Genomic DNA, 115,343 nt, shown 5'->3' with positions numbered 1-115,343 from the left:
CACCCAAGCCAGCGAAAACCGAAGGCTTTGTCACCTGGTCTGATGCCGACGTTCGGCGTTACTACAAGCGCTGGCCGCTCGGCACGCGAGAGCGCGTCATGATAGACGTCTACCTCTTCACCGGCTTTCGGCGGGGTGACGCAGCATCGTTCGGCCCTGCCGATGTGACCGAACAGGTGCAAGAGCGGATTGGGCCTGACGGAAAAATCGAGCAGATCTTCGTGCCGATCATCACGAAGCGCCTGGAAAAGGGGAGCGAGACCATTGAGGTCACCTTCCCGATGCTCGATGTCCTGCGCCGGACGTTGGAGGCAGGTCCGATCGGAACCGAGACCTACATCGCGACCCGGCAGGGCAAGCCGATGACCAAGGAGAGCTTAGGCAACGTGTTCAAGGAGAAGTGCGTCGCAGCTGGGTTGGCGAACCGATCAGCGCACGGCCTTCGCAAGGCGGCTGCAACCGTCGCCGCCGAAAACGGAGCAACGGAAGCCGAGCTGGATGCGATCTTCGGTTGGACCGATCGTCGGATGGCAAGCCATTACACGCGGAACGCCAATCGCAAGAAATTGGCGTATGGCGGCGTCGCCAAGCTCGAGCGAATGATCGGCTCCGTGGATCATAGAGCGAACGTCTATTCCCTCACCGACAAGCTAGGTGCGGGAAATCGAACAAAAAGCTCAATGAATTCAGCCGACGTCCGGAGGGGTGGTGGGCACGACAGGGATCGAACCTGTGACCCCTACCATGTCAAGGTAGTGCTCTCCCGCTGAGCTACGTGCCCTAATCCAATATCCGTTCGGGTGGGCGTCCCTATATCGGCTCCCACGCAGGCAGGCAAGGACGCAAAATGCCGAAATTGGGAATAATCCGCCAGTTCCGGAGGTCTGTCCCTGGCGGCTCAGGCCGCCAGCATCTTGTTGACCTCGCTGACGAGTTCGCGCAGGTGCACCGGCTTGGACAGCACCTTGGCATTCTTGGGCGCCTCCGAATCGGAGTTCAAGGCGACCGCGGCGAAGCCGGTGATGAACATGATCTTGATGTCCGGGTCGAGCTCGGAGGCGCGGCGCGCCAGCTCGATGCCGTCCATCTCCGGCATCACGATGTCGGTCAAGAGCATCTCGAACGGCTCCTCGCGCAGCCGCTGGTAAGCCGACATGCCGTTGTCGTGGGGCGAGACCTGGAACCCGGCATTTTCCAATGCCTTGACCAGGAAGCGGCGCATGTCGTTGTCGTCTTCGGCGAGCAGGATTTTGTGCATGGCGAGGGGTTGTCTGGTCCGGGTGAGAGGCGGAGCGTTGCCGCCACTAAGCCTGACGGGCGGTAAATTTCGGGTGAAAGATTGCGCCTTTTGATCCGACATCGGCAAGGCATTTTGAGGGCTGAAGGTGCGGTCTTCGACCGAAGCAGCACGCCAGCTCAGAGTTGTTCCAAACGCGAGATGAACTTTTTCATTGCTTTTCGCTTGGCAGACCGGCTCGGATTATCGAAGATGCGCGTTGGCAAGAGCAGTGCCTGCGTTGTCCAGAACGAATCGGCCGGAGGATACCGGCGCATCAACGGACGTGACATCGACGCACGTGACCAAGGGGACGGCGCCCAGAGATGACGGACTTTGATGGCGAATTGCCGCCGTTCGAGATCATGGAGCCGACCGAATGGCGTGCGCCCATCATCTTCAATTCCCCTCACTCCGGATCGGCCTACCCCGACGATTTCCTAAGGGCGTCGCGAATCGATCTGCCGGCGCTGCGGCGCTCCGAAGATTCGTTCATGGACGAATTGATCGCCGATCTCCTGTTGCGCGGCTTTCCGGTCGTTCGCGTGCATTTCCCGCGCTGCTATGTCGACGTCAATCGCGAGCCCTATGAGCTCGATCCGCGGATGTTCACCGGGCGGCTGCCGAGCTTTGCCAACACCCGCTCGATGCGGGTGGCCGGCGGCCTCGGCACGATCCCGCGCGTGGTCGGCGACGGCCAGGAGATCTATCGCGACCGGCTGAGCGTCGACGAGGCGCTGCACCGGATCGAGACGCTGTACAAGCCGTATCACCGCGCGCTGCGCCGGCTGATCAACCGCGTGCACCAGCAGTTCGGCACCGTGGTGCTGGTCGACTGCCATTCGATGCCGTCGGTCGGCGTCTCGCGCGACGAGCCGCGCCGGCCCGACATGGTGATCGGCGACCGCTACGGCACGAGCTGCGCGTCGCTGCTGCCGGACCTGGTCGAGGACGTGCTCGGCCGGCTCGGCTATTCGGTCGGCCGCAACAAGCCCTATGCCGGCGGCTTCATCACCGAGCATTACGGCAATCCGGCCACGGGCTTGCATGCGATCCAGATCGAGCTCAACCGCGCGATCTACATGGACGAGCGCCGCAGGGAGCGCGGACCGCGCTTCGCCCAGGTCGCCTCCGATCTCGCCGTGCTCGCCGAGGTGCTGGCGACGGTGCCGCTCGGCGACCTCGGGCCGTTCCAGGCGGCGGCGGAATAGAGGACTGCGCGTTCGGTCCGAGCGATTTCGGCCGGTGGCGTCGGCGCAAAAAAAAGGGCCGCTTGAATGACAAGCGGCCCAAGTCTAGGGAGGAAACGCCCAAGGAGGGCAGCGATAACGCGAAGCGCTACCGCACCGCAACAATATGCAATCGCGCTGCACAAAGCGCAAGAGTTTTTCCGCCTTTCTCCATGCAAAAAAACATAGGCCGGGTTGCGTTCAGCGCGAAACAGCTCTTCTTTTCATCATAGAAGTCAATGGCTTGATTGGAGATTCCAAACGATCGGAGAGGGACGCCGGTTTCGCTTTCAGTTTCACATCAGGGGCCCACGACGGCTCAACCGCGCCCGGCCAGCGCGGCCGGACACCAAACGGTATCCATGATGCCACGCTGGTGTTCCATATCCGGATGCGCCCCCGACCGCTTTGAGCTAGGCATAACCGGCTTATTGCCACCCGATTCCCTCACCCAAGGACGCGTTGTGACGGTCATTGATTTCTCCGCCTTCATCGGTCGTCTGGCGACCGCGTCGGGCGAAACCATCCTGCCGTTCTTCCGGACCTCGCTGCTGGTCGACAACAAGAGCAGCCGGCACGATTTCGATCCGGTGACCGAGGCCGACCGGGCCGCCGAGGCCGTGATGCGCCGCCTGATCAAGGCGAACTTTCCTCAGCACGGCATCGTCGGCGAGGAGTTCGGCAATGAGCGCGAGGACGCCGACTACGTCTGGGTGCTCGATCCGATCGACGGCACCAAATCCTTCATTGCCGGTTTCCCGACCTGGGGCACGCTGATCGCGTTGCTGCACAAGGGCACGCCGGTGTTCGGCATGATGCACCAGCCCTTCATTGGCGAGCGCTTCGCCGGCGACAACGGCTCCGCCAATTACAAGAACGGCGGCGGCGAGCGCCGGCTCTCGGTCCGGCGCTGCGAGCGTCTCGGGGATGCGGTGTGCTATACGACGAGCCCGCTGCTGATGAACGAGGCCGATCGCGCCACCTTTGGCCGGGTCGAGGCCGAGACGCGGCTGTCGCGCTATGGCGGTGACTGCTACTCCTATTGCATGCTGGCCGCCGGCCATCTCGATCTCGTCATCGAGACCGAGCTCAAGCCCTATGACATCGCCGCCCTGATCCCGATCATCAACGGCGCCGGTGGCATCGTCACCGACTGGGAAGGCGGCCCGGCGCAGAACGGCGGCCGGATCGTCGCCGCCGGCGACAAGCGCGTCCACGAAGCGGCGCTGAAGCGGCTGGCAGCGGGCTGAGCCCGCCTCCACCGGCTTGGCTCCCCGCCTCTCGCGCGGAACGGAGACATCCGGCCGGTCGTCGGGCGCCTCACGCGGCGGCCCGGCGCAAATGCTCGACGAGCAGTTTCGCCGGACGCGGCAGCGCCTTGAAGCTGCGGGCGCAGATCACGAGCCGCCGATCGGCCCAGGCGTCGCGCAGCGCGACGAGGCTGATCGGCATCGACCGCGCGCAACGCCGCGCCGCCGCTTCCGGCACCACGGCAATGCCGATCCCGGCCGCCACCATCTGGCAGATCGCGTCGAAATCGCGCAGCCTGGCCCGCACGTGCTGGCGGATGCCGAGCCGCGCGGCGTGCCGGCCGATATGGACGTTGAGCGCCGTCCCCTGCGTGAGGCCGATGAAATCCGCCCCCGCGGTCTCGCTGAAGTCGATCTGTCGGCGCGCTGCGAGCGGGCTGCGCCGTCCGGCCACCAGGATCAGCCGGTCCTCGCCGAAGGCGAAGCGCTCGATCGTCTCGGGCAGCGCGTGCTCCGCCGCAAAGCCGAGATCCGCTCTGCCGGACACGATCGCCTCGGCGATCTCGGTGCTCTCGCGCTCCTCGACATCGACGTTGATGTCGGGATGCTCGCGCAGGAAGGCCGCCAGCGCCTTCGGCAGATGCTCGGCGAGGCCGACCGTGTTGGCGAGCAGCTGCACGTTGGCGCGACGGCCGGATGCGAAGCCCGAGAGCTCGCCCTGCATGGCCTCGACATTGGCCATGATGATGCGGGCGTGATCGAGCAGGCTCTCGCCCGCCGCGGTCAGCTCCACGCCGCGCCGGCCGCGCTTGAACAGCTCGACGCCAAACGCGTCCTCCAGACCCTTGATCCGCGCGCTCGCCGAGGCCAGCGCCAGATGCGCCCGGTCGGCGCCGCCGGTGATGCTGCGGGCCTCGGCCACGGCAATGAACAGCCTGAGATCGACCAGATCGAAACGCATGGTCATCCTGCCTCAGCCTTGGACGAAGGCTTGCTCCGTAACCTCCACATTGTGTCGTCGGCGCAGTCTGGTCAATGTGCCGACCATGATCGACCCCATCCTCATCTTCATCGCCTTCGCGCTCACTTTGGCTGGCTTCGTCAAGGGCGCGCTCGGCCTCGGCCTGCCGACCATCTCGGTCGGACTGCTCGCGGTCGCCATGCCGCCGGGCCGGGCGCTCGCCATCGTCATCGTACCGGCCGTGATCACCAACATCTGGCAGACCTTCGCCGGCCCCTATCTGCGTGATATCGCCAGGCGCCTGTGGCCGCTGATGCTGGGGACCGCGATCGGCATCTGCCTCAACGCCGGCGCGCTCAGCCATGCCTCGACCCGCTGGGGCAACGTCGCGCTCGGCGTCTTGCTGATGCTCTATGCCCTGCTCGGTCTCACCAAGCTCGCCTTCAAGGTCGCGCCGCCGCACGAGAAATGGGTCGGCGGCATCGTCGGCCTCGTCACCGGGCTGATCTCGGCCGCCACCGGCGTGCAGGTCGTGCCCTCGGTACCGTACATGCAGGCGATCGGGCTCGAGAAGGACGAGCTGGTCCAGGCCCTCGGCGTGTTCTTCACGGTCGCCACGGTCACGCTGGCCTTCAACTTGACGAGCTCCGGCCTGCTCAGCACGGCCACCGCCCTGCCCGGCGCGGTCGCGATGGCCTGCGCCTTTGTCGGCATGTTCGCGGGCCAAGCGGCGCGATCCCGACTGCCGGCCGAGGCGTTCCGCCGTGTGTTCCTGATCGCCATGATCCTGCTCGGCCTGTATCTCGCCGGCACGGCGGTCGTCGAGCTGCTCCGGTAAGTCAGCGCGCCTCGAGCATCGCGATCCGGACGCCGAGATAGATCAGCAGCCCGCCGATCGTGCGGTTGAGCCAGAGCAGCGCGGCGGACGAGTCGCGCACGCGGCGCGCTGCACGGGCCGCGACGACGGCGACGCCGAGACACCAGATCGTGCTGTTGACGATGAAGATCGTGCCGAGCAGCAGGAAGGCGATCGCCTTGTGCGGCGCCTCGGCTGCGACGAATTGCGGCAGGAAGGCGAGGAAGAACATCGCGACCTTCGGATTGAGGATGTTGGTGAGCGCGCCCTGCCAGAACGCTTGGCGCAGCGTCACCACCGGCATCGACGTCGCATCACTCGCCCTGGCGGCGTCCGGCCGCCGCGCCAGAAGCTGCGTGATGCCGAGATAGACCAGATAGGCCGCACCGGCCCATTTCACCGTCGCGAAGGCCGGCGCGGAGGCCGTGAGCAGCGCCGACAGCCCGATCGCACTTCCGAACACGTGAACCAGGCAGCCCGTGCTGATGCCGAAGGCGGCAGCGGCCCCGCCGCGCCAGCCCATCTGCGCGCTGCGGCCAACGATGTAGGCGGTGTCGGGACCCGGCGTGATGTTGAGCAGCAGCCCGGAGACGAGAAACAAAGGCAGATCGTGAATGCCGAGCATGATTGAACATTTCCTAACAATAACGGTCTAACCATACCTGGCCTCGGCATTGCCGTCTCGCGCCGCAGAGGCCGGCGCGGGGCCGCATGGCGAGGTGCCGCGATGGGTTCTGGAAAAGCGTTGGATTTGGCCGCCTCGGCCGTGGTATGCGCGAGGCGGGAGCACGATGTGATGGAAAGACGCCTCGCTGCCATCCTTTGCGCCGACGTCGCCGGCTATTCACGCATGATGGGGATTGACGAGGACGGCACGCACGCCGCCTTCAAGGCTCATCGCGGCGCCATCCATCCGATCATCCTCAACCACGCCGGCCGCATCGTCAAACACACCGGCGACGGCTTTCTGCTGGAATTCGCCAACGCCGCCAGCGCCATCCAGTTCGGGATCGAGATGCAGTCCCTGATGGCGGAGCGCAACGCCGATCTGCCGTCCGACCGCAACATGCGCTTCCGGCTGGGAATCCATCAGGGTGAGTTTACGGTCGATGACGGCGAGGCCTTCGGCGACGGCATCAATGTCGCCGTCAATCTGGAATCGATCGCCGTCCCGGGCGGTGTTGCCGTCTCGGCCAAGGCTTATGAGGAGGCCGGCCTGCAACTCCCCGTCAAGCTGACCAGCGCCGGAAGCTTTCAGTTCAAGAACCTGCGGGAGCCGGTGCAGGCGTGGACATGGGAGCCGGGTAGCGAGGCGGCGATCCGGGCCGGGACGAGCGTCACCGGCCTGCCGCCGCAATATCGCACCGCGATCGTCGGCGTGCTGCCATTCGTCAACCTCTCCGACGACGCCGACGCCTATCTCGCCGACGGGCTCGCGGACGACCTGATCCATGCGCTGTCGCTGCAATCGTTCTTTCGTGTCCTGAGCCGCACCTCGACGTTTCGCTTCAGGGACCGCGGCCTCAATCCCCGCCTGGTCGCACGCGAGATCGACGCGACCTACCTGATTCAGGGAACGGTGCGGCGCTCTCGTCACAAGCTCCGCGTGACGGCGGAGCTGATCGCGCCCGAGACCGGCGCTCAATTGTGGACCGGTCGCTATGACGGCGATGTCGGTGATCTCTTCGCGATGCAGGACGAGATCACCACCAGCCTATGCGCGGCGCTGATGCCGGAGATCTATCGTGTCGAAGCCTCGATTCCGGTCCGTGCGCCGGCGACCGACCCGACCGGATGGGACCGCTTCCTGCGCGGTCTGTCGCACTACTACCGACCGACCAAGGCCGACTACGAGATCTCCATCTCGCTGTTTCGGCAAGCCATTGCGCTCGATCCCACGCTCGGCCTCGCGCACGCTTATCTCGCGACCATTCTGATGCAGGGCATCAATTTCGGCTGGATCAAGGGCTCGCGCGAGCTCTGGCAGGAGGCGAAGAATCTGGCCTTGGACAGCGTGCGGCTCGACGGGCGCTCCTCGTTCGCCTATGCGATCCTGGCCTTCGTGCAGGCCATGCAGGGCGACCATGACGACGGCATGAAGGCGGCGCGCAAGGCGACCGAGCTCAATGCCTACGACATGGGCGCACGCGGCGTGCTCGGGCTCTGCCATATGGTCAACGGCGAGCACCAGCAGGCGATCGATCTGTTCTCGATCGCGGCCCAGCGCGGCAACAGCGATCCGCGCTACCAATGGCCGGCGCTGAATGCCTACAGCCACTACCTGCTCGGCCGCTATGAGGCGGCGTTGTCCTGGGCCCGCGAGGAGCTGTTTCTCTACCCGAACCATCTGCAGGCGCTGACGATCCGCGCGGCGACCCTGGCGCAGCTTGGTGCGACCGACCAGGCGGGCGACGCCGTCGACGTGCTGCACGCGCAATACCCCTGGCTCACGCTCGACCGCCACATCAAGAACATCCGATGGAAACGCCGGGACGACATCGACCACTACCGCGACGGACTGATCAAGGCCGGGCTGACCTGAGCCAATCGGGTCCAATGTCGCCGGCCCGCCACATGGCCTACACATTGCTTCCGCAAATTGATTGGATTCGACCGCTGTTGCCGTGGTATCGCCCTGAGTAGGAGCAAAGACGGAATGGAGAGACGGCTGGCCGCGATTGTCTGTGCCGATGTGGTCGGTTACTCGCGGATGATGGGCGCCGACGAGGCGGGAACCCATGCCGCGTTCAAGGCCCATCGCGGCGCCATCCACCCGATCATCCTCAATCACGGCGGCCGCATCGTGAAATACACAGGGGACGGGTTTCTCCTGGAATTTCCGAGCGTCGTCGGCGCCATCGCGGCCTCGGTCGAGGTGCAGAAGCTGATGGCCGAGCGCAATGCTCATTTGCCGGCCGACCGGGTGATGCAGTTTCGCCTCGGCCTCAACATGGGCGACGTCATCTTCGATGAGGACGAGGTGTTCGGCGACGGCGTCAACACCGCGGTGCGGCTTGAAGCCGCAGCACCGCCCGGCGGAATTGCCGTCTCCCACAAGGCCTACCAGGAAGCCAGCAAGCACCTCACGGTCACCTTCGTCGACCGCGGGCCGTTCCGCTTCAAGAACATCGAAGACACCATCAACGTCTGGACCTGGGATCCGTCCTCGCCGGAGAAGAGCCGCGAGCAGCGGTCCGCCACGACCCTGCCGGCGCAATACCGCACCGCCATCGTCGGCGTGCTGCCATTCGCCAATCTCAGCGGCGAGACCGACGAATACTTCTCGGACGGCCTGGCCGAAGACCTCATCCATGCGCTGTCGCTGCAGTCGTTCTTCCGGGTGCTCAGCCGCAACTCCACCTTCGCCTTCAAGCATGCCGGCATGAGCGCCCGCCTGATCGCGCGCGAGATCGATGCGACCTATCTCATCCAGGGCTCGGTGCGGCGCTCCGGCGACAAGATCAGGGTCACCGCCGAGCTGGTCGCGCCGGAGAACGGCGAGCAGCTGTGGGCCGGCCGCTACGACCGCGACATCGGCGACCTGTTCGCAGTGCAGGATGACATCACCGCCAACCTCTGCACCGCGCTGATCCCCGAGATCTATCGCGCGGAGGCGGCGGTGCCGGTGCGGTCCAAGACCACGGACCTCACGGCGTGGGATCGCTTCCTGCGCGGGCTGTCGCACTACTACCAGCCGACCAAGGCCGACTACGAGAGCTCGATCGCGCTGTTCCGCGAGGCGATCAGGATCGACCCAGGTCTTGCGATCGCCCACACCTATCTCGGCACCATCCTGCTGCAGGGCATCCATTTCGGCTGGATCAGGAACTCACGGGAGCTGTGGGACGAGGCAATGGCGCTGGCCGAGGCCGGCGTCCGGCTCGATTCCCGCTCGTCCTTCTCCTATTCGCTGCTGGCCTATGTCCATGCCATGCAGGGCCGGGTCGAGGCCGGGATGGAGGCGGCGCGCAAGTCGCTGCAGCTCAATCCCTATGACATGGGCGCGCGCGGCGTGCTCGGCGTCTGCCATCTCGTCGCCGGCGAGCACCGCCAGGCGATCGAGCTGTTCTCGGTGGCGGCCCAGCGCGGCAACAGCGATCCGCGCTATCAATGGTCGGTGCTGAGCGCGTTCAGCCATTACATGCTCGGCCAGTACGACGCCTCGCTGTCCTGGGCGCGAGAGTCGCACTATCAGAACCCGAACCATCTGCAGTGCCTCGCCATCCGCGCCGCCGCGCTGGCGCAGCTCGGACGCTCGGTCGAAGCGGGCGAGGCCGTCGCGGCACTTTTGAGCCAGCATCCGTGGATGACGATCGAGCGCCTCCTGAGCAACATCCGCTGGCGCAATCCCGCCGACATCGCGCATTATCGCGACGGCCTCACCAAGGCCGGCATCCCGTTGACCAAGCTCACTCTGGTGGACACCAAGGCCAAGTTCGCGGGCGAATAGCGCGATCGCGACTTGAGGTTGACACTTGGGCGGGTTGCGCCAATCATTCACGATTGCATTGTAGCGTTCAGACGGCGGCCGATCCGCCCGTCCCTCGGCGCAATTCGGCGTCGTCCTCGTTTGTTTGCGTGATTTCGTTTTCATCACTCAGGTGCTTTCCAAGGATGTTCTTCGATGCAAGAAGACAGCGCCCGTGACGCCCTGCCCGGACAGCTTCCGGTCTCGTCCGACAACCCGTGTCCCTTCCTGCGCGCGCTCGTCGCCGGCGGCTTCGTCGACGGCCACAGCGTCCCCTTGAAGACCATCGGCGACCGGGTCGAGGCGGCGAGCGGCGAGACCGGCTTCAAGAAGCGGCTCGTCGGCATCGAGACCTTTGGCGTTGCGCTGATCGCCAACGGCCTGTCGCCGCTGCGGCTGCTGAAGAGCCTGTGGTCCGGCGCCGATCTCGACCAGTTGCGCAACGGCCCGCTCGACAAACATGGCGGCGGATCGCGCATTCTCGACGCCGAGGCCAAGGTTCATCCCGAGGAGATCGACCGGTTCGCGAGCTTCGGCAGCGACTATCCCGATCCCAACGGGGGCACCGAGCGCGGCCTCAACGAGGCGCAGATCCAGACTTTCATGAAGGCCAATCTGACGCGCGACGGCGACCGAGCGCGCTGGTACTTCCCCATTCTGATGCAGGGCGAATGGCCGGTGCTGCTCAACATCCTCGGCAAGGGCGAGGGCGACGGCCGCTATCTCTCCGTTGCCGAGGTCCGCACGCTGTTCGTCGACCGCCGCCTGCCGCAGCGTATCGCCGCGCGGCTGATGGCCAAGCCCAAGCCCGCGAACATCGTCTGGCGTATCGGCAAGGCGCTCGTCGGCACGGCAGTGCTGGCCGGCGCCGCCGTGTTGCTCGCCTGGGTGGCCGCGCCCGACGCCGTCAGCGACAAGCTCGGCAAGGTTCTGCCGAAGAAGGTCGCGGCGTTGATCCCGCCCGCTTTGCCCGAGACCGAGCCGACCAGGGCGGCCTATTGGCTCGATCAGGGCTGGACCACGCAGGACCGGCACTGGTTTCACCACGTGACGCAGGGCACCGCGACCTTCCCGATTCCCTACGCCTGGTTCATGGCGATGGAGCAGCCTTATCTGGCGCCGTTCGGCACGCCCGGCCTGATCTCCGACAGCGCCTATCTCGAACGTTTCGGCTTCATCCCGAGCCCGAAGAGCGTCGACGGCGACCCAAGCGTCCTCCGGCCGTTCGGCTACGCCGCGACGGCTGCCAAGACCGAGCCCGCAGCGCCACTGCCCGCCGGCCTCAAGCCGACCCCGGCCGGCAACGAAGGCGGCCTGCCGGTCGGCTTTGCCCGGCTCACCGGCGCGACCGATCCCGCCACCGGCGCCGCGCAGTCCGACAAGATCGGCCTGACCTGCGCGGCCTGTCACTCCGGCAGCATCCACTACAAGGGTGTGAGCGTACGCTTCGACGGCGGCCCCGGCATGGTCGACCTGCGCAAGCTTGAAGAGGCCATGGGCTTTGCGATGATCTTCACGCAATACGTGCCCGGCCGCTTCACGCGCTTTGCCGATCGCGTGCTCGGACCGAATGCGTCCGACGCCGATCGCGCGAGCCTGAAGAAGGGCCTGAAGGCCGCGATCGATTTCGCGCTCAACATGCAGGCCAACAACTACAAGACCACGATCGAAGCCAAGGGCCAGACCGAGACGGAGGAAGGCTTCGGCCGGCTCGACGCGCTGAACCGCATCGGCAACCAGGTATTCTACCTCGACATGGCCTCGAGCGGTCTGCCCAACATGCTCGACAACCAGGAGGCCATCGACGCGCCGGTGTCCTATCCGCCGATCTGGACCGTTCCGTGGTTCTCCTGGGCGCAATATGACGGATCGATCGCGCAGCCCCTGATCCGCAATGCCGGCGAGGCGCTCGGCGTCTCCGCACAGATCAACTTCTCGCCGAAGACCGCGAGCGACAGACTGTGGCGCTCGTCGATGGCGATCGATAACCTGCTCTACATCGAGAACATGCTGCGCGGTCCCGATCCGTTCGCGACCACGACGCCCGCGTTCGGCGGGCTGACCTCGCCGAAATGGCCGGAGAAGCTGTTCGCCGGCGACGACGCCTGGAAGATCGATCCGGTCCGCGTCGAACGCGGCCGTAAGCTCTATGCCGCTGTCTGTGTCGAGTGCCATCTCGGCCCGGTCGCCGACACCGTGTTCGACAAGACCTATCCGGACAAGAGCTTCTGGAAGATCAAGCCAGCCGATGACTGGGAGAGCAAGGGCTGGAACGCCAAGGGCCCGATCCTCGACCTCGTGCAGAAGCCCGTCGAGGCGATGCAGACCGACCCCGGACAGGCGAGCATTCTGGCCAACCGCAAGGTCAACGTGGCAGGCTTCCTCGAGGTCGATCCGGCCAAGGACCTGAAGGGCTGCAACCTGCCGCAGGGCTCGACCACGGAGATGCCCTATGCGCTGGCGCTGATGGCCGTCGTGCAGAAGGCCAGCGACAAATGGATGGAGGACCGCAAGATCTCCGAGGCGGAGCGGACCGCATTGTGGGGCGATCGCAGGAACTGCCCCAACCCGGCCGGCAAGAGCTATCGCGCCCGCCCGCTCAACGGCGTGTGGGCGACCGCACCCTATCTGCACAACGGCTCGGTGCCGTCGCTGTACTGGCTGCTGACGCCGGCTGCCGAGCGGCCGACGTCGTTCTGCCAGGGCGCGCGCGACTATGACCCGAAGTCGGTCGGCTTCGCAGTGCCGAAGGGCGGCGAGAGCACGTGCAAGGTCGGACAGACGCTGTTCGTGACCAGCGATTCCAGCGGCAAGCCGATCAAGGGCAACAGCACGCTCGGCCATTCCTTCGAAGGGCCGACGAAGCCCAACAAGGATTATCCGAACGGCATCATCGGCGGTGCCTTCTCGGAGGACGAGCGCTGGGACCTGATCGAGTACCTGAAGACGCTGTGAGGTCACGCGACGGTGCGGCCTGCTGATCATGGGGCGCACCGCAGGCTTCACGCCGCGGTCCAGCCGCCCGGACGCACGCAACGCCGGATCGCTCCCTGCTCTCCGAGGGAATGCAAGATCACCCAGCCGTTGACGACGAGATCGCGCACGCCCTGGTGACGCTGCAGGACCTCGTCCATGGCGCTCTCCGGCGCGGCGATGAAGACGTTGAGCCTGATGGGTTCGTGGATGAAGCGCGTGCCGTCATGCACCGACTGCCAGGGCAGCCCGACACGCAAGTCGCCGGCGTTGCCCTCGAGCACGCCGAGCTGGCCGACGATGTTGTGCAACACCTTGTTGCCGCTGCCGAAGGCAGCGTTGTTCACGGTCGAGCCGTAATATTGCAGGTTGATCCAGCTCGCGACCACCATCGGCGCCGTCATGATCAGCTCGAGGGTGCGATAGCCGTCGTCACGGGCGGCCTCGTAGGAGTGCAGGAAGGCGCGGCCGCCGAGGTCGAGGCCGCGGGTGAAGGCGCGCGGCGCGGCGATGAAGGCGGCGTTGCCGGCGAGCCCCCATTCGGGCCGCACCTGCGACCAGTCGCGGCTCCGGGCGATCACCGCGTCATCGATGTCGGATACGTCCTTGATGCCGAGCAGCGCGCTGCGCTCCTGCCGCGCCAGCCGTGCAGCGTCCGCGAGCCGTGCCTTCAGCCGGGACAGATCCGGCGCGAGCACGGCCGGAACGTCGTCCTCGTCGAACAAGGTCACGGCATCGGTCGTGGTGTCGTGCAGCGCTCCGATGAACCAGCAATCGGCGGGGATGTCGATGCCCTTGGCGCGCAGACCTTCTCGCACACGCCAGTCGTTGAGAACGGCTGCGGCGACCCGCGCATTGGCCTCGCCGGTATGGCCCCCGCAGGCGCCGCAATCCAACCCCGACGCGTGCGGATTGTTGACGGTGGTGCTGCCGTGACCGGCCAGCAGCACGAGCCGCGCGAACGGCCCGGTCAGCGACATCGCCTTGAGCACCGCCTCGGCCATCGCGACGCGCTGCGGATCGGTGAAGCCGGTGGCCCGCCCGCCGAGCTCGCCCGGTGTCAGCCGCGGCTGGACGCGGGCCGCGATCTCGGGATCGAGACCATCAACGACGGGTGACGGCACGGGACGCGTGACACCTGCGCTGTCGGTTGCGATCTTGGCGGCGAAGCCGAGGCCGGCGGTCTCGACGAAGGAGAACGACGAGACGGCCGAGACCTTGAACGACTTCCAGGCCTTGGCCGCCCGCCGCCGCAGCAGCCGCAGACCCAGCACCTCGGCCGCCTCGACGTCATCGGCATGCTTGACGGCCTCGCAAACGACAAAGGCGGGCTTGAGCAGCACCGGGCATTGCGCGCCGCCCCTGGTATGGCCGATCGGGACGTATTCGATCGGGAAGCCGAAGAATCCGGCGAAGCCGATCGTCTCGGCTTCCGGATAAGCGGTCTCCAGCGCGCGCCGGAAGATCTCCGAGCGCACGTCGATGCAGAACGCGGCCTGCAACGCCGGCCGCGCCGGCAGCCGCGGGATCGCCGCCTCTGCGCCATGCGCGGCAAGCTGCCCGACCAGCCGCGCCCGGAAGGCGATCTCATAGGCCTCGTGCAGCACGAGATCGATCGCAAGCTCCGGCGTCTCGTCGAGCCGCTGATCGGCCGGCAGCTTCGCCGCTTCCGCCATGGCCTCCGCCCAGGCCGCCTTGAAGGCGTCGTCGGTGCGCGCCTGATAGAGCGCGTAGCCCCAGGCGAGCCGGATCGCCAGCAGCTCCAGCAGCGTCTCGTCGCGCCGACCGTCGAGCTGCGCGTTCCAACCGATGTAGCGGGCATAGGCCGACCAGCCGCCGAGATCGAACAGTGCCCGCACCAGATAGTCCTCGACTGCCCGCGCGGGGATGCCGAGCCGGTCGACGATCAGACCGATCGCCTGCACCGGATCGGCCGGCAGCTCCGCGATCGCCTTGCGGAAGCCGGTGAGCCCCATCACCTCGGGATTGCGGTCATAGGCCGCGATCGTCCGCCACGCGGCATAGGGCTTCAGCTTGCGCACCGGGCTGGGCCAGCTCGCCTGGCCTTCGTCGAAATAGGTGGCGCAAAACGCCGAGATCTCGTCGATCATGAAGGCGACCAGCGAGACGTAGCGATCGCCCTCGGCGAGCCGGTCGAGCACCTCGGCGACCGTCGCCACGACGGCGGGCGGCGACGACAGCCCGGCCTCGGCGCGCGCCTTCTGCTTGAGCGCATCGACATCGAGCCCGGTCGAGGGATGCAGCGCGAGCGCCTGCGCCAGCGCTTCATCGTCGATCCGGCCGTCGTCGAGCGCCTGCCGGTAGTAGCCGCGCGGCATCAGCATCCGCGTCCGCACCACGCGCTCGAACGTCGCGGCGGTCGCGGCGAAGCTCTGCGAGGTAAAGCCGAGGAACGGATTGACGGCGACGAAGTGCTTCAGCGGCCACAACGGCGCGACCCGCTGGCAGGCGCTGTCGATGCGGGCCATCAGCCCGGCATCGGCGGTGGTGTCGATCGGGTCGGTCATGGACATGGCAAGGGCAGCCTGGGTCATCTTCATCTCCGGCTCACGGCTTGGACGGAAGGTGCGAGCTCGCGCTTCGCGGCCAAACCGTCAGCACGAGGCGGTTGGCGAGCGTGTTGAGATAGAGGCCGTTGCGCAGGTGGACGTAGGCCGCGATCCAGAACGGCGCGTCGGCGCGGCGCATCATCTGGTTCTGGAACACGGTCACCGCCGCGAACGAGACCACCACGGCCGCCGCGATCAGCATCGGCACGACACCATCGACCGGCCGCGATGCGGGAATGCTGCCGCCGACCAGCCAGGCCGTGCCGGCCTGCAGCGCGAAGTAGACGATCGCGACGCCCGCTGCGGTCACCGCGGCGCGGGCGATGACGAAGGCGTTCGGCCGCTCGTCGATCGCGTTGGCCATCAGGTGCACCAGCCCCATCAGCAGCACCGAGCCGAGCGCGATCTGCGCCGGGTTGCTGCGGAGCGTCATGCCGAAGGCGAGCCCCGTGAGCAGCGCGAGGCCGATTACCGCGACCAAGGCCAGGATCAGTCGTGCCGCGTGCGGCTGGCCGCCGGGGCTCGGCGTCCATGACGCGCGGGCGAGATCGATGATGCTGCCCGACGACAGGAAGGCGTGCGCCTTGTAGAGCGAATGCGCCACGATGTGCAGCAGCGCCGCGGAGAAGGCGCCGAGCCCGCATTGCAGCAGCATGAAGCCCATCTGCGCCACCGTCGAATAAGCGAGCTGAACCTTGACCGAGGTCTGCGTCAGCATCACCAGCGAGCCGAACAGCGCGGTGGCGCCACCGACGACCGCGAGGACGTCGAGCGCGGGCGTGGCCAGCAGCAGCACGTCGCTGAGCCTGAGCACCAGGAAGCCACCGGCATTGATGATGCCGGCATGCAGCAGGGCCGACACCGGGGTCGGCGTCTCCATCACCTCGATAAGCCAGCCATGCAGCGGCAGCTGCGCGGATTTCAGCATCGCGGTCGCGACGATCAGCAGCGCGGCGATCGTGACAATCGCCGATCCCGCCCCTTCTCCGCCGCGGGCCTGCGCAGCGAGGCTGGCGAGCTCCAGCGTGCCGAAGCGGAGGTAGAGAAGCAGCGCCGCGACCGCGAGGAAGGCATCGCCGAGCCGGCTCGCCACGAACTTCTTGCGCGAGGCGCGGACCGCGGCCGGACGGGTGTCGTAGAACAGCAGCAGCTTGCCGAGCGCCAGGCTGGTGCCGATCCAGGCCGCCAGCAGCAGCACCAGGTTTCCGGAGATCAGCAAGGTCAGCACCGCGGCCAGGGTGAGCAGCAGCCAGCGCGTGAACCTGACCTGGCCGGGATCGCCGTCGAGATAGTTGCGGCTGTAGCGCACGACGACGAAGCCGATGAAGCTGACCAGCATGATGAGGATGGCGCCGAGCGTATCGAGCTGCAGCGACAGCCCTAGGCCGTAGCCGCCGAGCAGTGGCGTCCGCCCTGCCCCCATGACCGCTGCGCCGAGGCTCGCGAGAGTGGCAAGGGCGAATGCGAGCGCGGCGGTCGCGATCGCGTTACGTGCGACGGTTCTGGCGCTGCCGCCGGTGCCGGCGAGCGCGACGACCGCGAGCGTGAGCGGCGCAAGCGCCGCAAGACAGGGAAGGAGCTGGTTCATGGCGGCCCGGTCGTTTGATCACAGGGGACGATCTCTCCCTCTTGCTTTACGGGCTGCAGTTCATTCCTAAAATTTCAATCATTGAACCTGATCGTTATAAAATATAGAATGATTGCGTGCCGCATCTGAATTACCACCACCTGCGCTACTTCTGGATCATCGCCAGCGAAGGCAGCATGAGCCGCGCCGCGCAGCGCCTCAACGTCTCGCCCTCCTCGCTGTCGGTGCAGGTGAAGGCGCTGGAGGAGCAGCTCGGGCAGAAGCTGTTCGAGCGCATTGGACGCACCCTGCAGCTCACCGAGGCCGGGCGCATCGCGCTCGACTATGCCGGCAGCGTGTTCAAGTCCGGCCATGAGCTGATCGAGACCTTGTCGGGCCTGCGGCCGGGACGGCAGCTGCTGCGGGTCGGCGCCGCGGCGAACCTGTCGCGCAACTTCCAGATCGCGTTCCTGAAGCCCTTGATCGGGCGCGGCGACGTCGAGCTGATCATCCACACCGGTCAGTTCAGCGACCTGTTGGAACAGCTCGACGCCCACAAGCTCGATCTCGTGCTCGCCAACCATCCGGCGGCGCCAGACATGCGCAGCAATTTCGACAACACGCTGATCGATGAGCAGCGCGTCAGCCTCGTTAGCCGCAAGCCGGCCAAGCCCGCGCGATTCCGATTCCCGCAGGATCTGGCAACGACGCCGGTGATCCTGCCCGGCCGAGGCAGCGCGCTGCGCTCGGCTTTCGATGCGCTGGTCGGATCCAGCGGGATCCGTCCGGTCATCGCCGCCGAGGTCGACGACATGGCGATGCTGCGCCTGATGGCCCGCGAGAGCGGCACCGTCACGTTGGTGCCGTCGATCGTCGTGATCGACGAACTGCGTACCGGCGTGCTGGTTGAACGCGCCCGCCTGAGCGCGCTGAAGGAGCAGTTCTTCGCCGTGAGCCAGCAGCGCCGCTATCCCAATCCGCTCGTCGCCGAGCTGATCGGATCACGCGACAGGAAGAGCGGTTCACGGCCTGAATGACCTGTCCGTGGCACTTTGTCTTGAAATAGGTTGCAGGCAGCCCGCAAGACATCGGGACGGACCGGTCTTGCGGACCAACTCCCAGTTCGTTCCGAACTGGGGCAAGGTCAGCAGTCGTGAGCCGTCCGATCAGAACATCGCGGGCGGACTGACATTCACCCCGTGCTGGACCAGCACGAGAGAAGCGACCACGCCCGTCAATGAGAACATGGTCACCAGACCAAATCCGGAATTGAGCGCATGGGGACCAACCAGCTTCCGCACAATCATCATCATCAATGTCTCCTCCTGAATGTCGTTAGTGGACTTAACTAGAGGGACGGTGCGTTACCGGGGCGTTTCCAAATTTGGAGAGATCGGCGCGTGGTGAATGCATCCTTGAATGCACAGCATGCCCGGCATGAAGGCCGCTTAACACTGACGGCGGATTTGCAGTTGCATCGAGACGGGGGGAAGCGCCGACGCTCGAAAAAGTTGAATCTTCGTATTAGCTCGCCCTGAACGGAGCACGATGCCGACGACAAGGATGGACGACGGCCGCACGCGAGGCACGGTGGTTCGCGTCGCGCTGAGCGATCGCATCTATGCGCGGCGCGAGCAATTCGACGCTTCCCGTTTCCCAGCGGAAGTACATCGTCACCCCGAATGAAGGGGCCGCAGCCGTCAAGTGACCCTCGGTCATTCGGCTGGCGACATCCGGCTCGGAACGGATCACGAAGACGTTCGCGGTCTGCGTCCTGATATGATCCTACTTCGCCTCATTCATCGCCGTCGCTGCGAGCAGCGCCGCCTCGATCGTGTCCCGGGTCTTGTCGAGATGCGCCATCATGAGCGTCACCGCGCGCTCGGTGTCGCGCGCCAGCGCCGCCTCCATCAGTTCGCGATGCTCACGCGCGGCATCGCGGTTGCCGCGATCGGTCTTGCGGGCGAGATCGAGATAACGCTCGTTGTGCGCAAACAGGAGATCGCGCACCCGCATCATCCAGGCGCTGCCACAGGCCTGGGCCAACGCGGCATGGAAATCGGCATGCGCCAGCATCCAGGCCGGCGAGAAGCTGCCGTCATGGGCCGCGATCGGCGTCGCGGCCAGACGGTGATGCGCGGCAACGACCGTGGTCTCCCAGGCGAGATCACCGTTGGCGATGGCGCGGCGCAGGCACTTGGTCTCGATCTCGACGCGCATGTCGGTCAGATCGCGCAGATCGGCCACCGAGACCGGCGCCACGCGGAAGCCGCGCTGCGGCGTCGCCGTCACCAGCCCTTCCGCCGTGAGCCGCGCCAGCGCCTCGCGGATCGCCCCGGTGCTGACCGAGAAGGCTGATCCGAGCTCGCTGATCTTCAGCTTCTCCTCCGGACGATAGAGGCCGGCGAGCAGGCTGGCACGCAACTGCTCGTAGACGGTCTGGGTGGCGCTGCCGGACATCGACTCACTCTCGCGGGACAATCGATTCACACTAGCAAAGCCTAAAAGTATATTTTCATCAAAAAATATATTTTAATTGCACGGCCTCCGCCATGCCCCTATGCTCAGCGCCAAAACGCCGCCGGCAGCGCGGCCATCAGGGAGGTATCCATGCGAAGCGCCATCGCAGCGGCAGGATTGTTGGTCGCCGCGTCCGTCCTCGCCGTACCCGCTCGGGCGGAGGATCAGCCGGGCGTCACCGCCAGCGAGATCCGCATTGGACAGACCATGCCCTATAGCGGGCCGGTGTCCGCCTTCGGCATCCTCGGCAAGGGCGAGGTGGCCTATTTCAAGATGATCAACGACCGCGGCGGCATCAACGGCCGCAAGGTCAACCTGATCTCGCTGGACGACAGCTACGTGCCGCCCAAGACCGTGGAGCAGACGCGACGTCTGGTCGAGAGCGACGAGGTGTCGTTCATCTTCTCGACCATGGGCACCGCGCACAACACCGCGATCGCCAAGTATCTCCAGGGCAAGAAGGTGCCGCAGCTGTTCGTGGCCTCGGGCGCCTCGAAGTTCGGCGACCCTGCGCAATTTCCGCTGGCCTTGATGGGCGTGATGGCGCCGTTCCGCAACGAAGCGCGGATGTATGCGCGCTACGCGCTGCAGACGAAGCCGGATTCGACCTTTGCCATTCTCGCGCAGAACGACGATTTCGGCCGCGACTATCTCGCCGGGCTGAAGGACGTGCTCGGCGAGCGCTTCGACAGCACGGTGACCGTCGCAAGCTACGAGTCGACCGAGCCGACCATCGACTCGCAGATCGTGAAGCTGAAATCGACCGGCGCCGATGCGCTGATCATCGCCGCGACGCCGAAATTCGCCGCGCAGGCGATCCGCAAGACCCATGAGATCAACTGGCGCCCGCTGACGTTCTTGACCAACGTCTCGGTGTGGATGTCATCGGTCATGGAGCCGGCGGGCCTCGAGGCCGGCACCGGCATCATCTCGACGGCCTACGTCAAGGATCCGTTGGATCCCGCCTGGGCCAACGATGCCGGCGTCAAGGGCTGGCGCGACTATATGGCGAAATACGTGCCCGACGGCGACATCCGCGATTCCAACTACGTCAACGGCTACAACAACGGCATGGTGCTGGAGCACGTGCTGAAGGCGGCCGGCAACGATCTGTCGCGCGAGAACATTTTGCGGCAGGCGCTGTCGATCAAGGATCTCGAACTGCCGATGCTGCTGCCGGGCATCAAGGTCAACACGTCAGAGACCGACCACCTCCCGGTCGAGCAGGTGCAGTTCATGCGTTTCACCGGCAAGCAGTGGGAGCGGTTCGGCGAGGTGCTGTCGACCAAGTAGCAGCGGCTGCTCCGGTGGATCGTCGGCGCGGCTCCGCTGACGACAGGCGCATGCATGGGCTGGCACGGTATTGGAGGACGGCGCCTCTCTCTCGCCACGTAAACAAAATCGCAACAGTCGCCTGCGATGTTTCGTCGCAGGTCAACCGAATTCGCAATCGGCGTCCGCATACATCCACATGTGGTCCCGCGCGCGACGGCGTGACCCTCTGCTCACGGCCGGGGGAGCGGGCGGAGGGCGGGCTCGTGCCCGGTTCTCACCGCAGGTCTCCTTGAAGCAGTCGCGGAGATGATCGCCGCGGGGAACCGCCAACGAGGAAAAGAATACAGGTCCTCACCGCCCCAACGGGATCTTTTGAGGAAGAGCATGACGGATATCAGCCGACCAGCGAGCCGGGCGAGCGCCGCCATCGCGCGCTTCTCCCGCGACAGCAAGGCCAATATCGCGGTCACATTCGCGCTGGCGCTGTTGCCAATTCTCACGGCGATCGGATGCGCGACCGACTACTCCATGGCCATGCGCATGAAGATCAGGCTCCAGTCTGCGGCCGATGCCGCGAGCATCGCCTCGATCTCGGTCAACTCGGCAGGCTATACAGCGGCGATGGCGATGACGTCGGACGGAACCGTTACCGCCGGGGTCTCGGAGGCGGACAACATCTTCAAGGGCAACGCCTCTACCTTTCAAGGCTACACATTGACGTCCGAGACCAGCACCGTCACCAAGAGCGGGTCCACACTGACGTCGCAGGTGCAATTCACCGCCAACGTGCCGGCCACGTTCCTGACGGTGATCGGCTATCAGAATCTGACGGTCAGCGGCCAATCGTCCTCTTCCGTCACGTTGCCACTCTATCTCGACTTCTATTTGACGCTGGACGTCTCGGGCTCGATGGGCCTCCCGTCGACATCGTCCGAAGCACAGCGCATGCAGGCGATCAGCCCGGACAACTACAGGCAATACCCCACGGGATGCACGCTGGCGTGCCATTTTTCGCCGCAGAATAGCGCTTGCACCGATTCAGGGACCCAGGGATATCCCACGAACAATTATTGCCTGGGCTATGCGATCTCGCGCGTCAGCCAGAGCGGTTACAAGAACCTGCTGACCACCAACAAGAACTACCCCATGGGCGTTCAACTGCCGTCGTCGATCGTGTCCGGCCTGCCAAACTCACTGTACAAGAACCTGGCGACCGTTGCGAACTGCCCGACCGATGGGACAGATGCGTGCATCCAGCTGCGGCTGGATGCCGTGGGCTATGCCGTGAACCAGCTGTTTGTCACGGCGAACAACACCAAGAAGGTCAACAACCAGTTCCGGATCGGCCTCTACCCCTTCATCCGATATCTCTATTCCTACTTTCCGCTCACCAGCAGCATCAACGGCTCGACGACGGATTCGACCACCATCAACTATGCGGCGGCCAACCTTGCGACGCTGCTCGACACCAACACCAACGCATCTCTCGGCTCGGGCGGAACGCATATCGACACGGCCCTGTCCAGCGTCAACAACCTGATCGTCAATGTCGGGAACGGCAGCGCCTCGACCAATACCCTGCCCTACGTGTTCCTGGTCACCGACGGCGCGCAAGACCCGCAAGTGAAGGGCGTGCCCAATGGCTCATGGTCCGGCAGCAATCATGCCACCGTGATCGATCCGAACACCTCCTGCACACCGCTGAAGAACCGCGGCATCATCATCTCAGTTCTCTACATTCCCTATCAGGTGATCAATCCGGTGAACGCATCCTTCGCCGGTGACGAAGACGACTATGCCAACAGCAACATTCCTTCGATTCCGCCGAGCCTGAAGGCCTGCGCCTCGCCGGGATTCTTCTATACGGCGAACACGCCCGCCGACATCACGTCGGCGCTGAACGCGATGTTCAATCATGCGGTGTCCGAGGCGCATCTGACGAGATAGAGCAGAGACAAGCCCAGGCTCGGCCGTTGGACTTTCGGCGCCGAAGGCGTAGACCTCTACCGTCGACCACGAAAGAGCCGCGGCGCCCATGTCCGAGACTGATCCGCTCACGCTGAAATTTCGCTGTCCGAAGGAGCTGGAAGGCCTCATTCCGCGGCCGGTGCCGGCGCCGATGGGCGTTCCCGATTGGGTCAAGACGATGCCGGCCACCGCGTTCAGCGCGCTCAACCAGGCCGAGGAGCAGACCGTCAAGCGCTGCCCGCCCTTCATCGACGCGATGACGACGGGCTTCCTCATTCCGCTGGTCTGCGATCTCACGGTCGAGGATGGCGGGATCAGTTGGGACAACGAGCTGCCGCCGGGCGGCGCGATCGATTTTCCGCGCTCGCCGATCAGCTTCCACGACGTCGCGCAGGTCACGGGCTCGCCGCTGTTCGAGGCCGACCGCTTCCTGCTCAAGTTTCACAATCTCTGGACGATCGAGGCGCCGGAGGGCTGGGCATTGCTGTTCACGCATCCCGTCAACCGCTTCGACCTGCCCTTCACCACCGTGACCGGACTGGTCGACAGCGACCGCTTTCACGATAGCTTCGTGCATTTTCCGGCGCATTGGCACGACACGTCGTTCCGCGGCGTGCTGCCAAAGGGCACGCCGGTCGCGCAATGCATTCCGGTGAAGCGGCAGGCGTGGACGATGCAGACCTCGGCCTTCACCGAAGAGGAAATCGCGGAGATTCACGAGGTGCGCGAGGCGCTGAAGCGCGAGACCGGCGTCTATCGCAAGCGGTTCAGGGCTTGAGGGCGGCCACGCCGTCGACCTGAAGGAACTTCGCCGCATCGCTCGGCCGGAAAAAGAAGCGGCCATGCGAGCTAACGACCATCGTATAGGCCGCGCGGCTCAACAGATGCGGCCGGCCGCGCACCACCGTGCGCAACGCCGCCTCGGCCCCGGCGCGGTCGCCCATCTCCATCAGGCACATAGCGAGGTTGGCGCGGGTCTGCGTGTCCTCGGGCCGCAGGCCGAGCGCATGGCGGTAGGTGCCTGCGGCCTCGGCATAGTCGCCGTCGAGGAACTGCACCCAGGCGAGCTCGATCAGGATGTCGGGCCGTCCCGGCGCGGCCTCGCGCGCCGCCAGCAGGTGCGTGCGGGCACGAACGCGGTCATTGGCCTGGAGAGAGAGGCGTCCGAGATCGAGCTGGAGGTCGACGCTGTCGGGTGACAGCGTCAGCGCCTCCTCGATCACGGCGATGGCTTCACCGAGCTGTCCCGACTTGGCAAGCCGCCCCGCCAGCTCCTGGAACGCCGGCAGAAAAGGCGGCCGCCGCGCCGCGGTCTTGCGCAGTAGGGCGATGCCATCAGCGGCGCGTCTGGACTCGCACAAAGCGGCGCCGAGCAGCGTCTGGAGTTCCGGATCGCTGCCGCGCAACGCCGCCTTCTCGAGCGGCGCGATCGCTTCGTTCGCGCGCTGCTGGCCGAGCAGTGCATGGGCCTGGACGAGCAGCGCGGCGCGGTCGGTCCTGGCCGTGCGCAGAATCGAGGCGGCGATCTGCTCGGCGCGCGCGAACTGCCGCGCGCGCAGCGCGTGGATCGCCTCCTGCAGCGCCTGCGCCTGCAATCTGTTCTGCGCCTTGCTCACGACCAGCCGTCACAACGCGAGGGGGTGGCCGGTAGCTCTAGCCCGCAGGACCCAGGGGTGTCCAGCGGACGGCAGGACGGCTCACCCGAACAGCGGCGTGCCCGGCACGAAGGCGTCGAACGCGGCCCAGAACTGCGAGCGGTAGCGGTCCTGCTCCTGCAGGATCTCGTGCTTCGCACCGGCGATGACGAGATGCGAGCCGGCGCGCAGATGATAGGCGAACTCCTCGATCGCCGCGGTCGACACCACGGTGTCGCTGGACGCCGCCAGCATCAGGATCGGCTGGCGGATCTGGGAGGGATAGGTCATGCCGCGGAAGGTCATCATCGCCGAGAAGGCGGAATCGGCCCAGGCCACCGTCGGCGAGGCGATGCCGAGCGTCGGATCTTCTTCGAGGATCGCGGCGTTGCGGGCATAGCGGACCGGATCGGAGGTCAGAGGATTGTTGACGAACGGCGCCAGCCCGCTGATCTCGTCGTTGCCGCCCGGCACGTAGCGGCCGCCCTGTCCGGCGATGCGCATCGCCCGCAGCAACAGCCGCGCCGGCAGCGCGGTGCGGCTGTCCGGAAGGTCGATCATCGGCGCCGACAGCACGACGCGATCGAACCAGCGCTTGCCGGCATGTGCGAGCCGCAGCATCACCGTGCCGCCCATCGAATGCGCCAGCGCGAAATAAGGCGGCGGACAATCCGGCAGCACGACTTGCGTGACGAAGGTCTCCACGTCGGTCTCGTAGTCGGAGAACGAGCGCACATAGCCCTTGCGGGAATCGCGCAGGCGCCGCGACGAATGGCCCTGGCCGCGCCAGTCGATGATGGCGACCGCAAAGCCGCGATCGCGCAGATCGCGCACCGTCTCGAAATACTTCTCGATCATCTCGCTACGGCCGGTGAACACGCACACCGTGCCCTTGCGCCCGGCCGGCGGCGCCCAGCGCGCAAAGCGCAGCTCGGCGCCATCAGGGGTCTTGATGGTGCCGGCAGTAACGTTTTCGGGAACGGGATTGGCGGGAATCGAGACGAGCGTCATGAGGCGCCCATCGAATAGGTGAAAGGCAGCGGGAATCAAGGGGTGGAACGGCAAAAAGAGCCGGTCTTGGGCGCCCTTGAAGGTCGAAACGTCCGGCCCATATCGAGATCGTGCAGGCCGCGTCAGGCTGCACGACAGCCCGGCCCGATGGCGGGCGGGTTAGCCAACAGTCGCTCAATGGAGGACTTTGACCATGCGTACCTACGACCTCACCCCCTTCTATCGTTCCACCGTCGGTTTCGACCGTCTGTTCTCGCTGCTCGACCAGGCCACCGCCGAGCCCACCCCCGGCTATCCGCCCTACAACATCGAGCGCACCGGTGAGAACGCTTACCGCATCACCGTCGCCGTCTCCGGCTTTGGCAAGGATGAGCTCTCCCTCGTCGCGAAGGAAAACACGCTGACGATCAAGGGCGAGAAGGCCGCCAACGAGAACGGCAAAAAGGCCGAGGTGCTGTATCGCGGCATCGCCGCCCGGGCCTTCGAGCGCTCGTTCCAGCTCGCCGACCACGTGGTGGTGAAGAACGCCAGCCTCGAAAACGGCCTGCTCCACGTCGACCTCGTACGCGAGATTCCGGAAGCGAAGAAGCCCCGCTCGATTCCGATCTCGACCGGCGCGCAGGCCGCCGAGCAGCCGGTGATCGAAGGCTCGGCCGAGAAGGCCGCCGCATAACAGCACATCCTCATTTCTGGAATAGGAGCGCCCCGGGCAACCGGGGCGTTTTTTCATGTCTCGCTGCAGTGCAGTCAAACGATCGTGACCACTGGTAACGGCCTGCTCTCAGCTCGCGAAGACGCCAATGATCGCCTCGCGTCAACCGGGCTTGGAGCCGTGACATGGACCTTCTTCGCACCCTCACCTGCGCCGCCGCGCTGCTGATCTCCGCAGGCCCCGCCCTCGCCGAGCCCGCGCAGCCGCCCAAGGTCCACAACGTCGTGCTGGTGCACGGCGCCTGGGCCGATGGCTCGAGCTGGGCCAAGGTCATCCCCTATCTGCAGGCGGCCGGCCTCAAGGTCACGGCCGTGCAGAATCCGCTGACCTCGCTCGCGGACTCCGCGGCCGCCACCCGCCGCGCCCTGGCCGAGCAGGATGGGCCGGCCGTGCTGGTCGGCCATTCCTGGGGTGGCACGGTCGTGAGCGATGTCGGCACCAATCCAAAGGTCAGCGCGCTGGTCTATGTCGCGGCCCGGGCCCCCGATGCGGGCGAGGATTTCGTCAAGCTCGCCGGGCAATATCCGACACCGCCGGCACGCGCCGGCATCGTCGACCACGACGGCGAGACCAAGCTCAACGAGGACGCCTTCCTGAAGGACTTCGCCAATGGTGTCGATGCGACGACGGCGAAGGAGCTCTATGCGGTGCAATGGCCGACCGCGGCGACGATCTTCGGCAACCGCACCACCCAGGCGGCGTGGCACGACAAGCCGTCATTCTATGCGGTGTCGAAGCAGGACAAGACGATCGATCCGGATTTCGAGCGCTTCCTGGCCCACCGCATGAAGGCGACCACGATCGAGCTCGACGCCGGGCACCTGTCGCTGGTGTCGCATCCGAAGGAGATCGCTGATCTGATCCTGAAGGCCGCCGGTCAGCACGAGTAGTGCGACCGATCGCGCTGGGATCTCATCGGCTGCTCCAAACGACCTGTCATGCCCGCGAAAGCGGGCATCCAGGTCGCCGTGGCAGTCGTGACTGACCGAGATGCCGGGGTTACGTTATCGCCCGGTCGAGCCGGGCGATGACAGCTTTGGTGGTGGCAAGCGGCCGGGCAGACCGTCTGACTGCCTCTATTCCAAACCCTGTACAGCCGGCATCTTTGCCGTCGGCAGGATCTGGGGCACGGGCTTCGCCGTGGGCGCTGCGACGGAGCCGGTCGTCTGCGGCGCGGCCGCGGCCGATTGCACCGGCTTCGGCTCAGAGGGTTTTGCGTCTGAAGCCTTTGCGTCTGAAGCCTTGGCTTCTGAAGGCTTGGCTTCTGAAGGCTTGGCCAATGAAGCCTTGGCCTCGGCCGGCTTGATGTCCGCGGGGCTGGGCGCGACCGGCTTGACCGCCTCGGCCGGCTTCGGATTGAGCGCGGCGGTCTGCGGTGCCGGAGCACTCGGCCGTGCGGCAGGCGTCGGCACCTTCGGCTGGACCGGCACCGCGGTGGCAACGCGCGGCGCAGCCGGCATCGGCGGCACCAGGCGCGGATCGGCCCGGATCACGCTCGGCGGCGGCAGGCGGTCGAGGCCGCCGCGCGGGCTCGGCTCATAGCGCATCCGCTCGTACTCCTCGCCCCATTGGAACGCCGGCACGAAGCGGAGGATGCGGCCGGAGCGCGCATCGACCACGAGCTTGCCGTCCTCGCCCTGGCGATCGAGCACCGCCACGACCCAGACATTGCCGCGCTGGCGCGGTGCGCCGAGCGGCGAGAAACCGTTGTCGCGCAGAATCGCATAGACCTCATGCACCGGCAGGAACGCCGGTGCATAGCCATACTCCTGCTGGTAGCCGTCCTGACGGTAGACCGGCGCCGGCGGCACATAGCGCTCGTCGCGGTAGCCGTAGTCAGGGCCCGGCCGGTAGCCGTAACGCGGCGGCGGTGCGGGCACGACGGCCGGCGGCGGCAGATCCGAATAAGGCGTATCGAAATCGGAGACCACCGTGTAGGGCGCACGGACGCCCTGTGGCGGCAACGGCTCGGCCTGCGCGGCAAACGGCGCGATCAACGCGGCCGAGACGACTCCAACTAGCAACTTCATGGCTCAAAGCTCCTGCATGCCCCCGCACGTGAAGCTGTTCGCTTCTTCTCAAGTGCCGCGGAAGTTCTGCCGTGATTCCGGCGGTCCTGGGTCGGCGACAGGGCGGGATCGGGGCGTTAGGTTTCAAAATCGAGCGCGGCGCGTGATCGCCGGCCCGGCCGGATCGATCGGTCAGTGGCAGAAGCGGAAGATTTGCCGGGGAATGAGCGTGTTGCGGCGCCCGGACCTCAGGACTCCGCAGTGCTTGTGTGATAGGTTAAAGTTTGGCATCTTGCGGTTTAGGACAGAAATGCTGTCTAAAATTTCGTTGCAAAGGTGACCGAGACTTTGCAATGATGTTACGGCGCCTGAGGGCGCTGCGACATGAACAGGCCGCGGTCGTCCAGCGGGGACATGGTCCCCCGGACACTGGCCTGAATTCTGCAAATGCGGCTCGCTGAGAAGGACGAGCGTTGGCTCCGGAGAGGGGCCCGCGCAGCGCCCGGGGTGCGCCGGACGGACTGTGGTGAAGGCCCTGACCAATAATTTATGGGGACGGATATGAGCGGATCGAAGGTCGAGCACGGAATTTTGGGCGGCGCGGTGCTGGCTGTGGATTCGCATGAGAAACCGGCCGAGATCACCCGCGAGCTGCATACGTGGCGCCCTGAAGCCGAAGGTCTGTACGACCCGAGCCAGGAGAAGGATTCCTGCGGCGTCGGCTTCATCGCCAACATCAAGGGCCAGAAGTCGCATCAGATCGTTGCGGACGCGCTCAGCATCCTCTGCAATCTGGAGCACCGCGGCGCCGTCGGCGCCGACCCGCGCTTCGGCGACGGCGCCGGCATCCTGGTGCAGATCCCGCACGCCTTCTTCTCGCGCAAGGCGAAGGAGCTCGGCTTCACGCTGCCGGCTCCGGGCGAATACGCCATCGGCGCGCTGTTCATGCCGCGCGACGAAGCGTGGCGGAACGTCATCAAGAGCATCATCGCCGACCAGATCGAGGACGAAGGCCTGGTGCTGCTCGGCTGGCGCGACGTGCCGACCGACAACTCCTCGCTGGGGGTGACCGTCAAGCCGACCGAGCCGCGCAGCATGCAGGTGTTCATCGGCCGCAACGGCGCCGCCAAGACCGAGGACGAGTTCGAGCGCAAGCTCTACATCCTCCGCAAGTCGATCTCGCAGGCGATCTATCAGCGTCGCGACCGCGGCATGTCGGGCTATTATCCGTGCTCGATGTCGTGCCGGACCGTGATCTACAAGGGCATGTTCCTGGCCGACCAGCTCGGCAAGTACTACGCCGACCTGCACGAGCCGGACTTCGAGAGCGCGCTGGCGCTGGTGCATCAGCGCTTCTCGACCAACACCTTCCCGACTTGGTCGCTGGCGCATCCCTACCGGATGATCGCGCACAACGGCGAGATCAACACGCTGCGCGGCAACGTCAACTGGATGGCGGCGCGGCAGGCGTCGGTGTCGTCGGAGCTGTTCGGCAAGGACATCAGCCGGCTCTGGCCGATCTCCTATGAAGGCCAGTCCGACACTGCCTGCTTCGACAACGCGCTCGAATTCCTGGTGCAGGGCGGCTACTCGCTGCCGCACGCGGTCATGATGATGATCCCGGAAGCCTGGGCCGGCAATCCGCTGATGAGCGAGGAGCGCCGCTCGTTCTACGAATATCACGCCGCGCTGATGGAGCCGTGGGACGGCCCGGCCGCGATCGCCTTTACCGACGGCCGCCAGATCGGCGCCACGCTCGACCGCAACGGCCTGCGGCCGGCGCGCTATCTCGTCACCAAGGACGACCGCATCGTGATGGCGTCCGAAATGGGCGTCTTGAAGATTCCGGAGGAGCAGATCGTCACCAAATGGCGGCTGCAGCCGGGCAAGATGCTGCTCGTCGATCTCGAGGAGGGTCGCCTGATCCCGGACGACGAGATCAAGGCGCAGCTCGCCGCCAGCCATCCCTACACCGAGTGGCTCGCGCGCACACAGATCCAGGTCGAGAAGCTGCCGGACGCGCCGACCACTGGCGCGCGCACCAACCTGCCGCTGTTGGACCGGCAGCAGGCGTTCGGCTACAGCCAGGAAGACATCGCGATCCTGATGACGCCGATGGCGGCGACCGGCGAGGAGGCCACGGGCTCGATGGGCAACGACACGCCGATCTCGGCGCTGTCGGACAAGCCGAAGCTGCTCTTCACCTACTTCAAGCAGAACTTCGCCCAGGTCACCAACCCGCCGATCGACCCGATCCGCGAGGAGCTGGTGATGAGCCTGGTCTCGATCATCGGTCCGCGGCCGAACCTGTTCGACCTCGAAGGCGTCGCTTCGACCAAGCGGCTCGAGGTGCATCAGCCGATCCTGACCGATGCGGACCTCGAGAAGATCCGCTCGATCTCGCAAGTGTCCGACAGCCACTTCGTCTCGCGCACGCTCGACACCACCTTCGATGCGAGCCTGGGCGCGGCCGGCTTCGAGCAGGTGCTCGACGATCTCTGCGGCCGCGCCGAAGCCGCGGTGCGCGAGGGCGTCAACATCATCATCCTGTCCGACCGCATGGTCTCGGCCGACCGGATTCCGATCCCGTCGCTGCTCGCCTGCGCCGCCGTGCATCATCACCTGATCCGCACCGGCCTGCGCACGTCGGTGGGTCTCGTGGTGGAGTCGGGCGAGCCGCGCGAGGTGCATCACTTCGCCTGCCTGGCCGGCTACGGCGCAGAGGCGATCAATCCTTATCTCGCCTTCGAGACCATCATCGCGCTCAAGGACAAGCTGCCGGGCGCGCTGAGCGACTACGAGGTCGTCAAGCGCTACATCAAGTCGATCGGCAAGGGCCTGCTCAAGGTCATGTCGAAGATGGGCATCTCGACCTACCAGTCCTATTGCGGCGCGCAGATCTTCGACGCGGTCGGCCTGAAGGCCGAGTTCGTGCAGAAGTTCTTCTACGGCACCCACACCCGCATCGAAGGCGTCGGTCTGGCCGAGATCGCCGAGGAGACCACGCGCCGCCACCGCGACGCGTTCGGCGACGCGCTGGTCTACAAGACCGCGCTCGATGTCGGCGGCGAATATGCCTTCCGCACCCGCGGCGAGGACCATGCGTGGACCGCGGAGTCGGTCGCGACGCTGCAGCACGCCGTGCGCGGCAATTCCAGGGAGCGCTACCAGGCGTTCGCGAGGCTGCTCAACGAGCAGTCCGAGCGGCTTCTGACCCTGCGCGGTCTGTTCCGGATCAAGTCGGCCGAGGACGACAAGCGCAAGCCGGTCCCGCTCGACGAGGTCGAGCCGGCCAAGGAGATCGTCAAGCGCTTCGCCACCGGCGCGATGAGCTTCGGCTCGATCTCGCGCGAGGCGCACACCACGCTCGCGATCGCCATGAACCGGATCGGCGGCAAGTCGAACACCGGCGAGGGCGGCGAGGAAGCCGACCGTTTCAAGCCGATGCCGAACGGCGATTCCATGCGCTCGGCGATCAAGCAGGTCGCCTCGGGCCGGTTCGGCGTGACGACGGAGTATCTCGTCAACTCCGACATGATGCAGATCAAGATGGCGCAGGGTGCGAAGCCCGGCGAAGGCGGCCAGCTGCCCGGCCACAAGGTCGACGCCACCATCGCCAAGGTGCGTCACTCGACGCCGGGTGTCGGCCTGATCTCGCCGCCGCCACATCACGACATCTACTCGATCGAGGATCTCGCGCAGCTGATCTACGACCTGAAGAACGTCAATCCCGACGGCCAGGTCTCGGTCAAGCTCGTCTCCGAAGTCGGCGTCGGCACGGTTGCCGCCGGCGTTGCCAAGGCGCGCGCCGACCATGTCACGATCGCGGGCTTCGAGGGCGGCACCGGTGCCTCTCCCCTCACCTCGATCAAGCATGCGGGCTCGCCGTGGGAGATCGGCCTTGCCGAAACGCACCAGACGCTGGTGCGCGAGCGGCTGCGCAGCCGCATCGTGGTCCAGGTCGACGGCGGCTTCCGCACCGGTCGTGACGTCGTCATCGGCGCCCTGCTCGGCGCCGACGAATTCGGCTTCGCCACCGCCCCCTTGATCGCCGCCGGCTGCATCATGATGCGCAAGTGCCATCTCAACACCTGCCCTGTCGGCGTCGCCACCCAGGACCCGGTGCTGCGCAAGCGCTTCACCGGTCAGCCCGAGCACGTGATCAACTTCTTCTTCTTCGTCGCCGAGGAAGTCCGCGAGATCATGGCGAGCCTCGGCTATCGCTCCTTCAATGAGATGGTCGGCCAGACCCAGATGCTCGACCAGTCCCGCCTGGTGGCGCATTGGAAAGCCAAGGGCCTCGACTTCTCCAAGCTGTTCGTCAAGCAGAAGGAGGCGCCGGGCCAGAAGATCCATCACGCCGAGGCGCAGGACCATCACCTCGAGGCCGTGCTCGACCGCAAGCTGATCGAGCAGGCCAAGCCAGCGCTCGACCGTGGCGCGCCGGTCAAGATCGAGGCCGAGATCAACAACACCGACCGTTCGGCGGGCGCGATGCTGTCCGGCGCGGTGGCCAAGATCTACGGCCATGCCGGCCTGCCGCAGGACACCATCCATGTCAGCCTGAAGGGCACCGCCGGTCAGGCCTTCGGTGCCTGGCTCGCCAACGGCGTCACCTTCGAGCTCGAAGGCGAAGGCAACGACTACGTCGGCAAGGGCCTGTCGGGCGGCCGCATCATCGTCAAGCCGCCGCGCAACTCCGGCATCGTGCCCGAGGAATCGATCATCGTCGGCAACACCGTGATGTACGGCGCGATCTCCGGCGAGTGCTTCTTCCGCGGCATCGCCGGCGAGCGCTTCGCGGTGCGTAACTCGGGCGCGGTCGCCGTGGTCGAGGGCGCGGGAGATCATTGCTGCGAATACATGACCGGCGGCATCGTCGTCGTGCTCGGCAAGACCGGGCGCAACTTCGCGGCCGGCATGTCGGGCGGCGTCGCCTATGTACTCGACGAGGCCGGCGACTTCGACAAGCACTGCAACATGGCGATGGTCGAGCTCGAACCGGTGCTGTCCGAGGAGATGATCGCAGAGGACACCTATCACCAGATGGGCGACCTCGAGGCGCATGGCCGGGTCGACGTGTTCAAGAACCTGCTGGCGTCCGACGTCGAGCGGCTGCACGTGCTGATCTCGCGCCACGCCAAGGCGACCGGCTCCAAGCGCGCCGCCGACATCCTGGCGAACTGGAAGGACTATGCGCCGAAGTTCCGCAAGGTGATGCCGGTCGAATACCGCCGTGCCCTGAAGGAGCTCGCCGCCAACGCCGACGCCGAGCCCAAGATCGCGATCGGGGCCTGAGGCGCAGGCCACAACCAAGGCGTCATTGCGAGCGCAGCGACTTGTCCGCCGAAGCCCCTTGGGGCGTAGGCGGAAGCAACCCAGGGCCCAGGAGAAAGTCTGGATTGCTTCGTCGCTGACACTCCTCGCAATGACGGAGCGAATGAGAGACGGCGTCATTCCGGGGCGCGCGAAGCGCGAACCCGGGATCTCGCCCCACAACTTCGAGATTCCGGGTCCGGCGCTAACGCGCCGTCCCGGAATGACGGAAACGATGACAAGGGACGTCGTAGGTCATGGGCAAGGTCACAGGTTTTCTCGAAATCGAGCGGCACGATCGCAAGTACGCGCCGGTTGCCGAGCGTCTGAAGAACTTCAACGAGTTCGTGGTACCGCTCTCCGAGAAGGAGCTGCGCGACCAGGCGGCGCGCTGCATGAATTGCGGCATTCCCTATTGCCACGGCACCGGCTCGGCCGCACCGGGCACCACCGGCTGTCCAGTCAACAACCAGATCCCGGACTGGAACGACCTCGTCTACAACGGCAATTGGGAAGAGGCGTCGCGAAATCTGCACTCGACCAACAACTTCCCCGAGTTCACGGGCCGCATCTGCCCGGCCCCGTGCGAGGCGTCGTGCACGCTGAACATCGACGACAATCCGGTGACCATCAAGACGATCGAATGCGCCATCGTCGACAAGGCCTGGGAGAACGGCTGGCTGAAGCCGGAGCCCGCCGCTGTGAAAACCGGCAAGAAGATTGCGGTCGTCGGCGCCGGCCCCGCGGGCATGGCCTGCGCCCAGCAACTGGCGCGCGCCGGTCACGACGTCCATGTCTTTGAGAAGCACGCCAAGGCCGGCGGCCTGCTGCGCTATGGCATTCCCGACTTCAAGATGGAGAAGGGCATCATCGACCGCCGCATCACCCAGATGGAAGGCGAAGGCGTTACCTTCCACTATGGCGTCAATGTCGGCGGCAAGGACGGCCTCGATGCGACGTCGCTGCTGAAGGATTACGACGCGGTGGCGCTGACCGGCGGCGCGGAAGCCCCGCGCGACCTGCCGATTCCCGGCCGCGATCTCACCGGTATCCATTACGCGATGGACTTCCTGCCGCAGCAGAACCGCCGAGTCGGCAACGAGCCCGTGAACGCGACCGACATCCTGGCCGGCGGCAAGCATGTCGTCGTGATCGGCGGCGGCGACACCGGCAGCGACTGCATCGGCACCTCGCTGCGCCAGGGCGCGCTGTCGGTGACCCAGCTCGAGATCATGCCGGCGCCGCCGGAGCGTGAGAACAAGGCGCTGACCTGGCCGAACTGGCCGCTGAAGATGCGGACGTCGTCGAGCCAGGCCGAAGGCGCGGCGCGCGAGTTCGCGGTGCTGACCCAGAAGTTCGAAGGCGAGAACGGCGCGGTCAAGAAGCTGCATTGCGTCCGCGTCGACGCGCAGTTCAAGCCGATTCCCGGCACCGAGTTCGTGCTCGCGGCCGATCTGGTGCTGCTGGCGATGGGCTTCGTCCATCCGGTGCATGAGGGCCTGCTCAAGAGCCTCGGCGTCGATCTCGACCCGCGCGGCAACGTCAAGGCCAACCTGACGGACTACCAGACCTCGCTGCCGAAGGTCTTCTCCGCCGGCGACATGCGCCGCGGCCAGTCCCTGGTGGTATGGGCGATCCGCGAGGGCCGCCTGTGCGCCCAGGCCGTCGACAAGTTCCTGATGGGCAAGACCGAGCTGCCGCGCTGAGCCGTGGCGTGAACACCCTATTTCGCTAACTGGACGGGCTTGCACCGACTGTTGGGTCAAGATCGCATCCAGTCAGCAGAACGTGAAACAAAAAAGGGGTGGGGGCTTCCTCGACATGAATCTCCGCACGGCCTGAAGTGGCAGGTCAGGTCGACGGTCCATGATCGATCGGATGAGCGTCGAAGCGTCAGGGTCGACGTGTCACCGTGAAGCCCCCACCCGTTCTGGCCATCGGGCCAGCTCGGATGAGCCGCGCCTCGCGCGGCTCCGATGTCAGGCGGGATGAGGCCGCGTGCAGCGACAGCGGCCCGGCTCGGCAGCGGGCGTGCCTTCGAGGATTGCGCGCACCGCGAGCATCACGATGTCAGCCATGTGGACGGTCCCCACTGTTCGACGGCAGGACGCCGCGAGCCCCCTTGGTTCCCGCAACCTAAAGCTGCGACTCTTAAGATAAGCACAATGGCCGCGCCGGCATTCCATTCAAATGCAGTTCGCGCGTGATCATGTCCGCGCTGATCACGCGAATACGCGTTTTGACTCGCGTCATCGGAGAGTGATCAGGCCTTGGTCCTTGCCCAGATGTCTTCGACCGGCACCGGCGGCGTCACCCGGAATATCTCGTCGATGACGCGGCCGAGTTCGGCAGCGCTCTCGATCACACGCTCCTCGACGACTTCGCCATCGCGCGCCTGCCGCTGATAGCGGCGGGTGACCAGCTTGTGACGTATGCCGGGCTCGACACGCTCCATCATCAGCGTATGCGTGGCCGGCACGTTCGGGCTGGTCGAGGTGTACCAGCTGCCGAGCACATAATCGGCATGGATCTGCGGCGCGAGGTCGAACGCATACATCATGCGCCAGCCCGTCGGCTGCTTCGCGCTGACCGTATAGAGCCCGTCCCACGTGCCGACGCGGAACGTTCCCATCGGCGTCTGCTGCTCGGGTCCGAGCTCGAGACGAATGGGCGCATCCATCATGCAGATGCCGAAGCCGACATCGACGAGATACGGGCGGCCATCGACCTCGACCAGCAGCATCATGTGCTGGCGCGGCCCGAGCGGATCGGTCGGCGCCGAGCGCCAGCGCACCCGGCCGGCCAGGCCGGTGGTCTTGAATCCGATCGCCTCAAGCACCGCCTGGAACAGCACGTTCTGCTCGAAGCAGTAGCCGCCGCGGCGGCCGAGCACGAGCTTCTGTTGCACGGACCGCAGGTCGACATGGACGGGACGGCCCATCAGCGGATCGAGCGCCTCGAACGGCAGCGCGTCGACATGCGCGGCCTGCAGCGCTGCGAGCGTCGACAGGTCGGACGCGAGCGGCCCGCGATAGTCGATGCGGGCGAGATAGGAATCCAGCTGAAGCTCACCGGCCATCGCGACGCTTTCCCGTCAGCTCTCGATGCGCTTCCAGATCACATCGACGGGCACCGGCAGCGTGAGCCCGAACACCTCCTCGATGACGCTGCGCAGCGTCTCGGGCGTCTCGATGATCTGTTCGCTCCTCACCTCGCCATCGCGCGCTTCGATGACCAGGCGGCGATTGACCAGCTTGTAGCGCGCCTCACGCGTCAACCGCTCCAGGATCAGCATCGAGGTGAACGGCGTCAACGGGCTGGTCGAGGTGAACCAGTTGCCGAGCACATAGTCGGCATGAATCTGCGGCACCAGATCAAACACATACATCGTGCGCCAGCCGGCCGGCTGCTTCGCCGCGAGCCAATACAGCCCATCAGACAGCGTCAGACGGAACGTACCCATCGCGGTCGGCTGCTCGATGTCGGCAACCATCTGCAGCGGCGTATCGAGCAGGCAGGAGCCGAAACCGACATCGGCGAGATGAGGCCCCTCCGGCAGGTCCACCTTCAGCATCATGTGCGTGCGCGGCGTCAGCGGCGCATCGGCATCGAGCCGCCACCGCACCCGCGCCGAGAGCGGCGTCACCGCAAAGCCGATCGCCTCCAGCGCCGCTTTCAGCAGCGCATTCTGTTCGAAGCAATAGCCGCCGCGGCGGCCGTCGACGATCTTGGCCTGGACCGAGGCGAGATCGATGTTCACGGGCCGGCCGAGCAGCGGATCGATGCCTTCGAAGGCGATCGCATCGACATGGGCGGCCTGCAATCCGGCCAGCGTCTCGAGCGTCGGCGCCAGCGGCCCGCGATAGCCGATGCGCACGAGATATTTATCCAGATCGAATGCGCCCGGCATCGGCTCTGCTCCCTGTCTCGGACGAGCCCATAGCACGACGCCGCCGTGCCCGGCCAGAACGGGACCGCGCACGTGCCCAAGCTCGGCTCATCCCGTCTGCCGGCTCCAGCGCTCGGCAAAGCGATGCAGCGGCAGGAAGGTCTCCAACAGCTCGCGCCCCAATGGCGTCAGCTCGTAGCCGCTGTCGCCCAGCACGATGAAGCCCGCCTCGCGCAGCTCGTCCAGCCGCGCCTGCAACACGGTCGGCGAGGCCTCGTCGCAGGCCGCGCGCAGCGCCCGGGAGGTCAGGGCGTCGTCGCGCAGCTCCCAGACGATGCGCAGGCACCAGCGCCGGCCCAACAGATCGAGCAGCGCCATGACCGGCCGGCCCGAGCGCGAGCCGCGCACCCGGCGCGGTTGAACGTCTTTCGGCACGAAAACTCTCCAACAGCTTGCCAAGCGCTACGGAAAGCGTAGCATACTGCTACAGTAAATGTAGCACCGCACAGGAGGAACCGCCATGCCCCGGATCGCCCCGCTGCAGCCGCCCTACCCGGCCGACATCCAGGCGCAATTCGACCAGATCATGCGCGGGGCGCCGCCCTTGATGCTGTTCCGGGTGATGGCCGGCCATGCGCGCGCCTGGACCAAATTTCGCGGCGGCAGCCTGCTCGACCGCGGCCCGCTGTCCCTGCGTCAGCGCGAGATCGTCATCGATCGGACCTGCGCGCTGAATGCGTGCGAGTACGAATGGGGCGTGCACGTCCGCATCTTTGGCTCAGACGCCGGCCTGACGGCGCAACAGATCGACGCCACCGTGAATGCACCGGCCGACGCGGCGTGCTGGTCGGCCCCCGAACAGGCCCTGATCGCTGCGGTCGATGCCTTGCACCAACGGTCGACCTTGAGCGACGACGAATTCGCCCGCCTCCGCCTGCATCATGATGAGGATCAGGTGCTGGAAATCATCCTGCTGTGCGGCTTCTATCGCACCGTGTCGTATGTCGCGAACGCACTGCAGCTGCCGCTGGAGGCCGATGCGGCACGATTCAACGCAGGCTGACCGGTCTTCCCAAGCGCGCGGCAGCCGGGCGCCCGCAAACGACGCTTCGAGCTAGGCCACCCCGGCCCGCAACAGATCGTGCATGTGCAGGATGCCGACTGGCTTCAAGCCATCCGTCACGATGAGCGTCGTGATCTTGGCGGAGTTCAGGATCTCCAGCGCCTCGGAGGCCAGCGCCTCGCGGCGCACGGTGCGCGGGTTCGCCGTCATGATCTCCTCGACCGATGCGGACAACAGATCGGCGCGCATCTTCCGGCGGAGGTCGCCGTCGGTGATGATGCCGGCGACGTGACCACGAGCATCGACGATGACCACGCAGCCGAGCCCCTTGGCCGACATCTCGGCCAGCGCATCCGGCATGCCGGTGCCGAGCGGCTTCAGCGGCACCGCGTCGCCCGAGCGCATCAGGTCCGAGATGTGCTTGAGCATGGCGCCGAGCTTGCCGCCCGGATGGAAATTGGCGAATTCCAGCGCGGTGAAGCCGCGGCCTTCGAGCAGCGCGATCGCGAGCGCATCGCCGATCGCGGCCTGCATCAGGGTCGAGGTGGTCGGCGCCAGATTGTGCGGGCAGGCCTCGCGCGCCTTCGGCAGCTCCAGCACGATGCGCGCCGCCTGCCCCAGCGACGATTGCGCATTGGAGGTGACCGCGATCAGCGGGATGGCGAAGCGCTTGGTATAGTTGACCAGCGTCTTCATCTCCGGCTGCTCGCCGGACCACGACAGCGCGATGACGACGTCGTCCGAGGTGATCATGCCGAGATCGCCATGGCCGGCCTCGGCGGAATGCACGAAGAACGCGGGCGTGCCGGTCGAGGCGAGCGTGGCGGCCATCTTGCGGGCGACGTGGCCGGACTTGCCGAGACCGGTGAGGATCGCCCGGCCCTTCGCCTGGCGGATCAGTTCGACGGCGGCCGCGAAGGCCGCTCCCAGAGGTCCCGACAGCGCCGCGGAGATCGCGGCAATGCCGTTGCTGCCGGCATCGAGCGTGCGCAGTGCCGACTGGATATCTGCGTTGGCGGGAGCGGTGTCGGGCAACGGCTTCGATCTCGGCATGCGGACTTCCAAGGCTGAACAGTCAGGCGCCGCTCTTTAGCATGGGTAAGGCAGCAAGGCGCCATCAACAGCCCATTAACCATATTTGTTTTTACTCCCTTAACGACGCGGTTTGCCGGGCGGCGCGGGTGTCCCGACGACGCAATTGATTTTGTTGGAGTATTTTCATCGTGGGGTGGAGGCCTGACAGCGGCCGCGCGAGGCGCGCGCGAAGGCGCGCGGTGTGGCGCGGCGCCTCCGCCGCATGCCTGCTGCTCGGCGCGCTCGGCCCCGATGCGGCGCACTCGCAGACCATCGACGTGTTCCGGCCGGTGCGCGACGGCTTCCTGGCTCCGCAGGACTCCCCGTTGCGGCGGACCGTGGTCAGCGGCCTGACCGATGCCGTCCCGACGCCAGGGCTGCCCGCGACGCCTGCGCCGACCAGCTCGGCCGCACGACGAAATCTGGTCCCCCTGCCCGGTGTACCCGCGGCCAGCGGCGCATCCGATGTCGGCTATGATTCGCTGAATCGCACCCGCAAGAAGCCGAGATACTATCCCGCCCAGGCGCGGCCCAAGCCGGCGCCGGGCCCCGGCACGCGGCCGTCCGGCGAGCTCACCGGCCAGTTGCGCCCGACCCTGCCGCCCTCGGCCTCCGCCAACCGGCAGCCGCTCCCGCCTGCCATGGCCGGCACCGTGCCCGGCCAGCCGCCGCGCAAGCGCCTCAGAATCGACGACGACCCGTTCGGCGCGGTCGGCGACTACGCCGGGCCGTTCCTGATCAAGGGCGCGGTGGAGCTCTCGGCCGGCTATGACAGCAACCCGGCCCGCCTCGCCAAGCCGCGCGGCATGCCGGCCTGGGTGATCGCGCCGGAATTCCTGGCGGTGTCGAACTGGGAGCGTCACGCCCTCGTCGCCGACCTGCGGGGCTCCTTCACCGGCTATGGCAGCACCCTGCCGGCTATCATGGATGGCGGCATCAATTCGGCGCCGACCACGCTCGACCGCCCCGACTTCACCGGCCATGTCGACGGCCGCCTCGACGTCAGCCGCGACACCTCGGTCGGCGCCCAGCTCCGGCTGCGTGCCGCGACCGACAATCCCGGCAGTCCCAGCGTGCAAGCTGGATTGGCGCGCTATCCGGTCTACACCACGCTCGGCACCACCGTCGGCATCGACCAGCGCTTCAACCGGCTGCAGATTTCGGCGGGCGCCACCGCCGATCGCACCAGCTATCAGCAGAGCAAGCTGACCGACGGCACGATGACGTCGAACGACGACCGCAACTACAACCAGTTCGGCGGCATCGGCCGGGTGTCCTACGAGGTCATGCCCGGCCTGAAGCCGTTCGCCGAGATCCAGGGCGACAGCCGCGTGCACGACCAGCGGGTCGATCGTTCGGGCTATCAGCGCGACTCCTCGGGCGGCTATGCCAAGGCCGGCACCTCGTTCGAGTTCACCCGGCTCCTGACCGGCGAGGTCTCGATGGGCTATGCCACGCGCAGCTATGTCGACCCGCGGCTCAACCGGCTGCAGGGCTTCCTCACCACGGCCTCGCTGGTGTGGTCGGCGACGCCGCTGACCACCGCGCGGTTTCTCTCCGACACGCAGCTCGCAGAAACGACGGTGGCCGGCGCCTCCGGCGTGCTGGTGCGCACCTACACGGTGCAGGTCGACCACGATTTCCGCCGCTGGCTGACCGGCATCGGCAAGTTCAGCTTCGGCACGCTCGACTATCAGGGCTACGGCCGCAGCGACCGCACCTATTCGGCCGAAGGCAACCTCGTCTACAAGATGTCGCGCAACGTCTGGGTCAAGGGCACGCTGCGCTACGACAAGCTGGATTCGAACATCACCGGCGCCGGTTCTTCCGGCACGGTGGTGATGGTCGGCGTGAGGCTGCAGAATTGAACCCAGCTCTCGCCCCGTCATTGCGAGGAGCGCAGCGACGAAGCAATCCAGGGGCTCCAAAACGACTCTGGATTGCTTCGCTGCGCTCGCAATGACGCGGTGGGGCTGTCGCTCAAAGCGGTCAACTCGCCCGCAGGACTACGCGGCGGCCACCGTGAGCTGCGCGCCGTCCGCCTGCACGATGCGGACGCGGCTGCCGGCCGGCGTGTCCGGGCCCGCCACGCGCCACACCGTGTCGTCGATACGCACGGTGCCGTTGCCACCGACGATCGGCTTCTCCAGGGTGAACTCGCGACCGACCAGGGCCGCCGAGCGGCGGTTGAGGAACGGATTGTCCTGCGACGGCGCCGCGCTCGCCCGCGCGAGGCGCCGCCACAGCGGCACGGCGGCGAGCGCGAACAGCGCGAACAGCAGGATCTGCAGTTGCCACCCCGGCGCAAACGCAAACGACAGCAGCCCGACCAGCAGCGCCGCGAGGCCCAGCCAGAACAGGAAGATGCCCGGCGCGAGCAGCTCCAACGCCATCAGGATGATGCCGAAGATCAGCCAGTTCCAGGTGCCGAGCGTCACGAACATGTCGCTCATCAGTGTCCTCCCCTGCGTCAAGCCTGCGGCGGCGTCGGCGGTTTCGGCGCCGTCCCCGCTGACGGCACCGAGCCGCCGCGGCGCGCGGCTGCCACGGCCGAAGCCGCGCTCTCGCCGAACGTCGCCTTGGCGATCTCGCCGATGCCGGCGAGCGAGGCCAGCATGCCCGTTGCCTCCAGCGGCAGCATGATCACCTTCTGGTTCGGCGAGTCGGCGAGCTGGCCGAACGCCTTGATGTACTTGTCGGCGATGAAGTAGTTGAGCGCGGCGACGTCGCCCTTGGAGATCGCGTCCGACACCATCTGCGTCGCCTTGGCCTCGGCCTCCGCGGCGCGCTCGCGCGCCTGGGCATCGAGAAAGGCCGATTCGCGGCGGCCCTCGGCCTGCAGGATCTGGCTCTGCTTGGCGCCTTCCGCGCGCAGGATCTCCGACTGCCGCTGGCCCTCGGCCTGCAGGATGTCGGCGCGCTTGACGCGCTCGGCCTTCATCTGCCGGCCCATCGCCTCGACCAGATCGGCTGGCGGCACGATGTCCTTGATCTCGATGCGGTTGACCTTGAGGCCCCATGGCGACACCGCGGCGTCGACGACGCGCAGCAGCCGCTCGTTGATCTCGTCGCGATGCGACAGCACCTGGTCGAGATCCATCGCGCCCATCACCGAGCGGATGTTGGTCATGGTCAGCGTGACGATCGCCTGGTTGAGGTTCGACACCTCGTAGCTCGCCTTGGCGGCGTCGAATACCTGGTAGAAGGCGACGCCGTCGACCGTCACGGTGGCGTTGTCCTTGGTGATGACCTCCTGCTCGGGGATGTCGATCACCTGCTCCATCATGTTGATCTTGCGCCCGATGCGATCGAAGAAGGGCACGATGATGTTGAGGCCCGGCGACAAGGTGCGGGTGTATTTGCCGAACCGTTCGACGGTCCAGTCGAACCCCTGTGGCACGGTCTTCACGCCGGAATACAGCGTGAAGATGACCAGCAGCACCAGCGCTATGGCGAAAATGTCGAAACCGCTCATGGATCCTCCTAGGGAGGAGACGATCGTCCCCTCACCAGCCTCTGCAGCCATCACAATCTAGGGATTACTGCATGATTTGGTCGGGGGTCCGCTAGGCGCGGTTCAGGAAAGTATTTTCTACGGGCGGACGGCCGTCCGCCTTGCGCCGGCGGGCGGCTCACCTAGCGGGCCGGCAATACCGCCGACGGCTCAGAGCCAGCCGTTTACAACCAGCCCTGCAGCTCGCGCAGCACGAGCTGCCGCAGCACCTCCATGCCGGGCGCGCTGTCGTTCAGGCACGGTACGGCGGAGAATTCCTCGCCGCCATTGTGCTTGAAGATCTCGCAATTCTCACCGGAGATCTCCTCCAGCGTCTCCAGGCAGTCGGCGGCAAAGCCCGGCATCACCACGGCGATGCGCTTGACGCCGTCCTTGGCGAGCTTCTCGATGGTCTTGTCGGTATAGGGCTGCAGCCACTCCGAGAAGCCGAAGCGCGACTGGAAGGTCAGCAGCAGCTTGGTGTCGTCCATGCCGAGCCGCTTGCGCAGCAGCTCGGTGGTGGCGACGCACTGCTCGCGATAGGGATCGCCCTTGTCGACATATTCCTTGGGCATGCCGTGGAACGAGGCCACGATCAGCTCGGGCTTGTACGCCAGCGTCTTCAGATGATCCTCGATCGAGACGGCCAGCGCCTCGATGTAGAAGTCGTCGTTGTAATAAGGCGGCGTCACCCGCAGCGTCGGCTGCGCGCGCAACTCGGTCAGCACGCGGAACGCCTCGTCGCACACGGTCGCCGAGGTCGCGGCTGAATATTGCGGATAGAGCGGCACCACCAGGATGCGGTCGCAGCCCTGGGCCATGAGACCATCGACGCCAGCCTTGATCGACGGATTGCCGTAGCGCATCGCCCAGTCGACGATGACGTGGCTGCGGTCGGCCAGGCTCGCGGCCAGCTTCTCGCTCTGCGCGCGGGTGATCGTCTTCAGCGGCGATTCGTTCTTCTCGGTGTTCCAGATCGACTGGTAGTCTTTCGCCTTCTTGCGCGGCCGGACATTGAGGATGATCCCGTTGAGGATGATCTTCCACAACAGGCCCTGGTCCTCGATGACGCGGCGGTCGGACAGGAACTCCTTCAGATACACCCGCACGCCGGCGGCGTCGGCCGTATCCGGCGTCCCGAGATTGACCAGCAGCACGCCGACGCGGGACGTGCTCGCGGCCGGCAACGGCCTGACGTCGACAGGCCTGGCATTGTCCAGAAAGATGGCGGCGGTCATGATGCCCGTGACTGCTGAAGGGCGTGGCTTGGCGGCTTGTTTCGACATTGTCAAGATAAGGGCCATTTCACTGTTGTCATCGGGCTGGAGGAGCCATGACGATTGCCGAATTGTGCATTTTCGCCAGCGTAATGCTCTATCTCTTAACGATCGTGCCGGCGAAATGGATCAGCGTCGACGGTGGCGGGCGCTATGACAACGCCCGGCCGCGAGATCCCGCCTTCTACGCCGGCGGCATCCGCGAGCGGGCGCTGGGCGCCCATCAGAACGGCATCGAGGCGTTCCCGTTCTTTGCCGCGGCGGTGCTGCTGGCCGAGTTCCGCGGCGCGCCGCAGAACCTGATCAACGAGCTGTCGGTGCTGTTCGTGATCGTGCGCACCGCCTATGTGCTGACCTACGTGGGCAACCGGCCGTCGCTGCGCTCGATCCTGTGGGCGATCGGGTTCCTGATCACCGTCGCGATCTTCTTCCTGCCCCTGCTGCGCCAATACCTGCCGGTTTGAGTGGGCCCAGTTTCCGGGCGTGAGAAGCGTCACATCTCCATGCCCATCCGGATGCTAACCAAAACGGCCATGCGGCCTCCGTCTGTACGCCATTCGTTTCTCCTTTGATCCGGTCTGCTGCGGCCAGTTGATTGGATTTGACGGCGAAATTCCCTATAGGGCGGAGTGAATTGGACTGCCGCAGCGGCACTGTGAGGCCGCCAGAGGGATCGTGATGACTTTGACCAGCTCGGCCCCCGCGCGCGCGCCGCGCGACCCGGGAAATTACCAGACCGCCCTGCAATCGACGGTGCGGGCGGCCGCGGACTGGCTGATCGCCAACCAGAAGCCCGACGGTCATTGGGTCGGCCGCGCCGAATCCAACGCCTGCATGGAGGCGCAATGGTGCCTGGCGCTGTGGTTCATGGGGCTCGAGGAGCATCCGCTGCGCAAGCGCCTGGGCCAGTCGCTGCTCGACAGCCAGCGCCCGGACGGCGCCTGGCAGGTCTATTTCGGCGCCCCCAATGGCGACATCAACGCGACCGTCGAGGCCTATGCCGCGCTGCGCTCGCTCGGCTTCCGCGACGACGAGCCGCCGGTGCGGCGCGCCCGCGAATGGATCGAAGCCAAGGGGGGCCTGCGCAACATTCGCGTGTTCACGCGCTATTGGCTGGCGCTGATCGGCGAATGGCCGTGGGAGAAGACCCCCAACATCCCGCCCGAGGTGATCTGGTTTCCGCTCTGGTTTCCGTTCTCGATCTACAATTTTGCGCAATGGGCACGCGCAACCCTGATGCCGATCGCGGTGCTGTCGGCGCGGCGGCCGAGCCGGCCGCTGCCGCCCGAGAACCGGCTGGACGCGCTGTTTCCACATGGGCGCAACGCGTTCGATTATGACCTGCCGGTCAAGGCCAATGCCGGCGGCTGGGACAGGTTCTTCCGCGGCGCCGACAAGGTGCTGCATGCCCTGCAGAACCTCGGCAACAAGCTCAATCTCGGCCTGTTCCGCCCGGCGGCGACCAGCCGCGTGCTGGAATGGATGATCCGCCACCAGGATTTCGACGGCGCCTGGGGCGGCATCCAGCCGCCCTGGATCTACGGCCTGATGGCGCTCTACGCCGAGGGCTATCCGCTCAATCATCCCGTTCTCGCCAAGGGCCTCGATGCCCTGAACGATCCCGGCTGGCGAGTCGATGTCGGCGACGCCACCTACATCCAGGCGACCAACAGTCCAGTGTGGGACACGATCCTGACGCTGCTCGCCTTCGACGATGCCGGCGTGCTCGGCGATTACCCCGAGGCCGTCGACAAGGCGGTCGACTGGGTGCTCGACCGCCAGGTCCGCGTGCCCGGCGACTGGTCGATGAAGCTGCCGCACGTCAAGCCCGGCGGCTGGGCGTTCGAATACGCCAACAACTATTATCCCGATACGGACGACACCGCCGTGGCGTTGATCGCGCTGGCGCCGCTGCGGCATGATCCGAAGTGGCAGGCCAAGGGCATCGACGAGGCCATTCAGCTCGGCGTCGACTGGCTGATCGGCATGCAGAGCCAGGGCGGCGGCTGGGGCGCGTTCGACAAGGACAACAACCAGCAGATCCTGACCAAGATTCCGTTCTGCGACTACGGCGAGGCGCTCGATCCCCCGTCGGTCGACGTCACCGCCCACATCGTCGAGGCGTTCGGCAAGCTCGGCATCTCGCGCAATCATCCGGCCATGGTGCGCGCGCTCGACTACATCCGACGGGAGCAGGAGCCGAGCGGCCCGTGGTTCGGCCGCTGGGGTGTCAACTACGTCTACGGCACCGGCGCGGTGCTGCCGGCGCTGGCCGCGATCGGCGAGGACATGACGCAACCCTATATCGGCCGCGCCTGCGACTGGCTCGTCGCGCATCAGCAGCCGGACGGCGGCTGGGGCGAGAGCTGCGCCTCCTACATGGATGTCAGCGCGGTCGGCCGCGGCACCACCACGGCGTCACAGACGGCGTGGGCGCTGATGGCCCTGCTCGCCGCCAACCGTCCGCAGGACAAGGAGGCGATCGAGCGCGGCTGCATGTGGCTGGTCGAGCGCCAGTCGGCCGGCACCTGGGACGAGCCGGAATTCACCGGCACCGGCTTCCCCGGCTACGGCGTCGGCCAGACCATCAAGCTGACCGATCCCTCTTTGCAGGAGCGGCTGATGCAGGGCCCGGAGCTGTCCCGCGCCTTCATGCTCCGCTACGGCATGTACCGCCACTACTTCCCGCTGATGGCCTTGGGCCGCGCGCTGCGGCCACAGGGGCACTAACAACTCATCGCCTCCGCGCGTGCCCGTGAATGCGCCCTCCCCCCTTGTGGGAGAGGGCATGTAGGACAGCGCGCTGCAGGGACTGGCCGCGGCATCGGGGTAAACATAGGGGACGGAAGCGAACAGCTCAGCCGCGCCCGCTCAGAAGCAGGTCGTGCGTTCCGCCGCGATGTAGCCCAGCAACAAGCCCGCGCCGAACAGCAGCACCAGACCGGCGGCGCCGAATTCCAGGCCGCGCATGATCAGGGCGCCGCCGCCCTCGCGGCCGGCGCTGAGCCGGCGGGCGACGTCCTTGGCGGCGACGGCGAGCACCGCGATGGTCGCGACGGTCACCGCCGTGCCCATGCCCATCACGAAGGTCGCGGCGACGCCGGCCCAGAACATGCCCTGGGCCAAGGCGAACACCAGCACGAGGATCGCGCCCGAGCACGGGCGGATGCCGGCGGCGAAGATCGCCTGAAAGCCGCGCTGCCAGCCGCCGGGACCGGCGAGTTCGCTCGGCGCGGGCCCGTGGGAATGGCCGCAACCGCAATCATCGCCGTGAACGTGATCGTGGTGGACGTGATCGTGAGCGGCGAAACCATGCGCCGCCGCAGCATGGGCGTGCGCATGATCGTGGTGATGATGATCGTGGCCGTGGTGGTCGTGACCATGATGGTCATGACCGTGATGATCATGATGAGGCGCGCGATGCTGGTGATCATGCGCATGGCTATGATCATGGGTCGACGGCTCCACCGCGGCCGCGGGCGCACCGGCCAGCGCCAATGCCGGCGCCGCCGGCTGCCAAGTGCGCAGGAACGCCGCGCCCTTGACCCAGACCAGGCGCGCGCCGAGCAGCGCGATCAGCCCGTAGCTCGCGATCTCCACCACCTTCTCGGCGCTGCACATCGTGGCCGCGGTGGCATTGAGCAGCACGGCGCCGATGCCGACGATGACGACCGCGACCAGCGCCTGCATCAGGCCCGAGGCGAACGACAGCACGATACCGCGCTTCGCCGTCTCCTGGTTGGCGACGAGATAGGACGCGATCACCGCCTTGCCGTGGCCGGGGCCCGCAGCATGAAAGATGCCGTAGGAGAACGAGATCGCGAGCAGCCACCACACCGCCGAGCCATCTTGCTTGGCCGAGCGGATCGCCCCCGACATCTGCCGGTAGAACTCCGACTGCTTGGTGAGCAGCCAGCCGACGATGCCGCCGACCTGCGGCTCGGCCGGCGCGCCGAACGGCGATTTGGCGAGCAGCACATGCGAGGCGGCGTCGGCGGCAACGAGCACAGCGACGATCGCGGCGCAGGTAAGGAGCGGTCGGGCAGAGCTGGGGCGAGGTGTCATGGACATTCCACTGAGATCTTGTTGGCGAAATTCATTCCGAAATTGGCGTTCGCCCCGCCGCTCAGGAATGTCTGTTCGTTCATGGTCTGCGCGACGGAGCCGCCGTCGCTCGGTCTCACCAGGCCGAACTTGCAGCCCGAGGGAGCGCTGACCAGCGTGACGGGATCCTTCTCCGCCATCTGGAAATCGATGAAATAGCTGGGATCGTAGACCTCGACCTGGAGCTGCTTCGGCTTCACCGGCGCCTTCAGCGGCAGGGTGAAGTGCAGGGTCAGCTTGGTGTCCTTGTATTCGAGGTAATAGTCGACGGGGTCCTCGAGCTTCTGCTTGCGCCCGTCGGCCTTGAGGAAGGTGAAGTAGGCATATTCCTTCAGCGACTCGGCGTTGGTCTGCGCCAGCGGCGCCAGCTCCTCGCGGGTGTAGACGCCCTTCTGCTTGGTCTCGAGGCCCTGCAGCGCATAGGTCGCGAACATGTCGTCGAAGGTCCAGGCGTGCCGCACGCCGGTCACCGAGCCATCGGCCGCATAGAGCAGCTGGCTGGTCGCGGTGACCCAGACATGCGGATGGGCGCTCGCCGCGCTCGCGCCGAGCACGAGCGTCAGCGCAGCGAGGACGAACCGGACCAGCGCCATCCCCTTCATCTCAAGCCGCCTTGGCAACGTCGAGCAGGCCGCGCCGGCGCAGCAGCGCGTCGGGCTCGGGCTCGCGGCCGCGGAAGGCGATGTAGGCCGCTTCCGGATCGACCGAGCCGCCGGAGGCGTAGACATTGTCGTGGAGCCGCTTGGCGACCGCCGGGTCGAAGATGTTGCCGGCTTCCTCGAAGGCGCCGAAGGCATCCGCATCCATCACCTCCGACCACATGTAGCTGTAATAGCCCGCCGCATAATGGTCTCCCGAGAAGATATGGCCGAATTGAGTCGGCCGGTGGCGCAGCGCGATCTCCGGCGGCATGCCGATCTTCTCCATCTCGGCCTTTTCGAAGGCGCGGACATCCTTGGAGGCCGCCGCCGGCTGGGTGTGGAACTCGAGGTCGATCAGCGCCGAGGAGACGAACTCGACGGTGGCAAAGCCCTGGTTGAAGCGGCGCGCGGCCAGGAAGCGGTCGAGCAGATCCTGCGGCAGCGGCTCGCCCGTCTGGTAGTGGCGCGCGAAGGTCTGCAGCACCTCGGGACGCTCCTGCCAGTGCTCGTAGAGCTGCGACGGCAGCTCGACGAAGTCGGTGAACACGGCAGTGCCCGACAGCGACGGATAGGTCACGTTGGACAGGATGCCGTGCAGGCCGTGGCCGAACTCGTGGAACAGCGTGCGGGCATCGTCCGGCGACAGCAGCGACGGCTGACCGTCGGCCCCCTTGGCGAAGTTGCAGACGTTGATGATCAAGGGCGCGGTGTCGCCGTCGAGCTTCTGCTGGTCGCGAAGCGAGGTCATCCAGGCGCCGGAGCGCTTCGACGAGCGGGCAAAGTAGTCGCCATAGAACAGCGCCTTGTGGCGGCCTCCCGCGTCCTTGATCTCCCAGACCCGGACGTCCGGATGCCAGACCGGGATGTCCTTGCGCTCGGCGAAGGTGATGCCGAACAGCCGGGTGGCGCAATCGAAGGCGGCCGCGATCATGTTGTCGAGCGAGAGATACGGCTTGATCGCGGCGTCGTCGAAGTTGGCCTTCGCCTGGCGCAGCTTCTCGGCGTAATAGCGCCAGTCCCAGGCCTCGAGCTTGAAGTTGCCGCCCTCCGCCGTGATCATCTCCTGCAGTTGATCGCGATCGGCCAGCGCCTTGGCGCGCGCCGGCTTCCAGACGCGCTCCAGCAGCCCGCGCACGGCCTCCGGCGTCTTCGCCATGGAATCCTCGAGGCGATAGGCGGCGAAGTTGGGAAAGCCCATGATCCTGGCGGCCTGCTCGCGCAGGGACAGGATCTCGCCGATGACGGCGTTGTTGTCGTTGGAATTGCCATTGTCGCCCCGCGCGGTGAAGGCCTTGAACACCTTCTCGCGCAGGTCGCGGCGGGCAGAGCTCTGCAGGAACGGCTCGACCGACGAGCGCGACAGGGTCACGATCGCCTTGCCGGGCATGCCGCGCTCATCCGCCGCAGCCTTGGCGGCAGCCACGAAGCTCTCGGACAGGCCGGCGCGGTCGTCCTCGCCGAGCTCGAGGTACCAGTCCTGCTCGTCACCGAGCACGTGGTGGCTGAAGGTGGTGCCGAGCTGGGCGAGCTTCTCGTTGATCTCGGCCATCCGCACCTTGTCGTCGTCCGAGAGGCCGGCGCCGGCACGGCGGAAGCGGGTGTAGGTGCGCTCCAGCAGCCGCTGCTCCTCACCGGTGAGCTTGAGGTCCTTGCGGTTGTCGTAGAGCAGCGCGATGCGGCCAAACAGCACGGCATTCATCATGATCGGGTTCCAGTGCCGCGCCATCCGCAGCGACACGTCCTTGTCGATCTCCAGAATCGCCGGGTTCGAATGCGCCGACACCAGATCGTAGAAGACAGCCGCGACCTTCGACAGCAGCTTGCCCGAGCGCTCCAGCGCCGTGATGGTGTTGGCGAAGTCCGGCTCGGCCGGATCATGGGTAATCGCGATGATTTCGGCGGCGTGGTCGGCGAAAGCGCGCTCGAAGGCCGGCAGGAAGTGCTCGGGTTTGATCGCGTCGAAGGGCGGTGTCTGGTGCGGGGTCTCCCAGGCCACGAGCAGCGGATTGGTCTGGGCGTCGATCACAGCGGTGGTGTCTGACATCGGCTGGGGTCCGTCCTCTCCCGGAAGTTCGATGCGCCCCCCATATCATGGAGCTGGCTCTTTTTGGGTCATTTCCCCTTGAAGGGCCGGGCCTTTTCGGAGAGATTGCGGCCCGCAACAGGACCCTGGACCATGAACGCAGAGACCACCTCCAAAGCCGGCCGCCAGATCGCCTGGCCGACCGTGATCACCGTCATCTCGGCGGCGATCCTGATCGGTGCCGAAGTGTTCGGTGCGGCCTTCGCCGGCGGCTGGGCGCTCGCGATTCTGTTCGGGCTCGGCGATGGCGGCGCGCACATCGTTCAGGCCGTGCTGTTCGCGATCGGCGTGTTCGTGATGATCGGCTTCATCCGCGGCGCGCAGCGCATCGAGCCGTTCACCAGGCGCGCGTAAACAGCGTAAAAACACTGTCCTGCAAGCGTGAGCGCGTTACGAAAGTTTAAGCTCGCTTAACGTTCGTTCAGAGATCAGCGCAGCATGTGTGTCGCGTAAGCACAGATTAGGGAAATCTTTCCCGGCGCCCAAAAATTCCTTGCGAACGAAATTCAAAACGCTTATTTCCGCTTCTGCCCAATTTCGCACGTGCCTGTGGTCGTGTGTCAGTCGGTAGGTATCCGGACAAGAGGCCGGACAGCCGCCAAGGGATGAGGAACCGAGGGGCCCTCGGATCGTTGCGATCAAGATCACCATGATCGAGATCGTCATACTCCAGAGCCCAGCATCTCTCTCAAGAGATGCCGCTGAAGGTCACCCCATCTTTTGCAACCGTGACTGGCAGCCGGAGGCGAACCGGCGCACCCCGCTCTCAACGGGGGACGCGACTTAAAGCAACGACGGATCGGGCTTTTTTGGTCTCTACCGGCAGTCCAAAGCCGGCGCGGGCTACTGAAAAGGCTTGTCCTTCATTGCCAGGTGTGCGGGCGGGAAATTCCCAACCAATCCACGGCAGCACAATTCGGCTACGGGTTCGAGGTTTTGTCGCCTTTCCATCGGGCGGCAACGCCAAGGCACCCGTGTCGGGATCATTTTGAACGGGTCTCCGTCGCTGGGGCCGTTTGGAGGGTGCTATGACCGAACGTATCCGGGAATTCCTGCGCAACCGCCGCGAGGAAGGTCTGGACCACGAGCCCTGTCTCGTCGTCGACCTCGAGATCGTGCGCGACAACTACATGAGCTTCGCTCGCGCGCTGCCGGACAGCCGCGTGTTCTATGCGGTCAAGGCCAACCCGGCGCCGGAAGTGCTGTCGCTGCTCGCCTCGCTCGGCTCGTCCTTCGACACGGCGACGGTCGCCGAGATCGAGATGGCGCTGGCCGCCGGCGCGACGCCTGACCGCATCTCCTATGGCAACACGATCAAGAAGGAGCGGGACATCGCGCGCGCCTATGCGCTCGGCATCCGCCTGTTCGCGGTCGACTGCGCCGCCGAGGTCGAGAAGATCGCGCGCGCAGCGCCCGGCGCCAAGGTGTTCTGCCGCATCCTGTACGATTGCGCCGGCGCCGAATGGCCCCTGTCGCGCAAGTTCGGCTGCGATCCGGAGATGGCTGTGGAAGTGCTGGACCTGGCCAAGCGGCTGGGCCTGGAGCCGTGCGGCATCTCGTTCCATGTCGGCTCGCAGCAGCGCAAGGTGAAGGCGTGGGACCGCGCGCTGGCGATGGCCTCGACGGTGTTCCGCGACTGCGCCGAGCGCGGCATCAACCTGACCATGGTCAACATGGGCGGGGGCTTCCCGACCAAGTACCTCAAGGACGTGCCGCCGGTCGTGCAGTACGGCCGCTCGATCTTCCGCGCGCTGCGCAAGCATTTCGGCAACCAGATCCCCGAGACGATCATCGAGCCGGGCCGCGGCATGGTCGGCAATGCCGGGATCATCGAGTCGGAAGTGGTGCTGATCTCGAAGAAGAGCGACGAGGACGAGCTGCGCTGGGTCTATCTCGACATCGGCAAGTTCGGCGGCCTCGCCGAGACGATGGACGAGTCGATCCGCTACGCGATCCGCACCCCGCATGAGGGCGCGGAGATGACCCCGTGCGTGCTCGCCGGCCCGACCTGCGATTCGGCCGACGTGATGTACGAGAAGCTGCCGTATCCGCTGCCGGTGACGCTCTCGATCGGCGACAAGGTGCTGATCGAGGGGACCGGGGCCTATACGTCGACCTACGCGTCGGTGGCCTTCAACGGCATCCCCCCACTGAAGACCTATCACATCTGACCTGGCTGCCCTCGCCACCCGAGCGCGGGTGAGACCGGCAAGAGGCTCGGGTGGGGCGTTCCCCCACCCCGACCCTCCCCCGCAAGCGGGGGAGGGAGCGATAGACCGTCACCTTCAACCTGACATCACGTGTTTGCGCGCGGGCGAAGGCTTGCCGCGCAGGCCGAGGACTGACGTGCCATGACCGCTTTTCGCATCCCTTCGACTGCGCCCTCTCGGACTGCCGCTCCGTTCGTGATCCGCAGCGAACGGGCCTCCGACGTCGCAGCGCGCGAGACGCTGCTCGACCTGTGCTTTGGCGAGAATCGCCATGAGCGCACCTGCCAGCGCCTGCGCGACGGACGCGCGCCCGCCGCGGGCCTCGCTTTGTCGGCGGTGCGCGGCGGCGCGCTGGTAGGAACGCTGCGGTTGTGGCACGTCAGCGCCGGCGGACGCGACGCGCTGATGCTGGGGCCGCTGGCGGTCGCGGCCGAGGCGCGCCGTCTCGGCGTTGGCGCTGCACTGATGAATGCCGCGCTGATGATCGCGGCGTCGCGCGGCCATGGCGCCGTGATCCTGCTCGGCGATGCGCCCTATTACGCCCGCTTCGGCTTCTCGGTCGCGCAGACCGCCGCGCTGGAGCTGCCCGGCCCGTTCGAACGCGCGCGGCTGCTCGGGCTCGAGCTGGTCGAAGGCGCGCTGGACGGCGCGTCGGGCATGATCGTCGCGACCGGCGCTGCCGAACGCAAGGCCCGCCGCTCGCGTCGCGAGCGGCCGCTGCGATGCGCAGCGTGAAGACCAGGGCGGCGACAGCGCCGCAGCGGCGGACACTGCTGCCGACGCTCCTGCTGATCCTGCTCGGGATCATGATCGTCCGCGACATCGTGGTCAGGCGCTGGTCCAGCACGCCGCCCGCCGGACCTGACGTCACCCGCCCGCGTTAGGCATGCCGGCAGGCCGCGTCCTGCCCGCCCCGCCAGGGGTTGCGCAGGTGCAGCAAAAGCTCTTTAACCCCCGAAAATCCCCCCACGAGGTCCGCCATGTCCCGCCGCCTGATCTCTACCGGATCACCGTTCGAGAAGACCGCCGGCTACAGCCGCGCCGTCATCGATGGCGACTTCGCCTTCGTCGCCGGCACCACCGGCTATGACTACACCACCATGACGATGCCGGCCGATGTCACGAGCCAGTCACGCAACTGCTTCAAGACCATCGCCGCTGCCCTGCAGGAGGGCGGCTTCGAGATGGCCGATATCGTCCGCGCGACCTACTACCTCACCGACGTCAACGACGCCGATGCCCATTTTGCGGTCTGCGGCGAAGTCCTCGGCGACATCCGCCCCGCCGCAACGCTGCTGGTCGTCGCGGCGCTGCTCAAGCCGGAGATGAAGGTGGAAATCGAAGTCACCGCCAAGCGCCGCAGCCGCTAACGCGGCGCGGCATCCGAGGGCGGCGCGCCGCCTGAATCCATCCATCCCACGCACCTTTCGCGGAGAACCATTCATGAGCTCGCAGATCCACGCGAAGATCACCGGCCCCATCGTGATGATCGGCTTCGGCTCGATCGGCAAGGGCACCCTGCCCCTGATCGAACGCCATTTCGACTACGACAAGAGCCGCTTCGTCATCATCGATCCGCATGACGACGGCGCGCTGGCGAAGAAGCATGGCGTCCGCTTCATCCAGCAGGGCGTGACCCGCGACAATTACCGCGAGCTGCTGGTGCCGTTGCTGACCGCGGGCGGCGGCCAGGGCTTCTGCGTGAACCTGTCGGTCGACACCTCCTCGGTCGACCTCATGACGATGTGCCGCGAGATCGGCGCGCTCTACATCGACACCGTCGTCGAGCCGTGGGCCGGCTTCTATTTCGACAAGCAGATGGGGGTCGAGCAGCGCTCCAACTACGCGCTGCGCGAGACGCTGCTCGCCGCCCGCCGCAAGAGCCCCGGCGGCACCACCGCCGTCTCGACCTGCGGCGCCAATCCCGGCATGGTGTCCTGGTTCGTCAAGCAGGCGCTGCTCGACATCGCCAAGGACACCAAGACCGAGATCGTCGAGCCGAAGAGCCGCGAGGGCTGGGCGCAGCTGATGCAGAAGCTCGGCGTCAAGGGCGTCCACATCGCGGAGCGTGACACGCAGCGCTCCAGGAATCCGAAGCCGATGGACGTGTTCGTCAACACCTGGTCGGTCGAGGGCTTCGTCTCGGAGGGCATGCAGCCGGCCGAGCTCGGCTGGGGCACGCACGAGACATGGATGCCGGAGAACGGCCGCCGCCACAGCGAAGGCTGCGGTGCCGCGATCTATCTGCTGCAGCCGGGCGCCAATACCCGCGTGCGCTCGTGGTGTCCGACGCCGGGCGCGCAATACGGCTTCCTGGTGACCCACAATGAGTCGATCTCGATCGCCGACTACTACACCGTGCGCGACGGCGACAAGGTGGTGTACCGCCCGACCTGCCACTACGCCTATCACCCGGCCAATGACGCGGTGCTGTCGCTACACGAGATCTTCGGCGCCACCGGCAAGATGCAGGGGAAGTGGCACATCCTCGACGAGAACGAGATCGTCGACGGCATCGACGAACTCGGCGTGCTGCTCTACGGCCACGGCAAGAACGCCTATTGGTACGGCTCGCAGCTCTCGATCGAGGAGACCCGCCGCATCGCGCCGTACCAGAACGCGACCGGCATGCAGGTGTCATCCGCCGTGCTCGCCGGCATGGTGTGGGCGCTGGAAAACCCGACCGCCGGCATCGTCGAGGCCGACGAGATGGACTTCCGCCGCTGCCTCGAGATCCAGTCGCCCTATCTCGGCCCGGTGAAGGGCTACTACACGGATTGGACCCCGCTGAACGACCGCCCGGGGCTTTTCCCGGAGGATATCGACACGTCCGATCCGTGGCAGTTCCGGAACATCCTGGTGCGATGACTGGCTGGGCCGCACTCTCTCCTCCGTCATGGCCGGGCTTGACCCGGCCATCCACGAAGCCGCGCAGTTGAACGACGTGGATGCCCGGGACAAGCCCGGGCATGACGACGTGGAAGCAGCACGCGAACTCTCTCGCGCTCTGCCGTTGCTACAGCGAGCTACTTCCGCTCCATCGTCGGCGCGATCTTCTCGGCCGGGGCCGGCGGCAGCGCCGGCTTGGCGCCTTCCTTTTGAGCTTCCACGTCAGGGCGCGCGGGCTCTGGCGCCGGCGTCGTCGGGCGCGTGCCGCCGGGCTTGGACTCGGCCGGGGTCGCTGACGGTTCAGGCGAGGCCGAGGGCGTCGCCTGCGCAATCTGGTCGAGGTGATTGGCCTTGATCTCGGTCAGCGAGACCACGGCCACGAGCACGCCGAGGACGAACAGGCCCGCCGCCAGCAGTATGTCCCGGCGCAACGTCTGTTTGCTGTTGATCGAGGCCATGGCTTGTCATCCGCATCCTATGTGTGCGGAACAACGGTCACGCGCCTGCGAGGTTCCATCGGGGTCTGCGCCGCCCCAGTGCCTCATCAGAGCCGCAGCAGCCCGGCCTCGCCGCTTTCATCGGAGAAAGCGAGCCACGTTCCCGCGGCATTCCAGCCCAGCGCCACGATCGGCGGCGTCTCGTTCCGCCGCACCAGGATCTCGGCGCCGTCCTGCATCCGCACCATCAGCACGGTGCCGTCCTCGTAGCCGCAGGCCAGGATGTCCTGCTTGGGATGGCAGGCGACCGCGGTGACCTTGGCCTTCATCGGCGCCAGCATCGCGGGCTCCTTGCCCATCGGGCCGTCCTTGCCGACGAACGGCCAGAGGATGACCATGTCGGCACCCGAGGTCGCCAGGAAACGGCCGCCGCTGCCCCAGGACATCGACTTCACCCGCGAGGGGTAGCCGGTCATCCGCATGTGCCTGCTATCAGCGAGCCGCCAGCCATGCAGCGCCGGCTCGTGCATCGCGGTGACCAGGAACTTGTTGTCCGGGCTGAAGGTGACGGCGTGATGCGAGCCGGCCCAGCCTAAAAATTCCGGCTCGCCCGCCATGTTGGGAAACCACAAGGTGGCGCCGTTGTAGTGCGCGATCGCAAGCCGCAGGCCCTTCGGCGCGAACGCAAGTCCGCCCGCGGTCGACGGCACCTCGAGCGACTTCTCCTCGCCCTTGGGCTGACGCACGAACGCGGTCTTGCCCACCGACCAGGCGATCGCACCATCCGGATGAAGGGCGACGTTGTCGATCCAGCGCCGCTTCGGATCGGTCACGAGCACGCTGACGCTGCCCGCCTTGTCGAGCGACGAGACCTTGCCGTCATCGCCGCCGATCAGGATGCGCGATCCGTCCGACACCGCCGACAGGATGCCGCCGCCGGTGACATCCACCTTGCTGATCTCGCCGTCGCCGTCGACGACAGCGACACTCTCCTCGGTGCCGACGAAGGCGGCGCGATCGCCGAGATAGTGCACGGCCGTGACGGCCATGCCGAGCGAGACCGGCTTCACCTTGTCGGTGACGGAGACGATCGATGCGGCCTCGCCGCCCTGGTCGAACGACGTCATCAGGTCACGATGCAGCGTTCGAAGCCTTCGCGGATGGCGTCTTCCGGCAGCTCGCGGCCGATGAAGACGACGCGGCTCTGGCGCGCCTCGTCGGGCTTCCACTTCCGCTGATGATCGCCTTCGAGCATCATGTGCACGCCCTGGAAGACGTAGCGGTCGTCATCGTCCTGGAACGACAGGATGCCCTTGGAGCGCAAGATCTTGCCGCCCTCGGTCTGCACCAGGTTCTGCAGCCACGGCATGAATTTCGACGGATCGAGCGGCTTGTCGGAGCGCAGCGACAGCGACTGCATCTCCTCGTCGTGATAGTGCTTCAGGCCGTGATCGTGATGATGATGGTGATCATGGCCATGGTCGTGATCATGGTGGTGATGATCGTGATCGTCGCCCGCTTCGAGGAATTGCGGCTCGATCTCCAGAATGCGGTCGAGATCGAACGCGCCGCGCTCCAGCACATCCGCGATCGCGATCTGGCAGCGCTCGGTGCGATGCAGCTTTGCGTAGGGGTTGATGGCGCGGATGCGCGCCTCGACCTCGGCGAGCTCCGGCTTGGTGACGAGGTCTGTCTTGTTGAGCACGATGACGTCGGCAAACGCGATCTGGTTCTTCGCCTCCGGCGCATCCTTGAGCCGGTCCGAGAGCCACTTCGCGTCGGCCACCGTCACGACCGCGTCGAGCCGCGCGTTCTTCTGCACGTCCTCGTCGACGAAGAAGGTCTGCGCCACCGGCGCCGGATCGGCGAGCCCCGTGGTCTCGACGATGATCGCGTCGAACTTGCCCTTGCGGCGCATCAGGCCGGAGATGATGCGCACGAGATCGCCGCGCACGGTGCAGCAGATGCAGCCATTGTTCATCTCGAACACTTCCTCATCGGCGCCGACGATGAGGTCGTTGTCGATGCCGATCTCGCCGAATTCGTTGACGATGACGGCGTACTTCTTGCCGTGGTCTTCCGAGAGGATGCGGTTCAGAAGCGTGGTCTTGCCGGCCCCGAGATAGCCGGTCAGGACCGTCACTGGTGTCTTGCTCGCGTCGGACATGCTCACTCCGAAAACCTCAGATCGCGTCGAAAATGGCTCAAAAGCGCACTACCGCGAGGGCTCGAGAACCCTAACGGACCAGCGCGCTCGTCAGGGCCCTTATATTGTGCCTGACCATGGCAATGTAAGTGGGAACGGGGCCCTTTTCCTCGCTCAGGGCATCGGAATACAGCGTGCCGCCGATCTTCGCGCCGGTCTCGGCGGCGATCCGGCCGACCAGCCGGTCGTCGTTGAAATTCTCCAGGAAGACGGCCGGAATCCCCGCTTTTTTCACTTGGCGGATGATCTCGGCGACGTCGCGGGCCGACGGCTCGGTCTCGGTGGAGACGCCGAGCGGGGCGATGAACTGGACGCCATAGGCATCGGCGAAATAACCGAAGGCGTCATGGGTCGAGATCACCTTGCGCCGCTCGGCCGGGATCTTGTCGATCTCGGCGCGGACCTCGCGGTCGAGTGCATCGAGCTCGCCGAGATAGCGTTCCGCATTGGCCTTGAAGACCTCCGCGTCTGCGGGGGCGGCCGCGACCAGCGCATCGCGGATGTTCTTGACATAGACCTTGGCATTGCCGACCGACTGCCAGGCATGCGGATCGGCATCCGAGCCGCGCTTGCGTGGGGTGATGCCCTGAGTGGCGACGACGATCGGCGCCTTGCTGCCGGAGGCCTGCTGCAGCCGCGGCAGCCAGCCCTCCAGCCCGAGGCCGTTGACGATCAGGAGCTGCGCGGCGCCGACATCCTTCGCATCATGCGGCGTCGGCGTGTAGACGTGCACGTCGCTGTCCGGCCCGACCAGCGAGGCGACATTGACCTTGTCGCCGCCGACCTGGCGGACGAAGTCGGCGAGGATCGAGAAGCTGGTGACGACGTTCAGCCGGGTCTCGGCCGATGCGGGGACGATCAGAACAAGGCCAAACAGCAGGCTCAGCGCGGACAACAGGCGTTTCATGGGCATCGACTTCAGGCTTCGAGGTGGCGTCCCGGAAACAGTTGCGGAAGCACGCCGCCCACGCGTCCGAACAGCACCGAGGCGAGATAGAGCAAGGACGCGACCAGGATGATCGCAGGCCCCGAGGGAATGCGGGTCTGGAACGACAGCACCAGCCCGACATAGCCGGAGACGATCGCAGAGGCGACCGCGATGCAGATCATCGGCGTGACGTCGCGCGACCAGAACCGGGCGATCCCCGCCGGCAGGATCATCAGGCCGACCGCAAGCAAGGTGCCGAGCGCCTGGAAGCCGTTGACGAGGTTGACGACGATCAGGGCGAGGAAGATCAGATGCGCCGGCGCACCGGCGCGGCTCACGGTGCGCAGGAACAAGGGATCGACGCTCTCGACGACCAGCGGGCGGTAGATCACGGCGAGCACGACGAGCGTGATGGTGGCGTTGGTCGCGACCATCAGCAAGGTCGGGTCGTCCATCGCCAGGATGTTGCCGAACAGCACGTGCAAGAGATCGACGTTGGTGCCCTTGACCGAGACGATGGTGACGCCGATCGCCAGTGACGCCAGATAGAAGGTCGCGAGCGACGCGTCCTCCTTCAACCCGGTCGAGCGCGAGACGAGGCCCGATAGCAGCGCCACGGCAAAGCCGGCGATCAGGCCGCCGGTCGTCATCGCAAACAAATTGAGACCCGACAGCAGGAAACCGATCGCCGCGCCGGGAAGAATCGCATGTGCCATGGCGTCGCCGACCAGGCTCATGCGCCTGAGCATCAGGAAGACGCCGATCGGTCCGGAGCCGAGCGACAGCGCGATGACCGCGGCGAGCGCGCGGCGCATGAACTCGAAATCCGAGAACGGAGCGAACAGCACCTCGCGCAGCATCATGCCGCCTTGGAGGCTTGCGCCGGCACGCAGGGCGCGGCGGCATCGTCGAACGCCTCGCACATCCGACGCGCCTGCGACAGATTGTCGGCGGTCAGCACCTCCGCCGTCGGTCCCCAGGCCACGGCCTCGCGCGCCAGCAGCAGGGTCTGCGGGAAATGCGCGCGCACCATGTCCATGTCGTGCAGCGCCGCCAGCACGGTGCGCCGCTCGCCATGCCAGTGCTCGATCAGTTGCAGAAGGTCGGCCGAGGTCTTCGTGTCCATCGCATTGAACGGCTCGTCGAGCACGATCACGCGGGCATCCTGCAGCAGCACGCGCGCGAACAGCATGCGCTGCATCTGGCCGCCCGAGAGCGTGCCAATGCCGCGACCCTCGAAGCCGGTGAGGCCGACGGCCGCGATCGCCTGCGCGATCTTCTCGCGCGCGGCCGCGCCGATGCCGCCGAACATGCCGGTGCTGCGCCACAGTCCGGTGCTGACGAAATCGAACACCGAGATCGGGAAGGAGCGGTCGATATCGGCGATCTGCGGCAGATAGGCGATTTCGCGCGGCTTCAGGCCGGCCGCGGCGATGGTGCCGGCGAGCGGCTTCAACAGCCCGACGATGCCGCGAAACAGCGTCGACTTGCCGGCGCCGTTGGGGCCGACCACGGCGAGCAGCGCCCCTGTCGCGACCTCACCGGTAAGGTGATGCACGGCGGGGTGGCGGTCGTAGCCCAGGGTCACGTCGCGGAATTGCAGCTGGGCCATGACCGTCGTCACCGCATCGCCAGCCAGACGATCAGCCAGAGCACCGCGCTCGCCGCGAGCGCCGCGCCGAGCCGCGTCGTCACCGGCATGCGCAGGATCGACCACGGCGCGGGCTGCGCCGGATGCGGCGCCGCGGGACCGTGGCTGTGGGCATGGCCGTGACCATGCCCGTGCGCGTGCGCATGCGAATGGCCGTGGCTATCGAGGGCAGACTGCGTCATTTCGTCATGATGTTACATTATAACATCACCGCTGTCCACCGCAGGCGGGGCGTTTGTGGCATCGGAGGTCGTGGTTCTCACCCCGTCATTGCGAGCGCAGCGAAGCAATCCAGGCTGCCCAAGCGGAGGGATTCTGGATTGCTTCGCTGCGCTCGCAATGACGGCGGAGACAGACCGCCTCCCGTCAACCAGCGCGTCAGCTGAAATACCGCACCAGCGCCAGGCCGGCGAACAGGCCGGCGATCGAGATCCCCACCGACCCCAGCACGTAGACCGCAGCCAGTCCCAACGCGCCCCGCTCATACAGCAGTGCGGTGTCGAGCGAGAACGCCGAGAACGTGGTGTAGCCGCCAAGAATGCCGGTCATCAGGAACAGCCGCCAATGCTGGGGCGCGCCGCCCTTGAAGGCGAGATACCCGGCGATCAGACCCATCACGGTGGAGCCGGTGATGTTGATGATGAAGGTGCCGTACGGGAAGTCCGTCCCGAATGCCTTGGCGCTGGCCATGTTGATCGCGTGCCGTAGCGAGGCGCCGCAGCCGCCGCCGAAGAAGACGAGAAAGAATCCGATCAGTTGATTCACGGGACCTTACCTGCAGACCGCATCGAGAGACGGAATGCCCTGCCCTCGTCGCGAATGGAGCAAAACTCTTGCCGCAAGGGCGCCGCTCTTGCAAGGATCGCCCTCGTCAAAAGCCTTGCCATGAAAAAGGGCGGCGAGCCGAAGCCGCCGCCCTGGTCACTTGCTTGCGTCAGCGATCAGATCGCCTTGCCGTAGAGCTCGTCGACGTAATCCCAGTTGATCAGGTTCTCGACGAACGCCTTCAGATAGTCGGGACGGCGGTTGCGATAGTCGATGTAGTAGGAGTGCTCCCAGACGTCGCAGCCGAGGATCGGGGTCGCGCCGTGCACCAGCGGGTTCTCGCCGTTCGGGGTCTTGGAGATTTCGAGCTTGCCGTTCTTGACCGAGAGCCAGCACCAGCCAGAGCCGAACTGGCCGACGCCGGCGGCCGCGAAGTCGGCCTTGAACTTCTCGAAGCCGCCGAGATCCTCGTCGATCTTCTTCTCGAGCCGGCCGGGCAGCTTGGAGCCGCCGCCGTTCGGCTTCATCCAGGACCAGAAATGGATGTGGTTGAAATGCTGGCCGGCATTGTTGAACACGGCGGGGTTCTTGCCGAACGAGCCCTTGACGATCTCCTCGAGGGACTTGCCTTCGAATTCGGTCCCCTTGATCGCATTGTTGCCGTTGGTCACATAGGCCTGGTGATGCTTGTCGTGGTGGTACTCGAGCGTCTCCTTGGACATGTAGGGGCCGAGGGCTTCATAGGCGTAGGGCAGAGGGGGGAGCGTAAAGGTCATGGGGTCGGTTCCGCAACTTGTGAGAAGACGGGATTTAACGGGACCTCCTTATAGAAGGTTCCGACGCCGTAAAACACCGTGATTCTGGAAAAAGCGAGCCGATTTGATGAGCATCGAGATCGAGGTCCTGAATGGAGACACGTCCTGGCCGCTGGCGAAGCCGCTGTATGACGCGATCTGGCCGCCCGAGGTGGTCGCGAGCCTACCCTGGGCAGGTATCACTTTTGCGCATGCCGATCTGCGCGTGCTGGTGCAAGACGAGAGCGGCGACCTGCTCTGCCACGTCGGCATCTATCGCCGCCTGGTGAAATGGAACGGGCAGAACGTCAACATCGGCGGCATCGGCGGCGTTTTGACGCGCGCGGACGTGCGCAATCGTGGCCTGGCCACCGTGGGACTCAACGCCGCGATCCAGACCCTGCGGCACGAAGACTCGATCAACTACGCCGTGCTGTTCTGCGCGCCGGATCGCATCGCCTTCTACGGCGCAAGGGGCTTCATCCCGTTCGACGGCGACGTCTACGCCGAGCAGCCCGACCAGGGCCGCATCCGCTTCGACACGCTGTCTGCGCTCGTGCACGACGTCAAGCGCACTGCGCCGACCCGCGGCACCATCGATCTCTGCGGATTGCCGTGGTGAGGCCGCTCTCCCCTGTCGTCCCGGACAAGCGCGCGGTACGCGCGCGCAGATCCGGAACGACCTACCCCCAGGCAGACGTTTGAGGCACGCTGGTCATGGCACTTTGCCCATGATGTCCGCTGCGGAGGATGGGTCCCCGCTCGAGGCCGGGACGACAGCGGAGCACATGGCCCCGGATTCCGAAAAAAATAATTCGCTTGCGTTTTTCAAGAAATCATGCTTGTATCCCGGCATCCCGCCTCACCGCAGAGGGGCGTAGCGCGCGATCGTCACGACACGCGAGGTGGGGATGCGATGGCCGCGTTGCTGCCGCAGCATGCTTATCGGCGTGCGGACGAACGGTAGCACGCGGACGTGAAGTCGCAGCGTCCTGACACCCCGAAGCTGGTGTCAACCTGGCGCAATGCTCACGCATGGCGCTGGGGATGGTGGCCAACAAGCCCGGCGCACCAGGGAGACTGCGTATAAGCGTGAAGACCGTCGCGCAGGGAATGCCGGTTGAATCGGCTTTGCCTGTGGTACCTGCCGCCTGCATTCTTTTCGCAGGCGGGCCATGGGTGAGGCCTTCACCCGGCATTCCCTGCGCCCTCTGCATTTCGAGAGGGACGAACTGATCGCAGACCTCGGGCGCGATGCGCCGCGAGACTGCAAAGCCATGTCCATCGCTGTTTGAACCGTGAAACCGCCTCACCCGCCGTCGTCGTCCCGGACAAGCCGTGACGCGCGCCAGCGCGGCATGGCGCCGATCCAGGACCCATACGCGGCGGCGACGCGAGATGCGAAAAGCCAATCGCCGGCGCGTTTCGAACCGCTCCCTGGGGGTATGGATCCCGGTTCAAGGGCCGGGACGACAGCCGAGTTTGTTGCCGCAATCAAAACCATTTCCCGGCACATGCATGAGACAACCGAACAAGGAATTGAGACGGCTCGGCAGCCATGCACCTGATCGTGATGATCCCGCTTTGGACAACCGCTCCTCTGCGATTGCAACTGCGCCGTTTGCTGTTATGGAAACGCGGCTTCAACGGGGGGTAAGATGATTTGGAAATTGCGTTTGGCTGGTCTTGCGCTGGCGACCGTCGTGATGGCGCAGCCCGCTTTGGCCGCCGATGATCCGACCGGCACCTGGCTGACCCAGGCGGGCGACGCCAGGATCAAGGTCGCCAAATGCGGCGCCAATCTCTGCGGCACCGTCGTGTGGCTGAAGGAGCCGATGGACACCGACACCGGCAAGCCGGCCGTCGACAACAAGAATCCCAATCGCGCGCTGGCCAACCGCCCGATCATCGGCCTGCAATTGTTCGAAGGCGTTCACTCGGAGGGGCCGAACAAATGGTCCGGCAAGATCTACAACGCCGATGACGGCCAGAGCTACACCAGCCACATCTCCGTCTCCGGCCCGGATACGCTGAAGGTGGAAGGCTGCGTCGGATCGCTGTGCGGCGGCGAGACCTGGACCCGCGCGCGCTGATCACTCTCAGGCGACCGCGGCCTTCAACGCGGTCGCAGCCGATGCGTAGCCGCCTCGCGCGCCGTCGATGAAGTGGACGTGATCCGGCCGGATCGCGGACGGCGTGAAGCAGGTCATCATCGCGGCATCTTGCCGATGCAGCCCGTAGCGGACGATGCCGCGCGAAGCCGCCGCGCCGAGCCGGCGCTCCAGCTCCTGCGCGAGCTCGTCGGTGCAGTCGAGGATCATGCGCAGCGCATCGTCATATTTGCGGAAGTCGGAATTCTCGACCACCTGCTGCTTGTAGAGATCCGGCACGAAGCCGCCGATGCTGATGTTGAACCGCATCACGGCATAGACGAACAGCGTACGTCCGAGCACGCGGGCCCAGCGCGACAACAGCGGTCCGCGCGCGGCGCGGACCTCGTAGCCAAATCCCTGCGGCGGCCATCGCAACGCCGGCGCGCCGGCCGGCACCGGCCGCCCGGCATCGGGGCTGCGCTCGGTGAGGGTGATGATCTCCTCGATCACCTTGCGATAGGCCTGCGCATCCGCGCCGGGAGCCGGCAGCACCAGCACCGACAGGATGACCCCGCGCGCCGCCGGAATCTCCTCGAAGCGGCACGAGAGTCCGGACAGATCGGGCTGCGCACCGGACGGCGCCGGGGGAATCGCGAACTCGCCCCGCTTCATCGCGGCCTCGGCCCAGCCCACTCCGCCGCCCGCGAACATCGCATAGGACAGATTGGCCGACGGACCGTAGCGCGCCACGCGGACATCGAGCCCCTGCGCGCGGATCGCCGTCACGGGCACCAGCGCGACGCGCATCGCGAGAGCGAGATCCTCCCTGACCCAGGTCGCGGTGGCGGCAAGGGCTTCGCGCGCGGCCGCTTCGTCATCCGGGCTGACGGCGAAGCTGGCGCCGTCACCGCCGAACACGAACGGGAATTCGCGCCCCTCCAAGGCATTGGTGACCGCGGCGATGACCGCCGCCCCGGCCATGTTGACCGCCTTGTAGCGCCTGTCGGCGATCGCCTTGGTCGACTCGACGATGTCGGCCGTGCCGATCAGCCAGTCGTCCGGCACCGGCTGGTAGAGCTGCGGCTCCATCAGGCGCGCGAAGCCGCGAAACACCGGGATCGAGGCATAGTAGTCCGCAGCACTGGTCTTCGACATCGAGAGGCATCCATCCGGGGTGCGCGTCCAATGAGGAGCTACGTTCCTTCCTGTCAAGCGGGTTCAGGCAGCGATATTCGGCAACGGACGTGTCGCCAGGCTTGCGCCGCGTTATCGTTCTGTCGGGCTCGACGTGCTAGCCTTTCACCATCATGGCCGACTCCTCCCCCGTTCCACAACTCGCCGCCCGCGCGCTCCAGATCGCGGACCGCATCAATACCGCCGGCTTCGAAGGCCAGGTGCTGTCGGCGACGCCGCTTGCGGTCCGCATCGGCGAGACGGGAGTTGCCGTGGTCTTCCGCTACGGCGTCGTCGTCTTCATCGGCCTGTCGGTGGCCGAGGAGATCAACTTCCTCGACCGGCTGAGCGCGCGGCTGTTCGGCCCGATCGCGCCCCACGAGGAAGAGACGGCCAAGGTCCAGGTCGCGCGCGAATCCGACGAGCCGATCCCGGTCGGCGGCCCGGTCCTGGTCAAGGAATTGTCGCTGGAGCGACTGCTCATCGTCGCCGATGCGCTGGCGAAGAGCGTCGTGCTCGGCCGCAGCGAGCGCGAGATCGCCAACGTGTTCGACACCATCGAGCCGTTCGCGCGCGAGCTGGCGATGCTGGGACGAACATCGAAGAGCCGGGTGGCGATGCTCAAGCTGCTCGGCGAGGCGCTGCTGGTGCAGCACCGCGTCTCCGGCCGCGTGGCCGTCGGCGAAAAGCCGGACGTGTTGTGGGACCGGCCAGATCTGGAGCGGCTCTATGCGCGGCTCGAGGACGAGTATGAGCTGAAAGAGCGCGAGGACACCCTCAACCGCAAGCTCGCGGTGATCGCCGAGACGGCGACCACGCTCGCCGACATCATCGACACCAAGCGCTCGCTGCGGCTCGAGGTCATCGTCGTCATCCTGATCGCCTGCGAGATCGTGCTCGGCTTCTATGAGATCTTCGCCCGCGGCGGGCACTGACGATGGAGCTGCCGCACGCCTGACGACTGACGGCGCTGCATTCAGCGATGGTTCAGGCGCGACATGGAACTTTCGCATGGGCGCGATGAGCGATGCAGGGGATATCGAACCATGACGTGGGTGGGGAGCTTGCCACGGCCGCCGGCGGCCGGCAGCCACGAGGTGTGGCGAGCGCCCCGCCGCCGGTGCGGCGATGCTGGTCCGGCAATGCCGTCACACCAGCGCCCTGACGTTCCAGGTCGCATGACGGACCCCGGCGAGCTTCGCCAGCTCGGACACGACGCGGTCGAGATCGACCGTATCGACCGCGAGCGGCACCAGCGTCGCGACGATCTCGACGATGTCCTCGGAGCGATAGACGACCTCGGTCTCCCGCACCGGGTATTTGGCCGCCTCCAGCCGCTCGTCGAGCGCCTCGCGCAGCTCGGCGGCGCGCAGCCCGTCGGTGGTCAGGACGATCTCGTAGTGCGCCTCCGACGTCTGCGCATTGAGCGGGATGCGATCGATCGCGTTGACCAGCGGCCGCAGCAGCGTGTTGCCGGCCAGCACGAACACGGTCAGCGCCACCGATTGCGCGATCAGGTCGGCGCCGGCGCAGGCGCCGACCGCGGCGGACGCCCACAGCGTCGCCGCGGTGTTGAGCCCGCGGACGTTCATGCCCTCCTTCATGATCGTGCCGGCGCCGAGGAAGCCGATGCCCGACACCACATAGGCGATGATCCGCACCGCGCCGTCGGCGCCGGTCAGGCGGTTGCCGAGATCGACGAAGGCGGCCGCGCCGACGGCGACCAGCACGTTGGTGCGCAGGCCGGCGCTGCGCTGCCGGTATTGCCGCTCGGCGCCGATCAGCGTCCCCAGCACGAAAGCTGCGAACAGGCTGACGAGCGTGTCGAGGAAATCATAGACTTGGAAAGTGTGGAGGAATCGCATGGGCTTGCTGACTGTCTGCAGTATTAAGCTCCGTGGCCTGCCTGGCAGCAGCGACACGCGTGGCATCCGGCGGCGGAACCGCCGCGAGAGGCCGCTTTCTTAGGACGTCCTTGATCGAAATCAAATCCCAGTCCCTCCCGCATACTTTAGGCTGATATGATCAACAGGCAGATGACGTCCGGCAAACACATGACGCCATTCTCCGACGTCCGCAGGGATCACAGCCCGGCCGTCCGGCTGGGGCATGATGCGGTGAGTGCGGTGAAGCTGTCCCAGGAGCTCACCGCCGAGATCGACGCCTGGGCGGAGGCTCACCAGATGACACGCTCCGACGCCATCGGCCAGTTGCTCACGATCGGCCTGCATGCATCGCGGCCGGCAGCAGCCGGGCAGCCCACGTCGCGGGATCCCGTCGCCATCGAGCAGAATGCGATCCGGCTGATCGATCGGATGCTCGATCCGAGCCTGTCGGCCGAGGAGCGCCAGCGGCGGATCCGCCGCCTGATCGAAGGTCCTGCGGAATTTGCCAACGAACGGATCGACCTGCCGCGGCATCCGGGCTGACGCGAACGGTTCAGGCGGCCGAGCGCGCCACCACGGCCTCGTAGATGTCGTCCTCCTGCGCCGTGTGCATGCGCACCAGCGTTTCGATCGCCTCGATCACCCGTTGCGCATCGCGGATCAGATAGCGGTCCACATGCTCGGACGGCAGATCCTCGACCAGCCGGCCGAGCAGGCGCGCCAGATGCAGGATCTCGCGATGCGCCCGGCTCATCGCCGACAGGCCATGGCTCTCCTGCAGGAGCCGCGCGAGCTTCGGATAGACCGATCCTTCGTCGTCGCGCTCATGCGCCACGACCTTGTCCTGCACCAAGCCGTTTGCCTCCATGATCAGCGCCACGGCGCCGTCCGGCGAGGCTTCGTCGAGCGCATCGACGATCGAGCGCAGGCGGTCGAGGCCGCGCAGCAGCGCCTGGTGATCATGCCTGAGCCCTCGGCCGTCTTCGGCCGTGATCCGGCCGGCCTTGCTGCGTCCAGCCGGGAACAGAGCGCGGAGCGCGTTCAGGATGACGGCGACGTCGATGGCCTCCTGGACCAGGGCCGCAGGTACCGGCTGCAGCAGCCCGAAGGCGGCGGCCCCCATCGCGACGAACGACAGGCCCATGCCGGCGAAGATGCTCTCCAGGGCGACGCGTCGGGCGCGCTGGGCGATCACGATCGCCTTGCCGACCCGATCGAGCCGATCGGCCAGAATGACCACGTCGGCGGCTTCCGACGAGGCGCTGGCGCCGCGGGCGCCGAGCGCGATGCCGACGTCGGCGCAGGCCAGCGCCGGGGCGTCGTTGATGCCGTCGCCGACCATGATGGTGGGATGCAGCCGCTGCTCGCTCCTGACCGCCTCCACCTTGTCGGAGGGGACACGGTCCGCCAGCACGGCGTCGAGGTCGAGCGCCGCGCCGATCGCCTGCGCGGCCGCGGCGCGGTCCCCGGTCACCATGACCATGCGCGCGATGCCGGCCTCGCGCAGCCAGCGGATCGCCCGCGGCGTATCCGCGCGCAGCTCGTCCGCCAGCAGCAGCGCCCCGATCGGGCGCCCCTCGACGGCGACGAAGACGATCAGGGCCGAACGCCATGACGCGCGGCGGATCGCGCGCGCCGCCCAAGCCGGCGGCGTGCGGCTGCCGAGCACGAGGTCGCGCGAGCCGGCCATCACAGGGCGGCCATCGATCAGCCCTTCGAGGCCCGAGCCCATCGTCTCCCTGACCTGTTCGGGCACCTTCAGCTTCAGCCCGCGGGCCTGGCCGGCCTGAACGATCGCGTGCGCCACCACGTGGTGCGAGGCCTGCTCGAGCGATGCGCAGAGCAGCAGCACCGCATCGGCGTCCTCGCCCGGTGCCGCGTCGACCGAGAGCAGCCGCGCGCCGCCGACGGTCAGCGTGCCCGTCTTGTCGAACAGCACGGTATGGGCACGCGCGAGCGCCTCGAGCTTGCCGCCGCCTTTGACCAGAATGCCACTTCGGGCCGCCTGCGCCACACCCGCAATGAAAGCGACGGGTGCGGCGAGAATCAGCGGGCACGGCGTTGCCGCCACCAGCACGGCAAGACTCCGGATCAGATCGCCCGAGGCCAAATAGGCGGCCCCCGCAATAGCGAGGCTTACGGGCAGGAAGATCAGCGCGTAGCGGTCGGCAAGGCGCACGAACGGCGCTTTCGCGGTCTGGGCCGTCGTCACCAGCTTGACGATGCCGGCATAGGTGCTTTCGCCCGCGGTCGCCGTGACGGCCATTTCGAACGTGTCGCCGGCGTTCACCGATCCCGACAGGATCGCCATCCCGCGCGTCTTCATCACCGGGATGGGCTCGCCCGTGAGCGCCGACTCGTCGACGACGGCGATGGTTGTTTCGACCATGCCGTCGACCGGGACGATCTCGCCGGCGCGGACCATCAGGCGATCACCGACCGCGACGCTGGCGATCGGAACGTTGTCGATCTCGTCGCCACGACGGCGATGCGCCTCGCGCGGCGCGCGATCGACCAACGCGCGCAGATCGTGCTCGGCGCGGGCGACAGCAATGTCCTCCAGCACGTTGCCGCCGGAATACATGAGCGCCACGACAGCGCCGGCCAGCGGCTCGCCGAGGATGATCGCCGCGCTCATCGACACCAGCGCGATCGCGTCGACGCCGATGCGGCCGGCCAGAAAATCGCGGACGATCGAGACGATCAGCCCCAGGATGACAGGAACGGTCGAGGCCGTGAACGCGATCCCGGCAAGATCGGGGCGACCGAGCACATGCGCGAGGCCGCCCGCGGCGAGGCCCGCGATTGCGATCACGACGAGGGTCCACCGCAGAATGCGCTCGAACATGGATACCGGTTCCGGATTGCGCCGGCACTATCGCTGCTGCCGCCCGTCGGACGCTTGAGCGAAATCAACGGCGAGAGCGACCGATCGCCGCAAATGGCCTCAGGCGGTATTGCCTGCGTCGACCGTCAGCACGGTGCCGGTAACATTGCGCCCGCCGTCGCCGAGCAGGAATTCAACCATCGCGGCCACGTCATGCGTCTCCGGCAGCCGCCGCAACGCGCTGCGGCCGGCGATGCGCCGCTGCTGCTCCTCGTCCATGCTCTGCGTCAGCTCGGTGGCGATGAAGCCCGGCGCGATCGCGTTCACGGTGATGCCGACCTTGCCGACCTCGCGCGCCAGCGAGCGCGTGAAGCCGTTGGCGGCCGCCTTGGTCGCGCCATAGACGGACAGGCCGTTATAGCCGGTAGAGGCGATGATCGAGGAGATGTTGATCACCCGGCCCTCGCCCGCGGCCATCATGTGACGAACGACGTATTTCGTCAGGATCATCGGCGCCAGCACGTTGAGCCGCACCAGTGCCTCGATCTCCGAATTGTGCATGGTCGCGAGCAGGCCCTCGGTGCCGAGACCGGCATTGTTGACGAGACCATAGAGCGGACCGAACTCGTCGCGCACCGACTTCACGAAGGCCGGTAGTTCATCAACGACGCTGAGGTCGCAGGCGCGGAAATGAATGCCGGCGCTGCTGGCGCTGAACTCGGCCATCGCGGCGCGCAGTTCGTCGCTCTCCCGGCGGGCCACCGCGATGACGTCATAGCCCGCTCCCGCGAGCCTGCGCGCGATGGCGAGCCCGATGCCACGGCTGCCGCCGGTGACGAGAACATTATGCATCGGCGCGCGCCAGCTTGCCGGCCGGAGTGACGTCGAGCGCTGGCACGACGCGGATCATCGCCGGCACCTTGTGGGCCGCGAGACGCGCGCGACACGCGGCGAGGATCTCATTGCGGACCGTCTCACTCCGTACCGGATCGGCATCCGCCGTCAGCACGACCTCGGCGACGACGATGCCGCCGGTGATCGGGCTGCGCCGCGACTTGGCGCGCGACATCCGCACCTCGGGATGGCCATTGATCACGGCTTCGATCTCTTCGGGATGGACCTTGAGCCCGCCGACATTGATGATGCCGTTGCGGCGTCCGACGAAGTAGTAGCGATCGCCGCGCAGCTCGACCATGTCGCCGGTGTCGACATAACCATCCGTGTCGGTCAGGGCGGCGGCAGAGCGTCCGACATAGGCGTGCGCCGCGCGCCTGGAGCGGATGCGCAGCGAGCCGTCGACGACCTTCATGTCGACGGCACCGCGGCCCTCGCCGAGCAGCGTCGCAGGAAAACCCTCCAGCCCATCATTGACCGCGAAGCCGACGCCGGCCTCCGTCGAGGCGTAGGCATGACCGATCGAAGCGCCGGGAAATGCCTGCTTCAATCCGTCGAGCACAGCCTGGTCGGCGATCTCGCCGGAGAGACGCACGTAGCGCGGCGCAAAGCCTTCCACCGACCCACTCATCAGCAGCTTGCGCCAATGCGACGGCGTTCCGGACATGTGAGTGACGCCGCGTGCGTTGAGGCGCGCGATGTGGTCCGTGAGCCCCTCGCCCGGATCCGACAGCACCATCGAGCCGCCGCCGACGATGGCACGCAGGAAGATCTGCAGGCCGCCATAGCGGCGAATGTCGTAGAAGGTCGCCCACACCGGCATCGCTTCGCCAGGTACGGGGCGGTCGCCGATGATCGCGCCGCACAGGCCCTCGAGCGTATGCCCGACAATCTTCGGCACGCCCGACGTGCCTGATGTCAGCATCAGCCATTCGGTGGCACGCGCCGTTTGCACCACCTCGGCGAAAGGCTGCGGCAGGGCGACCTCGATCACGAGATCGACGCCGCAGGCGTCGAAACGCTGGACCTCGTCGGTCACGATGGCGTCGATGTCAGCATCGGCGATGATGCTGGCGAGATGCTCGCCCTTGAGATCCGGCGGACACAACAACAGGCGCCGTGCGACGCCGTCGATCTCGATCAGCGCCAAGCCGGCGAGCAACTGACCGGACGTCGCCAGCAGCACCGAACGTCCGTTGAGCTCTGCGCTGCGGCCGCCGAGGCAGCTTCCGCGCGACAGCTCGGCGAGCGATATGACGTGACGCGGATCGGAGATCGTCCGTTCGGTCAGCGCCGCCCCGAGATGGTCGCGAAGGGCGAAGATCTCACGCGGGGACATTCTCATAGGCCCCGATGAAGTCGCCTATCGTGTTGGGGAACGTCACATCCTCGGACAGGGTGAACGGATCGACGCCGAGATCGTCCTCGAGACGGGCGACCAGGATGGCGAAAGCGAGCGAGTCGAAGCCGGTCTCGTGCAACGTCAGCTCGTCGGTCAGCGGCGGCAGCTTGACCTTCTGCTCGTCCGCAATCTGCTTGATCGCTGCAATGATTCTTAACCGTACCGACATGGGCCAATCCGCTCACTGTTCAAACGATGAAACCGACCATAGGACGAGAAGGTGAAGGAAGCCGGACTTGCCAGCCATCTTTCGGGACCGTTGGTAAATACCCATCATGGCCTATGATTAAAATCATCTACAAACGAACCTCGCCGGCGAGGATCCGCGCATGGAGATCCCGATCGAGCAGGCAATAGGCACCCGTCCCGGCGTCGCGCACGTAGAGCGGCTCATGCACGATCGACGGATCGAAGCCGTCGCGCATCAGCGCCTGCTTCTTCTGCTTGAATGTTTCGGTCGACTGCAGCGACGACGTGATGCGGAGCGCCACCGGCCGAGCATAGGGCGGCAATCGGCGGGCAAGTTCCAGAGAGAGGCGATCGAGATCGAAGCTGTCGCCGACGACGAGCGCAGCCATGCCGGCGCGTCCGTCCCTGCCGGGCACGACGACACCATAGGTCGATGCTTCCAACACGCCGGGACATTGCAGGATCGCCTCGTTCACCTCGCTGGTCGCGACGTTCTCGCCCTTCCAGCGGAAGGTGTCGCCGAGACGATCGACGAAATAGAAGAAGCACTGGTCGTCCTGGCGCATCAGGTCACCGGTGCGGAACCAGGCATCGCCCTTGGCGAAGACGTCGCGCAGGATCTTCTTCTCGGTCTCGCCTGTATCGGTATAGCCTTCGAAGCGGCCGCCTCCCTGGTCCGCCGTACCGATGCGGCCAATGGCCTCGCCGATCTCGCCGCGCGCGCAGACCAGGCACCGCCCGTCAGCTCCGCGCAAGGGTGCGCGCTGGTCGGCATCCAGCTTGATGATTTCGGCGGGAAAGCGATGCGCAAGCAGCGACGGCACGCGCCCGATCGATCCCACCCTGCCCTCGACATTGTAGAGTGAGAAGTTGCCTTCGGTCGCGGCATAGAATTCCAGCACCTGGGGGATGGCGAAGCGCGCCTGGAACGCCTCCCAGACGTCGCCGCGCATTCCGTTGCCGCAGGCGAGCCGCAGCCGATGGGCGCGGTCGAAATCGGATGGCGCGGCGGCCAGCAGATAGCGGCAGAGCTCGCCGATATATTGCACCAGCGTGCAATCGTGACGGACGATGTCGCGCCAGAAATTGCTCGCCGAGAATTTCTCCGCGAGCACCGCCGCACCGCCGGCGCGCAGCATGCTACAGGGCGCGACGATGCCGCCGACGGAATGATAGACCGGCAGACAGTCATAGAGGCGATCGTCGGGACCTGCGCCGGTGAGGCCGGCAAACCAGCCACCCCAGTTCATGATGCGGCGATGGCTGATACTGGCGGCCTTGGGCAGGCCCGTCGTGCCGGAGGTGTAGATCAGCAGCGCGCGGTCGTTGATCGTCACGGCGCGGCGCTCAGTCGCGTCGAGCGCGTGCGTATCCATCGCGGCGATCGCGACGTCGAGATCGCCGCCGCCGGCAATCCAGACACGCGGCCCGCCCGCGATCAACGGCGCAACCTCCGTATAGGCTTCATGGAAGTCCTTGGAGACGATCACATGGACTGGCCGAGCCACATTGATGCAATGCGCAAGCGACGGTCCGATGAGATTGGCATTGATGAGCGCAACCACACCGCCGACGCGGCTGATCCCAAGCCAGGCGGCCAGGTAGTCGGGCCGGCTCGGCATCATCAAAGCGATCGTGTGGCCAGGCCCGATGCCGTTGGCCAGCGCCCAGCGGGCGTATCGGTTGATGCGCCCAGACAGGGCGGAATAGCTCAGCGTCTCGCGATCGGAGATCAGCGCCGGCCGTTCGGGCTGCTTCGCGGCCCAGTCGTCCACCACGTCGGCGAACAGCCGCGCCGGCTCTGCCTCGATGCGCGAGATCAGCTCGATCGCCTTCAGCCAGATCTTCGCCGCCGACGGCTTCCGAGGGGCCGTGCTGAGTTCCACAGATCGATCCGACTGCCCGGAGTTCATGAACGCCCTCACCCCAATTCGGCGTGCTTATAGGCCGGGTGGCCTGACCGGCCGTTAATCGGGAGGGTTAACCGGCCGAGAGTGCGTCGCTGTTGATGCGAATGCGATCCTTTACGAAGTTCTCGGAAATGCCGGTTATCCTACCGCTCCCAGAACATGCCAACGCGAAGGCCGGCATGCCCAAGGACACGATGACACGACGCGCATTGCTGCGCTGCGCCGCCTGGAGCAGCGTTGCAGCCGTGACCTCGACCACGGCGTTCGCCGGAGTTGATGCGCCCTATCCGGCTCAGCCCGTCACCTGGGTCATTCCGTTTGCCCCGGGCGGAGCCACCGGCCGGCTGTCGCTCCTGATCTGCGATCGGCTGACCCGCCGACTGGGCCAGCCCTTCGTGCTCGATCACCGGCCGGGTGCGGGCGGCGCGACCGCCACCAAGAGCGTCGCGAGCGCCGCGCCGGACGGCTACACGATCCTTGCGACCTCGACCGCCAACGTCATTACGGCCTCGACCGACGGCTCGCCCGGCGCCGAGGGCGATCTCATCCCCGTCGCCGGCATGGCGCGCATGCCGCTGCTGCTGCTGGTCAGCCGGCAGCTGCCGGTCGAGACGCTGCCCGAATTCCTGGCCTATGCCAAGGCCAACCCGGGCAAGCTCAGCGTCGGCTCCGCCGGTCCTGGCACCGTCCAGCTGCTGTCGGCCGAGCTGTTCCGGACGCTCGGCGGCATCACCTGGTCCGTCGTGCATTATCGTGGCTCGGGGCCGGCCCTGACCGACCTCGCCTCCGGCCATATCCACGCGATGTTCGACAACGCCGCTTCCGCCGCCGACCTCCTGCGCAGCGGCAAGGTCCGGGCGCTGGCCGTCACGACGCGCGAGCATGCCGCCGCCTTCCCCGATCTGCCGCCGGTCGCCGACGTGCTGCCGGCGTTCGAAACCTCCGGCTTCTATGGCGTCGCGGTGCCGCACGGCACGCCGAAAGCCATCGTCGAGCTGCTCAACCGCGAGATCAACGCCGCGCTGGCCGATCCCGACATCAGCAGGCAGTTCGCCGAGGTCGGCGCCACGCCGCTCACCGGCGACGTCGGCGTCTATACCGCGACCTACCGCGCCGAGATCATGCACTGGCGCAAGCTGGTCCCGCAGGTCAGCGCGAAGAACTGACCTCCGCGCCCGGCGACCCGCCTGCCTCAGGCCCCCGCGACGCCCTGCAGCACCAGCCGGTTGAGACGGGCCGCGAAGGCGGCCGGATCCTCCGGCAGTTCGCCGTCGAGGATCTGCGCCTGCTCGAGCAGCAGGAACGACAGATCGTCGACCTTGGCCTTGTCGGCGGCGGCCTTGGCGACGGCGACGACCAGCGGATGGCGCAGATTGATCTCGAGGATCGGCTTGGTGCGCGCCCCGCGCGCCTGCTGCGACAGGATGCGCTCCAACTCGCGATCCGGACCATGGCTGCCGGCCACCAGGCACGACGCGCTGGTGGTAAGCCGGGTCGAGACCTTCACGTCGGTGACGTGGTCGCCGAGACTTGCCTTGATCAGCGCGATCGTATTGGCCTCGTCGGCCGCCGGCTGTGCCTCGTCCTCGGGCTTCGGCTCGGTCACCGGGATCGGATCGAAGTTGATGTCGCCCTGGCTCAGCGACTTCAGCGGCTTGCCGTCGAACTCCAGCCGTGCCGAGGTCCAAAACGCATCGACCGGATCGGTGAGCAGCAGCACCTCGACGCCGCGCGCCTTGGCGGCCTCGAGCCGCGGATTGGACTTCAGCCGCTCGATGCTGTCACCAACCAGGAAATAGATCTCGGTCTGGTTCTCCTTGAGACCTTCGACATATTGCTTCAGCGAGCGCCGCTCGCCCGATGTCGTGGTGAAGCGCGACAGCGCCAGCAGCTTGTCGCGGCGCTCGAAATCCTCGTACAGGCCTTCCTTGATCACGGCGCCGAACGAATCCCAGATCTTGTCGAAGTTTTCGGCATCCTTGTCGGCGAGCTGCTCCAGCTCGCCGATCACGCGCGTGGTCACGGCCTTGCGGATCTGCGCCAGCTGCGGATTGTTCTGCAGCATCTCGCGCGACAAATTGAGCGGCAGGTCCTCGCTGTCGATCACGCCGCGGATGAAGCGCAGATAGGCCGGCATCAGGTCGGCGTCATCGGTGATGAAGACGCGGCGGACATAGAGCTTGACCTTGCCCTTGCGCGCCGGCTCGAACAGGTCGAACGGCTTGGTCGACGGCGCGAACAGCAGCACCGCGTAGGAATAGCGGCCCTCGGCCCGGTAGTGCAGCGTCATCGCCGGCTCGTCGAACGCGTGCGCAATCGACTTGTAGGCCTTGCTGTAGTCGTCGGACGTCAGCTCGGACTTCGAGCGCTGCCACAGCGCGCTGGCGGAGTTGATCTGGCGCGGCTCGCCCTCCTCCGGCACCAGCATGATCGGAAACTGGATGTTGTCGGAATAGGCGGTGACAATGCGCTCGATCTCATAGGTTTCGAGATATTTCTTGGCGTCGTCCTTGAGGTGCAGCACGATCTCGGTGCCGCGCGTCACCCGCTTGGCATCCTCCTCGGACGCGGGCGCCACCTCGAAGCCCGCGCCGCCCGACGAGGTCCAGGTCCAGACCTCGCTGCCGCCGGCGCGCCGGCTGATGACGACGATGCGGTCGGCGACCATGAAGGCCGAGTAGAAGCCGACGCCGAACTGGCCGATCAGGCCGGTGCCGTCCTTGGCCTCGGCCAGCTTCTGCACGAACGCCTTGGTGCCGGAGCGGGCGATGGTGCCGAGATGGTCGATCAGTTCCTGGCGCTCCATGCCGATGCCGCTGTCGGCGATGGTCAGCGTATCAGCGGCCTTGTTCGGGATGATGCGGATCTGCGGCGCCTCGCCGTCGCCGATCAGATCGGGTCTGGCGATCGCCTCGTAACGCAGCTTGTCACAGGCGTCCGAGGCGTTCGAAATCAGCTCGCGCAGGAAAATGTCGGTCTCGGAGTAGACCGAATGCACCATCAGATGGAGCAGCTCGGAGACTTCGGCCTGGAAGGAATGGCTAACGGTGGCGGTGTCGGTCATCGTCGTACGTTGGCCCATGCTATCAGGGGTGGAGAGAGACCGTCGATATAGCGCGGCGGCGGCACCGATCAAGCCTTTCGGCCGGGAGGATCATCGAGCGATCGTTCGGCGGCCGCGAGCAGCTTGTCGATGACCGTGTCGAGGGTCGCGATCTCGGCGGCCGAAAGCACGCTCAGCAGCTCGGCCTCGCGCGCCAGCGCATGGGGCACGATCCTGCGGTACAGCGCCCGCCCGGCGGCCGTCAGCGCCACGATCCGCTCGCGGCCGTCCTCGGGATCGCGGCTGCGGCTGACGATCCCGCGTGCCTCCAGGCTCTGCATGGCGCGGCTGACGTTCATCTTGTCGAGCGTCGTCAGCCGGCCGATCTGCTTGGTCGGCAGCCGCGGCTGCTCGCCGAGCGCCGCGAGGATCCGCCATTCCTGGCGCGACAGCGCGAAGCGGTCGGCATAGACCTCCGCCACCGCCAGCGACACCTGTTCGGCGAGCCGGGCCAGCCGGTAGGGAAAATAGCGCTGCAATCGGAGCTCGCGCTCCGTGGCCGCTTCGCCCTGCTCGCGGTCGCGCATGTCGGTGGCCGGCTTCGTCATTGCGTCTCTGTCCTCGTCCTTCCAGCCCCTCGCGGCCTCGATCCGATCCCGGTCGGGTTGATCTGGATCAATGCCGCGCAATCGTATCATTCGTTACTATCCTGGCAACAACGGGAGGACAATCATGCAGATCGAGAAGATCCATCACGTCGCCTATCGCTGCGTCGACGCCAAGGCCACGGTCGAGTTCTACAAGAAGGTCCTCAACATGGACCTGCTCGGCGCCATCGCCGAGGACAAGGTCCCCTCGACCAAGGCGCCCGATCCGTACATGCACATCTTCCTGGATGCGGGAAACGGCAACATCCTCGCCTTCTTCGAGCTGCCGAACTCGCCGCCGATGGGGCGCGATCCGAACACCCCGGAATGGACCCAGCACATCGCCTTCCAGGTCAAGGACATGGAGGAGCTGGAAGAAGCCAAGGCGCGCGCCGAGGCCGCCGGCCTCGACGTCGTCGGGATCACCGACCACACCATCTTCAAGTCGATCTATTTCCATGATCCGAGCGGCCATCGGCTGGAGATCGCGGCCTGGACTGCAACGCCCGAGCAGATCGCGCGGATGAAGTCGGTCGCCCACGCCATGGTCGACGAATGGGCGACCACCAAGAAGCCGCCGCGGCACACCGCCTGGATGCACGAGAAGGAATTCGCAGGCAGCGACTGAGCGATTGCTCGTCCCGACAGTCCCGACCGCAACGCGCCAGGCGAGGCAGCCATGAGCAACTATGTCTATCCGCGATTTCCCTATGTCTGCTCGGCGGAGCAGCGCAGCGGCGAGACCCGCCGCCATCCGATCGTCGTGATCGGCGCCGGGCCGATCGGCCTGACAGCGGCGCTCGATCTCGCCGCCCGCGGCCAGCCCGTGGTCGTGCTCGACGACAACGATACCGTCAGCATCGGCTCCCGCGCCGTGTGCTACGCCAAGCGCCCGCTCGAGATCTGGGATCGGCTCGGCTGCGCCGCGCCGATGGTGGAAAAGGGCGTGAGCTGGAACATCGGCAAGGTGTTCTTCCGCGACCAGCTCTCTTATCAATTCGATTTGCTGCCCGAGCCCGACCATCGCTGGCCGGCAATGATCAACCTGCAACAATACTATCTCGAGGAGATTCTGGTCGATGCCTGCAACAGGACTCCGCTGATCGATCTGCGCTGGAAGCATCGGCTCGTCAGCCTCAAGCAGACCGACGACTTCGCGCAGCTCGCGGTGGAGACGCCGGACGGCATCTTCACCATGGAGGCGCAGTGGGTGATCGCCTGCGACGGCGCCAATTCCGATACGCGGCGCATGGTCGGCGCCGAGTTCACGGGTCAGTTCTTTCAGGACCGCTTCCTGATCGCCGACGTCAGGATGAAGGCGGAGTATCCGACCGAGCGCTGGTTCTGGTTCGATCCGCCGTTTCATCCGGGACAGTCGGTGCTGCTGCATCGCCAGTCCGACAACATCTGGCGCATCGACTTCCAGCTCGGCTGGGACGCCAATCCGGACGAGGAGAAGAAGCCCGAGCGCGTGATCCCACGCATCCGGGCCATGCTCGGCGAGAGCACCGAATTTGAGCTCGAATGGGTGTCGATCTATCAGTTCGCCTGCCGCCGGATCGACAATTTCCGTCACGGCCGCGTCCTCTTCGCGGGCGACGCGGCGCACCAGGTGTCGCCGTTCGGCGCCCGCGGCGCCAACACCGGCGTGCAGGACATCGACAACCTCGCCTGGAAGCTGGCAATGGTGCTGCGCGGCGAGGCGCCGGAGAGCCTGATCGACAGCTATCACGAGGAGCGCGCCTTTGCCGCCGACGACAACATCCTGAACTCGACGCGCGCGACCGACTTCATCACGCCGAAGACGCAAGCCAGTCGTCTTTACCGCGACGCCGTGCTCGACCTCGCACAGAACCACAGCTTTGCGCGGCCGCTGGTCAACAGCGGCCGGCTGTCGACGCCGACGCCCTATGTCGCGTCGTCGTTGAATACGCCTGACGGCGGCAACGTCCCCGGCGCGATGACGCCTGGCACCAATGCCGCCGATGCACCGGTGACGATCGCGGGCGAGCCCGGCTGGTTGCTGAACTGTCTCGGCTCCAGCTTCACCGTGGTCACGTTCGACCCCGCCGTGACGGCCGAGCAGCTCACCATCGACGGCATCACGGCGCAGGTGATCGTCGTCGGTCGCGACATCGCCGATGCCACGGGCCTGCTCGCGGCACGATACGGCGCCTCGCCCGGCACGACCTATCTGTTCCGTCCCGATCAATATGTCACCGCCCGCTGGCCGCAGTTCGACGGGGACGCGATCACGGACGCGGTCCGGCGCGCCTGCGGCAGGCGCGGCGCGGTCCAGCAGGAGCTTGCAGCATGAGCCTGACCCTCACCCCGAACATCAGCGATCCCGACGACTTCTATGCCGAGCTGATCGGCGGCCAGCGCGACCTCGGCGAGGACGAGGCGCTGCGCATGAACGCCAGGCTGGTGCTGCTGCTCGCCAACCATATCGGTGACCGGGCGATCCTGAGCGAGGCGATCCGGCTGGCAAGGTCGCCCGCCGGCTGACGCAGGCCGCAACACGTCACATCGGCAGCCGGCTTTGATCCGGATCAAAGCCGTTTCTCCGCATTTTGCGGCAGACAGAGAGACCAGCCGGCGAGTCGTGCGCCGGCGCAGAGTCCGCTCGCTTGCGCACATTGCGGCTCCCGATCCGATCCCGGTCGGTTTCATTGTGACAACATCATAATGTCACGCCACCTTCACCGAGGCCCTCTACGTCTTCGCCTCGTTCCACAACGGCACGGGGATTCGCATGTCGCGCTACTACAAGACGCTGCAGACGCAGCGCTTCGACGACTATCGCTACTATCATCAGAGCCGGATCAATCAGACGCTGCACCTGGTCAGCGCCGTGATCTTCCTCGTGTGCTATGCGCTCCTGTTCAAGGATCCGGCGATGGCCGGCCTGGTCGGCTGGCTCGCGATGCTGACGCGGCAGACCGGGCACTTCTTCTTCGAACCGAACGGCTATGACCACGTCAACGGCGTCAGCAACGACTACAAGGAAGCGGTCAAGGTCGGCTACAATCAGACCCGCAAGATCGTGCTGCTGACGGTGTGGGGCCTGGTGCCGGTGGCGCTGTTCGCGTTTCCGACGCTGTTCGGCCTGTTCCCCGAGCCGACCGGCCGGATGGACTTCGTCCGCCACGTCGGCCTGCTCTGGCTCGCGGTCGGCATCGGCGGCGGCCTGTTTCGCGTCATCCAGCTGTTTGCAATGCAGGATGTCTCGACGGGCCTGATCTGGGCCTTCAAGGTGCTGACCGACCCGTTCCACAACATCGCGCTGTATTGGAAGTCGCCGCTGGCGCTGCTGCGCGGCGAGCTGATCGATCCAACCATCAAGGACGCCTCGCATTGGGGCGCCGCCGAGGACGAGGCCGAAGAAGCTGCGCATCTCACCTGATCGCGAGTTCCCGCCGCCGGCCGGTCCCGCGGCGGGAGTCCTTGAGCAGACGGGCTGCAACAACATGGAACAACTCTCCTGCTGCGCCGTTGCGGCCTCAGTGCTGGCGGCCTTCAGGAGCTCCCCATGTGTGACTACAGCCTCCATACTGTTGCTTCCCGCGATGCCAAAACTGCCGACGTGCTGGTCTCCTGTCGATTTCCCGGCACGGAGACCCGCGGCTTCTGCACCAAGGACGACCCGTTGACCGCCGTCTGCCTGCGGCCGGGCACGGAGCTCGCCTTCGAAGACGATGTCCGCATCAAGGGCTTCTTCTTCCGGCGCAAGGTCGGCGCCCATCTCGCCCGCTTCCGGCAGGTCGACACCAACAAGCCGACCGAACATCACGATGCGCTCGAATTCTCCAATGGCCGAATCGTCAAGGTCACCGACCTCGCCACCGGCCAGCGCGCCCGCGTGCTGCAGATGCCGGCCGATCCGGCCGCCAAGCGCACGACCGTACCGCTCACGATCGAGCTGCGGGCGACGCAGCTCTGAAAACGTCGACATGGCCGGCGTCAGCGCCGCGGCGGCGCTGGCGTCGGGCATGACCAGCTGAAGACAATGCGCGTCGTCGGAGGCTGCGGGCCCGCCCCCTGATGACATCCTGAACATGTGATCTTGCATGCGTGTTCGCGATCCCGCGGCACGATCGGTGCCCGAGTGATGCGGCAGTCGTCCCTCTGAAAATGAGAGGGCGCGGGGAAGGCCGGGTGCTGACCGCGGCCCATGGCCCGCCTGCAACAAGAAAGCAGGCGGCAGTCACCACAGGTCGGGCCTGACAACCGGCCTCCCCCGCGCGATCGGTTTTAACGGTGTCCTTCGCGCTCTCCCTGGGGATCGGCGTTCTTGCCCCCATCGCCCGCCCCGAGCCGTCACAGCATCGAAAGCGAACTTGACCTCAGCGTCGAGAGGCCAGGACCACACGACTTCGCCGTCCGCGCCGAACTGCGCTCGTCTGGCGCAGCCGTCACGTCCATCGCAGCCCACCTCCACGTTCGTGACGACGCGTACGTCCCTCTGCACGAGGCGGGATAGGGAGAGAAAAACATGATTTCGGAAAAATAGCAACAAAAATCTTCTTCTCGGTGGCCTCGACGGGGCGATCGCGCTGAAGCAGCGATCAAGACCTGCGTTTTGGCCCGCGCTTCGCTGTGCAGCAGCGAGCGCAGCAAGCAACTGACCGCATCCATTGGACAGATCAAACGCCGTGGCTCTCGCGCGCGCTGCCGGCTATGATGGAGCAGTATGACCGCTTCATCCGACAGATTGCCCACCGGTGGCTTCGCTTCTCTCGTCCCCGAGCTCGACGTCAGTGACCTCGATGCGAGCAAGAGCTTCTGGTGCGACCTGCTGGGCTTTCGGATCGCCTATCAGCGTCCCGAAGACCGCTTCATGTATATCGAGTTGCAGGGCGCACAGGTGATGCTGATGCAGCACAACGGCAACTGGGAGACCGCCCCCCTCGAACGGCCGTTCGGACGGGGGATCAATTTCCAGATCATCATTGATGACATCACGCCGTTGCTGGCCGCGCTTGAACAAGGGAACTGGCCGCTATTCGAAGAATGTCGCGAAGCCTGGTATCGGGTGGGCGAGCGGGCACGCGGCCAACGCCAGTTTCTGGTGCAGGATCCCGACGGCTACCTGCTGCGCTTCGCGCAGGAGCTGGAATTGAAATAGGCGGCCCGCGCGCGGTCTAGTCTCTCGCCATGAACGCCCACCCGAAAGCCCACTCCGTGCAGCTCATCATCTTCGATTTCGACGGCACGCTGGTCGACAGCCGGGCCCTGATCCTCGAATGCCATCGCATCGTGTTCGCGGACTTCGGGCTGCCGGTGCCTAGCGCGCAGGACAGCTTGGCGCTGATCGGCCGCTCCCTGGAGCTCGTGCTGGCCGAGCTCGCCGGCGACGGCGCTCCAATCATGAGCATGGTGCAGGCCTATGGCCGGGTGCTGCCGCAACTACGCGGCGATGCCGCCTTTGCCGAGCGGCCGTTCGATGGAATCGGCGAGTTGCTGGGCGCCCTGAGCTGCAGGCCCGGCACCGTGCTTGCGATAGCGACCGGACATACCTCAAAGGCCGTCGTGCCGGCGCTCGAAATGCTCGGCTGGCGCGATCGGTTCAGCACCATTCAGGCGGCAGACAAGGCACCGTCGAAGCCGCATCCCGGCATGTTGCTGCAGGCGCTGGCTGAGACCGGCGTCGCGGCTGATGATGCCGTCTTCATCGGCGACACCAGCTTCGACATGCTGATGGCAAAGGCTGCAGGCGTCCCCGGCATCGGCGTCACCTGGGGCTATCACACCGCGGAGCAACTCGCCGCGGCCGGTGCAAGCCGTGTCGTGACCACGGTCGCCGAACTACGGCGCTGCCTCGACGACGCACTGTAGCACCAGCCTCCAGCGCCCAGTCTCCTCAATCAGGCAGGTTGGTAAACTTCGGCCGCCAGACGCCCAGGATGACGTTCACGGTGGCGACGCCGAGCATGACCCAGATGGCGCCCTGCTCGGTGCCGAAGTTGGGCGCAAGCGTCGCCGGATCGATCTGGCCGGCGACGGCGCGCGCGGCCTCCTCGGCGGCTTCCTGCATCGGTCCCTGCACGGCGGCAAAGCCCCATTCGAAGACGAGGATGCCGGAAGCGAGCTTGGCGAGCGCCCAGCCGGCGCTGTGCAGCGCGCGGTTGATCGCGATCGCCAGCAGGCCGGCGACCAGGGTCAGGCCGAGCGAGGGGAAGAACACGTAGCGCACGATGGCGCCCATCGCCGCGCGCATCTCGGCATAGTGCGCAAGCGACACCGACGGCTGCGGGATGAGGCCGAGCAGCACGACGAGGCAGGCCATCGCGCCCATCATGCCGATCGCGCCCATCGTGTGCAGAAACTTCATCAACCGTCGCATGGCATTCCCCCGGCGTCGTGAAGATGAGATCTGGTCCGGCAGGGATTGCGGCCCCAGCCAAGTCAGGCCGCGCTGCATGCGCAGGCTGCCGTCACCATTCATCCCTACGATCAGGATCGGCGACCGGATCATGCATCGGGACGGGAGCCTGTCTACCAGTGCCGCGTACCCGGCCCGCCCTTGAACGGTCCGACGACACGAGAGGTGATCCAGCCGCCGTAGAAATCGCCCTGTTGCGCGGCAACGCGCTCGTCGCCGACGAAGCAGGCCTCGACCCGCGAGGCATAGAACGCCAGATGGCCCGCGATCGGTGCGAATGGCGCCGTCGGCTGCTCGTAGCTCCAGGCGGCCTGCTCGGACACGCGGCCGCCGACCTCCAGCGTCCAGTAGCCGGCGACGCCCTTGAACTCGCAGAACGACCGGCCGGGCGCGCGCCGCAGCCACTGCATCGCGACATGCTGCGGCGGGATGTAGTAGACCGGAGGATGGCTGGTCTCGAGCACGCGATGGCCATCCTGCGTGTCGGCGATGGTGACGCCGGCAAATGCGACGCGCAGCCGCGCCGTGCAGCGCTCCAGCCGCGGCGGCCGCGGATAGTCCCACACCGATTCCTGGCCCGGCCCCGGCACGATGCGTCGCATGTCGCTTCTCCGTTGTGGCGCCACCGAGCGCGCCTAGCGCCCGGCCAGCGCAAGGCAACGGCCGAACGGAGACAAGGGATCACTGGAGACGGATGGGGAGCGGCGGCCGTCGTTCCGGCTTCACGAAGGTGAGGCCGCCGGCGGAGCGGGCTGAGGCTCCTGCACAGCGGTGGTGCCGGTGCCCTGCCCGATGCGGAACAGTTGGATGTAGCTGCCGAGATAGAGCGGCGTGAGTCCGGCGACCGGCTGCTCAGGGACTGGCGGGTCGAGCAACAGGACAGCATCGAAGTTCGACCGCCAGCCGGCCAGATAGCGCGCGAGCGGCAACACGTCGGCGGGCGGCGTGTCAGGTTGCAGCCAGCGCCACGCGGCGGGCTCGGCCAGCGGCTGCGCAAGACGAGCGAAAGAGGGACGGACCGTGATGGGCTGCTGGTTCGGATGGGCGAACATCAGCGGCCAGAACGCCCGCCGCTCGATCACGAGCAGCGCCGCCATATGGGAATCGACGTAGCGGAATCCGGGCAGTATCCGCTCGCGCCGGCTGGAGACGGGCTGCTCGTGGCCATGCGCGGCGATGACGCGCGCGCCGGGCTGCACATGCGCGATCGCCGCGCGCAGTTCGGCGAGGTCCACCCTGTGATCGATCCATGCCGATGCGATATCCGCGGTCCGAATCAACATCAGCCCCGAGAGGACGATGCCGACGAGCACCGCCTTCCTGCCGGACACGACCGGCTGCAAGCCGGCGAACAGCAGCAGGCCGCACATCGCGGCAAAGCGCATGTCGATCAACGTTCCTCCCAGCGCCGTCCACGGCGCGGCGACGAAGGCGACGAACAGCGCCGCCAGCGCCAGCGGAACGCCCGGCGCGACGACGAGCTGGCGCCGGACGAGGACCAACACAGACATCACCACGACCGTCGTGATGATCGTCAGCTCGGCGCTGGTGGTCAGGAACGGCGTCATGATGCGCCACAGCTTCGGCGGTCCGTCCCAGTCGCCGAGTTGCAATCCACCCTCGCCCAGCGGACAGAGCCCATAGAGCAGCACGGCCGGGCTGAGCGTGACTCCGAGCGCACAGGCAGCGACAGCGAACTCCCGCGCCAGGACCGGCGACCGGCGCAGCCGCCACAGCCGGTCGGCCTCTCCGGCGCCGATCAGGACCGCGAAGAACAGCAGGCCGAAGATGTGGCAGAGGAAGGCGGCCGCCGCGGCGATGGCGCCCCAGGCGATCGCGGGCAGCCAGCCGCCCCGACGGCGCAGCGCCACCCAGCCGGCGGCGCCGCCGAGGGCCAGGCCGAGCGAGAGCTGGAAATTCATGAAGCCGAGCAGGAAGACGCCGTCATAGGCGACGATGCCGGCCGCCAGCGGCCACAACGACAGCCGGCCGAACACCGCGCGGTGATAGGTGATGACGCCGACGAGCGGCGCGAACAGGCTGAGCGCGAGCAGGATGCGGCCGCCGACATGAACGTCGGTGACGCGCAGCAGCGCGACGCCGATCACGTCCATGCCGAGATTGGGCAGGATGCGCCAATTCGGCGCGTATATCTGCGACAGCACGGGATCGTCGGGATGCGCCAGCACGAACAGCCGCGCGAGGTGGTTGGGATAGTCGAGCACCGGCGGGACATCGACCAGCAGGAACGGCACCGCGAGCACGATGGCGAGCACCAGCGCCAACAGAATCCAGCGCCAGGACAGGTCGCCGGCGCTGGAGGCGGACACCGGATGATGGGGAGCTGATCGGAGGTCTGAATGCACGAGGAGCCCGGCCGGCACGATGGCGCCGGTCGCCGACGAGCACGATGGCAAATGCATTGAGGTACCCCATTCCGCCCGGGATACTTCGATACCATCCGACCAAAGACTGCAAGATGCCCTGAAACAACCTTCTGGTTGTGCCTAATGCCCCGTTACTTTACGGGGATTCCGCAAAGCTGGCGGCTCAAGCGATCGCCTGAAGATAACGCCGCACCGAGCGATCGAACGCCGCCTTCGCATCGTCGGCGATATTCTTCTGCCACCAGGCGCCGTAGATGCGATCGAAGGCCAGCGGCGCGACCGCATCGGCGATGCGGCGCACGGCGGCCGCGCCGAGCGGGATGTAGTTCGGATAGGAGTACATGAAGCTGACGTGGCGGCGATCCATCGCCACCATCGCGATGTCACCGGTCAACAGCGCGCCCTTGCCACCGGCACCTTTGCGCCAATGCAGGATGGTGGCGCCGGCAAAATGCCCGCCGGTCCGCAGCAGCACGACGTCATCCGAGATGGCGAGGCGATCGCCCGTCCATGGCACGATCGCCGGATGCGGCCGGGTGACGAAGGCGCGGTCGTCGCCATGGAGATAGACCGGCGCGTTGCCGAACGCGGCGCTCCAATCGGCGACCGCGCCATAGTAGTGCGGATGCGACACCGCGATGGCCTTCAGGCCGCCCAATGAGCGGACGCGGGAGATGGCCGCATCGGTCGCCAAGGGAATGCAGTCCCACATCACGCAGCCGTCCGGCTCGGGAACGAGCAGCGCGCGCTGGCCGATCGCAAAGCTCGGGTCCAGAGCGAGGCCGGTCAGCCCGTCATCCTCGCGCCAGATGACCTGATGCCGGCCAGCAAGGTCGTCGCGGCTGAGGAAGCTCTGTCCCTTCCAATTCACATATTGCCGCTCGTCCTCGCAGACGACGCAATGGCCGGGCGGCGCCTTCGTATCGGGAAACTGCGCGCCGCATTGAAAGCAGGTCCAGAGAGGCATGGATCACCGGTCGTCGAGATGGGATTGCGGAGGATAGCACGCGGACCATCCCGGAACACCGTCGCGCGCGGCTTCGTGATTGCCTAGTGTCGCCGGACGCCCGACAGGAGTTCTCGACATGCCGACCACGCTGCGCCGCGCCTACGTTCACCGCCTGCCGATGCGGAGCCCGGACGATGTCGGCGCGCTCGAGACCGGAATCGCGCAAGGCGCGATCGATCCCGCCGGCATCGTCGCCATTCTCGGCAAGACCGAGGGCAATGGCTGCGTCAACGACTTCACCCGCGCCTTCGCCGTGCGCTCGCTGGAGACGCTGCTCGGCCGCTATCTCGCAGCCGACGCCGTGCGGCAGATCGCGATGGTGATGTCGGGCGGCACCGAGGGCGCGCTGTCGCCGCACATGATCGTGTTCGAGGCACGCGACGGGGATGACGCCGCGGCGCCGCGCGCTTTCCCGGCATCGCTGGCGCTGGGGCGCGCGCGCACGCCGGCGCTGCCGGGCGAGCATCTCGGCCGCATGCCGCAGGTCGAGCTCGTGGCCGCCGGCGTGCGCGCGGCAATGACCGACGCCGGTATCAGCGATCCTTCCGACGTCCATTATGTGCAGGTGAAATGCCCGCTGCTGACGATGGAGCGCATCGAGGCGGTCGAGGCCCGGGGACAGCGCACCGCCGTGCGCGATACGCTGAAATCGATGGGCTTCTCGCGCGGCGCCTCGGCGCTGGGTGTCGCGATCGCGCTCGGCGAGCTCGCCGCCGCCGATGTCTCCGACGCGACGATCTGCGCCGACGTCTCGCGCTACAGCGCGCGCGCGGCCACCTCGGGCGGCGTCGAGCTGCTCGACCACGAGATCATGGTGGCCGGCATGTCGGCCACCTGGAGCGGACCGCTCGCGATCGATCATGCCGTCATGGGCGATGCCATCGACATCGAGCCGGCCCGGCAGGCGCTCGCCCGGCTCGGCCTGAACGTGCCGGGCCAGGTGGCGGCGGCCGATCGCAGCCGCATCGCCGCGGTGCTCGCCAAGGCGGAGGCGGCGCAGAGCGGCCGGCTGCGCGGCCAGCGGCATACCATGCTGGATGACAGCGACGTCTCCTCCACCCGCCATGCCCGCGCCTTCGTCGGCGGCGCGCTGGCCGGGCTGTTCGGCTTCACCGACCTGTTCGTCTCGGGCGGCGCCGAGCATCAGGGTCCCGACGGCGGCGGGCCGGTCGCGATCATCGCCGAGCGCCGCTGATCTCACGGTCGAGACCGCTGCAGATGCCGGCCCCTGGCATGAAGGTCTACGCTCGGAACCTCACCAACCGCTCCATTCCGACACCTGCCACCGCGGCAACGTCCCGTTCACCCAGATCGCTCCGGGCGCCCGCGTTCTACCTGATCACCACGGCGAAGTTCCGAGCCGCACACGCGTCCCGATCAGGCAACAGATTCGCCAGATTCCCGCCGCATCTCGCGACGCGGCGGGGAGCAGCTCGAACCGAAGATCGACCGAAGTGATCGTCAAGCGAACGATCCACCTCGCGAGACGACGTGAAGGACCACCAATTCTCTCATCAGCAATTGAATGACGGAGATCGGTTCAACCAGGAGATTTCAACTGTTGCTACGGGGCGACAGTCTGCAAACAACTCTCATTCTCAGAAATGGATGGAAACTTTTCGCATTCCGGCCACCGGCGGAACCAGCTTTGGGCCGCTTTCCCCCGCTTCTTGACTTGCATTCGCAACAAGCGCGCGCCGGTTGCGGGCGTTCAAGCGAACCCAAGTCAAAGTTTTGCGTAACGAATGGGGTGGTCGAGTATGGGTAAGGCAGTCTTTCCAAGGAGCTTGCGAGGGGCAAGCGGACACGAGTGGGATCCATCTCCCGAGATTTCCGGTGTGAAAGTCTCGGCAGTCGCGAGCCTGATCGCGGTTGCCTCGTTCTCCGGTGCCGAAGCCCAACAGGCGCCGCTGCCGTCCGTCACCGTCGAAGCCCCGGTGGCGCGCCCCAAGCCGGCCGCCTCGCGCCCGACCGCGGACCAGGTCCGCGCCCGCGACGCGATGCGCCGCGCCGCCCGCCAGCAACAACAGCAACAGGCCGCGGCGCCGAAGAGCAATCTGCCGCCCGACCGCAACCCCTATTCCAGCCCCGCCTCCGACTACAAGGGCGAGCGGCTGCAGGCCTCCGGCAAGTTTCCGGAGAAGCTGCTCAACACGCCGAAGACCGTCACCGTCCTGAGCAAGGAGATCCTGGCGGACAAGAACTCCACCAGCCTCAAATCCGCGGTGCTTTCCACCGCCGGCGTGACGCTCGGCACCGGCGAAGGCGGCAACGCGTTCGGCGACCGCTTCTTCATCCGCGGCTTCGACGCCCGCAACGACGTCTTCATCGACGGCGTGCGTGACGCCGGCGTCTCCGTGCGCGAGAACTTCTTCACCGAGCAGGTCGAGATCCTGCGCGGCCCGGCGTCGTCCTTCGCCGGCCGCGGCACCACCGGCGGCGCGATCAACATCGTGACCAAGCAGGCCACGACCGAGAACAGCTTCTACAACATGGACACCACGCTCGGCACCGACAGGACCAAGCGCGTGGTGATCGACGTCAACCAGAAGATCACGCCGACCTTCGCTGCCCGCGTCGGCGGCCTGTTCCAGGATGCCGGCGTGGCCGGCCGCGACTACGTCACCGACAACCGCAACGGCGGCTTCATCGCCACCAAGTGGACGCCGCTGGACACCGTGACCCTGTCCGCCAACTACATCCACAACGAGGTGACCGGCCGTCCGGACTTCGGCGTTCCCTACTATCGGCCGAGCACGCTCACCGCCGGCGCGCCATTCCCCGAGGTCGGCTCGCCGCGCAACGCCTGGTATGGCTTCGTCAACCGCGACTTCTCGCGTGTCGGACAGGACATCGGTACGTTCAATGCCGAGGTGAAGGTCACTCCAGACCTGACTATCTCCGACAAGATCCGGGTGTCGCGCTCGACCCTGAACTACATCGGCACGCTGCCGGAAGGCCCGACGCTCACCAACCCGCTGTCGAATTCGACGATCCGGGCCAATCCGCAGAGCCGCTTCCAGCAGACCGACGTGCTCGCCAACCAGCTCGAGGCGACCTACAAGTTCGATACCGGCAACTTCAGGCACACCGTGCTCGCGGGGCTCGAAGTCTCGCAGGAAAAGGCGCGCATCAACAGCTACACCGGGTTGACATCCGAGCAGCAGGGCCTGGCGTTCGCGGGCAGCGGCTCGCTCTCGGGCGTGAGCGTGTTCAACCCGCAGTTCACCAACCTACCGTTCGGCATTCCGTCGCTGGGACAATTCCCGACGAACGTGAAGATCGACTCGGCGAGCGTCTACGCGCTCGACAGCGTCAACTACCGCGATCTCGTCATCCTCAACGGCGGCGTGCGCTACGACAAATACGACGTCCGGGTCGACGGCTTCGGCACCGTCAACGGCGTCGCCAACACGCCGGGTTCGACGGCGGCCTCCAGCGGCATGCCGAACTTCAACGTCGGCATGACCTTGAAGCCGGTGCCCTACGCCAGCTTCTATGCGGCCTACGCCACCTCGTCGAATCCGGTCGGCGCGGAGTTCGACGGCCTCAGCCCGCAATATGGCGGCCTGTCGGCGGTCACCAATGGCGGCGCCAACCAGATCTTCGGGCCCGAGAAGAACACCTCGATCGAGATCGGCACCAAGTGGGAGCTGCTCGACGGTCGCCTGCTGGTCACCGGAGCGCTGTTCCAGACCGAGAAGGAGAATGCCCGCGAGTCGCGCAACATCACCAGCGCCGCGCAGGCCACCGCGGACTGCCCGTATCCGGCAGGCACCATCGGCTCCGTGCCGTGTCTCTCGGCCGGTGCCGCCTACCGCATCCGCGGCATCGACCTGCAGGCGGGCGGCAAGCTGACCGACAAATGGAGCATCTTCGGCGGCATCGTGCTGATGCAGTCGGAGGTGACGAAGTCGAACATCCCGCCAGCCAACACCGCGCTGTTCACCAGCAATGTCGGCCTGCAACTCGCCAACACCGCACACCAGTCGTTCAGCCTGCTGACGAAGTACCAGTTCAACGACACCTGGGAGATCGGCGGCCAGGCGGTGTACCGCTCGAAGATCTTCGGCGGCACCTGGCTGGCGGCCAACCAGGGCACGGAGCTGCCGAGCTACTGGCGCTTCGATGCGTTCGCGGAAGCCAAGCTCGACAAGAACTGGACGGCGAAGCTGTTTGTTGCCAACATCTTCGACAAGCTCTACTACGACGCTCTCTATCAGAGTGCCACCCCGTTCGTGCTCGTCGGTCCGGGACGAAGCGCGTCGATCGTCCTGTCCGGGCGGTTCTGATCGCACACCCAAACCTGGGCATACATCAAGTGATGAGTTCATGCTGATCTGTGTCCCCGGAGTTTTGAGCAAAGACGATGTGGCGGACTTCCGCCACATCATGGACGACAGCGACTGGGAGGACGGTCGCTCGACGGCCGGCGCCCAGTCGGCCATGGTCAAGCGCAACGAGCAGTTGCCGCCCGACAGCGAGGTGGCGCGCAAGCTCGGCCACCGCATCATTTCGGCGATGACCGCCAATCCGCGCTTTCTCGCCGCAGCCATCCCGCAGCAGATCTTCCCGCCGCTGTTCAACCGCTACAGCGCGGAGTCGGGCCACCATTTCGGCATCCACGTCGACAACGCGGTCCGCGGCGACAAGCTCACCGGCCTGCGCATTCGCACCGACCTTTCGGTCACGCTGTTTCTGTCCGAGCCGGAGGATTACGACGGCGGCGAGCTGGTGATCGAGGATCTGTACGGCTCGCACGAGGTCAAGCTGCCGGCCGGCGACCTCGTGCTGTATCCCGCCTCGAGCCTGCACATGGTCACCCCGGTGACGCGCGGCGTCCGCGTCGCCTCGTTCTTCTGGCTGCAGAGCATGATCCGCGATCCCCTCGCGCGCAGCATGATCTTCGATCTCGACACGACGATCCAGGGATTGTCGCAGCGGATGGGACGCGACGATCCGGAGATGGTGCGGCTGACCGGCCTCTATCACAACCTGATCCGCTACTGGGCCGAGAACTAGACGACCGTTTTCAACGTTCCAGCCCTATTGATGCAGATATGTAGACCCTCACTGTCATCGTCCGCGAACGCGGACGATCTGGTACGCCGTGACATCTCGGTTCATCATCTTCGCGGATTGCTGGATGCACTGCCTTCGCGGAGTATGACAGCGGTCGAGATGGCAAGCGATAGACCCGGCATCGACCGCTGTTTCCAAGGAAACGCGCGTCTCAATATCCGCCTTCGGTCGCCATGCTCACGTTGAGTTCGATCGTCTACGAGCCGGGTTGCACACATGCAGCCCGGCTCATTCGTTCGGACGATGACCGCATCGCTGCGGAGCCGTTCTCAGCCTTCGCGATGGACCACCGTCCAATCTCACAAGCGGCCGCCTGTCTCTTCCTTGAGCTGTCACACGTCCTTGACTGCCGGCAGACCGCCGCTTGCGAGCAGCACGATCTTTCTACGCCGGCAAGCGTGTGCGATTCGCGAACTTCAGCCACCGCTCGCGGCTTGAGCAGATCGCGCGGGGCCCGTTTTTTTCAAACAAACCTGATTCCACCGCACCCTGATTCGGATCTCGACGCTTTCGAGCCCTTTCCGGCGGCATCACGTCTCGAAGAACGCGCGTGATGCCCTCGCGCCCACCGAACGGGACCATCACGCCGGCGCCCACTAATTAGAATTGATGGAAGACCGAACGGCGGCATTTGCGTGACAGGCAGCCGCGTTGGCGGAACCGTGCACGGCTCGTCGCGCCCCAGGTCAGGACTTTCAGGGAGTTATGACGCGATGGGCAGCATCGCGAGCTCTTACGCAGATCACACGATTCGATTTTTCATCTGGCATCGCACTCACCGGAGTGACTGCCGACATTGATGTTCCCGCTTTGAGTCAACGCGCCGTCTCAAAACAGCCGGGTTACGACTAGAAGCATTACAGAGAAGATAACTACCAAGGGGTACGCAGCAACATGTTCAGGATCGTTCTTCATGTAGGAGCGGTGATCGCAGCCGTTTCGGCCGGCGCCATGGCGCATGCCGAGCAGCCGGCCACGTCGCCGAGACCTGGCCAGGCTGCCACCGCCCCGCAGACCACAGCACCGAGTCCCACGACTCCGACCGGCGCGAAATCCGTTCAGGCTCCGACGACGGCGGCCGCCACGCAGGCGCCTGCAGCTGCGCTCGCCAACGCCGCCAGTGCGCCGGCTCCCGTCGCGCACGCAGCTCAAGCTCAGGGCGGGGCTCCGAAGCCGATGACCGTCGGACAGGCGCAGACAGCCCCCGCCGTTGCCCAGCCCGCGCCCACGGCGCAGGCGGCCGCGCCTTCGCCGGCTCCGGGCGCGACCACGCCGCAAGCTGGTGCAACGAACCAGGCACCGGCCGCCACAACGAACGACACCCAGCCGTCGAGCGCGACCGAAGCCGTCACGGACACGGCAGCGGGCGACAAGGCGAAGGACCAGGCAGAGAAGCCGGCCCAGGGCGCGGCACAAGGCGGTGCGCAAGCGGCATCACACGTGCCGCATGATCTGTCGCCATGGTCGATGTTCCTGGCCGCCGACATTCTCGTGAAGTCGGTCATGATGGGGCTCGCGCTCGCCTCGCTTGCGACCTGGACCGTCTTCATCGCCAAGACCATCGAGTTCTCCATCCTGCGCCGGAAGCTGAGCGGCGCGCTGCGCAAGGTCGACGACGTACGCTGGCTGTCGGAAGCCAAGCTCGCGCTGGGATCACGCCAGAACGTGCTGACGGCTCTGATCGACGCCGCCATGCACGAGATCAGAATGTCGTCCGAACTGCCGTCTCACGGCGTCAACGAGCGCGCCGCGTCGAGCTTCTCCGAGATCGTACGTGCCGAGGGCCGGCGTTGCCGGACCGGCATGGGCCTGCTCGCCACGATCGGCTCGATCTCGCCCTTCGTCGGCCTGTTCGGCACGGTCTGGGGCATCATGAACAGCTTCATCGGCATCTCGAAGTCGCAGACCACGAACCTCGCGGTCGTCGCGCCCGGCATCGCCGAAGCGCTTCTCGCAACCGCCATCGGCCTCGTCGCTGCGATCCCGGCCGTGATCATCTACAATCACTTCACACGGGTGACGAAGGGCTACATGGAGCTCGTGAACCGGTCCTCCGGCGCCACCGCCCGGATGCTGTCGCGCGATCTGGATCGCGGCCAGAGCCACCACAGCAGCCATCACGGCGAGCGCTTCGAGCCGATCCACGTCCACTCTGCGCCTCCGATGGCGCTGGCGGCGGAGTAGCTCCATGGCCGTCTCTCTCTCGGAAGGCGATGGCGACGATGATCTCGGCGAGACGAGCGACATCAACGTCACGCCCTTCATCGACGTGATCCTGGTGCTGCTGATCATCTTCATGGTGGCGGCACCGCTGTCGACGGTCGACGTCCCGGTCGATCTCCCGACATCGACGGCCACGCCGCAGAAGAAGCCGGACAAGCCGATCTATGTCAGCATCAAGCCGGATCTGACGCTGTTCGTCGGCGAGGAGCCGGTGAAACGGGCGAGCCTGGTGAGCACGCTCGAGCACATCCCCGAGGCGGCGAAGGACAAGTTCATCTTCCTGCGCGCCGACCGGGGCGTGGCGTATGGAGAGCTGATGGACGTGATGGAGCTGCTGCGGACCGGCGGCTATCCGAAGATCAAGCTCGTGACTGTCGAAGGCGTCTCACAGGCCGCCGCCCAGGCTGCACATTGAAACCAGTGAAACGACGGAACTGAAGAATGGTCGAACACAAGTATCAGGGAGCGTCGCGCCGCTTGTGGATCTCAGCCGCGATCGGCGCCCTCATGCTGCACGGTGGCGGCGCCGCGCTCGCGGTCGTCCATCTCAGCGGCAATGACGCGGACGGCGGTCTCGGCGCGGCCGGCACCGAATTCGCGCTCGAGATCGCCTCTCCCCAGGTCGAGGACAACGATCTTCCGCCGGGTCCCGACAGCGACGCGGCCGAAGCTGCGCCGGAGCAGATGCAGCAGACCGCCGAAGTCAAGGAGTCCGACGCCGTCAAGGACAAGCCGACCGAGACAGAGGAGGAGGCCGATCGGGTCGTCACGCAGAACGATCCCAAGAAGCCGGAGAAGGAGGAACAGCAGCAGGCAACCCAGCAGGCCGAGGCGTCGGTCGCATCTGCTGCGCAGGAAGAATCGGCCCGCAAGGCGCTGGACGAGGCCGCGCCGCCGGCCGAGACGGCCAAGGCCCCCAATCCGGGAATGGGCAAGGACAAGCAGAAGCTGACCAACGATTGGGGCCGAAAGATCAGCGCCTATTTCGAGCTGCACAAGCGCTATCCGGAAGGCAAGAAGCACAATGGCACGGTCAAGGTGGCGCTGGTGCTGAGCCGGGCCGGCAAGGTGGTGTCTGCGTCCGTCATGCAGTCGTCCGGCGACTCGATGTTCGACGATGCCGCGCTGGCGATGATCCGCCGCTCCGACCCTGTGCCTGCGCCGCCGTCCGGACTGACGGACGATCAGTTCAGCTTCAGCCTCGACGTGAACTTCAACCAGAAGAAGTAGACCGTGCGTCGTTCGACGCGTGTATCTTGAAGACTTGGCAGCGTTCGCAATGGCGCGAGCGCTGCTTTTTGCGTCTGCTGGGCCTAGGTCGCGCGGACGAAGGAACGCGAGACCTTTCCGTATCCGGCCGGAATCCCCGCGAGACGACCTTTTCCAAAGTCCCCTCTCATATTCCTACGGAGATGGGTATCCCTCGCTGTCATCGTCCGAAGGCGGACGATCCAGTACGCCGTGACGTTTCGGTTCGGCATCTGCCGCCACGGAAGTACTGGATGCCCCGCTTTCGCGAGGCACGACAGCGTTGGAGACTGCTGGGGGCTCAGCCCACCACGCATGCCGATTGGATGGAAACGTTCGTCTAGTACTGTACCCGCGCGCCGACCTGCACCACGGTCGCCGACAGATTGTTTTCGCGGAAGTTGGAGCGCGTCTCCTCGCGCCGGACGCTGGCCCTGAGCTGCAGCAGGCGTGAGAACTTGTAGAGCATGCCGAGCTCGACCAGATAGCGGTTGTCGACCCGCGTCGTACCGGTGAACGCGTCCTCGCCATAGCCGGCGAGGAACGTGCCGACGAGCCAGGGCTCGAACTGATGCTCGATGCCGACGGTGACGTCGCGCTTGAGCACGCCGGAAATGCCGGGCTCGGTGATCTCCACCACCTGCGACTTGGCCCCCAGCGCGATCGCCGTCTCCTTGGCGAACTGCCATGTCAGATTGGCGTCGGCAATGAAGCCGTTGACCGGCTTGAGCATCGGATCCTGATAGCGGCGCGTCAGATAGCCGACGGCGACGTCGCCTGTCAGCTTGTCGGCGTAGTTGAAGGTCACGCCGGCCTCGACCGCCGTCCCGGTGGAGTCGCGGCGGAAGCCTTCGGCATCGACCGCGATGTCGTGAACGCGGCGATCGACGGCGACGTCGACGAAGGGACGGATCTCCGGCGTCAGATTGTAGGTGATGCGGCTCTGCGAGCCGTATTGGACGAAGTTGCGATCGGCATTGCTGACGATCTGGCCGTCGACGAGCGGCGCGTTCTGGAACGCGACGCGGTCGATGGCGGCCTTGGTCGAGACCTCGACCTCCTCGAACCGCTTGGTGACGCCCGCCGAGCCGCCGACGGTGGAGGCGAGCGGAATCCTGGCGAACCGGCCGGCGAAGCGCGGCGTGCCGGGATCATCGGCATCGACGGCAACGTGGCCCTCGCCGTTGAGCGCAAACGTATCGGTGATGTCGTAGCGCCCATTCACCTTGGCGTCGACGGTAGGCCTGCTGAGCTGCCGGAGCTTCGCATAGTCGATGTAGCCGACGCGCACATCGGCGTTGAGCAGATGCCGCTCGAACTGAGAGCGCACGAGCAGGACCGGCGCAACGCTGACGAAGGCCGAGCCCTTGCCTTGCGGCACACGGCCGGGATTGCTGTCGAAGCCTGAGGACATTTCGAACGCAGGCTTCAGGATGAAGTTTCCCACCGTGATGCCCTTGGGCTCATAGGGGTCTTCCGCCATCATCGGCGGCTGCGGCTGCTCCTGCGGCTTCTGCCCCTTGTTCACCGGCGGCAGCCGCATCTTGGGCTTGTCCGCCAGAACGGGCGGAATCGGCTGCGCATCCTGTCGCGGAATCGGCGGCAGGTTGCGCGGCAGCACGCCACGCGTGGCCGGCGGCGGACTGACGGCGAACGCCAGCGCGTCCAGGCAGCGATTGGGCACGTTCGTGACCGACAGCCGGCCCGGCGTCGACAGGCAGCCGCCGACCAGGAGGCCGGCGGACGGTGCACCGAAAAAGCCGTTTCGAACCGGAGCCAGACGCGGCGCCGGCTCGCGGCGCGCGGCCTGCGGGAGCGCGCCCGCGCCCGCATCGATCGGAGACCGCGGCCGCGGCGGTGGAGCCTCGTCCACCTGCGTGGCCGCCTTCGGCTCCGGCTCGACCCCGCCCGGCGAAACGATCACCTGCGGAATGACCAGCGGTCCATTGCTGTTCGCCGGCCTCACCGGCTGGCGGCGGCGATTGGGTACGACCACCACCGGTCCGGCGTCGGTGGTCCCCGGATCTGCATAGGCCCTGACCTGGCTCCCCGGCGTGACGGTCTGACCGTAGGACGGCGCGACTCCGAACAGCGTCACGAGCAGCACGGTGATCGCAACCGTCTCCTCCTGGCACCGTGAGACGTCGCGACCGATGCCACGTCTGGAAGCGACCGTCTCTCGTGCTGCCCGTTCCAAAGAGCCTCGTCTCCGTCGAGTTCGGCAACCCGCGAAGCGCGGCGCCCGCGGCGTGACGCATCCCGGCATCACGGCGTCGAAGGTCGGATCACTCGATGATCAGCGCGCCCTTGTTGCCCTGATGGAAGTCGTCGAAGAATTCGTAGCGTCCCGGCTTCTGCGCCTTGACCTTCACGACGCCTTCCATGTTGGGCTTGATCACCGTCTCGAACTCCAGGGGCTCGCTCTCGAACTCGACCGGCGCGCCATCCAGATTCTTGACCTTGAACACGATCGGCGTGTTGGCCGGCGCCTTCATCTCCGCCGGCTGAAACTTGTTGTCCTTGACCGATATCTCGATGGTCGTCTCAGCCGCCCCTGCCGGCAGCGCGAACGCCGCGATCAACAGCACGGCGGCTCCTGCTGCCTGTACCTTCCCAAAGAGATTCATGCTGTATGTCCCTGTCCCGAATTCACCCGAATGTGCCGAACGTCTTCCCGCGCTCGCCTGTTTCGACGAGTCTTCGACACTTCATAGAACGACTATAAAGTCCCGAATGCGGCAATTTGCCGTGTCGAAATTTGACAACATCTGTGTGTGCGACAAAGCGCGCGAATTTATTAGTTGTACGGCGTCAAGTCGCCGCGCAGACGCGTGGGCTCGAGCATCGCCGATGCGCGTCGCCGAATGACAACGACGAAAATCAGCGGTCACTGCGGTCGGTAGCAGCACAATCGCCTTAGTTCGCATCTGTGCTGATATGAGACACGACAGGTCATGCAGCGCCGTCGCGCGCCGCGAACCACACGAGACTCACGATCGACCGCCTACGCTGCGCACAGCACATGCATGATCCTCATGCGCCCGCTCATCGAGACGAGTGCGAGCGAGATGCACGAAGGGACACGCTCGTGCTGGTCTCACGCGGCATGGACCGCAATATGCGTGTGCGTCCATCCAGCTCGAGCCGTGCGCGGACAAGCCTTGCGCGCACTAGAAATGAAATCAGGCGCGGGCCTGCACGCACATATCGCCGGCGAGCGCACACGACCGATGCCCGCCGTCTCACCTGCCGACCCCCAGCCGCCTGTCGTGAATGCTGAGGGATCGCGGCATACGCGCAGGCTTCGCGGCGCCGGGGGCCGGATTCACGCGCAGGGGCGGCAGATCGGGTACAACGGATACGTGCTCCTCGTCCGCCATCGGCTCGGGCTCCGGGCTCTGGCGTGCGACGCTGCGCGCCACCGCAGGCGCGGCGCGCATGATGCCAGGCACGCGCTTGCGTCCCGTCACCATCGCGCGCATCAAATTCTCCCGCTGCAGCACGCTCATCCACACCGTGCCGAGCACATGCACGGCGATCAGGGCGATGATGGCATTGGACGACAGCGCATGCGCCTGCTCGATCCAGCCGACGCCGAAGAACCGGATCGAGACCTGCATGACGCCGCTGATGGTCGAGACGATCAGAAGCGCAAGCATCACGACCAGCATCGCGGCCCCTGCCGGGTTCAGGCCCAGATAGCGTCCCGTCTCTCCGCGCAACATGCCCACGATGTACTGAGGCGCCGCCCGCAGCTTGAGGCTGATCCGCGCAAACAGCGAATGACGGCTGCCGATCAGTCCCCAGATCAGCCTGAAGGCGAGAAGACCGATGACGGCATAGCCCGCCAGGCGATGCAGGCGATCGAACGTGTTGGGCGTGACGCAGGCGACGAGCACGAAGGCCGCGAGCGACCAGTGCCAGACGCGCAGCGGAAAATCCCAGACCGCTACGGTCCCCGAACCCGAGTTCGCCGGCGTCTCGGAGAAGACGCTCCGCTGTGCCTGGCCTGCGTCACGCATGACCATCAGATCACTTCGCCTTGGTGTGCTTCAGCGCGAGGTCTTCGGGGCTGTAGAACAGCTCATAGAGCTTACCGCCCTTGACGCCGTAGACCTCGTAGCAGGTGCCCTCGATCTTGGTCTGTCGAACCTCGTAGCCCGCGGCCTTCGCCTTTGCCTCGGCCTCGGCGGTGGTCTTCCACGACGCCTTGTCGAGCTTGGTGCAATCCTTGTAGCCGTCGGCGAGCGCTGCGGAGCCCGACGCCAGACCCGCCGCCAAGACCACGCCCATCAGCTTGATGACCTTCATAATCAAATCCCTCCTCGAAGACTGCGCCATCGGCGCCAACAGCGCTCGATGCGCAGGCTACAAAGGGGAGGAGATTTCAACGAAACTTGGACATCATCATCCGCGGCGGATGGCCTCGATCACGCAGGCGCGGCTCGAAACGTTCCGCATCCGGCCGCAATGTCGCTGAGATGCGAACTCACATGCGGTCCCGTCAGGATTGAACCGTGTCGGCAGGCCGCTGATCTTTTCAGGACTCGACAACGCGCGCGGTTCCCCGCGCATTGCAACTGATATTGATTCGCAAGGATGTAGCAGCATCATCGCGAGGCGCATGCGCTTTGCTCCCGCACAAGGCGTGGACGGCGCTGTGTGCGGGACCACACTCCTGCCCGATTGCCGCTGTGACCATGGTGAGGCGAGAAAGGAACCGACAGCTACAAGGCTGCGACCTTAAGCCTCAGAAATTTTTTTTTGAGCGTCGCCATCGTTCGCACGGCCGGATCGAGATCGATGGTGGATGATGACGATGCGGCTGCTTGCGCACGCATCGTCCGGCCGTCAAACGCACATCCGTGCGGACAGCGGCGCAGCCATCCTGATCCTGGGCGCGGGCGATGCCCTTGCCGACACTGACTGCCGACCAGGATGGCGAGTCGTTGCAGGAAAACGACGTGTCGGATGCCTCGGCAACGACGTCCCCGCTTGCGTCGGGATCTGCCATGGACGCGCGCCAGGACGAGCGGCCATTGCCGGGTGAGCTGCGCTTGCGCCGCCCAGTGCGGCGCATGCCTCGCGAGCCCTGGCGCGGATTTCGACATGCATCATTCCATCGCTGCGGCAGGGGCAGGATGATGATGGATCGTCCTTGCCGCCATCGAGCGACAAGCGCCGCCCTCAGCGATGGATCCTCGAGGAGCGAGCGAGCTTGCGTCCCACGGTCGCGCGCAGGCCGACGCGCATCAGGCGCCCGGCCGTCGGGAATGGAATGCTCGTCACTTCGTTCCGGAGAAGACGCGGCTGATGAAGTCGGAGCTCTCGGGCGACTTCGTCATCTCCGGCGACGGCTCGGGCTGGGCCGGCGGCTCGGTTGGTACGGATCGGATCTGCGGTCGGCTTCGGACGGTGACGCTGCGCGTCGCGCGCGCCTCCTGCTCGCCTCCGTTCGGCTTGCTCACCGTGATCATGATCTTCTCGGAGATCACGGGCGGATCGAAGTTGAGATGCCTGGTGTCGCCCAGCACGAGCTGCAGCGTGTGCTTGCCGGGCGACAATTCGATCCGCGCCTCCGTCTCCCCCGCTGCGTAATGAACGTGTTTCTTGTCCCGCGGAATCTCCTCGCCGGCCTGCATCGTCTCGTCGACGTCGACCAGAAGATGATGATGGCCACTGCCGGCGAAATCGTCGCCCGCATGGGTAACGCCCATGTTGCGCAGTCCGAAGCGAGCGATGAAGGGCCCGGTCACCGTCTCCCCGTCCGCAGGAGAGATGAAATAGACGCGGGCATCCTTCGCAGCCTTCGTTCCCTTGGCCGGCGCCAATGACGGCGCGAGCACGAGCGATGCGGTCAGGATGAGGCAGAGTCGCGCAGACCTCGGCAGCATGCAAATCCCCTATGGTGAGAGCGCGATGCGGAAACCCAGGGTCGGATGCCGGATGCGGCCGTCATAGCGGTCGCGGCTGCCGGCCCGTGCATCGGCGGCGCCGTTCTTCCACGATCCCGAGCGGATGACACGGGCATAGCTGCCTTCCTCGAGCCAGGCCGATCCATCCGCCGGCGCGCCCTTGTAGTTCTTGTGCCAGCTGTCGGCGACCCACTGGCCGACGCCGCCGCCCATGTCGAACAGGCCGTAAGGATTGGCCTGGACGCTGCCGATCTTCGGCGGCTGGTCGGTCTCGGCGTCGCCCGTGCCGTTGCAGCCCTTGCAACTGGCCATGCCGGGGCGCATGCGATCGCCCCACCAATAGCGGGTGCGCTGGCCGCCGCGCGCGGCATATTCCCACTCGGCCTCGGTCGGCAGCCGGAACGACTTGCCGGTCGCCTTCGACAGCCAGGCGAGATAGGCCTGCGTGTCGTCGTAGCTCAGGTTGGTGACCGGACGATCATCCGCACCGGCCGCGATGTCGGCGCAGCTTGCCGCGGCGACACACTGCTTCCACTCGCCGATCGTCACGGGATGCTTGCCGAGCGAGAACGGTCGCACGCTGACCTGATGCGCCGGCTGCTCGGACTCGTCGTCGCCGCCCATCGCAAAACTGCCACCGGCGATCGCAACCAGCTCAGGCAAGCGTAGCTTCGGCCCGGCTTCCGGCGCCGGCGCGGGCCGCGGAATGGCTGCCGTGTCGGATGATCGCGCCAGCGTCGCCTCGAGTGCCGGAGCATCCTGGCGCGGCGCGATGAAGGCGCTGGACGGCGATCGCGCGGCGTCCTGGCGCGCGCCGGCGGCTTCCAGCAGGATCCGGCGCGGCGGAGGCAGCGGCGCGGCGGACTGCGCCTCCTGCTGCGAGCTCGACGATCCGGCCGACCCAGGCGGCGCCTGAATCAGCAGCCTGATCTCGCGTAACGGCAACAGCACGCCGCCGAGGAAGACGACGCCGAGGACCACGACGCCGAGCGCTCCGCGGATCAGCTTCTTGCGCGCACCTGCCGCCGGTGCGAACACGGCCTTCAGCCGGCCGCCCTCACCCGCCTCCTCCTGATCACCGTCGCTGCCGTCGTCCCATCTGTCTGGAAGGGACGCCGCCGGCGCGGGTGACGGGCGCACCGGAGAGACTGGTGCAGGTTCTCGTCGAGCCGCACTCTCCGGCTCTGCGATCTCCCATTCGGCATCGAGCGACTGCTCGAGCGCGCCGCACATCATCAGCAACAGCCCGCCTTCGCTCTTGCCGGTCCAGCGCTCCTGCACCTCGGGACACTCGACCTGATCCTCGACGCGCAGGAAGCTTGGCGGACGCATCGGGCTGAGCGAGACCTGCACCGTGCGGCCGCAGCGCCGGCAGGCCACCGCGCGGGAATCCTCCGGCAGCGCATCCTCGGCGAGCTTGGGAGCCCGCAGCCATTGCAACGCTGAACTCTCGCTCATGCTGTCCTCGCTCGTGATGCCCGCCAACCCCGTCACTGACCCCAGCTGGCGAACACGTCCTTGAACACGCGGTCGCCGTCGGATCCCTTCTCGATCGACAGCAGCGCCCGGTTGCCGCCCTCGTAGACGATCGGAATGTCGAACCACTGCTTGCCCTTGAGAAGCATCAGGTTGCGCTTGGTATCGACCTCGTTGGCCGACAGCGCGACCATGAAGTATTTCGGTGTCACCCGGGCGGTCTGGGTCACCAGCGCCGTCCCGCGCTCGGCCTCCTCGCCCTTCAGGCCGATGCCCCTCAGGCTGGTCAGGCCGCTGACCGACTGATCCGGCCAGTCGAACTTGAGCTCCATGATGTGACTCGCCGGCATCTCCATGTCGGCGTTCCGCCGCAGCGAGATCGTGGCCTTGGTGCCGTTCTCGATCTCGATCTCACCCTTGATCGCCGGCGCCGTATCGAGTCGCGGCCCCTTGGTCTGCTCGATCGACCAGGTGACCTTGCCAGGATAACGCTTGCCCTTCGGATCCTGCGGATCCTCATGATAGAGGAACGCCTGCGCCGGCGTGCTGACCGGCACGCTCATGCCGACCGTGGCATGCTCCCCGGCCGCGGCGACAACCACCGGCTTGGCCTCAACCACCGGCTTGGCCTCGGGCGTGATCCGCTCTGCACTGACCTTATGGGCGCCCGGTTCGCTCGGCAGAGCCGACGCTGCCGTCGCACCGCTCAGGGACAGCTGGATCCATTCCGACGCGCGCTCCCAGGACACCGCCGCACCGACGACTGCCAGCAATCCGGCCGCGGCAAATGCCATCACCCGTCGGCTCGGCCGGCGGCGGCGTGGTGCCGCGGCGTTCTCCGTCGCCTTGAACGCCATCGCGACGAGGGAGGGGTGAATCTTGATCTCGGTCGCCGGCGCTGCAGGAGTCGCAGCAGAGGCTGTAGCCGCAGCAGCGGCAGCGGGCTCAGTGGTGGCAGAAGCCGCTGCCGCAGCGGGTGTCGCAACGACGGCAGGCTTCACGGGCTCTGCCGGCGCGGCGCCCGTGGACTCCGCCTCGATCTCCGCCGTGACCACCTTTTTTTCGGCAGGGCGCTGCGGCACCGCAGCCCGATCGGCGACGATGACCGGCGCTTCAGCGACGGCGGCCGCGCTCGGCTGGGTCGGCTCGACCGTGGCTGGCTGCGCGACGGTCGGCAGCGCAGGCGGAGCCGGAGTCACAACCGGCGTCACGATGTCCGCGGCCGGATCGCGCGGCGGACGCCGGCGCAGCACGCGAATCTCCGGCGAGGGCTTGGGCGCAGCCGCGCGGCTCTCGGCACGCTGCGCTATCGCGGGCGCGCCCGGCTTGCCGGCGGCAGCCGTGACGATGTCCGTCCCCGAGCGGCGAGCCATCGAGAGATATTTCGCGACGGTGGCGATCTCCTCTTCGAGCGAGTGCGTCGTGAAGACCTGCCGTGGCTGCGGCCGCTGCTTCGGCGCGGGCGCTGCCGCGCGGGCCGGCCGCGGCAGCTCGGCGGCTGGTGCATCGGCCGGTCTGGACGTATCGGCGGGCAGCAGCGCAGCTGTGACCGAGGCTGCCTCGACGCCGGCAGGGCGCGCGCGCAGCTCGATCATGCGATCGGGAAACAGGATCGCGGCGAGATCGCGCAGCGAGGCACCCGGCATCAGCAGCCGCCGCAGCGCTGGTGGAACGCGGCGCAGCGTGTTCGTCTCGGTGCGTTTGACAACAGGATCGTTGCGGCCGGCTTCGACCAAGGCTCCGTCGTCGTGACGCTCGTCGCTGATCAGAACCTTGCGGGCCCGCAGCATCGCCGTCAGTTCGCGCAGATCGGAGCGCGAGGCGTGGTCGACGACCAGAAGATCGAAGGTGCCGATCCGGGCCGGCAGCAACTCGGCGACACGCCAGGCCGGCATCACGTGACAGGGAATCTCCTCGAGCCAGCCGTCGAGAGACCTGCGCGCAGCAAGCCGAAGTCGGCGTGCGGTCGGACCGGAGCAGGCCGACGCCATCTTCTGCATCGAGTCCCTGAACCGCTTCACCGCTTGCCTGACGGCGACGCCCGCATTCTGCGCGATGCCCAGCGACATGCGGGCGCCGATCACCGCTTCGAACAAGGCCAGCGACCGCGTCTCCAGCCGCGCGCGCTGAGCCGCGAGGTCATGCAGCAGCTGCCGCTCCTCCGGACTTTCGATCCGCATCAGCACGGCCCAATTCCAGGCCGCCACCCATTCCGCGAGCGTCGCCGCATCCTTCGCCTCGCCCGCGCCCGGCGCGGACCGCAGCCGCTGCGCCAGACTCGGCGCGCCCGCTGCAGTCACCATCCGGCAGGCGGTCCTGACGAGTTCGTAGTCCGGGCTGGCCTCGCGGATCTTCTCCATGGTCGCGAGAATGCCTGTCCACCGCGTTTCGAGCTCCTGCGGCTCCGTCTCGGCGTCACCGACCCGCGACAGCACGTTCTCCTGAACGGAGACGGCGAGTTCTCCCGCCCGGGCGAACAATTCGCCGAGGCGAGCGAGTTCGATCAGCGGTCCCGATACGCGCGTCATGACGGTCCGAATCGCCGCGCCGAACGCGGCCAGCCGCTGTGCATCGGCCAGCATCGCCCTGACGTCGCCGTCCGGCACCGACAGCTTGGAGCAGGCATCGGCCACGCTGCGGACGGCGAGCGCGGCCGTCACGATGGCGGCCTCGACGCTCTTGACGATGTGCTCGAGGTCATCGAACGCCCGCGCCGATTCCAATTGAAGCGCGGGTGCACCGATCTGCGTTGCGATCGACGTCCAGCGCGCGCGCAACGCATGCAGGTCGTGGCGCCACAGCAGGAAGCGCCCGACATATTGCCAGTCCGCCGGCTTCGACGGCGAGGCACCGTCCACCGTGATCGCTTCGACGGCGGCCTTCAGCGCGCGGCGCGAGGGCGAGAACCGCGCGAACGGCTTCTCGCCGGCCGCAAGCCGCTCGACCACGCGGATCGCGTCCTTCCTGGTGAACGCCTCGACCGGCGCCTGCACCTGGCGCCTCGCGAATTCGGCACTCCGCGACAGCTGGAACGACGCATCACGCGCCCACCCCACGACCTTGTCGAGACCCGCGGGAGCGTCGGCCTTGGCGGCGCCGAGCGGCGACAGCCGCGCGAGCCAGGTCTCCTCGGCGATGGCGCGATGGCCGGCTACCAGCGCATCGAGATCGGCCGCCAGGCGGTTGGTTGCGTCGAGCCCGAAGGTCGCGATGGCGTCGAGCGCGAGATCCTCGTCGCGGCCAGCGTCCGACGTCAGCCCTGCCTGGTGCTGCAGCTCCGCGTGCAGACGCAGGATAGCGGCGGTGTCGGGAAGCGCCGCGAGCTCCGGCAACTCGACATCGATGTGCTTGAGATCAGCGGCAAGCCGCAGCCGCGCCTCGCGTGCATTGTCGACCGCCGTCACGAGCGGGTCGGTGGCCGCGAGCAGGTGCTTCGGCCGGTCGGTGAACCAGGCATGCGCGTCCTGCTCGCCGACCAGCGCCTTGAACAAATCGAACGGCAGCTCCGGCAAGCCGCCGGCGAGCCGCAGATTGCGCCGGACGATCTCGGCGATCTCGTCGTCGAGCGATGCGATCTGCGTGCGCTTCGAGATGATGTCGCGTTCGAGCCGGCCGATCTGCCCGACCTGATCGCGCAGATTTGGCGTATCCAGGATCGATTGCAGCCGGCCCGCCAGGGCTTCGGCCTTCCTGAGCACGTCCTTGTCGGAGCCGGTCGAGCTGACGGTCAGCTCGCGAATGGCCGGCGGCAGCTTCTGATGCAGCAGCGAAAGTGCAGCCTCGTCCCTGGACACGACGAGGACGCGCGAGCCGAGCGCGAGGTGATGGCAGACGACGTTGACGAGCGCCGTGATCCGATCGTTGCGTTCGACAGACTGGACCATCAGGCCATCCGACCGCGACAGTTCGCGTACGACCTCGACATCCTCCGCGACAGCCGGCAGCGGGAAGAACAGATCGCCCTGCTCGACCGCAGCAGGCTTGGGCGCAGGCGCAAGGTCGATCGGGCCGCCGACGATGCCGGACAGGTGCCGGCGCGCATTGGCGTGGCCACGTCCATCCGGCTGCGAGAGCAGCGCGCTCACGGCTCCCGACAGGCAGCACTCACTCTGCGGCGCATGCTCGATCGCGTTCTTGAGACGGTCGATGTCGCGCAGGGCGAGGCTCTCCGGCCGCCGCCGCGCGGATATGACCCAGCGTCCCGACGTGAGCGCGGCCTCCGAGGCCTCCATGGCCGGCGCATCGTCCGAAGATGCGAGACTGCGCGACGTCTTGTAACCGGATTGCGCGCCTGCGGCGCTCAGGATCTGATCGATGCCGATCGGCGTGAACGGCGACAGCTCTGCGCGCTGCTCGAGCGCCTCGACCAGGCGATCCGGCTTGTCGCGCACGGCAAGCGCCACGTCCGGCGCCACGGCATCGAGCGCCCTCAAATTGACGGTTGCGCCGACGAAGCGCGGCCGGACCCTGACCTCGGCATCCGGACGCGCAATGATCTCGATCTCGACCGCGCGCTCGAACAGCGGCAACTCGAATTCGCGCCCGCCCTGCCGCCACGATGACAGCGCGATGCCCCACATGACCTCGATCGCCTGATCGTCGCGGGCCGCGGCCGCCATGTCGCGCAGCCGCTGATGGATCGCCATGGTCCGGCGGCGCATGCGCTCGGTGTCGGCCCAGGCGGTCCATGGCCCGCTGATATAGCGCTCGATCCGCTGCACGAGGTCAGGACGCTGCTCCAGACGCAGCCGTCCGGTCCAGGCGCCCAGCGCCGGGGCGGGCGAAAAATCCTCGGGCCGTGCGTGGCGGGCGAAGGTGAGGCGGTTCTTCTCGATCTCATCGACCGTGACCACGATGCTCTCGTGCGGCGATGGACGACGGTCGGGCTCGGACGACGGCTCGACCCAGATCTTGAGATCGTAGTCGATGGCGGGGGGCTGCGTCGCAGCAAGCGCCTCGACGGCGAGCCACACCGGGCCGTCAACATCGAAGGTATTGAGCACCACGCCCGGCAGACCCGCCAGCTCCTCCTGGTCGAGCGCGAAGCCATGATCGTCGGCGAATGGATGATCCGGCTGCCGCTCCGCCGGGGAGCCCTCGGCCCGAATGATCTCGGTCAGACTGCCGAGCACGTCCTGCAACGGCTCGACCACCGATCCCGTGCCGAGCGCTTCGCTCGTCGAGAACGCCCAGGCGTCGGTCGGCGACTGCGACTCCAGGGCCGCCGCACCGATAGCACCAAGCAGCCGCATGCCGTGATCGGCTGCACTGCTCTGCGCCTTGCGATCGCCCGCGCCGGCCTCGTTGGGCCGCACATTCACCAGCTGGCTCATCGCACAGATCCTTCTCTGAAGTCGGCCGCGACGTCGGCGGGAGCTCGGCGAGAGGCTGACCGACAAGGATGGCCCTGCGCGTGATCGCGGTGCGCCGGGCGATCGAAGGGTGGGTTCAGAGTGGACAAGCTTGCCTCGCTGCAACGTCGACGGAACTCCCGACTCGTTGCGGAGGGGTATGGCGAAGTGAGGTCACATCAATGACCCGACAGGTAGATGAATGTGACGATTCTCGCCCCTGTCGGGGAATCGGGAAAAAATCCCGGGTCATTCGATGAGGAAAATCGTGCCTAACAAGTTTGTTAGTCTGGGCTTTTTGTGTAGCGCGGCGCGCGTGGCCGGCAACAAGCTTGGGTTGCGGACGAATACGCTGGAATGTGTCTAAGAATACTTCTAACACTCAAGAAGAAATATCCCGACGCATGCCGAACGCCCGATCTCCACGCCGCAGCGCGGCTGCGGTCCATGTTCGGCCACGAACCCGCCGCGGATGCGGCTCGCTTGCAAGGCAGGCGCCACAAGCATTGGCGCCTGCGTGCATCGCGCTGCGCGCTCCCCTCCGCAAGTACCGTGATCGCATCCGACGGAAGCCGCGTGGGCAGGACGTCCGCGATGGCCCCGCAGCCGGTGCTGCTTGAAACACCCTCGAAGCTGAAGTAGCTGTTGTTGCAGCGACATCAACGTCATCCAGACGTTTCCCCGATCGATGGGGCCGGGACTGCATGGTGAGGCAACGGACGAGAGCTGCGGCCGCATGCGGTGCCGTGCTGTTCACGGTGGTTTCCCTGTCGTCGCGCGCGCAGGCGCAGTCTGACGGCGCGGCAGGCCGGGAGCCGGCGACGGTCAAGCTTTCCGCAACGCAACAGAAGCAGATCGGACTCCAGACCGCCGTCCTGGCGGCGGAATCCCATCCCGAACAGTTTCGCGCCTACGGCACGGTGCTGGACGTCGCCAGGCTGACCGACCTGACCAACAACTACGCCAATGCCCAGGCGCAGCTGCAGACGGCGCAAGCGAAACTCGACGTCGCAAGACTCGCATTCGAGCGCGCCCGCGACCTCGTGCAGTCGGCGGCGATGCCGCGGAAGGATGCGGAGGCGGCGGAGGGCACGTTCCGGACCGATCAAGCCAGCCTGGCTGCCGCCGAATCGCAAGTGAAGACCCTGATGGCGACGGCGCGGCAGGAATGGGGCGCGGTCATCGGAAAGGGCATCATCGAGCGTTCGCCGCAGGTCGTGCAATTGATCGAACGCGAGCAGCTGCTGGTGCAGGTCACGCTGCCGCCCGGCGTGACTCTGGCCGGGCCGCCGCGCGGCGCGCTGGCGCAGGCGCCCACCCGCAGCGCCAACATCGATCTGCGCTATTTGTCGGCTGCGCCGCGAACCGATCCGCGCATCCAGGGCGTGAGCTATTACTTCGTCGCCGCCGGCGACAGCGGGCTGCTGCCGGGGATGAACACCACCGCCTATGTGCCCTCGGGCAAGTCGTTCGACGGCGTCTTCATCGAGGACACCGCGATCGTGCAATGGCAGGGCCGCTCGTGGGTCTATTTGCGCGCCGGTCCCGAGATCTTCAAGCGCCACCCGATCCGCACCGACCAGCCAGTGTCCGACGACGACTATGTCGTGCAGGACATTCCGTCGGGCTCCGAGATCGTCCTGCGCGGCGCGCAGGTGCTGTTGTCGGAGGAGGCCAAGAGCGAGCTGCGCGGCGGCGGCGACGATGATTGACGGCGTTCGCGGCGCCGCGGCCGGCCCCCAGGCGGCGCTGATCTCGTTTGCCATCCGCTTCCGCGGGATCGTGCTGGGGGTGGCCTGCACCATTCTCGGCTACGGCATCTTCTCGCTAGGCAGCGCCAATTACGCGGTGTTTCCCGAATTCGCGCCGCCGCAGGTCTCGATCCAGACCGAGGCCCCCGGGCTCAGTCCGGAACAGGTCGAGGTGCTGGTCACGCAGCCGATCGAAATCGCGATCAACGGTCTCGCCGGCGTCGAGAGCATGAGGTCGTCGTCGATCCAGGGCCTGTCCGTCATTTCGGTTATCTTCCAGCCCGGCACCGAGGTGTTCCGGGCGCGGCAATTGGTGACCGAGCGACTCGCGGTCGTCGCCGGCAGCCTGCCACAGGGCGTGCGGGCGCCATCGATGACGCCGCTGGTGCCGGCGGCCGGCACCGTGCTGGCGATCGGGCTGACCTCCGAGCAGCGCTCGCTGATGGATGTGCGCACGATCGCCGATTGGACCGTGAGCCGGCGGCTGCTGGCCGTCGCGGGCGTGGCGCAGGTCACGACCTATGGCCGGGACATCCGGTCGCTGCAGGTGCAGGTGCGATCCGACGACCTTGTCCGCTTCGGCGTCGGTATGAACGACGTCGTCGCCGCCGCGCGCAAGGCCACCGGCGTGCGCGGTGCCGGCTTCGTCGACACGGCCAATCAACGGGTCATCCTGCAGACGCAGGGCCAGTCGCTCACACCCGAGCAGCTGGCGCGGACGGTCCTGCTGCACCAGGGCGGCGCCAGCGTGGTGCTCGGCGACGTCGCGACGGTCGTGAACGCGCCGGAGCCGCCGATCGGGGGCGCGCTGATCAACGGCCGGCCCGGCATCATGATGATGATCAGCCAGCAATTCGGCGCCAACACGCGCAACGTCGCGGCGCGCGTCGAGGCCGCGCTGCGGGAGCTGCGCCCGGCGCTCGACAGCGAGAAGGTCAGGCTGCACGCCGATCTGTTCCGTCCGGCGACCTTCATCGATGCGGCAACGGAGAACGTGCTGTTCGCCCTGCTGATCGGCGGCGCCCTGGTCATCATCGTGCTGTTCGTGTTCCTCTATGACTGGCGCACCTCCGTCATCAGTTGCACCGCGATCCCGCTGTCGCTGCTCTCGGCCGTGCTGGCGCTGCAGTGGATGGGACAGAGCCTGGACACGATGACCCTCGGCGGCCTCGCCATCGCGATCGGCGAGGTCGTCGACGATGCCGTGATCGGCGTCGAGAACGTCGTGCGCCGGCTGCGTGAGAACCGATGCCTGCCGTCGCCGCGCAGCGAAGCGCGCGTCATCTACGATGCCATGCTCGAGGTGCGCGGCGCGGTCGCCTATGCGACCTTCGCCGTGCTCCTGGTGTTCGTGCCGATCCTTGCGCTGCCGGGCCTCGCTGGCCGGCTGTTCGGTCCGCTCGGCATCGCCTACATCCTCGCGGTGGTCGCCTCGCTGATCGTCGCGCTGACGGTCACACCGGCGCTGTCGATGCTGCTGCTGGCCGGCCGGAAGCCGCGCGAGGAACGCGAGCCGCCGTTGGTGCGCTGGTCGCGCGGCTCCTACGAGACGCTGTTGCGGCGGTTCGGCCGCTTTCCCAAGTCGGTCATGCTGACGGCCGTGCTGGTGACCGCCGGCGGCGCAAGCCTGGTGCCGTTCTTCGGCGGCACCTTCCTGCCCGACCTGAAGGAAGGCCACCTGATCCTCCACGTCTCGACGCTGCCGGGGACCTCACTCGACGAATCGCTGCGGCTGGGCACGCTGATCGCCGAGGCCCTGAAGGGCGTGCCGGAGGTCCGCAGCGTGGCACAGCATGCCGGCCGCGCCGAGGCCGGCGTCGATACCGCGGGCACGCATTCGAGCGAGATCGAAGTCGACCTGAAGCCGGGGCTATCAGGCGAACAGCAGGAACTGGCGCAGCAGCGCATCCGCGCTGCGCTCGCCAACTTCGCCGGCATCAACCTGTCGATCAAGACCTACCTGACCGAGCGCATCGAGGAGACGCTGTCCGGCTTCAACGCCGCCGTGGTCATCAACGTGTTCGGCCCCGATCTCGACGATCTCGAGCGCGCCGCGCGCGACGTCGCGCGCGAACTCGGCGAGGTCCGGGGCGCGATCGACATCCAGCAGCAGTCGCCGCCGGGCATGCCGCAGGTCAACGTGACCCTGCGCCCGACCGATCTGCAATCCTGGGGCCTGGACGCGGTCGAGGTGCTGGAGTTGATCCGCACCGCCTATCAGGGCGACGTGGTCGGCCAGGCCTATGAAGGCAACGTGGTCTTCAACGTCATCGTCAAGCTCGATCCCGATGCGACCGCACGTCCCACCGAGATCGGCAACATGCCGATCCGGACGCCGAGCGGCGCCTACATCCTCCTGAAGCAGGTCGCGGACGTCTACGGCACCGCGGGGCGCTACGTCGTGCTTCATCGCAATGGGCAGCGCGTCCAGACCGTGACCGCCAACGTGGCCGAGCGTGATCTCGAATCTTTCGTGGCCGCGGCCAAGCGGAAGATCGCCAAGGAGGTGAAGCTGCCGCCGGGCGCCCATGTCGAGTTCACCGGCGCGGCCGAGGCGCAGGCCAAATCACGCCGCGACCTGCTGGTGAACTCGCTGCTGGCGACGATCGGCATCGTGCTGCTGCTGTCCTTCGTCACCGGGCACTGGCGCAACCTGGTGCTGGTGCTGATCAACCTGCCGTTCGCCTTCGTCGGCGGCGTCATCGCGGTCGCGCTGACCGGCGGCGTGCTGTCGCTTGGCTCGATGGTGGGCTTCGTGACGCTGTTCGGAATCGCGCTGCGCAACTCGATCCTGATGATCTCGCATTACGAGCATCTGGTCATCGCCGAAGGCCGTGCCTGGACTCTGGAGACCGCAATCGCCGGCGCCGCCGACCGCCTGGTGCCGATCCTGATGACCTCGCTGGTGACCGGCCTCGGCCTGCTGCCGCTCGCGCTCGGCGCCGGCGAGCCGGGCCGCGAGATCGAGGGACCGATGGCCGTGGTCATCCTGGGCGGACTCCTGACCTCGATGGCCCTCAACCTGCTGGTGCTGCCGACCTTGGCGCTGCGCTTCGGCCGGTTCGCGCGCGGCGTGCACGCCCGCGGAGATGTCGCGGCGAGCTGATCTTGGGCGTGAGACGTCCGCGACGTTCGCCGCACGTGGCTGCTCGACGCGTCACCGTGCGGGCGCCACAAGTTGGCAGCCATGGGCCGATTTCGTTGAAAAAGTCAGCAGTTGCGACGCAGAGATATCGGTGATTCAGTCTGTCTAGTGGGCAGGACTGAAGGTCATGATGGGGCATCGGCAAGTCGAACAGGCTGCGTTGTTCTATGAGTTCTCGCTGGAAAGGCACATCCCAGCCGACCACCTC

Annotated in this window: 94 protein-coding genes, 1 tRNA gene and 1 pseudogene (1 of these 96 running past the window's edge); 45 read left to right on the top strand and 51 right to left on the bottom strand. The window is 66.4% G+C overall.

What is annotated here, in order from left to right; translation table 11 throughout:
- Positions 1-497, top strand: a pseudogene (locus tag QX048_RS35320) (tyrosine-type recombinase/integrase) (its annotated part extends 508 nt beyond the left edge of the window); the annotation flags it as partial.
- A 209-nt stretch (positions 498-706) separates the two neighbouring features.
- Here QX048_RS35320 and QX048_RS34635 read toward each other — a convergent pair.
- Both QX048_RS34635 and cpdR read right to left on the bottom strand, forming a co-directional pair.
- Positions 707-781: transfer RNA gene (locus QX048_RS34635), tRNA-Val, on the bottom strand.
- Positions 782-898: 117 nt separating this feature from the next.
- Positions 899-1,258 (bottom strand): cell cycle two-component system response regulator CpdR, encoded by a 360-nt coding sequence (gene cpdR / locus QX048_RS34630; RefSeq protein WP_006610087.1) that lies wholly within the window; start codon positions 1,256-1,258, stop codon positions 899-901.
- A gap of 344 nt (positions 1,259-1,602) precedes the next feature.
- On the opposite strand from cpdR, the gene QX048_RS34625 reads away from it, so the two are divergent.
- Together QX048_RS34625 and hisN are read left to right on the top strand one after the other, a co-directional pair.
- Positions 1,603-2,487 carry an N-formylglutamate amidohydrolase gene (locus QX048_RS34625; protein ID WP_315716574.1) on the top strand — a complete coding sequence of 295 codons (885 nt, stop codon included), beginning with the start codon at positions 1,603-1,605 and terminating at the stop codon, positions 2,485-2,487.
- Between the two features lie 482 nt (positions 2,488-2,969).
- Positions 2,970-3,755 (top strand): histidinol-phosphatase, encoded by a 786-nt coding sequence (gene hisN, locus QX048_RS34620; protein ID WP_315716573.1) that lies wholly within the window; start codon positions 2,970-2,972, stop codon positions 3,753-3,755.
- A 70-nt stretch (positions 3,756-3,825) separates the two neighbouring features.
- Here hisN and QX048_RS34615 read toward each other — a convergent pair whose 3' ends face one another.
- A complete protein-coding gene (locus tag QX048_RS34615) occupies positions 3,826-4,716 on the bottom strand; it encodes a LysR substrate-binding domain-containing protein (protein ID WP_315825477.1) in 891 nt (296 codons plus the stop codon).
- An 85-nt stretch (positions 4,717-4,801) separates the two neighbouring features.
- On the opposite strand from QX048_RS34615, the gene QX048_RS34610 reads away from it, so the two are divergent.
- Positions 4,802-5,554 (top strand): sulfite exporter TauE/SafE family protein, encoded by a 753-nt coding sequence (locus tag QX048_RS34610; RefSeq protein WP_315825434.1) that lies wholly within the window; start codon positions 4,802-4,804, stop codon positions 5,552-5,554.
- A gap of 1 nt (position 5,555) precedes the next feature.
- Here QX048_RS34610 and QX048_RS34605 read toward each other — a convergent pair whose 3' ends face one another.
- Positions 5,556-6,197, bottom strand: coding sequence for a LysE family translocator (locus tag QX048_RS34605; protein ID WP_315825435.1), 642 nt, complete (start codon positions 6,195-6,197; stop codon positions 5,556-5,558).
- Between the two features lie 171 nt (positions 6,198-6,368).
- On the opposite strand from QX048_RS34605, the gene QX048_RS34600 reads away from it, so the two are divergent.
- From QX048_RS34600 to QX048_RS34590, 3 genes are all read left to right on the top strand, one after another.
- Positions 6,369-8,114 carry an adenylate/guanylate cyclase domain-containing protein gene (locus QX048_RS34600; protein ID WP_315716570.1) on the top strand — a complete coding sequence of 582 codons (1,746 nt, stop codon included), beginning with the start codon at positions 6,369-6,371 and terminating at the stop codon, positions 8,112-8,114.
- A gap of 114 nt (positions 8,115-8,228) precedes the next feature.
- Positions 8,229-10,022 carry an adenylate/guanylate cyclase domain-containing protein gene (locus tag QX048_RS34595; RefSeq protein ID WP_315716569.1) on the top strand — a complete coding sequence of 598 codons (1,794 nt, stop codon included), beginning with the start codon at positions 8,229-8,231 and terminating at the stop codon, positions 10,020-10,022.
- Positions 10,023-10,196: 174 nt separating this feature from the next.
- A complete protein-coding gene (locus tag QX048_RS34590) occupies positions 10,197-12,995 on the top strand; it encodes a di-heme-cytochrome C peroxidase (protein ID WP_315825436.1) in 2,799 nt (932 codons plus the stop codon).
- Positions 12,996-13,042: 47 nt separating this feature from the next.
- Here QX048_RS34590 and QX048_RS34585 read toward each other — a convergent pair whose 3' ends face one another.
- Positions 13,043-15,568, bottom strand: a complete 2,526-nt coding sequence (locus QX048_RS34585) for a DUF2309 domain-containing protein (protein WP_315753644.1) — start codon at positions 15,566-15,568, stop codon at positions 13,043-13,045.
- A gap of 13 nt (positions 15,569-15,581) precedes the next feature.
- Complete coding sequence (locus QX048_RS34580) at positions 15,582-17,171, bottom strand: NADH-quinone oxidoreductase subunit L (RefSeq protein WP_315825437.1); 1,590 nt, start codon at positions 17,169-17,171, stop codon at positions 15,582-15,584.
- Positions 17,172-17,287: 116 nt separating this feature from the next.
- Here QX048_RS34580 and QX048_RS34575 point away from each other — a divergent pair, with 116 nt between their 5' ends.
- The gene (locus QX048_RS34575) at positions 17,288-18,187 is read left to right on the top strand and encodes a LysR family transcriptional regulator (RefSeq protein ID WP_315716565.1); all 900 of its coding nucleotides are present in this window, start codon (positions 17,288-17,290) and stop codon (positions 18,185-18,187) included.
- A gap of 129 nt (positions 18,188-18,316) precedes the next feature.
- Here the strand turns inward: QX048_RS34575 and QX048_RS34570 are convergent, their stop codons facing one another.
- Both QX048_RS34570 and QX048_RS34565 read right to left on the bottom strand, forming a co-directional pair.
- Positions 18,317-18,463 carry a hypothetical protein gene (locus QX048_RS34570; protein ID WP_315716719.1) on the bottom strand — a complete coding sequence of 49 codons (147 nt, stop codon included), beginning with the start codon at positions 18,461-18,463 and terminating at the stop codon, positions 18,317-18,319.
- Positions 18,464-18,935: 472 nt separating this feature from the next.
- On the bottom strand, positions 18,936-19,610 hold the full coding sequence (locus QX048_RS34565) for a GntR family transcriptional regulator (RefSeq protein ID WP_315769302.1): 675 nt from the start codon (positions 19,608-19,610) through the stop codon (positions 18,936-18,938).
- Between the two features lie 150 nt (positions 19,611-19,760).
- Here QX048_RS34565 and QX048_RS34560 point away from each other — a divergent pair, with 150 nt between their 5' ends.
- From QX048_RS34560 to QX048_RS34550, 3 genes are all read left to right on the top strand, one after another.
- Entirely contained in the window at positions 19,761-20,963 is a 1,203-nt protein-coding gene (locus QX048_RS34560; RefSeq protein WP_315825438.1) for an ABC transporter substrate-binding protein, read from the top strand.
- A gap of 366 nt (positions 20,964-21,329) precedes the next feature.
- Complete coding sequence (locus tag QX048_RS34555) at positions 21,330-22,892, top strand: TadE/TadG family type IV pilus assembly protein (RefSeq protein ID WP_315825439.1); 1,563 nt, start codon at positions 21,330-21,332, stop codon at positions 22,890-22,892.
- Positions 22,893-22,980: 88 nt separating this feature from the next.
- Positions 22,981-23,691: a hypothetical protein gene (locus QX048_RS34550; RefSeq protein ID WP_315825440.1), complete on the top strand. Its 711-nt coding sequence runs from the start codon at positions 22,981-22,983 to the stop codon at positions 23,689-23,691.
- Here QX048_RS34550 and QX048_RS34545 read toward each other — a convergent pair.
- Both QX048_RS34545 and QX048_RS34540 read right to left on the bottom strand, forming a co-directional pair.
- Complete coding sequence (locus tag QX048_RS34545) at positions 23,681-24,529, bottom strand: tetratricopeptide repeat protein (protein ID WP_315825441.1); 849 nt, start codon at positions 24,527-24,529, stop codon at positions 23,681-23,683. The two genes, QX048_RS34550 and QX048_RS34545, sit on opposite strands and share 11 nt — an antisense overlap.
- Before the next feature lie 81 nt (positions 24,530-24,610).
- Entirely contained in the window at positions 24,611-25,558 is a 948-nt protein-coding gene (locus tag QX048_RS34540) for an alpha/beta hydrolase (protein ID WP_315825442.1), read from the bottom strand.
- Positions 25,559-25,751: 193 nt separating this feature from the next.
- Here QX048_RS34540 and QX048_RS34535 point away from each other — a divergent pair, with 193 nt between their 5' ends.
- Both QX048_RS34535 and QX048_RS34530 read left to right on the top strand, forming a co-directional pair.
- On the top strand, positions 25,752-26,231 hold the full coding sequence (locus tag QX048_RS34535; RefSeq protein WP_315716558.1) for an Hsp20 family protein: 480 nt from the start codon (positions 25,752-25,754) through the stop codon (positions 26,229-26,231).
- Positions 26,232-26,395: 164 nt separating this feature from the next.
- A complete protein-coding gene (locus QX048_RS34530) occupies positions 26,396-27,160 on the top strand; it encodes an alpha/beta hydrolase (RefSeq protein WP_315825443.1) in 765 nt (254 codons plus the stop codon).
- A gap of 186 nt (positions 27,161-27,346) precedes the next feature.
- Here QX048_RS34530 and QX048_RS34525 read toward each other — a convergent pair whose 3' ends face one another.
- Positions 27,347-28,300, bottom strand: coding sequence for a hypothetical protein (locus QX048_RS34525; RefSeq protein WP_315825444.1), 954 nt, complete (start codon positions 28,298-28,300; stop codon positions 27,347-27,349).
- Between the two features lie 540 nt (positions 28,301-28,840).
- Between QX048_RS34525 and gltB the strand changes: the two genes are divergently transcribed.
- Together gltB and QX048_RS34515 are read left to right on the top strand one after the other, a co-directional pair.
- Complete coding sequence (gene gltB, locus QX048_RS34520) at positions 28,841-33,577, top strand: glutamate synthase large subunit (RefSeq protein ID WP_315716555.1); 4,737 nt, start codon at positions 28,841-28,843, stop codon at positions 33,575-33,577.
- 275 nt (positions 33,578-33,852) lie between these two features.
- Positions 33,853-35,301: a glutamate synthase subunit beta gene (locus QX048_RS34515; protein WP_315716554.1), complete on the top strand. Its 1,449-nt coding sequence runs from the start codon at positions 33,853-33,855 to the stop codon at positions 35,299-35,301.
- Positions 35,302-35,858: 557 nt separating this feature from the next.
- Here the strand turns inward: QX048_RS34515 and QX048_RS34510 are convergent.
- The 3 genes from QX048_RS34510 to QX048_RS34500 all read right to left on the bottom strand — a co-directional run bounded on the left by QX048_RS34510 (position 35,859) and on the right by QX048_RS34500 (position 37,862).
- The gene (locus tag QX048_RS34510) at positions 35,859-36,674 is read right to left on the bottom strand and encodes an arylamine N-acetyltransferase (RefSeq protein ID WP_315825445.1); all 816 of its coding nucleotides are present in this window, start codon (positions 36,672-36,674) and stop codon (positions 35,859-35,861) included.
- 15 nt (positions 36,675-36,689) lie between these two features.
- Positions 36,690-37,505: an arylamine N-acetyltransferase gene (locus QX048_RS34505; RefSeq protein WP_315716552.1), complete on the bottom strand. Its 816-nt coding sequence runs from the start codon at positions 37,503-37,505 to the stop codon at positions 36,690-36,692.
- A gap of 87 nt (positions 37,506-37,592) precedes the next feature.
- On the bottom strand, positions 37,593-37,862 hold the full coding sequence (locus QX048_RS34500; protein ID WP_315716709.1) for a winged helix-turn-helix transcriptional regulator: 270 nt from the start codon (positions 37,860-37,862) through the stop codon (positions 37,593-37,595).
- Positions 37,863-38,004: 142 nt separating this feature from the next.
- Here QX048_RS34500 and QX048_RS34495 point away from each other — a divergent pair, with 142 nt between their 5' ends.
- Entirely contained in the window at positions 38,005-38,547 is a 543-nt protein-coding gene (locus tag QX048_RS34495; RefSeq protein ID WP_315769287.1) for a carboxymuconolactone decarboxylase family protein, read from the top strand.
- Positions 38,548-38,598: 51 nt separating this feature from the next.
- Here the strand turns inward: QX048_RS34495 and QX048_RS34490 are convergent, their stop codons facing one another.
- On the bottom strand, positions 38,599-39,600 hold the full coding sequence (locus QX048_RS34490; RefSeq protein WP_315716550.1) for a KpsF/GutQ family sugar-phosphate isomerase: 1,002 nt from the start codon (positions 39,598-39,600) through the stop codon (positions 38,599-38,601).
- Between the two features lie 170 nt (positions 39,601-39,770).
- Here QX048_RS34490 and QX048_RS34485 point away from each other — a divergent pair, with 170 nt between their 5' ends.
- Positions 39,771-41,489: an outer membrane beta-barrel protein gene (locus tag QX048_RS34485; RefSeq protein WP_315825446.1), complete on the top strand. Its 1,719-nt coding sequence runs from the start codon at positions 39,771-39,773 to the stop codon at positions 41,487-41,489.
- Positions 41,490-41,627: 138 nt separating this feature from the next.
- Here the strand turns inward: QX048_RS34485 and QX048_RS34480 are convergent, their stop codons facing one another.
- The 3 genes from QX048_RS34480 to hemH all read right to left on the bottom strand — a co-directional run bounded on the left by QX048_RS34480 (position 41,628) and on the right by hemH (position 44,352).
- Positions 41,628-42,074 (bottom strand): NfeD family protein, encoded by a 447-nt coding sequence (locus tag QX048_RS34480; protein WP_315716548.1) that lies wholly within the window; start codon positions 42,072-42,074, stop codon positions 41,628-41,630.
- 17 nt (positions 42,075-42,091) lie between these two features.
- Positions 42,092-43,096 carry an SPFH domain-containing protein gene (locus QX048_RS34475; protein ID WP_315716547.1) on the bottom strand — a complete coding sequence of 335 codons (1,005 nt, stop codon included), beginning with the start codon at positions 43,094-43,096 and terminating at the stop codon, positions 42,092-42,094.
- Between the two features lie 203 nt (positions 43,097-43,299).
- Positions 43,300-44,352, bottom strand: coding sequence for a ferrochelatase (hemH, locus tag QX048_RS34470; RefSeq protein ID WP_315825447.1), 1,053 nt, complete (start codon positions 44,350-44,352; stop codon positions 43,300-43,302).
- Positions 44,353-44,447: 95 nt separating this feature from the next.
- Here hemH and QX048_RS34465 point away from each other — a divergent pair, with 95 nt between their 5' ends.
- Both QX048_RS34465 and shc read left to right on the top strand, forming a co-directional pair.
- Positions 44,448-44,855, top strand: a complete 408-nt coding sequence (locus QX048_RS34465; protein ID WP_315716545.1) for an MAPEG family protein — start codon at positions 44,448-44,450, stop codon at positions 44,853-44,855.
- 214 nt (positions 44,856-45,069) lie between these two features.
- On the top strand, positions 45,070-47,121 hold the full coding sequence (gene shc / locus QX048_RS34460) for a squalene--hopene cyclase (RefSeq protein WP_315769281.1): 2,052 nt from the start codon (positions 45,070-45,072) through the stop codon (positions 47,119-47,121).
- 141 nt (positions 47,122-47,262) lie between these two features.
- Here the strand turns inward: shc and QX048_RS34455 are convergent, their stop codons facing one another.
- The 3 genes from QX048_RS34455 to QX048_RS34445 are packed head-to-tail and all read right to left on the bottom strand — an operon-like array spanning position 47,263 to position 51,180.
- Positions 47,263-48,456, bottom strand: coding sequence for a nickel/cobalt transporter (locus QX048_RS34455; RefSeq protein ID WP_315825448.1), 1,194 nt, complete (start codon positions 48,454-48,456; stop codon positions 47,263-47,265).
- A complete protein-coding gene (locus QX048_RS34450; RefSeq protein WP_315825478.1) occupies positions 48,453-49,088 on the bottom strand; it encodes a DUF1007 family protein in 636 nt (211 codons plus the stop codon). Before QX048_RS34450 ends, QX048_RS34455 begins: the two co-directional genes overlap by 4 nt.
- A gap of 10 nt (positions 49,089-49,098) precedes the next feature.
- Positions 49,099-51,180: a M3 family metallopeptidase gene (locus QX048_RS34445; RefSeq protein ID WP_315825449.1), complete on the bottom strand. Its 2,082-nt coding sequence runs from the start codon at positions 51,178-51,180 to the stop codon at positions 49,099-49,101.
- A 132-nt stretch (positions 51,181-51,312) separates the two neighbouring features.
- On the opposite strand from QX048_RS34445, the gene QX048_RS34440 reads away from it, so the two are divergent.
- From QX048_RS34440 to QX048_RS34415, 6 genes are all read left to right on the top strand, one after another.
- Positions 51,313-51,573 (top strand): hypothetical protein, encoded by a 261-nt coding sequence (locus QX048_RS34440; protein WP_315716541.1) that lies wholly within the window; start codon positions 51,313-51,315, stop codon positions 51,571-51,573.
- A gap of 674 nt (positions 51,574-52,247) precedes the next feature.
- A complete protein-coding gene (locus QX048_RS34435; protein ID WP_315716540.1) occupies positions 52,248-53,390 on the top strand; it encodes a type III PLP-dependent enzyme in 1,143 nt (380 codons plus the stop codon).
- Positions 53,391-53,570: 180 nt separating this feature from the next.
- Entirely contained in the window at positions 53,571-54,164 is a 594-nt protein-coding gene (locus QX048_RS34430; protein WP_315825450.1) for an N-acetyltransferase, read from the top strand.
- Positions 54,161-54,313: a hypothetical protein gene (locus QX048_RS34425; protein ID WP_315825480.1), complete on the top strand. Its 153-nt coding sequence runs from the start codon at positions 54,161-54,163 to the stop codon at positions 54,311-54,313. Before QX048_RS34430 ends, QX048_RS34425 begins: the two co-directional genes overlap by 4 nt.
- Before the next feature lie 96 nt (positions 54,314-54,409).
- The gene (locus QX048_RS34420) at positions 54,410-54,799 is read left to right on the top strand and encodes a RidA family protein (RefSeq protein WP_315716538.1); all 390 of its coding nucleotides are present in this window, start codon (positions 54,410-54,412) and stop codon (positions 54,797-54,799) included.
- Positions 54,800-54,872: 73 nt separating this feature from the next.
- Entirely contained in the window at positions 54,873-56,297 is a 1,425-nt protein-coding gene (locus tag QX048_RS34415) for a homospermidine synthase (RefSeq protein WP_315716537.1), read from the top strand.
- Between the two features lie 158 nt (positions 56,298-56,455).
- On the opposite strand, the gene QX048_RS34410 is transcribed toward QX048_RS34415, so the two are convergent.
- The 9 genes from QX048_RS34410 to QX048_RS34370 form a co-directional block, all read right to left on the bottom strand.
- Positions 56,456-56,776: a hypothetical protein gene (locus tag QX048_RS34410; RefSeq protein WP_315825452.1), complete on the bottom strand. Its 321-nt coding sequence runs from the start codon at positions 56,774-56,776 to the stop codon at positions 56,456-56,458.
- Between the two features lie 86 nt (positions 56,777-56,862).
- Positions 56,863-57,882 (bottom strand): WD40 repeat domain-containing protein, encoded by a 1,020-nt coding sequence (locus QX048_RS34405; protein ID WP_315716535.1) that lies wholly within the window; start codon positions 57,880-57,882, stop codon positions 56,863-56,865.
- The gene (locus QX048_RS34400) at positions 57,882-58,922 is read right to left on the bottom strand and encodes a CobW family GTP-binding protein (protein WP_409977974.1); all 1,041 of its coding nucleotides are present in this window, start codon (positions 58,920-58,922) and stop codon (positions 57,882-57,884) included. Before QX048_RS34400 ends, QX048_RS34405 begins: the two co-directional genes overlap by 1 nt.
- A gap of 70 nt (positions 58,923-58,992) precedes the next feature.
- Positions 58,993-59,868: a metal ABC transporter substrate-binding protein gene (locus tag QX048_RS34395; RefSeq protein ID WP_315825453.1), complete on the bottom strand. Its 876-nt coding sequence runs from the start codon at positions 59,866-59,868 to the stop codon at positions 58,993-58,995.
- 11 nt (positions 59,869-59,879) lie between these two features.
- Positions 59,880-60,752 (bottom strand): metal ABC transporter permease, encoded by an 873-nt coding sequence (locus QX048_RS34390; protein ID WP_409977973.1) that lies wholly within the window; start codon positions 60,750-60,752, stop codon positions 59,880-59,882.
- A complete protein-coding gene (locus QX048_RS34385; protein ID WP_315825454.1) occupies positions 60,749-61,501 on the bottom strand; it encodes an ABC transporter ATP-binding protein in 753 nt (250 codons plus the stop codon). The genes QX048_RS34390 and QX048_RS34385 overlap by 4 nt, the downstream gene beginning before the upstream one ends.
- Before the next feature lie 8 nt (positions 61,502-61,509).
- On the bottom strand, positions 61,510-61,722 hold the full coding sequence (locus tag QX048_RS34380; protein ID WP_315825455.1) for a hypothetical protein: 213 nt from the start codon (positions 61,720-61,722) through the stop codon (positions 61,510-61,512).
- Between the two features lie 196 nt (positions 61,723-61,918).
- Positions 61,919-62,305 carry a fluoride efflux transporter CrcB gene (gene crcB / locus QX048_RS34375; protein WP_315825456.1) on the bottom strand — a complete coding sequence of 129 codons (387 nt, stop codon included), beginning with the start codon at positions 62,303-62,305 and terminating at the stop codon, positions 61,919-61,921.
- Between the two features lie 176 nt (positions 62,306-62,481).
- Complete coding sequence (locus tag QX048_RS34370; protein WP_315753699.1) at positions 62,482-63,081, bottom strand: superoxide dismutase; 600 nt, start codon at positions 63,079-63,081, stop codon at positions 62,482-62,484.
- A 106-nt stretch (positions 63,082-63,187) separates the two neighbouring features.
- Between QX048_RS34370 and QX048_RS34365 the strand changes: the two genes are divergently transcribed.
- Both QX048_RS34365 and QX048_RS34360 read left to right on the top strand, forming a co-directional pair.
- Positions 63,188-63,721 carry a GNAT family N-acetyltransferase gene (locus tag QX048_RS34365; RefSeq protein WP_315753701.1) on the top strand — a complete coding sequence of 178 codons (534 nt, stop codon included), beginning with the start codon at positions 63,188-63,190 and terminating at the stop codon, positions 63,719-63,721.
- A 1,036-nt stretch (positions 63,722-64,757) separates the two neighbouring features.
- Positions 64,758-65,192, top strand: a complete 435-nt coding sequence (locus QX048_RS34360) for a DUF2147 domain-containing protein (RefSeq protein WP_315716527.1) — start codon at positions 64,758-64,760, stop codon at positions 65,190-65,192.
- A gap of 6 nt (positions 65,193-65,198) precedes the next feature.
- Here QX048_RS34360 and QX048_RS34355 read toward each other — a convergent pair whose 3' ends face one another.
- Positions 65,199-66,347, bottom strand: a complete 1,149-nt coding sequence (locus QX048_RS34355; protein WP_315716526.1) for a DUF3095 domain-containing protein — start codon at positions 66,345-66,347, stop codon at positions 65,199-65,201.
- 152 nt (positions 66,348-66,499) lie between these two features.
- Between QX048_RS34355 and QX048_RS34350 the strand changes: the two genes are divergently transcribed.
- Positions 66,500-67,300 carry an RMD1 family protein gene (locus tag QX048_RS34350; protein WP_409977997.1) on the top strand — a complete coding sequence of 267 codons (801 nt, stop codon included), beginning with the start codon at positions 66,500-66,502 and terminating at the stop codon, positions 67,298-67,300.
- A 213-nt stretch (positions 67,301-67,513) separates the two neighbouring features.
- Here the strand turns inward: QX048_RS34350 and QX048_RS34345 are convergent, their stop codons facing one another.
- Entirely contained in the window at positions 67,514-68,230 is a 717-nt protein-coding gene (locus tag QX048_RS34345) for an MgtC/SapB family protein (RefSeq protein WP_315772367.1), read from the bottom strand.
- Between the two features lie 156 nt (positions 68,231-68,386).
- On the opposite strand from QX048_RS34345, the gene QX048_RS34340 reads away from it, so the two are divergent.
- Positions 68,387-68,794: a hypothetical protein gene (locus QX048_RS34340; RefSeq protein ID WP_315716524.1), complete on the top strand. Its 408-nt coding sequence runs from the start codon at positions 68,387-68,389 to the stop codon at positions 68,792-68,794.
- A gap of 10 nt (positions 68,795-68,804) precedes the next feature.
- On the opposite strand, the gene QX048_RS34335 is transcribed toward QX048_RS34340, so the two are convergent.
- From QX048_RS34335 to QX048_RS34315, 5 genes are all read right to left on the bottom strand, one after another.
- A complete protein-coding gene (locus QX048_RS34335) occupies positions 68,805-71,099 on the bottom strand; it encodes a heavy metal translocating P-type ATPase (RefSeq protein WP_315828459.1) in 2,295 nt (764 codons plus the stop codon).
- Positions 71,100-71,198: 99 nt separating this feature from the next.
- Positions 71,199-71,930 (bottom strand): SDR family NAD(P)-dependent oxidoreductase, encoded by a 732-nt coding sequence (locus QX048_RS34330; protein WP_315828458.1) that lies wholly within the window; start codon positions 71,928-71,930, stop codon positions 71,199-71,201.
- The gene (locus tag QX048_RS34325; protein ID WP_315828457.1) at positions 71,923-73,311 is read right to left on the bottom strand and encodes an AMP-binding protein; all 1,389 of its coding nucleotides are present in this window, start codon (positions 73,309-73,311) and stop codon (positions 71,923-71,925) included. The genes QX048_RS34330 and QX048_RS34325 overlap by 8 nt, the downstream gene beginning before the upstream one ends.
- Positions 73,298-73,543, bottom strand: coding sequence for an acyl carrier protein (locus QX048_RS34320; protein ID WP_315716519.1), 246 nt, complete (start codon positions 73,541-73,543; stop codon positions 73,298-73,300). Before QX048_RS34320 ends, QX048_RS34325 begins: the two co-directional genes overlap by 14 nt.
- 127 nt (positions 73,544-73,670) lie before the next feature.
- On the bottom strand, positions 73,671-75,476 hold the full coding sequence (locus QX048_RS34315) for a long-chain-acyl-CoA synthetase (protein WP_315828456.1): 1,806 nt from the start codon (positions 75,474-75,476) through the stop codon (positions 73,671-73,673).
- A 176-nt stretch (positions 75,477-75,652) separates the two neighbouring features.
- Between QX048_RS34315 and QX048_RS34310 the strand changes: the two genes are divergently transcribed.
- Entirely contained in the window at positions 75,653-76,639 is a 987-nt protein-coding gene (locus QX048_RS34310) for a tripartite tricarboxylate transporter substrate binding protein (RefSeq protein ID WP_315828455.1), read from the top strand.
- 26 nt (positions 76,640-76,665) lie between these two features.
- Here the strand turns inward: QX048_RS34310 and htpG are convergent, their stop codons facing one another.
- Together htpG and QX048_RS34300 are read right to left on the bottom strand one after the other, a co-directional pair.
- The gene (htpG, locus tag QX048_RS34305; RefSeq protein WP_315753715.1) at positions 76,666-78,537 is read right to left on the bottom strand and encodes a molecular chaperone HtpG; all 1,872 of its coding nucleotides are present in this window, start codon (positions 78,535-78,537) and stop codon (positions 76,666-76,668) included.
- 68 nt (positions 78,538-78,605) lie between these two features.
- The gene (locus QX048_RS34300; protein WP_315753717.1) at positions 78,606-79,124 is read right to left on the bottom strand and encodes a MarR family transcriptional regulator; all 519 of its coding nucleotides are present in this window, start codon (positions 79,122-79,124) and stop codon (positions 78,606-78,608) included.
- A 124-nt stretch (positions 79,125-79,248) separates the two neighbouring features.
- On the opposite strand from QX048_RS34300, the gene QX048_RS34295 reads away from it, so the two are divergent.
- The 7 genes from QX048_RS34295 to QX048_RS34265 all read left to right on the top strand — a co-directional run bounded on the left by QX048_RS34295 (position 79,249) and on the right by QX048_RS34265 (position 85,001).
- Entirely contained in the window at positions 79,249-79,791 is a 543-nt protein-coding gene (locus QX048_RS34295; protein ID WP_315716514.1) for a VOC family protein, read from the top strand.
- A gap of 51 nt (positions 79,792-79,842) precedes the next feature.
- Positions 79,843-81,480, top strand: a complete 1,638-nt coding sequence (locus QX048_RS34290; protein WP_315753719.1) for an FAD-dependent oxidoreductase — start codon at positions 79,843-79,845, stop codon at positions 81,478-81,480.
- Positions 81,477-81,671 carry a DUF2783 domain-containing protein gene (locus tag QX048_RS34285; RefSeq protein ID WP_315716512.1) on the top strand — a complete coding sequence of 65 codons (195 nt, stop codon included), beginning with the start codon at positions 81,477-81,479 and terminating at the stop codon, positions 81,669-81,671. The genes QX048_RS34290 and QX048_RS34285 overlap by 4 nt, the downstream gene beginning before the upstream one ends.
- 247 nt (positions 81,672-81,918) lie before the next feature.
- Positions 81,919-82,569 carry an Mpo1-like protein gene (locus QX048_RS34280; RefSeq protein ID WP_315753721.1) on the top strand — a complete coding sequence of 217 codons (651 nt, stop codon included), beginning with the start codon at positions 81,919-81,921 and terminating at the stop codon, positions 82,567-82,569.
- A 126-nt stretch (positions 82,570-82,695) separates the two neighbouring features.
- Positions 82,696-83,106 carry a hypothetical protein gene (locus tag QX048_RS34275; protein WP_315753724.1) on the top strand — a complete coding sequence of 137 codons (411 nt, stop codon included), beginning with the start codon at positions 82,696-82,698 and terminating at the stop codon, positions 83,104-83,106.
- A 750-nt stretch (positions 83,107-83,856) separates the two neighbouring features.
- Positions 83,857-84,291, top strand: coding sequence for a VOC family protein (locus tag QX048_RS34270; RefSeq protein ID WP_315753726.1), 435 nt, complete (start codon positions 83,857-83,859; stop codon positions 84,289-84,291).
- 56 nt (positions 84,292-84,347) lie between these two features.
- The gene (locus QX048_RS34265) at positions 84,348-85,001 is read left to right on the top strand and encodes an HAD-IA family hydrolase (RefSeq protein ID WP_315753728.1); all 654 of its coding nucleotides are present in this window, start codon (positions 84,348-84,350) and stop codon (positions 84,999-85,001) included.
- Between the two features lie 25 nt (positions 85,002-85,026).
- Here QX048_RS34265 and QX048_RS34260 read toward each other — a convergent pair whose 3' ends face one another.
- The 4 genes from QX048_RS34260 to QX048_RS34245 form a co-directional block, all read right to left on the bottom strand.
- On the bottom strand, positions 85,027-85,509 hold the full coding sequence (locus QX048_RS34260; RefSeq protein ID WP_315828454.1) for a hypothetical protein: 483 nt from the start codon (positions 85,507-85,509) through the stop codon (positions 85,027-85,029).
- Positions 85,510-85,661: 152 nt separating this feature from the next.
- Positions 85,662-86,150: a DUF427 domain-containing protein gene (locus QX048_RS34255; protein WP_315828453.1), complete on the bottom strand. Its 489-nt coding sequence runs from the start codon at positions 86,148-86,150 to the stop codon at positions 85,662-85,664.
- 120 nt (positions 86,151-86,270) lie between these two features.
- Positions 86,271-87,971, bottom strand: a complete 1,701-nt coding sequence (locus QX048_RS34250; protein WP_315753734.1) for a hypothetical protein — start codon at positions 87,969-87,971, stop codon at positions 86,271-86,273.
- A 127-nt stretch (positions 87,972-88,098) separates the two neighbouring features.
- The gene (locus QX048_RS34245; RefSeq protein ID WP_315753736.1) at positions 88,099-88,902 is read right to left on the bottom strand and encodes an MBL fold metallo-hydrolase; all 804 of its coding nucleotides are present in this window, start codon (positions 88,900-88,902) and stop codon (positions 88,099-88,101) included.
- A gap of 118 nt (positions 88,903-89,020) precedes the next feature.
- Here QX048_RS34245 and QX048_RS34240 point away from each other — a divergent pair, with 118 nt between their 5' ends.
- The 6 genes from QX048_RS34240 to QX048_RS34215 all read left to right on the top strand — a co-directional run bounded on the left by QX048_RS34240 (position 89,021) and on the right by QX048_RS34215 (position 97,479).
- On the top strand, positions 89,021-90,139 hold the full coding sequence (locus tag QX048_RS34240; RefSeq protein ID WP_315753737.1) for a ring-opening amidohydrolase: 1,119 nt from the start codon (positions 89,021-89,023) through the stop codon (positions 90,137-90,139).
- A gap of 565 nt (positions 90,140-90,704) precedes the next feature.
- The gene (locus tag QX048_RS34235) at positions 90,705-93,236 is read left to right on the top strand and encodes a TonB-dependent receptor (RefSeq protein WP_316201046.1); all 2,532 of its coding nucleotides are present in this window, start codon (positions 90,705-90,707) and stop codon (positions 93,234-93,236) included.
- Between the two features lie 40 nt (positions 93,237-93,276).
- Positions 93,277-93,966, top strand: a complete 690-nt coding sequence (locus QX048_RS34230) for a Fe2+-dependent dioxygenase (protein WP_315716500.1) — start codon at positions 93,277-93,279, stop codon at positions 93,964-93,966.
- Between the two features lie 954 nt (positions 93,967-94,920).
- Positions 94,921-96,210 carry a tonB-system energizer ExbB gene (gene exbB / locus QX048_RS34225; RefSeq protein ID WP_315828451.1) on the top strand — a complete coding sequence of 430 codons (1,290 nt, stop codon included), beginning with the start codon at positions 94,921-94,923 and terminating at the stop codon, positions 96,208-96,210.
- A gap of 4 nt (positions 96,211-96,214) precedes the next feature.
- Positions 96,215-96,664: a TonB system transport protein ExbD gene (gene exbD / locus QX048_RS34220; RefSeq protein ID WP_315716497.1), complete on the top strand. Its 450-nt coding sequence runs from the start codon at positions 96,215-96,217 to the stop codon at positions 96,662-96,664.
- A gap of 26 nt (positions 96,665-96,690) precedes the next feature.
- Complete coding sequence (locus tag QX048_RS34215) at positions 96,691-97,479, top strand: energy transducer TonB (RefSeq protein ID WP_315828450.1); 789 nt, start codon at positions 96,691-96,693, stop codon at positions 97,477-97,479.
- Between the two features lie 358 nt (positions 97,480-97,837).
- Here QX048_RS34215 and QX048_RS34210 read toward each other — a convergent pair whose 3' ends face one another.
- The 8 genes from QX048_RS34210 to QX048_RS34175 all read right to left on the bottom strand — a co-directional run bounded on the left by QX048_RS34210 (position 97,838) and on the right by QX048_RS34175 (position 110,221).
- Positions 97,838-99,694 carry an outer membrane beta-barrel protein gene (locus QX048_RS34210; RefSeq protein WP_315810621.1) on the bottom strand — a complete coding sequence of 619 codons (1,857 nt, stop codon included), beginning with the start codon at positions 99,692-99,694 and terminating at the stop codon, positions 97,838-97,840.
- A gap of 88 nt (positions 99,695-99,782) precedes the next feature.
- Positions 99,783-100,124 (bottom strand): cupredoxin domain-containing protein, encoded by a 342-nt coding sequence (locus QX048_RS34205; protein ID WP_315716494.1) that lies wholly within the window; start codon positions 100,122-100,124, stop codon positions 99,783-99,785.
- Between the two features lie 615 nt (positions 100,125-100,739).
- Complete coding sequence (locus tag QX048_RS34200; RefSeq protein ID WP_315716493.1) at positions 100,740-101,519, bottom strand: cytochrome b/b6 domain-containing protein; 780 nt, start codon at positions 101,517-101,519, stop codon at positions 100,740-100,742.
- 10 nt (positions 101,520-101,529) lie between these two features.
- On the bottom strand, positions 101,530-101,808 hold the full coding sequence (locus QX048_RS34195; protein ID WP_315716492.1) for a PepSY domain-containing protein: 279 nt from the start codon (positions 101,806-101,808) through the stop codon (positions 101,530-101,532).
- Positions 101,809-102,247: 439 nt separating this feature from the next.
- Positions 102,248-102,511: a hypothetical protein gene (locus QX048_RS34190; RefSeq protein WP_316201047.1), complete on the bottom strand. Its 264-nt coding sequence runs from the start codon at positions 102,509-102,511 to the stop codon at positions 102,248-102,250.
- Positions 102,512-102,782: 271 nt separating this feature from the next.
- A complete protein-coding gene (locus QX048_RS34185; protein ID WP_315716490.1) occupies positions 102,783-103,391 on the bottom strand; it encodes a DUF4399 domain-containing protein in 609 nt (202 codons plus the stop codon).
- Positions 103,392-103,400: 9 nt separating this feature from the next.
- The gene (locus tag QX048_RS34180) at positions 103,401-104,870 is read right to left on the bottom strand and encodes a formylglycine-generating enzyme family protein (RefSeq protein WP_315828449.1); all 1,470 of its coding nucleotides are present in this window, start codon (positions 104,868-104,870) and stop codon (positions 103,401-103,403) included.
- 32 nt (positions 104,871-104,902) lie between these two features.
- Positions 104,903-110,221: an AAA family ATPase gene (locus QX048_RS34175; protein WP_315828448.1), complete on the bottom strand. Its 5,319-nt coding sequence runs from the start codon at positions 110,219-110,221 to the stop codon at positions 104,903-104,905.
- Positions 110,222-110,943: 722 nt separating this feature from the next.
- Between QX048_RS34175 and QX048_RS34170 the strand changes: the two genes are divergently transcribed.
- Both QX048_RS34170 and QX048_RS34165 read left to right on the top strand, forming a co-directional pair.
- Positions 110,944-111,951 (top strand): efflux RND transporter periplasmic adaptor subunit, encoded by a 1,008-nt coding sequence (locus QX048_RS34170; RefSeq protein ID WP_315828447.1) that lies wholly within the window; start codon positions 110,944-110,946, stop codon positions 111,949-111,951.
- Positions 111,944-115,096 (top strand): efflux RND transporter permease subunit, encoded by a 3,153-nt coding sequence (locus QX048_RS34165; protein ID WP_315828446.1) that lies wholly within the window; start codon positions 111,944-111,946, stop codon positions 115,094-115,096. The genes QX048_RS34170 and QX048_RS34165 overlap by 8 nt, the downstream gene beginning before the upstream one ends.
- Positions 115,097-115,343: the final 247 nt, after the last annotated feature.

Source organism: Bradyrhizobium sp. SZCCHNS30572 (genome assembly GCF_032484415.1).
In the GTDB taxonomy this organism is placed as follows: domain Bacteria; phylum Pseudomonadota; class Alphaproteobacteria; order Rhizobiales; family Xanthobacteraceae; genus Bradyrhizobium.
Note: the sequence above shows the minus strand (reverse complement) of the source record. Positions and strands in the feature narration are given on the sequence as shown.

Coding starts and splice junctions, on each gene's coding strand:
- cpdR (WP_006610087.1), bottom strand. CDS start 1,258: ATGCACAAAATCCTGCTCGCCGAAGACGACAACGACATGCGCCGCTTC.
- QX048_RS34625 (WP_315716574.1), top strand. CDS start 1,603: ATGACGGACTTTGATGGCGAATTGCCGCCGTTCGAGATCATGGAGCCG.
- QX048_RS34615 (WP_315825477.1), bottom strand. CDS start 4,716: ATGCGTTTCGATCTGGTCGATCTCAGGCTGTTCATTGCCGTGGCCGAG.
- QX048_RS34610 (WP_315825434.1), top strand. CDS start 4,802: ATGATCGACCCCATCCTCATCTTCATCGCCTTCGCGCTCACTTTGGCT.
- QX048_RS34605 (WP_315825435.1), bottom strand. CDS start 6,197: ATGCTCGGCATTCACGATCTGCCTTTGTTTCTCGTCTCCGGGCTGCTG.
- QX048_RS34600 (WP_315716570.1), top strand. CDS start 6,369: ATGGAAAGACGCCTCGCTGCCATCCTTTGCGCCGACGTCGCCGGCTAT.
- QX048_RS34595 (WP_315716569.1), top strand. CDS start 8,229: ATGGAGAGACGGCTGGCCGCGATTGTCTGTGCCGATGTGGTCGGTTAC.
- QX048_RS34590 (WP_315825436.1), top strand. CDS start 10,197: ATGCAAGAAGACAGCGCCCGTGACGCCCTGCCCGGACAGCTTCCGGTC.
- QX048_RS34585 (WP_315753644.1), bottom strand. CDS start 15,568: ATGACCCAGGCTGCCCTTGCCATGTCCATGACCGACCCGATCGACACC.
- QX048_RS34580 (WP_315825437.1), bottom strand. CDS start 17,171: ATGAACCAGCTCCTTCCCTGTCTTGCGGCGCTTGCGCCGCTCACGCTC.
- QX048_RS34570 (WP_315716719.1), bottom strand. CDS start 18,463: ATGATGATGATTGTGCGGAAGCTGGTTGGTCCCCATGCGCTCAATTCC.
- QX048_RS34565 (WP_315769302.1), bottom strand. CDS start 19,610: ATGTCCGGCAGCGCCACCCAGACCGTCTACGAGCAGTTGCGTGCCAGC.
- QX048_RS34560 (WP_315825438.1), top strand. CDS start 19,761: ATGCGAAGCGCCATCGCAGCGGCAGGATTGTTGGTCGCCGCGTCCGTC.
- QX048_RS34555 (WP_315825439.1), top strand. CDS start 21,330: ATGACGGATATCAGCCGACCAGCGAGCCGGGCGAGCGCCGCCATCGCG.
- QX048_RS34550 (WP_315825440.1), top strand. CDS start 22,981: ATGTCCGAGACTGATCCGCTCACGCTGAAATTTCGCTGTCCGAAGGAG.
- QX048_RS34540 (WP_315825442.1), bottom strand. CDS start 25,558: ATGACGCTCGTCTCGATTCCCGCCAATCCCGTTCCCGAAAACGTTACT.
- QX048_RS34535 (WP_315716558.1), top strand. CDS start 25,752: ATGCGTACCTACGACCTCACCCCCTTCTATCGTTCCACCGTCGGTTTC.
- QX048_RS34530 (WP_315825443.1), top strand. CDS start 26,396: ATGGACCTTCTTCGCACCCTCACCTGCGCCGCCGCGCTGCTGATCTCC.
- QX048_RS34525 (WP_315825444.1), bottom strand. CDS start 28,300: ATGAAGTTGCTAGTTGGAGTCGTCTCGGCCGCGTTGATCGCGCCGTTT.
- gltB (WP_315716555.1), top strand. CDS start 28,841: ATGAGCGGATCGAAGGTCGAGCACGGAATTTTGGGCGGCGCGGTGCTG.
- QX048_RS34515 (WP_315716554.1), top strand. CDS start 33,853: ATGGGCAAGGTCACAGGTTTTCTCGAAATCGAGCGGCACGATCGCAAG.
- QX048_RS34510 (WP_315825445.1), bottom strand. CDS start 36,674: ATGGCCGGTGAGCTTCAGCTGGATTCCTATCTCGCCCGCATCGACTAT.
- QX048_RS34505 (WP_315716552.1), bottom strand. CDS start 37,505: ATGCCGGGCGCATTCGATCTGGATAAATATCTCGTGCGCATCGGCTAT.
- QX048_RS34500 (WP_315716709.1), bottom strand. CDS start 37,862: ATGGCGCTGCTCGATCTGTTGGGCCGGCGCTGGTGCCTGCGCATCGTC.
- QX048_RS34495 (WP_315769287.1), top strand. CDS start 38,005: ATGCCCCGGATCGCCCCGCTGCAGCCGCCCTACCCGGCCGACATCCAG.
- QX048_RS34490 (WP_315716550.1), bottom strand. CDS start 39,600: ATGCCGAGATCGAAGCCGTTGCCCGACACCGCTCCCGCCAACGCAGAT.
- QX048_RS34480 (WP_315716548.1), bottom strand. CDS start 42,074: ATGAGCGACATGTTCGTGACGCTCGGCACCTGGAACTGGCTGATCTTC.
- QX048_RS34475 (WP_315716547.1), bottom strand. CDS start 43,096: ATGAGCGGTTTCGACATTTTCGCCATAGCGCTGGTGCTGCTGGTCATC.
- hemH (WP_315825447.1), bottom strand. CDS start 44,352: ATGACCGCCGCCATCTTTCTGGACAATGCCAGGCCTGTCGACGTCAGG.
- QX048_RS34465 (WP_315716545.1), top strand. CDS start 44,448: ATGACGATTGCCGAATTGTGCATTTTCGCCAGCGTAATGCTCTATCTC.
- shc (WP_315769281.1), top strand. CDS start 45,070: ATGACTTTGACCAGCTCGGCCCCCGCGCGCGCGCCGCGCGACCCGGGA.
- QX048_RS34455 (WP_315825448.1), bottom strand. CDS start 48,456: ATGACACCTCGCCCCAGCTCTGCCCGACCGCTCCTTACCTGCGCCGCG.
- QX048_RS34450 (WP_315825478.1), bottom strand. CDS start 49,088: ATGGCGCTGGTCCGGTTCGTCCTCGCTGCGCTGACGCTCGTGCTCGGC.
- QX048_RS34445 (WP_315825449.1), bottom strand. CDS start 51,180: ATGTCAGACACCACCGCTGTGATCGACGCCCAGACCAATCCGCTGCTC.
- QX048_RS34440 (WP_315716541.1), top strand. CDS start 51,313: ATGAACGCAGAGACCACCTCCAAAGCCGGCCGCCAGATCGCCTGGCCG.
- QX048_RS34435 (WP_315716540.1), top strand. CDS start 52,248: ATGACCGAACGTATCCGGGAATTCCTGCGCAACCGCCGCGAGGAAGGT.
- QX048_RS34430 (WP_315825450.1), top strand. CDS start 53,571: ATGACCGCTTTTCGCATCCCTTCGACTGCGCCCTCTCGGACTGCCGCT.
- QX048_RS34420 (WP_315716538.1), top strand. CDS start 54,410: ATGTCCCGCCGCCTGATCTCTACCGGATCACCGTTCGAGAAGACCGCC.
- QX048_RS34415 (WP_315716537.1), top strand. CDS start 54,873: ATGAGCTCGCAGATCCACGCGAAGATCACCGGCCCCATCGTGATGATC.
- QX048_RS34410 (WP_315825452.1), bottom strand. CDS start 56,776: ATGGCCTCGATCAACAGCAAACAGACGTTGCGCCGGGACATACTGCTG.
- QX048_RS34405 (WP_315716535.1), bottom strand. CDS start 57,882: ATGACGTCGTTCGACCAGGGCGGCGAGGCCGCATCGATCGTCTCCGTC.
- QX048_RS34400 (WP_409977974.1), bottom strand. CDS start 58,922: ATGTCCGACGCGAGCAAGACACCAGTGACGGTCCTGACCGGCTATCTC.
- QX048_RS34395 (WP_315825453.1), bottom strand. CDS start 59,868: ATGAAACGCCTGTTGTCCGCGCTGAGCCTGCTGTTTGGCCTTGTTCTG.
- QX048_RS34390 (WP_409977973.1), bottom strand. CDS start 60,752: ATGATGCTGCGCGAGGTGCTGTTCGCTCCGTTCTCGGATTTCGAGTTC.
- QX048_RS34385 (WP_315825454.1), bottom strand. CDS start 61,501: ATGGCCCAGCTGCAATTCCGCGACGTGACCCTGGGCTACGACCGCCAC.
- QX048_RS34380 (WP_315825455.1), bottom strand. CDS start 61,722: ATGACGCAGTCTGCCCTCGATAGCCACGGCCATTCGCATGCGCACGCG.
- QX048_RS34370 (WP_315753699.1), bottom strand. CDS start 63,081: ATGACCTTTACGCTCCCCCCTCTGCCCTACGCCTATGAAGCCCTCGGC.
- QX048_RS34365 (WP_315753701.1), top strand. CDS start 63,188: ATGAGCATCGAGATCGAGGTCCTGAATGGAGACACGTCCTGGCCGCTG.
- QX048_RS34360 (WP_315716527.1), top strand. CDS start 64,758: ATGATTTGGAAATTGCGTTTGGCTGGTCTTGCGCTGGCGACCGTCGTG.
- QX048_RS34355 (WP_315716526.1), bottom strand. CDS start 66,347: ATGTCGAAGACCAGTGCTGCGGACTACTATGCCTCGATCCCGGTGTTT.
- QX048_RS34350 (WP_409977997.1), top strand. CDS start 66,500: ATGGCCGACTCCTCCCCCGTTCCACAACTCGCCGCCCGCGCGCTCCAG.
- QX048_RS34345 (WP_315772367.1), bottom strand. CDS start 68,230: ATGCGATTCCTCCACACTTTCCAAGTCTATGATTTCCTCGACACGCTC.
- QX048_RS34340 (WP_315716524.1), top strand. CDS start 68,387: ATGATCAACAGGCAGATGACGTCCGGCAAACACATGACGCCATTCTCC.
- QX048_RS34335 (WP_315828459.1), bottom strand. CDS start 71,099: ATGTTCGAGCGCATTCTGCGGTGGACCCTCGTCGTGATCGCAATCGCG.
- QX048_RS34330 (WP_315828458.1), bottom strand. CDS start 71,930: ATGCATAATGTTCTCGTCACCGGCGGCAGCCGTGGCATCGGGCTCGCC.
- QX048_RS34325 (WP_315828457.1), bottom strand. CDS start 73,311: ATGTCCCCGCGTGAGATCTTCGCCCTTCGCGACCATCTCGGGGCGGCG.
- QX048_RS34320 (WP_315716519.1), bottom strand. CDS start 73,543: ATGTCGGTACGGTTAAGAATCATTGCAGCGATCAAGCAGATTGCGGAC.
- QX048_RS34315 (WP_315828456.1), bottom strand. CDS start 75,476: ATGAACTCCGGGCAGTCGGATCGATCTGTGGAACTCAGCACGGCCCCT.
- QX048_RS34310 (WP_315828455.1), top strand. CDS start 75,653: ATGCCCAAGGACACGATGACACGACGCGCATTGCTGCGCTGCGCCGCC.
- htpG (WP_315753715.1), bottom strand. CDS start 78,537: ATGACCGACACCGCCACCGTTAGCCATTCCTTCCAGGCCGAAGTCTCC.
- QX048_RS34300 (WP_315753717.1), bottom strand. CDS start 79,124: ATGACGAAGCCGGCCACCGACATGCGCGACCGCGAGCAGGGCGAAGCG.
- QX048_RS34295 (WP_315716514.1), top strand. CDS start 79,249: ATGCAGATCGAGAAGATCCATCACGTCGCCTATCGCTGCGTCGACGCC.
- QX048_RS34290 (WP_315753719.1), top strand. CDS start 79,843: ATGAGCAACTATGTCTATCCGCGATTTCCCTATGTCTGCTCGGCGGAG.
- QX048_RS34285 (WP_315716512.1), top strand. CDS start 81,477: ATGAGCCTGACCCTCACCCCGAACATCAGCGATCCCGACGACTTCTAT.
- QX048_RS34280 (WP_315753721.1), top strand. CDS start 81,919: ATGTCGCGCTACTACAAGACGCTGCAGACGCAGCGCTTCGACGACTAT.
- QX048_RS34275 (WP_315753724.1), top strand. CDS start 82,696: ATGTGTGACTACAGCCTCCATACTGTTGCTTCCCGCGATGCCAAAACT.
- QX048_RS34270 (WP_315753726.1), top strand. CDS start 83,857: ATGACCGCTTCATCCGACAGATTGCCCACCGGTGGCTTCGCTTCTCTC.
- QX048_RS34260 (WP_315828454.1), bottom strand. CDS start 85,509: ATGCGACGGTTGATGAAGTTTCTGCACACGATGGGCGCGATCGGCATG.
- QX048_RS34255 (WP_315828453.1), bottom strand. CDS start 86,150: ATGCGACGCATCGTGCCGGGGCCGGGCCAGGAATCGGTGTGGGACTAT.
- QX048_RS34250 (WP_315753734.1), bottom strand. CDS start 87,971: ATGCATTTGCCATCGTGCTCGTCGGCGACCGGCGCCATCGTGCCGGCC.
- QX048_RS34245 (WP_315753736.1), bottom strand. CDS start 88,902: ATGCCTCTCTGGACCTGCTTTCAATGCGGCGCGCAGTTTCCCGATACG.
- QX048_RS34240 (WP_315753737.1), top strand. CDS start 89,021: ATGCCGACCACGCTGCGCCGCGCCTACGTTCACCGCCTGCCGATGCGG.
- QX048_RS34235 (WP_316201046.1), top strand. CDS start 90,705: ATGGGTAAGGCAGTCTTTCCAAGGAGCTTGCGAGGGGCAAGCGGACAC.
- QX048_RS34230 (WP_315716500.1), top strand. CDS start 93,277: ATGCTGATCTGTGTCCCCGGAGTTTTGAGCAAAGACGATGTGGCGGAC.
- exbB (WP_315828451.1), top strand. CDS start 94,921: ATGTTCAGGATCGTTCTTCATGTAGGAGCGGTGATCGCAGCCGTTTCG.
- exbD (WP_315716497.1), top strand. CDS start 96,215: ATGGCCGTCTCTCTCTCGGAAGGCGATGGCGACGATGATCTCGGCGAG.
- QX048_RS34215 (WP_315828450.1), top strand. CDS start 96,691: ATGGTCGAACACAAGTATCAGGGAGCGTCGCGCCGCTTGTGGATCTCA.
- QX048_RS34205 (WP_315716494.1), bottom strand. CDS start 100,124: ATGAATCTCTTTGGGAAGGTACAGGCAGCAGGAGCCGCCGTGCTGTTG.
- QX048_RS34200 (WP_315716493.1), bottom strand. CDS start 101,519: ATGCGTGACGCAGGCCAGGCACAGCGGAGCGTCTTCTCCGAGACGCCG.
- QX048_RS34195 (WP_315716492.1), bottom strand. CDS start 101,808: ATGAAGGTCATCAAGCTGATGGGCGTGGTCTTGGCGGCGGGTCTGGCG.
- QX048_RS34190 (WP_316201047.1), bottom strand. CDS start 102,511: ATGGCAGATCCCGACGCAAGCGGGGACGTCGTTGCCGAGGCATCCGAC.
- QX048_RS34185 (WP_315716490.1), bottom strand. CDS start 103,391: ATGCTGCCGAGGTCTGCGCGACTCTGCCTCATCCTGACCGCATCGCTC.
- QX048_RS34180 (WP_315828449.1), bottom strand. CDS start 104,870: ATGAGCGAGAGTTCAGCGTTGCAATGGCTGCGGGCTCCCAAGCTCGCC.
- QX048_RS34175 (WP_315828448.1), bottom strand. CDS start 110,221: ATGAGCCAGCTGGTGAATGTGCGGCCCAACGAGGCCGGCGCGGGCGAT.
- QX048_RS34170 (WP_315828447.1), top strand. CDS start 110,944: ATGGTGAGGCAACGGACGAGAGCTGCGGCCGCATGCGGTGCCGTGCTG.
- QX048_RS34165 (WP_315828446.1), top strand. CDS start 111,944: ATGATTGACGGCGTTCGCGGCGCCGCGGCCGGCCCCCAGGCGGCGCTG.